Source organism: Delftia sp. WSY_12 (assembly GCF_043104645.1).
GTDB classification, from domain to species: Bacteria; Pseudomonadota; Gammaproteobacteria; order Burkholderiales; family Burkholderiaceae_C; genus Comamonas; species Comamonas tsuruhatensis.
In genome coordinates this window covers 1-109856 of sequence record NZ_JBICKW010000034.1, presented here as the reverse complement: position 1 = coordinate 109856, position 109856 = coordinate 1, and the positions used below count along the sequence as shown (strand labels likewise).

Below are 109856 nucleotides of genomic sequence, written 5' to 3'. Positions count from 1 at the left end.
GCAGGCGGCGCGCGCCGTTGATGCGCAGGTTCAGGCGGTAGCTGCCGGGCGTCATGCCCGTGGCCGCCTTGAAGCGGCGGATGAAGCGCGTGGCGCTCATGCCGCATTCCTGGGCCAGGGACTGCACGGTCAGGCCTGCATCGGGTCCTGCATGCAGGCGCTGCAGCGCGGGGGCCAGGGCCGCCGCATCGCCGGGCAGGGGCAAGGCTGCGGGCTGGGCACAGCGGTCCAGCAGGTGCTCCAGGCCCAGGGCCAGGCGGTCGGCGGCGGCCGCGCCATCGACGGGGCGGCACAGGCCATCCACCAGGCGGGCGATGTCCGCATCCGTGAGCGTGCGCCGGGGAAAGCGCAGCGCGGCCACGCCCAGCCGCGCGTGCAGCCAGTCGGCATCGACAAACAGCATGCGGTAGGACCATGGCGCGCCGGGGTCGGGATTGCAGGCATGCCAGGCGCCGGGCTCGATCAGCACCACGCCGCCCGCCTCCACGGGCTGCGGGCCGTGGGCATGGTGGAACACGGTGCGGCCCGCGTCCACGATGCCGAACGAGTACTCGGCATGCATGTGCAGCCGAAAGCAATGCGGCGAGCGCGCGCTGTCGCGCAGCTCGGCCCAGGGAGCGGCCGGATGGCGGTGGAATCGGTGGGGAGAGGCTGAAGTCATGGCGGCCAGCCATCATGCCAGCATGGCCGCCACGCTGGCGACCAGCAGCAGGGCCAGCAGGCGGTGGAACAGGCGCTGGCGGCGTTCGGTGCGCAGCCAGCCCGAAAGCAGCTGCCCCAGCAGCGCCCAGCTGCCGACCCCCACCAGGCAGGCCAGCAGCGAGATGGCGCAAAACTGCAGCAGCGCCCACGGCGCATTCGCATGGGGCAGCACGAACAGGCCCACGCCGGCCAGCGCCACCAGCCAGGCCTTGGGGTTGAGCGTCTGCACGGCCGTGCCCTGCAACAGCGCTTGCAGCAAGGCCTGCAGCGTGCGCTGCGATCCGGCCTGCTGCTGCGCACCGGCCTGGCCCACAGGCGCGTTGGCCAGCCGCCAGGCCAGCCACAGCAGATAGGCGGCGCACAGCCACTGTGCGGCCGCAGACAGTTGCGGCAGCGTCTGCAGCAGCCACTGTGCGCCCTGGCCCATGACCCAGACCACGGCCGCATAGCTGGCGCTGGCGCCCAGCACATAGGCGGCAGAGACCAGGCGCGAGCGCGCTGCGCCGTGGCGCAGGGCCAGCACATTGACGGGGCCTGGCGTGATGGCGCCCACGAGGGTGAAGACGCCCATGGCGAGCAGCGAGGAGGACATGAGATTTCGCGCGGACGCAGGACTGCACAAGGCCCGCAGTCTCGTCCCGCACGCCGGCCCTGTATTGAACGCAATTGCGGGGCGCCGGCATGTCCGTCACATCCTCTAGGGGAGCATGGCGTAGGCCACGATCTCCAGCTTCATGCCCGGCACCACCAGCGCCGAAATCCCCATGCTGGAGCGGTTGGGATAGGGCGCCTCGAAGAACTCGCGGTACACGGCGTCGATGGCCGGCATGTCGGCCACGTCGGTCATGTAGATAAGCACCTGGGTCACATGCGCCAGCGTGCCGCCTGCGGCCTGCAGCGCGTTGCGCAGGTTGGTGAAGGTCAGGCGCGCCTGCTGTCCGATGGGGCCGGTGTCGATGCTGCCGTCGGGCCGCACGGGGCCGTGGGCCGTGAACAGCATCTGCCCGCTGGCCTTGACGGCCCAGGAGAAGGGCTGCTTGAGCGGCGGCAGTCCCACGTCGATGATTTGCTTCATGGATTTCCTTGTGTTTTGACTACATGCGAAGGCATGGTGTTCTTGCGCCGGAAACTTGGCGCGGCCCATCGGCGGACGCCGAGCAAGGGCCTAGGCCGGCCGCGCCGCCCCGCAGCGATGGTGTCGTCCCGCGCCCGCGCAGCGAGAGCGGGGGAAGCGGCAAAGCCGCTCAGGGGTCACAGTTTCGTTCTCACGGACCAGATTTCGGGGAACAGCACCACGTCCAGCATCTTGCGCAGATAGCTGACGCCGCCCGTGCCGCCCGTGCCGCGCTTGAAGCCGATGACGCGCTCCACCGTGGTCACATGGCGAAAGCGCCACAGGCGGAAGGCGTCCTCGATGTCGGCCAGCTTTTCGCCGAGCTGGTACAGGTCCCAGTGCGACTGCGGGTCGCGGTAGACCTGGGCCCAGGCGGCCTCGACCTCGGGGCTGGCCGTGTAGGGCAGGGTCCAGTCGCGCTCCAGGTGCCCGGCAGGAATGGCCAACCCCTGGCGTGCCAGCAGGCGCAGGGCCTCGTCGTACAGGGAAGGTGCGCGCCAAGCGGCATCCACCCGGGCCAGCAGGTCGGGCCGGTGGGCATGGGGCTGGAGCATGGCGGCATTCTTGTTGCCCAGCGCGAACTCGATGCAGCGGTACTGGTAGCTCTGGAAGCCGCTGGAGCTGGCGAGATACGGGCGCATGGCCGTGTACTCGGTAGGCGTCATGGTGGCCAGCACGGACCAGGCGCCGACCAACTGCTCCATGATGCGGCTCACGCGGGCCAGCATCTTGAAGGCATCTGCATGGCGGTCGGCCGCCACGGCGGCCGTGGCCGCGCCCAGCTCGTGCAGCATGAGCTTCATCCACAGCTCGCTGGTCTGGTGCTGGATGATGAACAGCAACTCGTCATGCGTGGGCGACAGCAGTTGCTGTGCGCCCAGGATGGCGTCCAGCTGCAGGTAGTCGCCATAGCTCATGGACTGGCTGAAATCCAGCTGCGCCCTTTCCTCGGCGACGATGCGCTCGGTCAGGCCGCCATGCACGGGGCAGCCGCTCATTGCGGCGACTCCAGCACCGTGGCAATGGCGTCGGCCACGTACTGCACGTTGGCGCCGGACAGGCCCGACATGCACATGCGGCCCGAGCGGATCAGGTACACGCCATGCTCGTCGCGCAGGCGGTGGACCTGGGGCTCGGTGATGCCTGTGTAGCTGAACATGCCGCGCTGGGTCAGCAGGAAGCCGAAGTCGCGCCGCCCGCCAAAGCGTTCATGCAGCGCGCCGTGCAGCTGGGCGCGCATGTCCTTGATGCGCCCGCGCATCTGCGCCAGCTCCTGCGCCCATTGGGCGCTCAGTTCGGGCGATGCCAGCACCTGCTGCACCAGGCGCGCGCCACGGGTGGGCGGCGAGGAATAGTTGCTGCGCACCGTGGCCTTGAGCTGGCCCAGCACATTGCCGGCCGTGGACGCGTCGTTGCAGACCACGCTGAGGCCGCCCACGCGTTCGCCATACAGCGAGAAGTTCTTGGAAAACGAATTGGCCACGAAGGCCTGGGCGCCTGCGTCGGCCAGGGCGCGCACGGACCAGGCGTCTTCATCGAGCCCATCGCCAAAGCCCTGGTAGGCCATGTCCACAAAGGGGATCAGGCCGCGCTCCACGATCACCGGGATCAGTTGCTGCCACTGCTCGCGCGACAGGTCCACGCCCGTGGGGTTGTGGCAGCTGGCATGCAGCAGCACCACGCTGCCCGAGGGCAGTTCGCGCAGCGTCTGCAGCATGGCGTCGAAGCGCAGGCTGCCCGTGGCCGCGTCGTAGTAGGGATAGCTGTGGGTGCGCAGTCCCGCGCCCTGAAAGATGGCCAGGTGGTTGTCCCAGGTGGGATCGCTGAGCCAGACCTCGGCGCCGGGGAAATAGTGCTGGATGAAGTCCGCGCCCAGCTTGAGCGCGCCCGAGCCGCCCAGGGTCTGCACGGTGGCGATGCGCTGACTGCGCACGGCCTCATGACCAGCGCCGAACACCAGGTCCTGCACCAGCTGGCGGTAGGGAGCAATGCCTTCGATGGGCAGGTAGCCGCTGGGGCTTTGCTCGCGGGCCAGGGCATCGCCGGCCTGGCGCACGCAGTCCAGCACGGGCAGGCGGCCGGCCTCGTCGAAATACAGGCCGATGCTCAGGCTGACCTTGTCGGCGCGTGGGTCCTGCTGGAAGGCCTCCATCAGCGACAGGATGGGATCTCCGGGGTAGGGCGGGACGTGGCTGAACATCGAGGCGCGGGCGGTATCGAGGGGGGCAAGAGTCGTCATGTGTCTAAGGCAGAGAGAGAAACGGGAGGCCGGATGTCACCGGGCGGGAACCTGGGCTTGGGTGGATGTTGGGGTCTGGGTTGGGGTCTGAGGGGAGGGCTGGCCGGCCGGCCGGCGATACCAGATGGCGTAGACGGCGGCCAGCAGCAGCAAAAAGGGCAGGCCCGTGAGCACGGTCAGGCGGAACACGTCGGTGAACAGCGTGGACACCAGGGCGGCCAGCATCAGCGCCGCGCCCAGCAGCGTCAGCACCGGAAAGCCCCACATGCGAAAGGCCAGCGGCTTGTTGCCCTGGCGCACCCAGTGGATGCGGAAGAACAGGTGGGTCACGAAAATCATGAACCACGTGAACATGGCGCCGAACATGGCCACGGCCATCATCAGCATGAAGGACTGCTCGGGATTGATGATGTTGAACAGGGTGGCCACGGCAATGCCCAGGCACGACAGCAGCAGCGCCGGCAGCGGCACGCCGCGCGAGTTCACGCGGCCCAGCACGGCGGGCGCATGGCCGGCGCGCGAGAGGCTGAACATCATGCGGGTGGTGATGTACAGCTGGCTGTTCATGGCCGACAGGGCGGCCACCAGCACCACGAAATTGACCACGCTGGCCGCGCCGGGCAGGCCGATGATCTCCATCACCTTGACGAAGGGGCTGCCCTCCTTGCCGGCGGCCGACCACGGCACGATGGCCAGCATCAGCGCGATCGTGGCCAGGTAGAACACCACCAGGCGCACCATGGTGGAGCGGAAGGCGCTGGTGACGGCGCGCTGTGGGTCCTTGGCCTCGCCGGCGGCCACCGCGATCATCTCGATGCTCAGGTAGCTGAAGATGGCGATGATCACGCCCACCCAGGTCCCCCACAGGCCGTTGGGGAAGAAGCCGCCGTTGTTGACGTAGTTGGCAAAGCCCACGCCGTCCGGACGGGCGCCGAACACCACCCAGGCGCCGACCACGATGAAGGCCGCGATGGCGATGATCTTGATCATGGAGAAGCTGTACTCCACGGCGCCGAAGGCCTTGACGCTCATCATGTTCACGCCGATGAGCGCGCCCGAGAAGATCACCACCCAGGCCCAGCGCGGCACCTCGGGGAACCAGTAGCCCATGTACAGGCCCACGGCCGTCACCTCGGTGCCCACGGCCAGCACCACGCAGGCCCAGTAGGCATAGCGGACCATGAAGCCGGCCATCGGGCTGATGTAGTGCTCGGCATAGGCGCCAAACGAGCCCGAGGTCGGGTGGGCCACCGTCATCTCGGCCAGGCAGCCCATGAGCAGCAGCGAGATCACTGCGCCGATGGCATAGCTGATCAGCACGCTGGGCCCGGCAAAGCCGATGGCAAAGCCGCTGCCCAGGAACAGGCCGGTGCCGACGGCACCGCCGATGGCGATCATGGTCATCTGTCCGGCGGACAGCTGCTGTTTGAGTCCGGCTTCGCGCTGGACGATGTCTTCGAAGGCTGGCATGGGTTGTTGTCTCCGTTGCTGTGGGGGGCTTCGGAGGCGGATGCTATGGACGGCCTTCGCGGGGCGTTTAGTAGTTATCCCTAAATCGACTTGATCTTGGATAAGTTATTCTGTGAAACATGAATTCATAGGTGGTTTATGCCAATCGACATCGACAGAACGGACCGGCTGCTGATCCGCGCCCTGCAGGACAACGCGCGGCTGACCTCGGGTGAGCTGGCGCAGCGTGTGCATTTGTCGCAGTCACCGTCATGGCGGCGCATCAAGCGGCTGGAGGACGAGGGCGTGATCACCGGCTACCACGCCGCGCTGAGCCGGCGCGCCATAGGTTTTGGCGTGCTGGCCTTCGTGATGGTGGGTATAGACCACCAGAACGAGGAGTCCTCGCGCCATTTCCAGGAAGCGGTCTGCGCCATTCCCGAGGTCGTGATGTTCCATGGCATCTCGGGGCCGGAGGACTTCCTGCTGGTCGTCGTGGCGCGCGATCTCGACGCCTATTCCGATCTGCTGCTCAGCCGCCTGCACCGGCTGCCCGGCGTGCGCCAGGTGCACACGCATTTCTCGCTGCAGGAGTTCAAGGGGCAGTTGGCGGGGCTGCCGGTGGAATGACGGCTGGTGGCGCCTGGCAGGCTGCTAGAGCAGGCCGCTGTCCAGCGCCTGCATGCCATGGCGCACGCGCACGCGGTTGCAGGCATCGCTGCCGGCGGCGAACTCGCGGCAGGGCGAGGGGCGCCATTCATAGATGCCGCAATGGGCCTTCTCGCCCACCTTGCCGACCAGGGCCGCGCAGCGGGGACGCGCCCAGTCGGTTCCGCGCATGCGGCAGGTGTGGTCGGTGACTTCCTCGGCCAGCCCGGCTGGCACGCGGCCGCCCTGCGCCTGCGACTCGTGCACGGAAAAGTCCACGCGAAACGATGCGCAGCAGGCGCCGCAGCTCAGGCAGGGATGGGTCATGGCGTGGGGAGGGGAGTGCGCAAAGGCCGTGTCGGCGTCGGCCGCCATTGTGCCGCGCGCCGCCCGCCTGGGCCTGCCAGGGGGCAAAGCCGGGAACGCAAAACCCTGTCCCGCACTCCGATACCATGCGCGGTCCCGCCGCCCGGGTTCGATCAAAATCAAAATGAGAATAAAAATCAATTGATACAACACGCCATGCATTCGATGAACCCCGCGACGGACGCTGCGGCTCCGTCCACGCTGTCCGCGCCTCCCATGTCCTCCTCCGCTGCCGTTGCCGCCGTTGCTGCCACCACGGCCATCACCCTTGATGCCCTGCCCCGCCAGGTATCGGCGCGCGTGGTCGAGCTCCATGCCGCACGCGATGCCAGCGAGCAGGAACTGCTGCTGCGGCTCATGGAGATCGGCTTTCTGCCCGGCGAGCCCGTGCGCATCCTGGCCGCGGGCTTTCCGGGCGACGACCCGCTGGCCGTGCGCGTGGGCCAGACCACGTTCGCTTTGCGCCGCCATGAGGCGGCCCTGGTGCGCGTGGCGCCGGAGGCGGTGGCATGAGCGCGTCGTCCTCTCCCAAACTCATTCAGCCGCTGCAGCCTGCCCAGGGCGGCGGCGGCAGCGGTGATTCCGCACTGCGCCTGGCCCTGCTGGGCAATCCCAACTGCGGCAAGACGGCGCTGTTCAACCTGCTGACCGGCGCACGCCAGAAGGTGGCCAACTACGCGGGCGTGACCGTGGAGCGCAAGGAAGGCTGGCTGAGCACGGCCAGCGGCCGGCGCGTGCGCGTGCTGGACCTGCCGGGCACCTACAGCCTGCATGCGCACAGCGAGGATGAGCGCATCACGCGCGACATCGTCTCGGGTCGCCATGCGCGCGAGGCGCCGCCCGAACTGCTGGTCTGCGTCACCGACGCCACCCATCTGCGCCTGAACCTGCGCCTGGTGCTGGAGGCCCAGCGCCTGGGCCTGCCCATGCTGCTGGTGCTCAACATGAGCGACATGGCCAGGCGCCAGGGCATCGATATCGACCGCGAGGCGCTGTCACGCGCCCTGGGCATGCCCGTGCTGTCCACGGTGGGCGTGCGCCAGGACGGCGCGCGCGAACTGCTGCAATGGCTGGACGGCCCCGAAGCCCGCGCCCTGGCGGCGCCGCAGCTGCAGGCCTCGGCCCGCCCGGGCGATGCGCGCGAGCAGGTGCTGGCCCTGCACCAGCAGGTGGCCCGCATCATGGCCGACTGCGTCAAGGAGCCCGTGGTGGACACCCGGCGCGACGACCGCATCGACGCCGTGGTGCTGCACCCGCTGTGGGGCATGCTGCTGCTGGCGGCCACGCTGTTCCTGATGTTCCAGGCCGTGTTCAGCTGGGCACAGCCGCTGATGGATGGCATCGAGGGCGGCGTTTCGGCCGTCTCGGCCCTGGTCAACGAGCACATGCCCGAAGGCGCGCTGCGCAGCCTGCTGGCCGATGGCGTGATCGCCGGCACGGGCGCCGTGCTGGTCTTCCTGCCGCAGATCCTGATCCTGTTCCTGTTCATCCTTGCACTCGAGGATTCGGGCTACCTGCCGCGTGCCGCCTTTTTGCTGGACCGCATCATGGGCAAGGTCGGCCTGTCGGGCCGCTCCTTCATTCCGCTGCTGTCCAGCTTCGCCTGCGCCGTGCCCGGCATCATGGCCACGCGCTCCATCACCAGCTGGCGCGACCGCCTGGTGACCATCATGATCGCGCCGCTGATGACCTGCTCGGCGCGCCTGCCGGTCTATGCGCTGCTGATCAGCGCCTTCATTCCCGAGCGCACGGTGGGCGGCATCTTCAATTTGCAGGGCCTGGTGCTGTTCGCGCTGTACGTGGCCGGCATCGCCAGCGCCATGGCCGTGGCCGGCGTGGCCAAGCTGGTGGGCCGCAGCGCCGGCCCCACGCCGCTGCTGATGGAGCTGCCCTCCTACCGCTGGCCCAGCCCGCGCAGCCTGGCCCTGGGCCTGTACGAGCGCGCCATGATCTTCCTGCGCCGCGTCGGCGGCATCATCCTGACCGTGAGCATCGTGCTGTGGTTTCTGGCCAGCTACCCGGCGCCGCCCGATGGCGTCACCGAAGCGGCCATCCGCTACAGCTTTGCAGGCCGCATCGGCGGCTGGCTGGAGGTGGTGCTGGCGCCGATCGGCTTCAACTGGCAGATCGCCATCGCCCTGGTGCCCGGCATGGCCGCGCGCGAAGTGGCCGTCAGTGCCATGGGCACGGTCTATGCACTGTCCGCTGCCAGCGACGAGGCCATGGCCGAGCAGCTGGGGCCGCTGATCGCCCATACCTGGTCCCTGGCCACGGCGCTGTCGCTGCTGGCCTGGTTCGTGTTCGCGCCCCAGTGCATTTCCACGCTGGCGGCCGTGCGGCGCGAGACCAATGGCTGGCGCTATCCGCTGCTGATGACGGGCTACCTGTTCGCGCTGGCCTACCTGGCCAGCTTCATCACCTACCGCGTGGCCCTCGCGCTGGGCGCGGGCTGAGGAGGGCATTGAGCATGTGGCAAAACATCATCGTGGGCGTGATCGTGGTGGTGGCGGCCGTGTCCCTGGTCTGGCGCTACCTGCCGGCGCGTTGGCGGCTGAAGGCCGGTCAGCTGCATCCGTCGCTGGCGCCCAAGGACGGGGGCGGCTGCGGCGGCTGCAGCGCCTGCGGCGGAGACAGCTGCGCACCGGACAGGCGCCAGCCATAGCGCCAGATCGGTCGCCAGGCCGGTCGCCGGGCCGCCGGCCGGTTGCACGCTCAGGCAGCGGCCAGCCAGATGCGGGCGCCGTCATCCAGCGCAGGCAGGCCATGCGCCAGGCGCGCAGCGTTGCAGCGGTCCGTGCCCATCTCGAATTCCCGGCAGGTCGATGAGCGCTGCTCGTAGATGCTGCATGCCACCTGTTCGCCGCAGCGGCCCGTGAGGGCCGTGCAGCGCACGGGGCGGCGCTCGGTGCCGTTCATGCGCCAGCGGTTGCCGTGGACCTCATGGGCCAGTTCATCGGGAACGGTGCCGCCCATGGAGCGCAGCTCGTAGACGGAAAATTCGACACGGAAGTGTTCGCAGCAGACGCCGCAGTTCAGGCAGGGATGCAGGGCTTCGGACATGGAAGTTCTTCTTCGGGAGACAGCAGGGCACGCACAGGCTTGCCGCGCCCGGTGCCCGGGGCGGCGCATAAGGCTGGGAAGAGGAGGTGCGGCCCTAGGTATGGCCCTGGAGGAACTTCAGATAGAAGGTGTGGATGCGCACGAACAGCGCACGCACCCGGGCCGCGAAATGCCGGCGCGGCCCGAAGAAGGAGGGCACGCGCGTATGGCGTGCAATGTGCGGATGGCGCAATGCGCAGCCGCCCAACGGAAACACCGCCTGGGGGCGCTTGGCCTGCAGGCGGTGTCTGGAGTGTTCGTGGCTCAGGTGCATGGGTGTGGGGGAATGCGCCTGGGCCAAAGGAGTGGGCGTGATCAGCCCGGCTGGCGGCCCAGCAGCAGGTACTCCATCAGTGCCTTTTGCACGTGCATCCGGTTCTCTGCCTCATCCCAGACCACGGACTGCGGCCCGTCGATGACCTCGGCCTGCACTTCCTCGCCACGGTGGGCGGGCAGGCAGTGCATGAACAGGGCGTCGGCACGCGCGGCGGCCATCATCTCGGCATCCACGCACCAGTCGGCGAAGGCCTTCTTGCGGGCCTCGTTCTCGGCCTCGTAGCCCATGCTGGTCCACACGTCGGTGGTCACCAGGTCGGCGCCCTTGCAGGCATCCAGCGGGTCCTTGAAGACCTTGTAGCAGCCCTCGCGCGGCGCCTTGCCGCCAAAGGCCAGCTTCTCGTCCACTTCGTAGCCGCCCGGCGTGCTGACGTGGACGGTGAAGCCCAGCAGGTCGGCCGCCTGCAGCCATGTGTTGGCCATGTTGTTGCCGTCGCCGACCCAGGCGACGGTCTTGCCCTGGATCGAGCCGCGGTGCTCGATGAAGGTGAAGATGTCGGCCAGGATCTGGCAGGGGTGGAACTCGTTGGTCAGGCCGTTGATGACGGGTACGCGCGAGTACTCGGCAAAGCGCACGATCTTGTCCTGGCCGTAGGTGCGGATCATCACCAGGTCGGTCATGCGGCTGATGACGCGCGCGCTGTCCTCGATGGGCTCGGCGCGGCCCAGTTGGCTGTCGCCCGTGGTCAGGTGGACCACCGAGCCGCCGAGCTGGTACATGCCGGCCTCGAAGCTCACGCGGGTGCGCGTGCTGGCCTTCTCGAAGATCATGGCCAGCGTGCGGTCGCTGAGCGTGTGGTGCTTTTCGTAGTTCTTGAACTTCTTCTTGATCAGGGCCGCGCGCTCGAGCACATAGGCGTACTCGTCGGCCGTGAAGTCGGAAAACTGCAGATAGTGCTTGATGGCAGTCATAGGCAGGTCCTCATTCGGACAGGAATTGCACGATCAGGGGCTTGAGCTTGGCGACCACTTCGTCGGCCTCGGCCTCGGTCATGATCAGCGGCGGCACCAGGCGCACCACGGTGTCGGCGGTCACGCTGAACAGCAGGCCGGCTTCGGCGCCACGGCCCAGCAGGGCGCCGCAGGGCTTGTTCAGCTCGATGCCGATGATCAGGCCCTGGCCGCGCACATCGACCACGCCCTTGACGTCGGCCAGCTCCTTTTGCAGCGTGGACTTCAGGCGGTCTCCCACCTTGGTGGCATGGGCCAGCAGGCCGTCTTCTTCCATGATGCGGATGGTTTCGATGCCCGCACGCATGGCCAGCGGATTGCCGCCGAAGGTGGAGCCGTGGTTGCCCGGCTGCAGCACGGTGGCCGCCTTGCCATGGGCGACGACGGCGCCGATGGGCACGCCCGAGCCCAGGCCCTTGGCCAGGGTCATCACGTCGGGGACGATGCCGGCCCACTGGTGGGCGAACCACTTGCCCGTGCGGCCCATGCCTGCCTGGACTTCGTCGAACATCATCAGCCAGCCGTTGGCATCGCACAGGGCGCGCACCTGCTGCATGTACTCGATGCGCATGGGGTGCAGGCCGCCTTCGCCCTGGATGGGCTCCATCATCACGGCCACCACGTCGGGGTTGTCGGCCGTGGCCTGTTGCAGCGCTTCGAAGTCATTGACCGGCACGCGCAGGAAGCCGTCGAGCAGCGGGCCGAAGCCGTCGCGCACCTTGGGGTTGCCCGTGGCCGTCATGGTGGCGATGGAGCGGCCGTGGAAGGCATGCTCGTAGACCACGATCACCGGCTTGGCGATGCCCTTGTCCACGCCGTACTTGCGCGCGATCTTGATGGCGGCCTCGTTGGCCTCCAGGCCCGTGCTGCAGAAGAAGACATTGGTCATCTTCGCGCGCTCGGTCAGCAGCTTGGCCAGCGTTTCCTGGCCGGGCACATGGTAGTAGTTGGAGGTGTGGATGAGCTTGGCCACCTGGTCCTGCAGCGCAGGCACCAGCTTGGGGTGGTTGTGGCCCAGCGTATTCACGGCAATGCCGCCCAGCGCATCGAGGTACTGCTTGCCGTTGACGTCCCACACGCGGCAGCCCTGGCCTCGCTCCAGAGCGATCGGTACGCGGCCATAGGTGTTCATCACGTGGGGCGAGGCAGCCTCGATGAAAGCGGTCATTGCAAAAATCTCCTGAGCTGGAAAGTAAACGGCATCCGGGCGTTGCCGCCGCAGATGCCTGAAAAACAGCGAAGCCCGATTCTAGGGGCCGCGCAATGGCCTACCGTTGCGGTTTGCGCATCACAGCCATGCAATGAACCTACGCCACACTTGGTTAGTGCGCTGCACAACGGTCCAGCTCTTATATAAGAGATAAAATGCCTGCTTGGCCTGCCGGCAGCGATCCTGTCTGCGGGCTCTGACTTTTTTGAAGGACTTGCGCAAACAGGAAGTGGCAAGGTGCTGGGCCCCTTGGCAAGCCGCCTGTTTTGCTCCTTGTTGCACAAGTCGTATTTTGGTGCGCATCCTGATGGTCTCTCCCTCCAGCAAAGAACTGTTCATCCAGGGCATCACCCACGAAGGCAAGACTTTCCGGCCCAGCGACTGGGCCGAGCGGCTGGCAGGCGTCATGAGCCAGTTCCGCCCCGGTGGTGCCCAGCGCGGCAGCCACCTGAGCTACTCGCCCTGGTGTGTTCCCACAACGCTCAACGGCGTCAAGTGCGTGGTCGTGCATCGCGACCTGCGCGACTACGAGCCCATGGCCTGGGATTTCTGCCTGAATTTCGCCAAGGACAACAACCTGCAGGTTGCCGAAGCCTGCCTGATACCGGACGAGCCGGCCCGCTGAGGCCGGCTTCTTTTTTTGCGGGGCCGGTTCCCGCCCGATGTGAAGCGCGCCTGGGGTGCGTTTTTTTTCGGCTGCGCTTTGCTGGTGGAGACGGGCTTTTCCTTCGGTGCGATGCGGACGGCGGCGCCTTTGTCCAGGCACAAAAAAACCGCCCGAAGGCGGTTTTCTCGTTCGCTGACAGCGCACCCGTTACAAACGGCAGATGGCCGGGGCCATCCGTGCGGTTGCCTAAGTGGATTAGGCGGCGGGGGCTGCCAGGGCCTTGACCTTGGCGGACAGGCGGCTCTTGTCGCGAGCGGCCTTGTTCTTGTGGAAGATGCCCTTGTCGGCGATCGTGTCCAGAACGGATTGGGCTGCGGCAAACAGTTCGGTTGCCTTGGCCTTGTCGCCAGTCAGAACGGCCTTCTCGACCTTCTTGACGGCGGTGCGGTACTTGGAACGCAGCGAAGTGTTGGCTGCGTTGAGCTTGACGTCCTGGCGGGCGCGCTTGCGGCCGGATGCCAGGCGGGGGTTCTTCTTTACGGGCTTGGATGCCATGATATGTATTCCTAGTGTCTGAGGATGTTGTCGGCGAAGCGCGGGATTATAGCATGCAGTCCCTTCAGGGCCTGTGGGCCCCAGGCCGCGCAATCGGGCCTGTTGCAACGGAGTGCAAGAGCCGTCCGGCCCGCCCTGGCACGCAACTGCGGTGGCCGTGCCAGCGCATACACTCCCCACGGTGTCACTGTTCAAAGCCGCCTCCACCGTTTCCCTGCTGACGCTGGCCTCCCGTATCACCGGGCTGGTGCGCGATCTGCTCATGGCCTCCATGTTCGGAGCCAATGCGCTGACCGATGCGTTCAATGTCGCGTTCAGGATTCCCAATCTCTTCCGGCGCCTGTTCGCCGAAGGCGCCTTCAGCCAGGCCTTTGTGCCGGTGCTGGCCGCCAGCAAGGCCAAGGAGGGGGAGGAGGCCACGCGCAGGCTGATCTCCCATGTGGCCACGCTGCTGTTCTGGGTGCTGCTCGTGACCTGCGTGCTGGGCGTGGTCGGCGCGCCACTGCTGGTCTGGCTGCTGGCCAGCGGCCTGCGCCAGTCGCCCGAAGGCTATGACGCAGCCGTGCTGATGACGCGCTGGATGTTCCCCTACATCGGCTTCATGTCGCTGGTGGCGCTGTCGTCCGGCGTGCTCAATACCTGGCGGCGCTTTGCCGTCTCGGCCGCCACGCCCGTGCTGCTGAACCTGGCCATGATTGCCGCCGCCTTCTGGGGTGCACCCTGGCTGCAGGCGCGCGGCATAGAGCCCATCTATGCCATGGCCGGCGGTGTGATGCTGGGCGGCGTGCTGCAGCTGGCGGTACAGCTGCCGGCGCTGGCAGGCCTGGGCCTGCTGCCGCGCATCGGGTTTTCTCCAGCCGCCTTGCGCCAGGCTTGGCAAGAGGCCGGCGTGCGCCGCATCCTCAGGCTGATGGCGCCGGCGCTGCTGGGCGTGGGCGTGGCCCAGGTCTCGCTGATGATCAACACCCAGATCGCCTCCTATCTGCAGCCGGGCAGCGTGACCTGGCTGTTCTATGCCGACCGGCTCATGGAGTTTCCGACGGCGCTGCTGGGCGTGGCGCTGGGCGTGGTGCTCACGCCCCAGCTGGCCGCGGCCAAGGCGGCCGACGACTCGGAGCGCTACTCGGCCATGCTGGACTGGGGGCTGCGCCTGGTGGTGCTGTTTTCCGTGCCCTGCGCGGTGGGGCTGCTCACTTTCGCCGAGCCGCTCGTGGCCACGCTGTTCCACCGTGGCGCGCTGCAGGACAGCGATGTGGGCCAGATCGCGCTGGCGCTGGTGGGCTACGGCGCCGGCCTGGTGGGCCTGGTGGCCATCAAGGTGCTGGCGCCCGGCTACTACGCAAGCCAGGACATCCGCACGCCCGTCAAGATCGCCATCGTGGTGCTGATCATCACCCAGCTGCTCAACCTGGTGCTGGTGCCCTTCATGGCGCATACGGGTCTGGCGCTGTCCATCGGCCTGGCGGCCCTGGTCAATGCGGGCTGGCTGCTGTGGGGGCTGCTGCGCCGGGGCGTCTACCGTCCCAAGCCCGGCTGGGGGCGGCTGGCCTTGCAGGTGATTGCGGCCAGCAGTCTGCTGGCCGTGCTGCTGACCTGGGGAAGCCAGCATTTCGACTGGATTGCGCTGCGTGCCAACGGATGGCAGCGCGTGGGCCTGCTTGCCGGCCTGATGGCGGCCTCGGCCCTGCTGTACTTTGGCGCGCTGTGGGCAGCCGGGCTCAAGCTGCGGGCACTGCTGCGGCGCTAGCCCGAACCCGCATAATTGCAGGCCTGGGCGCTGCAAATTCACAAGGCATCATGAGCTGGAGCTACGACGACACGCCAACGGCCCTGCAATACTTTGCAGCGCTGGTGCAAAGCGATGAACACCTGCCGCTGATGGAGGCGGCAATCAGCATCGCCCAGGATGCCGTGCCCGATCTCGACCTGCAGGCGGCCAGCGCCGAACTGGACCGGCTGCAGGTGCGCCTGGTCCAGCGCCTGGCTGGCGAAACCGATCCGCTGCAGTGCCTGCGCGGACTCAACCAGTTCTTCTACGGCGAGCTGGGCTTTGGCGGCAATCTCAACGACTACTACGACCCCGCCAACAGCTACATCCATCATGTGCTGCAGACGCGGCGCGGCATTCCCATCAGTGTGGCGCTGATCTGGCTGGAGCTGGCTGCGGCCATCGATCTGCCGGCGCAGGGCGTGAGCTTTCCCGGCCATTTCCTGGTCAAGATGCGCCTGCCCCAGGGGCAGGTGGTGATGGACCCGTTGAGTGGCGAGTCCTTTTCGGCCAACAGCCTGGCCGAGCGGCTGGAGCCCTTCTGGCAGAGCGCGGGCCTGTCGGCCGAAGAGGCCGCTCCGCTGGGCATGTACCTGCAGGGCGCCTCGCCGCGCGACGTTCTGGAGCGCATGCTGCGCAACCTGCAGGAAATCCACCATGCCCGGCGCGACTGGCCGCTGCTGGTGGCCGTGCTCAACCGGCTGGCCGTGCTGCGGCCCGACATGCCCGAGATCCTGCGGGACCGGGGGCTGGCCTATGCGCAATGGGGGGTGACCGAGCGTGCGCTTGAAGACCTGGAGCGCTTCCTGCAGTCCCAGCAGGGCGCGCAGGCCGTGGCCGTGCGCGAGGTGATCCGGCGGCTGAGAGGGCTGTAGCCGCCCGCGCGTGGGCTGATCAGACCAGCCGGACGGCTTCCAGCTCTTTCTTGAGATAGGCGTAGAACAGCGGAGCCGCCACCAGGCCTGCAGGGCCGAACACCGATTCGGCCACGAACATCACCGCCAGCAGCTCCCATACGCCCATGTGCGTGCGCTGGCCCACGACCTTGGCGTTGATCACGTACTCGGCCTTGTGGATCAGGATCAGAAAGCCCAGGCAGGCGGCGGCGGCCACAGGGGACACCGACAGGCCCACGATGGTGATCACCGCATTGCACAGCAGGTTGCCCACGATGGGCACCAGGCCTGCAATGAAGGTCAGCGTGATCAGGGCTGGCGTGTAGGGCAGGGTCAGGTTCCAGTGCGGCAGCACGCCCAGAAGGAAGATGGCCGTGAGAAAGGTATTGAAGGCCGCAATCCAGAACTGGGCCGCCACGATCTGGCGGAAGGCCAGTCCCATGAGCCGGATGCGCTCGCGCAGCGCTGCCACCAGGGGCGGGCGGCGCGTGACCATGGGACGCACGGCGGCCAGGGCGCCGATGATCAGGCCCACGTAGGCATAGAGCAGGCCGGTGAGCCAGGCGCGGCCCGCATGGGCCAGGGCGCCGGCCTTGGCGGCCAGGTAGCTGGCCAGCAGGTGCTGGATTTCCTGTGCGCCGTCCGGCAGCTGGTCGGCCATGTCGGCCGGCAGCTTGTCACGCAGCTCCAGCACCGTGTGCGCCAGATAGTCGAGCAGCTCGCGGTACTGCTGCGGCGCGTCGGTGATGTAGGTGCGCGTGTGCGACAGCGCGCCGCTGAGCAGGGCCAGCGGCGCAAGAATGACGATGGTGGCTGCCACCAGTTGCGTCCAGCGCGGCAGCGAGCCGCGCCGGGACTTGGGCTGGGCGCGTGACAGCAGCCCGGCAAGCGCGCGCGTGACCAGAAAGCCCACGCAGACGCACAGCATGCCCGGCAGCAGCCCCTGCCACATGATCAGCAGCAGGGCGCCGGCCATCAGCACATAGCTGGACAGCGTCACGCCGCGCGTGGGCGCGGGCTGCGGGGAGATGATGGGCGAGGGCAGGTGCTGGGTCATGCGCTGCGGGCCCGTGGTCAGCGGACCTCGACAGGCTCGCCCTCGCCGCGTGCGGCGATGCGTCCGATGGTGTGGACCGTCTCGCCCAGCTTCGCGAGCGTGGCGGCCGTGGCTTCGGCAGCCTCGGCGGGCACGACAACGACCATGCCGATGCCGTTGTTGAAGGTGCGGTTCATTTCCACGGCATCGATGCCGGCCGTCTTCTGCAGCCAGGCGAACAGCTCGGTCTGGGGCCAGCTGCCGGCATCCAGGTGGGCGGCCAGGCCTTCGGGCAGCACGCGGGGGATGTTCTCCAGCAGGCCGCCGCCCGTGATGTGGGCCAGCGCCTTGATGGGGTGCTGCTCCAGCGCCGCCAGCACGTTCTTCACGTACAGGCGCGTGGGTTCCATGATGGCCTGCTTGAACGGCTTGCCGTCCAGCGTGTCGGGCAGGCTGCCCTGGCTTTCGGCGCGCTCGATGCACTTGCGCACCAGGGAGAAACCGTTGGAGTGCACGCCGGCCGAGGCCAGTCCCAGCACCACGTCGCCAGCAGCCACGCTCTGGCCCGTGAGGATCTTGGACTTTTCGACGGCGCCGACGGCAAAGCCGGCCAGATCGTATTCGCCGGCCGGGTACATGCCGGGCATTTCGGCGGTTTCACCGCCGATCAGTGCGCAGCCCGACAGCTCGCAGCCGCGCGCAATGCCGCCTACCACGGCAGCGGCCGTGTCCACGTCCAGCTTGCCGCAGGCGAAGTAGTCGAGGAAGAACAGGGGCTCGGCGCCCTGGACCAGCACGTCGTTGACGCTCATGGCCACCAGGTCGATGCCGACGGTGTCGTGCATGTTCCACTCGAAGGCCAGCTTGAGCTTGGTGCCCACGCCGTCGGTGCCCGAGACCAGCACGGGCTCCTTGTAGCGCTTGGGCACCTCGAACAGGGCGCCGAAGCCTCCGATGCCGGCCATCACGCCTTCGCGCATGGTCTTCTTGGCCAGCGGCTTGATGCGCTCGACCAGCGCGTCGCCAGCGACGATGTCGACGCCGGCGTCTTTGTAGGAGATCGGGGTAGAGGAGGGGGCAGAAGAGCTCATGGATGGGTACGGTGCGGTAGGCCCGAGGCCGGGCTGGAACCCCGGGATTCTACGGCGCCGGCCGCCGGCAGGCGCGCGCGCCAGTGGGCTTCGAGGGGGCTTTCGTTGCACAAGCGGGCCGGCTGCCGCCGTGCCGTGCGCCGCGCAGACTAAAATCCCTGTTGCGCCCGGGAACGCCCCGGCGTCGCCCGCCTTGCCGCAGCGCTGCGGCAGGGCGGGCCTGTCTTTGCTATCAACCCAATGCCGTTGCCGATTCCTTTGCCTGCTTTTGCCGCATGGACCCGCCTGGACACAGGAAAGGGGGCGCTGCGCGTATGTCGCAGATGAAGCAGCTGGCTCTGGATATCAGCATGGCGTCGAGCCCGACGCTGTCGCGCTTTTTCGTCGGCCCCAATGCCGCGGTGATCGATCATTTGCGCCATTGGGTGGGCGATGGCCGCATGCAGACGGCCCGCACGCCAGTGCCCACTTATCTTTGGGGCGAATCGGGCTCGGGCAAGACCCATCTGCTCAAGGCCGTGCGCGAGGCCCTGCGCGAGCAGGGTGCCATGGTGGGCTGGATGGATGCCTCCACCCTGTTCCCGCCGCCCTTCGACGAGCGCTGGGCGGCGGTGCTGATGGACGATGTGGACATCTACACTCCGCTGCAGCAGGCGCGGGCCTTCAACTGGTTTGTGAATGCGACGAGCCCGGCCACGGGCTCGCCGCGCTGGGTGCTGGGGGCCGGCCCGCTGCCGCCGGCAGACCTCAAGCTGCGCGAGGATCTGCGCACGCGGCTGGGCTGGGGCCATGTGTTCCAGCTGCAGCTGCTCGACGAAACCGCGCGCCGCGCGGTGCTGCGCCAGGAGGCCGATGCCCGTGGCGTTTTTCTGGGCGACGATGTGATGGACTACATGCTCAAGCGCTTCTCGCGTGACCTGGGCAGCCTGATGCAGCTGCTCGACATGCTCGACGGCTTTGCGCTGCGCAACAAGCGCGCCATCACCATTCCGTTGCTCAAGACGATGCTGGAAACCGAATGAGCCCGCATTTTCTTGTGGGCAGGGACTGCGGGAGCCGGCGGAGCCTGCGTTGCAAGGGCAGCGCGGGACCCATTTTTTTAGGATATGCATGACCTCTGATCAGAAGCAACTCCGGCCCCGGCTGGCGTTGTTCGACCTGGACCACACGCTGCTGCCGCTCGATTCGGACTATGAGTGGGGCGAGTTCACGACGCGCATCGGCTGGACCGATCCGGTCGAGTTCGGCCGCCGCAATGCCGAGTTCTTCGCGCACTACCAGGCGGGCACGCTCGACGTGCACGACTATGTGCGCTTTGCCACCGAGGCCTTCTGCGCCCGTGGCGCGCAGCAGGCCGCCGAGGCGCACGAGCGCTTCATGCGCGAGGTGATCACCCCCGCCATCCGTCCCCAGGCACTGGAGCTGCTGCGCACGCACCAGCAGGCGGGCGACCAGATCATCATCGTCACGGCCACCAACGAGTTCGTGACGCGCCCCATCGCCGCCGCCCTCGGCGTGCAGGAATTGATCGCGGTGGAACTGGAGCGCGACGCGCAGGGCTGGTTCACGGGCGAGATCCGTGGCACGCCCAGCATGCGCGGCGGCAAGGTGCAGCGCATGCAGCAGTGGCTGGATGCGCGCGGCCTGCAGTGGAGCGGCGTGGAGACCTTCTTCTACAGCGACTCCTGGAACGACGTTCCCCTGCTCGAGCGCGTGGACCACCCCGTGGCCACCAACCCCGACACTCGGCTGCGCGCCCTGGCCCAGGAACGTGGCTGGCGCATTCTGGACCTGTTTGGCGAAGCACCATGATCAAGAACATCATCGACAAGCTGCTGGGCAAGGCCTCGGCCGCCCCACGGGCGCGCAAGTCGCCCTTCGGCAAGCGCCAGGAGGTGCCCGTGCAGGTGCACGGCATCGATCCCAACCTGGTGGACCGGCGTGCCCTCGACGTGGTCGAGACGCTGCAGGACGCGGGCTACGAGGCCTACATCGTCGGCGGCGCCGTGCGCGACCTGCTGCTGGGCCTGCGCCCCAAGGACTTCGACGTGGCCACCAATGCCACGCCCGAGCAGGTCAAGGGCCTGTTCCGCCGCGCCTTCATCATCGGCAAGCGCTTTCGCATCGTGCACGTGGTCTATGGTCGCGGGCGCGAGAACGAGGTCATCGAAGTCTCCACCTTCCGCGCCTTCCTGGACAACAGCGCGGCCGAGGCCGTGAGCGGCAACGAGCGCACCAGCAAGGCCCAGCTCGCCGGCATGCACCATGCGGTGGACGCCAGCGGCCGCGTGCTGCGCGACAACGTCTGGGGTCCGCAGGACCAGGATGCCACGCGCCGCGACTTCACGATCAACGCCATGTACTACGACCCGCGCACGCAGATCGTGGTCGACTATCACAAGGGCATTGACGACGCCAAGAAGCGCATGCTGCGCATGATTGGCGACCCGGCCACGCGCTACCGTGAAGATCCGGTGCGCATCATCCGCGCCGTGCGCTTCGCCGCCAAGCTGGCGGGCAAGGGCTTCAAGCTCGAGCCCAAGACGGCCAAGCCCCTGGTGGAGTGCGAGCCGCTGCTGGCCGATGTGCCGCAAAGCCGCCTGTTCGATGAAATGCTCAAGCTGCTGCAGACCGGCCATGCGCTGGCTTCGGTGGAGCAATTGCGCGGCCTGGGCCTGGCGCGCGGCATCTACTCGCTGCTGGATGTGGTGGTCGAGCGTGCCGAGCAGCCCTTCGTGCAGGCCGCTCTGACCGATACCGATCGCCGTGTCGAGGAAGGCAAGCCCGTGGCGCCCAGCTTCCTGCTGGCCTGCGTGCTGTGGCATGACGTGAAGACCGGCTGGGAGCGCCGCCTGAACCAGCGCCAGCACCCGTTCCCCGCGCTGCAGGAATCCATCGACGAAGTGTTCGACCAGCGCATCGGCGATGTCTCGGGCCGCGGCAAGCTGGCCGCCGACATGCGCGAGATCTGGGTCATGCAGCCGCGCTTCGACAAGCGCACGGGCGCCACGCCGTTCAGCCTGGTGGCCCAGCCGCGCTTTCGCGCGGGCTTCGATTTCATGCGGCTGCGCGCCGACATCGGCGAGGTCGAGGAAAGCCTGGCCAGCTGGTGGCAGGAGTTCCAGAATGCCGACGACGCGCGCCGCGACGACCTGATCGCCCAGGCGCGCGACGAGCAGCGCGCCCGCCAGCGCAGCGCCGAACCCAAGGTGCACCGCGTGCCCAAGGTCCGCCAGCCGCGCGATGGCGTGAACCTGGCGGAAGGCGTGCAGCCTGAGGATCCCGCGCCGGCACAGGCTGGCGGCGAGGAGGCTGCAGCGCCCAAGAAGCGGCGGCGCCGCCGCCGCAAGCCCCAGGGCGGGGGCGATGGCGGCATGGGCGGCGATGAATGAGCCAGGCCACTGGGTCGCCATCGGCCTGGGAGCCAACCTCGGTGACTGCGGCCAGGCCCTGGGCCAGGCCTTGAAGGCCATCGGCGGCCTGACGGGCACGCGCCTGCTGGCCGTCTCCTCGCTCTACAGCACGGCGCCCATCGATTCCAGCGGTCCCGACTATCTGAACGCCGTGGCCGCCGTGCGCACCACGCTGCAGCCGCTGGCGCTGCTCGATGCGCTGCAGGCCATCGAACTGGCGGCCGGGCGCGAGCGCCCCTACCGCAATGCGCCGCGCACGCTGGACCTGGACATCGAGCTGTGGGGCGACGAGCGCATCGCGCTGCCGCGCCTGAGCGTGCCGCACCCGCGCATGCACGAGCGCGCCTTCGTGCTCGTGCCGCTGGCCGAGATCGCGCCTGAGCGCGTCACGCCCGCGCAGCTGCAGGCCGTGGCGGGGCAGGGCATCTGCCTGGCGCACAAGCCTGGCTGGCATCTCCGGCAAGCCTGAATCCCGACAGGGGCCTGAATGAAAAAGCCGCAGCGCCCTGAGGGCGGCTGCGGCTTTTTGCCAGGCGGGACGCGGTGGATCGGCTCAGTCCACCTTCGCTCCGGAGGCCTTGACGATGGCCTGGTACTTGGCGCGCTCGGCCGCCATGAACCTGTCGAACTCGGCGGGCGTGGAGGACACGGGCTCGGCCATCAGGGTCTCGAAGCGGGTCTTGGTCTCGGGCGCGGCCAGTGCGTCGGCAAAGGCCCGGCTCAGCTTGTCCAGCACGGGCTTGGGCGTGCCGGCCGGGGCCACCAGGCCCCACCAGGTGTCGATGGAAAAGCCGGGGAAGGTCTTGGACAGTGCGGGCACGCCGGGCAGCAGCGTGGTGGGGTTCAGCGAGGTCACGGCCAGCGCCTTGAGCTTGCCCGAGCGGATGTTGGGTGCAGCGGCGGCCAGGTTGTCGATGTTGAAGTCCACCTCGCCCGACAGCAGGGCCAGCTGGGCCGGGTTGGCGCCGCGGTAGGGCACGTGAAGGGCGAAGATGCCGGCCTTTTGCTTGAGCATTTCGCCGGCCAGGTGGCCTGCGCTGCCGTTGCCGCCGCTGCCGTAGTTGAGCTTGCCGGGGTGGGACTTGGCGTAGGCGATCAGGTCGGCCACGCTGTGGATCTTGAGCTGCTCGGCACGGGCCGCATTCATCACCAGCACGTTCGGCACGCGCACCATCTGGGTGATGCCCGCGAAGTCCTTGCCCGCGTCGTAGGGCATCTTGGTGTACAGCCAGGGATTGACGGCATGGGTGGCCGTGGCGGCCAGGCCGATGGTCATGCCGTCCGGCGTGGCGCGGGCAATGGCGTCGGCGCCGATGTTGCCGCCGGCGCCGGCCTTGTTGTCGATGATCACCACTCCCAGGGAGTCACGCACCCGCTCGGCCAGCGCGCGCGCGGTGATGTCCAGCGGACCGCCGGGCGCATAGGGCACGATCAGGCGGATGGGCTCTTGCGCCAGGGCAAGCGGGGAGGCCAGGGCAGCAGCGGCCGCCATGACCGAGAGAAGGCTGTTTCTACGGTTCATAGGGGCGCTATTGTGCAAAAAAATTGCGACACTTGGCTGCGCGCAGGTATGGGAAGCAGTTTTTCTGCGTATTGCTTGATCCGTGCCACTTTCTGCGCACTCAGGAAGCCTTGTCGGCCTCGGAGGTGAACGCGTCCGCGTAGAACTCTTCCGCCGGCAGGCCGCGTTGCTCCACATAGGCATGGCGTGCCGAATCGACCACGATGGGCGCACCGCAGGCATAGACCTGATGGCCGGACAAGTTGGCAAAGTCGTCCAGCACGGCCTGGTGCACGAAGCCCGTGCGGCCGGTCCAGCCGTCTTCCGGCAGCGCGTCGGAGACCACGGGCACATAGCACAGCTGGGGCATGGCCTCGGCCTGCTCGCGCACCCAGGCGTCGAGGTAGAGGTCCTCGGGCCGGCGTCCTCCCCAGTACAGGGTGACGGAGCGGGTGATGCCCTTGTGGCGGATGTGCTCCAGCAGCGCCTTGATGGGGGCGAAGCCCGTTCCCGAAGCCAGGAAGATAAGGGGCTTGTCGCTGTCCTCGCGCAGGAAGAAGCTGCCGAACGGGCCCTCCACGCGCAGGATTTCCTTTTCCTTCATGGCGCCGAACACGTGGTCGGTGAACTTGCCGCCCGGCATGTGGCGGATGTGCAGCTCCAGCCCCGGTGCCGTGTCCTGCACATGGGGGGCCGTGGCCATGGAGTAGGCGCGGCGGGCGCCGTCGCGCAGGATGAATTCCACGTACTGGCCTGCGTGGTAGCGGAACTTGTCTGCAGCGGGCAGCTGCAGGCGCACCTGCATCACGTCGTGCGACTTCTTCTCCAGCGTGGCCACGCGCACGGGCATCTTCTTGATCGGGAAGGCGCTGGCATCGGTCACCTGGCGCGACTCCAGCACCACCGAGGTGCTGGGCGTGGCGCAGCAGGTCAGCACATAGCCGTCGGCCTCTTCCTGGGCGGTCAACGCTTTTTCCGAGTGGGCGCCATGGGTGACCTCGCCGAGCAGCTTCTTGCACTTGCAGGAGCCGCAGGCACCGTCCTTGCAGCCATAGGGCAGGCCCACGCCGCAGCGGATGGCGGCGGCCAGGATGGTCTCGCTGCCCTGCGTGGCGAAGGCGCGGCCGCTGGGCTGTACGGTGATTTCGTGGGAAGCGTTGGCTATCTCGGTCATGTTCTCGGTATCCTCGGGGGCGCTGGCGGCGCGTGGAGCGCGCCGGCGATCTTCTTTCCCGGACGGACATGCCGCTGCCGCGACCGGCGGCGCGCGGGTGGCCGCCCTCGCAACAGGCCAGGATTTTGCCCTCAAACCAAAACCCATTGGGCGCGCTGCCGGCGCGCTTTCGACGCGAACGCGTGCTCATCGTCGGCTGCGGCGACGTGGGGCTGCGCGTGGCTGGTGCATTGGCGGGCGCGCCCGTCGCCCGTTCGGGTGCCGCACGACGGGGCCCGCGCGTGCTGGCCCTGACGCGTGGCGCCGAGCGCCTGCAGGATCTGCGCGGGCGCGGCATCACGCCGCTGCTGGGCGATCTGGACGCGCCTGCCACGCTGCGCCGTCTGGCCGGCCTGGCCACGCGCGTCGTCCACCTGGCGCCGCCGCCCAATCCGCCTGCCGGCGAAGATGGCTGGTGGCTGGACCCGCGCACCACGGCTTTGCTGCGCGTGCTGCGCCTTCGCGGCCGGCCGGCCAGCCTGGTCTATGGCTCGACCTCCGGCGTCTATGGCAACTGCGAGGGCGCCTGGATCGACGAAAGCCGCCCGCCCGCACCGGCCACGGCGCGTGCCCAGCGCCGCGTGAACGCCGAGCGAGCCGTGCGCTTTGCCGGGCGCGGCGGGCTGCGCGCCAGCATTCTGCGCATCCCGGGCATCTATGCGCCGGACCGGGAAAACGGTACGCCGCGCGGGCGCCTGCTGCGCGGCACGCCCCTGCTGTGTGCCGCAGAGGATGTCTACACCAACCACATCCATGCCGACGACCTGGCCCGCGCCTGCGTGCGGGCGCTGTGGCTCGGCCGGCCGCAGCGCATCTACCACGCCAGCGACGATACGCAGCTGCGCATGGGCGACTACTTCGACCTTGCGGCCGATCTCTATGGACTGCCGCGCCCCGCACGCATCACGCGCGAGCAGGCGCAGCGCGAGCTGCCGGCCAGCCTGCTGAGCTTCATGGGGGAGTCACGCCGCCTGCGCAACCAGCGCCTGAAGGAGGAGCTGGGCCTGAGATTGCGCTACCCGACCGTGGAGCAGGGGCTGCGCGCCTGAATCAGCGCGGGTGGATGCCGCCGTTGGTGTCGTAGCAGCGGAACACGTTGCAGTGCGAGATGGGGGCCGAAGGCGGCAGCGGCTGCGGCGGCACGGGGCGTCCGACGATCCACGGCCGGTTGATGGCATTGGGCTGCAATGCGCGCGATTGCTGCAGCTGTTCATAGGCCTTGGGGCCCAGGCAGGCCATCTCCATCTGCTGCTGGGCGGCCTGGCTGCGCGGGCCCCAGGTGGCGGGATCGGGATTGGCCTCGGCCAGGATGGTGTCCAGGCGGCGGCGCGCCTGCTGGCAGGCCGGGGAGTCGCCGCCGTCGCGCTGGGCCGAGTTCTCGCGCTCGCGCCGGCTGCGTGCCTCGCGCTCCTGCTGCTGGGCACGCGTGCGGCGCTCGGCCTCTTCGCGGGCCAGTTGCTGGTTCTTGCGCTCTATGGCGGCGGCGGACTGCGCGCGCTCGCGCTCCAGCTCTTCGGGGCTGGGGGCTTCCTGCACCTGCACGCGGTTTTCGCCGTCCTTGCAACTGCTGTTGGTGTAGGTGACGCGGCCGGTCTTGGCGTCCGTGCAGCGGATGACCTGGGCCGAGGCCGGGCCTGCGGTGAGCGCCAGCACCAGCGGTACAAACATCGGTACAAGCGCCGCCAGCGCCCAGCGCGCGGCCGCCGATGAACGGCGGCCGGTGTGGCCAAGGTCTTGGGTGCGGTGCATGGCGGTTTCCTTTCCCATCACAAGCGGCACAAGGATGTGGTGTATTGCCGATTATGGTGCGGCGCCCAGGGGCTGGAAATGCCGCCGGTCAGCCGTTCAGCGCCAGTGGCGCGGATCCTGGGTGGGGTAGGGGTTGCCGCCGCCCTGGCTTTCACGCTGCATGCGCTCGATGGCGCGTTGCTGCTGCTCGCGGTCACGCTGCTGCTGCTCCCGGTCCCGTTGCTGGCGTTCGCGCTCGCGCTGCTGCTGGCCCTGGTCGCGTTCGCGCTCCCGCTGCTGGCGCTCGGCTTCGCGGCGCTGCTGCTCCTGCATGCGCTCGCGCAACTGGCGGTCGCGGTCCTGGGCCTGGCGGTCACGGTCCCGGTCGCGCTCGCGCATTTCACGCTCGCGTTGTTGGCGGTCACGCCAGGCATCGCGGTTGCGTTCCTGCTGGATGCGCTCGCGCTCGTACTGCAGGCGCTCACGTTCGCGCTGCAGGCGCTGGCGCTCGTACCAGCCGTTGTCCGGATAGGCGGGCTGCGTGGGATACGAGGGGTAGACGACGCCGCCCGACGGATAGCTGGGATAGGACGGGTAGCTGGGATAGCTGGGGTAGCCGGAGCCCATGTCCGAATAGCCATCGGGCGGCACGGCGCAGGCGGTGACCAGGGCAGCAAGGCCAAGGCCGGCCAGCAGGCGCAGGGGGCGCAGGCCAGGCTGCGGGCGCTGCTGCGTGGGGGAGGCGTTGGTTCGGGTCATGGTGTGGTGTCCGGGCAAAGGCGTGTTTCCTGTCTGGATCTCTTCATATGACGTTTGACAGGCCTCAATGGTTGACCTGGATCGTCCTGGCGAGGCAACGACGGCGACAGCGGAGCTTCTATTTTGATAGCAATTGGTCCATGTGCTGTAGGTGCTTCCAGATGAAATCCGCAGGCACAGCGCGCAATGGCTGCGGTCGCCCCGATCGCCGCAATGGCATCTGCGCGGGACTAGAATGGCCGCTGTCTTTGGCGGCGCGCAGTCCGTGCGCCGCAAAGCAGCGTTCTCAGGGCGGGGTGAAATTCCCCACCGGCGGTATCTGGATCTGTCTTTCGGCATGTGTCCAGCAGCCCGCGAGCGCCCGGCTAGCCGCAAGGCCGGCCGGGGTCAGCAGATCTGGTGAGATGCCAGAGCCGACGGTCACAGTCCGGATGAAAGAGATCGCGCAGCACCTGCATGGCAGGCGCCATGCCCATGGTTGTCCCATGGGCTGTGCCGCGCCATGCGGCGCCATGGCGCGCGCCCTGATTCATTTGTCTCATCTCGAAAGAGCACCATGAATCAGACTCCTGTCTCCTTGAACTTCTCCGCACACGGCACGGCCTCGGGCACGCCGTGGAAGGCCGTCGCGGGCCGCAGCCGCGTGGCCGTGATCTGCGCGAGCTGGCATACCGATGTCGTGCACCAGGCGCGCGACTCCATGGCGGCCGAGCTGCAGGCCCAGGGAGTGGCCGCGCAGAACATCAGCCACTTCAACGTGCCCGGCGCCTTCGAGATCCCGCTGCTGGCCAAGAAGCTGGCCGACAGCGGCCGTTTCGACGCGGTCATCGCCTGCGCGCTGGTGGTCAACGGCGGCATCTATCGCCACGAGTTCGTGTCCTCGGCCGTGATCGACGGCCTGATGCGCGTGCAGCTCGATACCGAAGTGCCGGTGTTCTCGGCCGTGCTCACGCCGCGCGATTTCCACGAACATGGCGACCATGTGGAGTTCTTCCGTGCCCACTTCGTGAAGAAGGGCGTGGAAGTGGCGCATGCCTGCCTGGCGGCGCTGGACCAGCTGGCGCAGGTACAGGCACTGGGCCAGGCGCGCGCGGCGTGAGCCGGCCAGCCTCCCAGCACAGCTTTGGTTGGGGATGGATTCTCGTAAACACTGAGTTGGGGCCGAGTGTCGCGGTCCCGTCACGCGGCGTGACGCGCCATTGCCAAGCCGCGATGACGGGAATAACGTGACGGCCTGTTTCAACTGAGGAGTGCGCGATGAAGATGTCCCGGAAGTTGTGTATTGCGGCCGTCGTGGCCGGCATGGGTGGCGTGGCCATGGCCCAGGAGCAGGTGATCCGCATCGGCCACATCGGCCCCGTGTCCGGACCCCAGGCCAATTTCGGCAAGGACAACGAGAACGGCGTGCGCATGGCCATTGACGACCTCAATGCCAAGGGCATGGAGATCGCCGGCAAGAAGGTCAAGTTCCAGCTGGTGGCCGAAGACGATGTGGCCGATCCCAAGCAGGGCACGGCCGCTTCGCAGAAGCTGTGCGACGACAAGGTCGCCGGCGCCGTGGCCTTCCTCAACTCGGGCGTGGCCATTCCCTCGTCCAAGGTCTTCCAGGACTGCGGCATTCCCATGATCACGGGCGCGGCCACCAACCCCGACCTGACCAAGCCCGGCTGGAACACCACCTACCGCGTGATTGCCAATGACAACGCGCTGGGCGCGGCGCTGGCCAAGTACGCGGCCGAAACGCTCAAGCTCAAGACCGTGGCCATCATCGATGACCGCACGGCCTACGGCCAGGGCCTGGCCAATGTGTTCAAGAAGGATGCGGAAAAGCTGGGCGTGAAGGTCGTGGCCTCGGAGTTCACGAACGACAAGGCCACGGACTTCATGGCCATCCTGACCTCGATCAAGGCCAAGAAGCCCGAAGGCATCTTCTACGGCGGCATGTATGGCCAGGCCGGCCCCATGCTGCGCCAGATGGCCCAGTTGGGCATGAACGATGCCAAGTACTTCGGCGGCGACGGCCTGTGCGTGCCCGAGCTGGCCAAGGTGGCCGCCGGCGCCAAGCCGCTGGACAACGTGATCTGCGCCGACGGCGGCGCCTCGCTGGCCAAGATGCCTGGCGGCACGGAATGGAAGAAGCGCTACGACGCCAAGTACCCCGGTCAGTTCCAGGTCTACAGCCCGTACTTCTACGACGCCACCATGATGCTGGCCGACGCCATGAAGCGCGCCAACTCCTGGGACCCCAAGGTCTACATCCCCTTCCTGCAGAAGGCCGACTACTCGGGCGTGACCTCCAAGATCGCTTTCGAGAAGAACGGCGAGATGAAGAACCCTTCGTACACGCTGAGCGTGTTCAAGAACGGCCAGAAGACGGCCCTCGACTGAGAGCCTGTCCTCCCTTCGTTTTCATGCCCGCCTTGTGCGGGCTTTTTTTATCGGCCCGGGACCTCGGCCGGGGCCTGCGCCGGCGCATCGACCACGCCGGGCAACTGCGCCAGATAGGCCTGCAGCGCGGCAATGGCCTGGCGCACCTTGGCGGGCTGGGCCTGGCGCTGCGGGGTGACGGCCCAGATGTCCAGGCCGCCGAAGTCCCAGTCGGGCAGCAGGCGCACCAGGCGTCCTTCGGCCACCGCGTCGGCAACGTCCATGCTGCCCAGCAGGGCCAGGCCCAGGCCGGCCTCGCACATCTGCTGGAGGGACAGTTGGTTGTTGCTGGCCACATGGGGCTGCACCTGCAGGCTGTAGGTCTCGCCCGTGGCCGGGTGGCGTGCCTCGGCCCGCAGAGCCTGGCCCTGGCCCTCGCGCGCAAGGCCCAGCCAGCGCGCGCTGGCCAGCGGTGCCGGGTGGCGCCAGGCCGCGCCGCCGCCGTGCTCCTGTATCCATGCGGGCGAGGCGCTCAGCCAGTTGCGCATGGCGCCCAGGCGCCGGGCCGCCCAGCCGGAGTCGGCCAGCCGGCCAAAGCGCAGCGCCAGGTCGATGCGGCTTTGGATGAGGTCGATGGGCGCATCGTCCACATCCAGGTGCAGGCGCAGTGCCGGATGCCGGGCCAGCCAGCTGCCCAGGGCCGGCGCGATATGGCGCGCAAAGCCCACGGTGGCCGACAGGCGCAGTTCGCCGCCGGGCTCGTCGCGCGCGGCGGCCAGCTCGGCCCGCGCCTGGCTGGCGGCCTGTGCCATGGCGGCGCACTGCTGGTAGTAGCGCTCGCCCGTGTCGGTGAGGGCGATCTGCCGGGTGGAGCGGTGCAGCAGGGTGACGCCGCCGTCGCGCTCGAGCTGGCGCACCTGCTGGCTCACGGCCGAGGGGCTCATGCCCAGGGCGCGCGCGGCGGCGCTCATCGATCCGTGCTGCACCACGGCGGCGAAAACGGCCATGCGTTTGTAGTCGTCCATGGGCTGTATTGTGAAGTGGTGCTTCAAGCTGTTGGTGAAAACTGCTGTCTTCCGCAGTGATTGTGAACGGCGTAATCTCAATGCCATCGTGAACAGGCGCCCAGGCGCCGCAAAGGAATGAAGATGAAAGTGGCACTCATTGGCGCAACCGGCTTTGTGGGTTCGGCGGTATTGAAGGAGCTGCTGCAGCGCGGCCACGAGGTCGTGGCCCTGGTGCGCGACCCCGCCAGGCTGGCGGCCCAGCCGCATCTGCACGCCGTGCAGGCCGATGTGCTGGATGCCGCCGCCGTGCAGCGGGCCGTGGCAGGCGCGGACGCCGTGGTCAGCGCCTACAACGCGGGCTGGGGCAATCCCGACATCTATGAGGATTTCATGCGCGGCTCGCGCGCCATCGTGGCGGGCACCAAGGCGGCTGGCGTCAAGCGCTATCTGGTGGTGGGCGGTGCGGGCAGCCTCTACATCGCGCCCGGCAGGCAACTGGTGGACACGCCCGAGTTCCCGGCCGCCATCAAGCCCGGCGCCTCGGCTGCGCGCGATGCCCTCAACGATCTGCAAAAGGAGCAGGGCCTGGACTGGACGATGCTGAGCCCGCCGATTGCCCTGCACCTGGGTGACCATGGCGAGCGCACGGGCCAGTACCGCACGGGCAAGGATGAGCCGTTGATGCAGGCCGACGGCCAGCCCGGCACCATCTCGGCCGCCGATCTGGCCGTGGCCCTGGTGGATGCGCTGGACAAGGGCCTGCACCTGCGCGAGCGCTTTACCGTCGCTTACTGAGCACCGGGGGCTCCCGGCTGGTGCGCAGGCGGCCTCCATGGCATGCTGGTGCCTGTCACGAACAGGCAGGAGCGCCGCCATGATCGACCACACGGGAATCCTCGTATCGGACTTCGACCGCAGCCGGGAGTTTTATGCGCGGGCGCTGGCTCCCCTGGGCTACGAGATCCTGATGGAGCTGTCCGCCGAGCTCACCGGCCACGGCGACACGGCCGGCTTTGGCGAGCCGCCCAAGCCTGATTTCTGGATCACCGGCGGCGAGCCCAACCAGCCGCCCATCCATGTGGCCTTTCGCGTGGACAACCGCAACATGGTCGATGATTTCCACGCGGCCGCCCTGGCCGCAGGCGGGCGCTGCAATGGCGAGCCCGGCCTGCGACCGCACTACCATGACGACTATTACGCGGCCTTCGTGCTCGACCCCGACGGCCACAACATCGAGGCCGTCTGCCACCTGCCTCCGGCCTGAGTCCCCCTGGCGGCACTGGGGCCTGCGCGGCAGCTGACATCAGGCGGTCGCATGGCGCAGCACAATATTGCGCTGCAACAAAAAAGGCCCCACGTTCCCCATGCCCCCTTCCGTCTCCGCTGCGGCCGGCTCCGTTTCCGCGTCATCCACACCCACGGCCGCCCAGGCCTGGCTCAGCGTGATCGCGCTGGCGCTGGGCGCCTTCGTCTTCAATACCACCGAGTTCGTGCCCGTGGGCCTGCTCAGCAGCATTGGCGCGAGCTTTGGCATGCCCACCGAGCAGGTCGGGCTGATGCTGACCATCTATGCCTGGATCGTGGCCCTGGCCTCGCTGCCCTTCATGCTGCTCACGCGCAATGTGGAGCGGCGCAAGCTGCTGATGGGCGTGTTCGCGCTGTTCGTGGCCAGCCATGTGCTGTCGGGCGTGGCCTGGAGCTTTGCCTCGCTCATGGTCAGCCGCATCGGCATTGCGCTGTCGCATGCGGTGTTCTGGTCCATCACGGCCTCGCTGGCCGTGCGCGTGGCGCCGCCCGGAAGGAAGGCCGTGGCGCTGAGCCTGCTGGCCACCGGCACCTCCATGGCCATGGTGCTGGGCATTCCGCTGGGCCGCATCGTGGGCGAATGGCTGGGCTGGCGCACGACGTTCCTGGCCGTGGGCGGGGTGGCCGCCATCGTCATGGTGGCCCTGGCCCGGCTGCTGCCGCGCCTGCCCAGCGAGAACGCGGGCAACCTGGCCAGCGTGCCCATGCTGCTGCGCCGTCCGGCGCTGCTGTCCATCTACATCCTGCTGGTGGTCGTGATCACCGGGCAGTTCACGGCCTACAGCTATATCGAGCCCTTCGTGCAGGACATCGCGGGCTTCGAGGGCAAGGTGACCACGGCCGTGCTGCTGCTGTACGGCGGCATGGGCATCGTGGGCAGCGTGATGTTCAGCTGGTGGGGCCTGCGCCATCCGCGCGGCTTTCTGCTGGCTGCCATTGGCGTGCTGTCGGCCAGCCTGCTGATGCTGGTGCCGGCCTCGGGCCATGAGGCCTCGCTCTATGTGATGAGCTCGGTCTGGGGTGTCGCCATGATCTGCTTCGCCCTGGCCATGCAGTCCCAGGTGCTCAAGCTGGCAGCCGACGCCACCGATGTGGGCATGTCCATGTTCTCGGGCATCTTCAACATCGGCATTGGCGGCGGCGCGCTGCTGGGCAGTCAGGTCAGCATGCATGCGGGCATGCAGAACATCGGCTGGATCGGCGGCGGCCTGGTGGCGCTGGGCCTGGCTTGGTGTGTCTGGGCCTTCGTGCGCTGGTCTGCCGGCTTCCAGGCAACGGCGCACTGAAGCGGGTCAGCCGCCGGGTGCCCGCATGGCCTGGGCGTAGCGCTGCGGTGCCAGGCGGGACACCAGTACGCAGACCACGAGCACGGCGGCCATCTGTGCCAGCCAGCCGGCGCCGAATCCGCCCGTGAACTGGTGCAGCCGGGCGATCACATAGGGCGCCAGCGCCGCAATCAGAAAGCCGCCGCCCTGCATCAGCGCATTGAGCGCCCCGGCCTGCGTGGGGTGGGGAAGATGGTCGAGCGCCACCACCATCATCAGCGCGAAGCAGCCACCCAGGCCGATGCCGAGGATGACGATGTTGAGCAGCGGCGCCGCATCAGGCCACCAGGCCAGCGCGGCCAGGCCGATGATCTGGCACAGCAGCGTGAACCCCAGCCATGGCCGCCGGTCGGCATGGCGCGCGGCCAGCACGGGCAGTCCCAGCGCGGCGCCGGCCTGTGCCACCGACAGCAGGGCGACCAGGCCGCCGCTTTGCGCGGGGCTCCAGCCGTGCGTCTGGTAGAAGGGTGCAAGCCAGGCCACCATGGCCGCATAGCCGCCGTTGATGAGGCCGAAGCAGGCCATCAGCATCCAGGTGCGTGGGCGCCGGCGCAGCCAGCCGGTGTCTTGCGTGGCGTTGGCCCCTGCCATGGGCGCCGGAGCCGGCAACGCACGCAGCGCATGCCGCGCCAGCGCCAATGCCAGCAGGGCGGGCGCAGTCCACAGCGCCAGCGCAAGGCGCCAGTCCAGTCCCCATTGCACGGCCAGCGGCGAAATCTGGGCGCCCAGGGCGCCGCCGCCCATGAGCGCGGCCGAGTACAGCCCCATCATCTGGGCCATGCGTGCGGGCGACTGGCGCTTGATCAGGCCCGGCAGCACGCCTTGCACCAGGGCGACGCCAGCGCCGCACAGCGCGGCCGTGGCCAGCAGGGTGGCCGCACTGGAGCCCGCCACGCGCAGCGCACAGCCCAGCGCAATCACCGCCAAGGAGCCGACCACGGCGCGGCGCGGACCCAGGCGCTGAAGCGCGGCCGGGGCCAGCCAGGCGCCCAGGCCCATCAACGCCATGGGCAGCAGGGTCAGCCAGGACAGCGTGGACAGAGCCATGCCGGTGGCGGACTGGATCTGCGGTCCCAGCGGGCCGATGGCCGTGAGAAACGGGCGCAGGTTCAGCGTGACCAGCACGACGGTGGCCAGCCACAGTGCCGTTGGAATGGCGTGTGCTGCGGCAGGGGTCTCGGTGTGCGCAGGCGCAATGGACGACATGGCTTCAGGCCCAGGGGGCGTTGCCGTACAGTTGGGCCGCCGTGATGCCCGTGTCCAGCCGCGTCAGGGGCAGCGGTGGCGGCTGCAGCGGCATGCGCAGCCGCTGGTAGGCGCCCTCGCTGGACAGGCCATACGGCTGGGCATCCGCGTTGTCGAAGGCGAAGAAAACCTGCTCGGCCCCGGCCATCACCAGCGCCGCCAGGCACATGGGGCAGGGGTGGCCGCTGGCGTAGATGGTGCAGCCGGCCAGGCTGGCGTTGGCCTGGGCGCGCGTGCCCGCGCGCAGCGCCTGCATTTCTGCGTGGGCGCTGGGGTCATGGCTTTGCACGATCTCGTTGACGCCCGTGGACAGGATCTGCCCCTCGCGCGCGAGCAGGGCGCCGAAGGGCCGGCCGCCCCGCAGGCGGTTGTCGTGCGCCAGCTGCACGGCATGGCGCAGCAGGCGGATGTGTTCTTGTTCTTGCATGGGGATGGCTGGGCAATCGGGAGCTGAGGCCGCAGTCTAGGACGGGGGCCCTCAATTGGAAAATTAAATGATCAAATGCCAGGCAGTGACAAAGCCACTGAAATTCGCCCAAGCCCCATGCAGCCCTCTTCCATAGACCCCACCCTGCTGCGCAGCTTCTGCGCCGTGGCCGAAACCGGCAGCTTCACGCGCGCGGCGCAGGGCGTGCACCTGACCCAGTCCACGGTCAGCCAGCAGATCCGCAGGCTGGAGGAGCAAATGGGCTGCACGCTGCTGGACCGCAGCGGGCGCCATGTGGAATGCACGCTGGAAGGAGAGCGCCTGCTGGCCTATGCGCAGCGCATCCTCGCGCTCATGGACGAGGCCGTGGAGCAGCTGGCAGGCGCCACCGAGGCCGTGCTGCGCATCGGCGTTCCCGAAGACTTTGCGGCCGGCGCCGTGATGCCCGCCTTTGCGGCGCTGGCACGCAGCCAGCCGCAGTTGCGGCTGGAGCTGAGCAGCGGGCTGTCGCAGGCGATATGGCAGCAGTTCCAGTCCGGCGAGCTGGACCTGGCCATCGTCAAGCAGCGCAGCGGCAGCACGCCCGGCATGGCGCGCTGGCCTGAACCGCTGGCCTGGATAGACAGTGCGCGGCATCCCTGCCACGGGATGGATCCCTTGCCTTTGGTGGTGTTTCCACAGGGCGGCCTGTACCGCAGCGAGATGACGCATGCGCTGGATGCCGCCGGCCGGCGCTGGCGCCTGGCCTATGTGAGCGCCAGCCTGGCCAGCCTGGAAGCCGCCGTGGAGCAGGGCCTGGGCATCAGCCTGCTGCCGCGCCGGCTGGTCGGGCCCGGCCACCGCCTGCTCGACGGCATGGCCGGCTTCGCCCCCGTGCCTGATGTGGAAGTGGCACTGCACGTGCGGGCCCAGTTGTCGGCGCCGGGTCGACGTCTGGCCGGGCGCCTGTGTGAGGTGTGCGAGGCGTTGCTGTCGCCTGTCGCTGGCGAAGCCTGAAAAAAATCCCCGCCGTGGCGGGGATGGTCAGTGGGTGACGCGCAGGCTCAATCCATCGTCAGGTTCTGCTTTTGCACCACGTCCTTGTAGACCGCCAGTTCGGCCTTGATCTCTTCAAAGAAATGCTCGGGCGTGTCGGCCACGATCAGCGAGCCGGTTTCCTCGATGCGCTTCTTGATGGCCGGGTCCTGCAGCACCTTGCGCGTGGCGGCATTGACCTTGTCCACGATGTCGCGCGGCAGGTTCTTGGGGCCGACGATGCCGTAGTAGGCCATGCGGTTGACGGGGGCCAGGCCCACTTCCTTGAAGGTGGGCACATCGGGCAGGGCGGCCAGGCGCTGGGGCGCGGCCACCACGATGGGCACCAGGCGCTTTTCCTTGACGAAGCCCAGGGCGGAGGGCAGGTTGTCGAAGATCAGCGGAACCTGGCCGGCCACGGCGTCGTTCAGCGCGGGGCCGCTGCCACGGTAGGGCACGTGGGTGATGTCGGTGCCCGTGGACAGCTTGAACATCTCCATCATCAGATGGGTGATGCTGCCGTTGCCGGGCGAGGCGTAGGAGTACTTGCCGGGGTTCTTCTTCACCTCGGCCAGGAACTCCTGGTAGTTCTTGCCCGCGAACTTGGGGTTGGCCGCAATGATGTTGGGCGTGGCCGCGATGTTCACGATGGGCGTGAAGTCGGTCAGCACGTTGTACGGGATCTTGGGGTTGATCGCCGGGTTGGTGGCCGTGGTGGACACGGTGGCGATGCCCAGGCTGTAGCCATCGGGCTGGGAGCGCGCCGTCTCGGCCGCGCCGATGCTGCCGCCGCCGCCGCCCTTGTTCTCGACCACCACGGGCTGGCCCAGGGCACGGCCCAGCGGCTCGGCCACGATGCGCGCGATCAGGTCGGTGGTGCCGCCGGCCGCGAAGGGCACGAGCAGCTTGATGGGCTTGGTGGGGTAGCCCTGGGCATGGGCTGCGCCCGAAAGCGCGAGGGCGCCGAGGATGCCGGCGAGCGCGATGCGGGAGGTGTGAGTCATGGTGTTGTCTCCTTGAATGGATGTTGTGGACGTTTGTTGTGAGGCACCGACGGGTGGGAGGGCGTGATTCTTTAGGACATTCGTATGACGGTGCTTGGGCTGAGAAATGTGGAGGCGGTGTTGCGCGGCGCTGGCGATCAGACCACGCCGCGCGAGCGCAGCGCCTGGATGGCCATGGGCGCAATGCCCAGCTCGCCCAGCACTTCATCGGTGTGCTGGCCCAGGGAGGGCGGTGCGCTGCGCAGCACGGGCGGGGTATCGCTCAGGCGCATGGGGCTGGCCACGCCGGCGATGCGCGAGATGCCGTCGCCGGCCTCGCGCGGCAGCTCGACGCGTATGCCGCGTGCACGCACCTGCGGGTCATCGAAGGCCTGGGCGATGGTGTTGATGGGGCCGCAGGGCACGGCCTTGTCTTCCAGCAGCGCAATCCATTCGGCCGTGCCGCGTGTCTTCATGAGGGGCACCATCCGCTCCAGCAGCGCCTGACGGTTGCGCACGCGCGCGGTGTTGGTGGCAAAGCGCTCGTCCTGCGCCCAGCCGGCTTCGCCGACGGCGGCGCAAAAGCGCGCGAACTGCCCGTCATTGCCAATGGCCAGCAGCACGTTGCCGTTGGCCGTGGCGAAGTCCTGGTAGGGCGCCAGGCTGGGGTGGATGTTGCCGGCGCGGCCCGGCGATTCGCCCGTGGCCAGAAAGCCGGCGGCCTGGTTGGCCAGCACGGCCATGCCCACGTCCAGCAGGGCCATGTCGATGTGCTGGCCCCGGCCCGAGGCCTGGCGTGCATGCAGCGCGGCCAGGATGGCATTGCTGGCATACAGGCCCGTGAAGACGTCGATCACGGCCACGCCCACCTTGAGCGGGCCGCCTCCGGGCGCCTCATCGGCATGGCCGGTGATGCTCATCAGCCCGCACATGGCCTGCACCATGAGGTCGTAGCCCGCGCGCTCGGCATACGGGCCGGTCTGGCCGAAACCCGTGACCGAGCAATAGATCAGGCGCGGGTTGAGCGCCTTGAGGCTTTCGTAGTCCAGCCCGTACTGCGCCAGGCCACCGACCTTGAAGTTCTCCACCAGCACATCGGCCCCGGCCGCCATCTGGCGAATCAGCTGCTGCCCATCGGGGGTGGACATGTCGATGGTGACCGAGCGCTTGTTGCGGTTGCAGGCCGTGAAATAACTGGCCTCCTGCGTGGCCTGCCCATCGTCGCGCGGCAGGAACGGAGGCCCCCAGTGGCGCGTGTCATCGCCGGCCACGGGCCGCTCGACCTTGATCACGTCGGCGCCCAGGTCGGCCAGTGTCTGCGTGCACCAGGGCCCGGCCAGCACGCGGGAAAGATCAAGCACCTTGATGCCAGCCAATGCGGCCGGCGCGGAGGATGTGGAGGACATGAGAGGGAAGAAATATGAGCGCGCCCGATGCCGCTGGTAGTTCAGCTCAGGGCTTGAGCTTCCATCACCCATAGCGTGTGACATGGGCGTGGAACAGGCCAGGGACGCCGAGCAAGAGCCGCCTCGCGGCGAGGGCGTCGTCCCCCTCCGCGAAGCGAGAAGGGGGAAGGCGCGAAGCGCCTCAGGGGGTCAGTTGGCAAAAGCTGCGATGCCGGTCTGCGCCCGGCCCAGGATCAGCGCATGCACATCGTGCGTGCCTTCGTAGGTGTTGACCACTTCCAGGTTGACCAGATGGCGGGCCACGCCGAACTCGTCGCTGATGCCGTTGCCGCCCATCATGTCGCGCGCCATGCGGGCAATGTCCAGCGACTTGCCGCAGTTGTTGCGCTTGATCAGCGAGGTGATCTCGATCACGTTCTGGTGCTCGTCCTTCATGCGGCCCACGCGCAGCGCGGCCTGCAGGCCCAGGGTGATCTCGGTCTGCATGTCGGCCAGCTTCTTCTGCACCAGCTGGTTGGCGGCCAGGGGGCGGCCGAACTGCTTGCGGTCCAGCGTGTACTGGCGCGCCGTGTGCCAGCAGAACTCGGCTGCGCCCAGGGCGCCCCAGGCAATGCCGAAGCGTGCGCTGTTCAGGCAGGTGAAGGGGCCCTTGAGGCCGCGCACCTCGGGGAAGGCGTTTTCCTCGGGGACGAAGACATCGTCCATCACGATCTCGCCCGTGATGGAGGCGCGCAGGCCCACCTTGCCGTGGATGGCCGGGGCCGACAGGCCCTTCATGCCCTTGTCCAGGATGAAGCCGCGGATCTCGCCCACATGGCCGTCCTCGGTCACTTCCTTGGCCCAGACCACGAACACGTCGGCCACGGGGCTGTTGGTGATCCACATCTTGTTGCCCTTGAGGCGGTAGCCGCCGTCCACCTTGTAGGCGCGGCTGGACATGCTGCCGGGGTCGGAACCGTGGTCGGGTTCGGTCAGGCCGAAGCAGCCGATGAACTCGCCGCTGGCCAGCTTGGGCAGGTACCTGTTCTTCTGGTCTTCGGTGCCGAATTCATTGATGGGCACCATCACCAGCGAGCTTTGCACGCTGGCCATGGAGCGGTAGCCCGAGTCCACGCGCTCGATCTCGCGTGCCACCAGGCCGTAGCTGACATAGTTCAGGCCCGCGCCGCCGTACTGCGTGGGGATGGTGGGGCCCAGCAGGCCCAGCTCGCCCATCTCGCGGAAGATGCTCACGTCGGTCTTTTCATGGCGGAACATTTCCAGCACGCGGGGTGCCAGCTTCTCCTGGCAGTAGGCATGGGCCGCGTCGCGGATCATGCGCTCGTCTTCACTCAGTTGCTGGTCGAGCTGGAAGGGGTCATCCCATTGGAAGCTGTTGCGGGCCATGGCGTGGTTTCTCCAAAAAACAAAGAGGTCAAGGGCGGGTCGCTGCCATATGCCAAAGCCGGGCAGGCTGTGACCATGGAGCGTTGTTGCGACGCATCTTAGAAGCGGGCCTGCGCGTGGCGCAAACGATGTTTGTTCATCCATGAATGCGTAAAACGCATGTATAAATGGGTTGTTGCGGGTTATTCCCTATGATGTGAGGCTCTGAAGTGCATTGAATTCATGAGATATGCGTAGAGCCCTGCCATCCACCCAAGCCCTTGCCTGCTTCGAGTCGGCCGCCCGCCACATCAGCTACACGCGTGCGGCGCAGGAGCTGTCGCTCACGCAAAGCGCGGTATCGCGCCAGATCATTGCGTTGGAAGAGTTCCTGGGCGTGCAGCTGTTCCGGCGCACGCGCCACGGCGTGCTGCTGACGGAGGCCGGCACGCAGTACGCCCAGCAGGTCTCGCGCTGGCTGCACGGCCTGGAACGCGACACGCTGGACATCATGGCCCACCAGGGCGAGGGAGGCCCGCTCAACCTGGCGGCCGTGCCCACCTTCGCCACGCGCTGGCTGCTGCCGCGCCTGCCGCAGCTGGCGCGCGAGCATCCCGAGGTCACCGTGCACATCGATGTGCAGACGCGGCCCTTCCTGTTTGCCGATACCGTGTTCGACGCTGCGCTCTATGCAGGCACGCCCGAGCAGGTGGCACGCTGGCCCGGTGTGCAGGCGCAATGGCTGATGGACGAAGAGGTGGTGCCCGTGTGCAGCCCGCAATTGCTGGCCACGGCGCAGGCGCGCGAGCCGGGCCGCGCCTGGCTGCCCGTGGGGGCGGACATCGTGGCCCGGATGCCGCTGCTGCAGCAAAGCACGCGGCCCTACGGCTGGCAGCAGTGGTTCGATGCCATGGGCGTGGCCGCGCCGCGCGCGCTGGATGGCATGCGGCTGGAGCTGTTCTCCATGCTGGCCGTGGCCGCCAGCCAGGGCCTGGGCGTGGCGCTGATGCCGCCCATGCTGATCGAGCAGGAGCTGGCGCGCGGCGACCTCATCATTGCCTGCCCCCAGCCGCTGCGCGGCAACCGCGCCTACTACCTGGTCACCCCGGCCCTGGCGCCCGATGCCCAGCCCGCGCCCGCCCTGCGCGTGTTCTCTTCATGGCTGCAGCAGCGCGCCAGGGAGCACCGGCCTGCCTGATAATTAAGCAGGCCTTGGATTGTTCAACGATGACAGTCACTTAACTGACTTATCCTTGCTGCTGGCGGCGCTTGTCCACAGGCTTGTGGGGGTGTCTCTGGGGAAAACCCGCAATCGCGCTCAAAACCAGGGCAGCACGGCCAGGCACAGCGGCATGACCACGGCCGTGGCCACGCCGTTCAGGCCCATGGCCAGGGCCGAGAAGGCGCCCATGGTCGGATTCACCTGCAGCGCGCGTGCCGTGCCGATGGCGTGGGCCGTAAGTCCCAGGGCAAAACCCTGCACGGCCGGGTCATCGCTGCGCACCAGGCGGATCAGCAGCGGCGCCATCATCGTGCCCGCAATGCCGGTGATGGCCACGGCCACGGCCGCCAGCGAGGCCGGACCGCCAAAGCGCTCGGCCATGGGCAGGGCGATGGGAATGGTGGCCGACTTGGGCGCCAGCGCCACCAGCGTCTGCACCGTCGCTCCCAGGCTCCAGCCAATCAGCAGTGCCGACAGCAACGCCACCACGCAGCCCACGGCCAGCGCCACGCTGATGGGCAGCCACAGCGCGCGGATGCGCTCGCGCTGGGCGTACAGCGGAATTGCCAGCGCGACGGTGGCCGGGCCGATCAGCAGTCCCAGCAGCGAGACGCCACTGCGGTAGCTGGCATAGGAGGTGCCCGTGGCCAGCAGCACGCCCACGATGACGACCACAGCCGTGAACACGGGAATCAGGAGCGGATGGTTGCCGCTTCGGCGGTACAGCGCCATGGCCGCCAGGTAGACGGCCATGGTCAGCACCAGCCAGGGCAGGTGGGCGGTGGAGGCATTGCCGGACAGCGACTGCCAGGCGCTGTGCCAGTGGGTGGTGAGCGCGCTCATGCCTTGTCTCCCTGGCTGGCGGCCGCCTCGCGGGCGCGCTGGCGCTCCAGGCACCAGCGGAAGGTGAAGGCCGTGGCCAGGAAGGTAATGGCTGCACCCGCCACGCAGGCGATCACGAAGGGCTGCCATTCGCGCGACAGCCGGTCGAACTCCAGCATCACGCCTGCAATGACGGGAATGAACAGCAGCATCATGTTCTGCAGCAGCACGCCGGCTGCCTTCTCCAGCGACTCGGGCAGGCGGCCGTGCAGCAGCAGCGCCGCCAGCAGCAGCAGCGTGCCCACGAGCGCGCCCGGAAGCGGCAGCCCCGTGAGCTGGACGATGGCCTCCCCCAGCAACTGGAAGGCGAACAAGGCGGTGATGGCGTACAGCATGAAAACCTGAATTCCTGGGTCAGATGGGTGAGGGAGCGGCCAATGGGGCGGGTGCGGCAAGAATGTGGATCGCCCGATGTCAGGCCGGGGCCTGGCCCTGGCGCCTGTGGGACGCCGCCGCAAAGCGTGCAATCATCGCCCACAACTCGAAAAAAGGTGCGGCCACCGATTGCGCGGCTCCCGGGCCAAGGCTATGTTTGCATCCGTGCCCCCTGGAGTCCTGGGGCACGAGACTTTGAATAGCGAAGGAGTAGCGATGGCCGAAACCACATATCACGCACCCGTGTACGAGCCGACGGTGGATGAACTCGAAGTGCTCAAGAAGCTGGAGATGGGCGAGCCCGTGTCGCTGGAAAGCGCGGCACGCGAGCATCTGTCCAAGAGGCTGCGCGAGCGTGGACTGGTCGAAATGGACAGCAGCCATCAATGGCACATCACGGCGGCGGGGCGCGCGCAGATCCGCCGCACGGATGCCTGAGGCGAGGTGGGTCAGGCGCCTTCCGAATCGAGGGTTTTCCCTTGGATCTGGAGGTTGCCTGATTTGCAGGCAGCTTAGCCTGCGGCCAGTGAATGCAAGCACTTGGACGCCTCGTTCACTTGCTGTTCACTGAATATCCACAGGGTTGTTCAAGGGTTCTGTGGAGAAATAAAGCCACCCCAGGGTGGCTTTTTTCATGGGCATCACCAGGCTTTTGCAGCGGGCGCACCGGGCTGGTGCCCGCGCCGGAAATTGGCTGCATGGCGATGGTGCAGATACCGGTTTTCAGAGGGAAGGTGCCGGATTTCGCGCACTGGGCAAGGCTAGGGGGCAGGCCGCGGTGGGGGCGATTCGAGGCGGGCTGGACATGCGCCTGATTGCAGTCCGTTTCCGCCTTGGCGGTGGCTTGATGCCAAAGTTGTACACAGGTTGGGTGGTGTGCGGGTGAAAGCGCGCAGGGGCTATCCCGCCCAAGGCATGAGGACGCAGGATCTGGTCAGGCTGGAGGCCTTGAATTGCAGTGCAGCCGCTGAAAAGGGCTGGTGCAGGAAGGAGGGGTGTGCGGACACTGTGAAGACAGCGGCCGGAAAAGAAATAGCCGAAAAAGCAGCGGACTGCTTTTTCGGCTACGTAATCTCTGGTGCCCGGGGCCGGAATCGAACCGGCACGCCTTGCGGCGGGGGATTTTGAGTCCCCTGCGTCTACCAATTTCACCACCCGGGCTACTTAGCGCAGGGGCGAATTATGGCACAGTGTGAGGCTATGAAAATTTATCCGACCATCGAAGACGCCATCGGCCGCACGCCCCTGGTGGCATTGCAGCGCATCGGTGCGCAGTCTCGCCAGGAACGTGGCAACGTGGTGCTGGGCAAGCTGGAAGGCAACAATCCGGCCGGTTCGGTCAAGGACAGGCCGGCCCTGTCGATGATCCGCCGCGCCGAAGAGCGCGGCGACATCAAGCCCGGCGACACGCTGATCGAGGCCACCTCGGGCAATACCGGCATTGCGCTGGCCATGGCCGCCACGATCAAGGGCTACCGGATGGTGCTGATCATGCCCGAGGACCTGTCCATCGAGCGTGCCCAGACGATGAAGGCCTATGGCGCCGAGCTGATCCTCACGCCCAAGAGCGGCGGCATGGAATACGCGCGCGACCTGGCCGACCAGATGGTGGCCCAGGGCAAGGGCGTGGTGCTCGACCAGTTCGGCAATCCCGACAACCCGCGTATCCACTACGAGACCACCGGCCCCGAGCTGTGGGAGCAGACCGGCGGCGAGATCACCCATTTCGTGAGCGCCATGGGCACCACGGGCACGATCACCGGCGTGGCGAAGTTCCTCAAGGAAAAGAACCCGGCCATCCGCATCGTGGGCGCCCAGCCGGCCGAGGGCTCGCGCATCCCCGGCATCCGCAAGTGGCCCGAGGAATACATGCCCAAGATCTACGACGCCTCGCTGATCGACGAGACCGTGCTCGTGGGCCAGGACGATGCCGAGGACATGGCGCGCCGCCTGGCGCGCGAGGAAGGCATCTTTGCCGGCATCTCGGCTGCCGGCGCCTGCTGGGTGGCCCAGCAGATTGCCGAGCGCGAGAACAACGCCACCATCGTCTTCGTGGTCTGCGACCGCGGCGACCGCTATCTGTCCACGGGCGTCTTCCCCGCCTGACGCAGCGACAGGCCCGCCTTCCGGCGGGCCTTCCTGTTTGCATTGAGCCAGGACAGCAAAAAACCAGGAACAGCCCCATGCACTATGAAACCCGCTATTGCACGCACTGCGCCACCCCCCTGCAGTGGGTGATCCAGGCCGAGGACGGCGGCGATGTATCGCGCCTGCGCTGCCCCGAGTGCGGCTGGACGCACTGGAACAATCCCACGCCCGTGCTGGCCGCCATCGTGGAGCTGGACGGCAAGGTGCTGCTGGCGCGCAATGCGGCCTGGCCCGAGAAGGTCTTCGGCCTGATCACGGGCTTCATGGAGGCCGGCGAGTCGCCCGAGGAGGGCGTGGCGCGCGAGGTGGCGGAGGAAACCGGCCTGAAGGCCGAGTCGCTGGAGCTGATCAGCGTGCATGAGTTCCTGCGCATGAACCAGGTGATCATCGCCTTCCATGTGCGCGCCAGCGGCCAGGTGCGGCTGTCGCCCGAGCTGCTGGAATACCGCCTGCTGGAGCCCGAGAAAGTCCAGGCCTGGCCTTCCGGCACGGGCATGGCGCTGGCCAAGTGGCTGCGCAGCCGGGGGCATGATCCTGTGATCCGTGACTTCTGGAAGCGTGCCGAGCAGGCCCAGGAGGCTGAAGCGAGTCGCGCCGATCAAGACACTGCTGCCGGCCTCAGCCGCGATGCCGCCTAGAATCCCAGGCTCAAGAGGTGCATCCGATGGAAATTCACAAGGAAATCGACACGCGCGGGCTCAACTGCCCGCTGCCCATTCTCAAGGCCAAGAAGGCGCTGGCCGAACTGGACAGCGGCCAGCTGCTCAAGGTGGTGGCCACGGATACCGGATCGCTGCGCGACTTCCAGGCCTTCGCCAAGCAGACCGGCAATGAGCTGGTGGAGCAGCAGACCGTGGGCGCGGAGTTCATCCACATCCTGCGCCGGCGCTGAGCGGCTGCACGCGGCTCGCTCCAAAGAAAAAGGCCTGCTTTCGCAGGCCTTTTGCATGGGGCAGGGGCGGCCCTGGGGCCCGGCCTCAGATGCTCAGGCCCTGCAGGTATTCGCGGAAGCTCGCGCCCACGTCCTCATGCTGTAGCGCCAGCTCCACCGTGGCCTGCAAAAAGCCTTCCTTGCTGCCGCAGTCGTAGCGCTTGCCCTGGTACTGGAAGGCGTAGACGGCTTCATGGGCCATCAGGCGTTCGATGGCGTCGGTCAGTTGGATCTCGCCGCCCACGCCCTTGGGCTGGTTGCGGATCTCCTCAAAGATGGCCGGTGTCAGCACATAGCGGCCGGCCACGCCCATGCGCGAGGGCGCCTTCTCGGGCGCGGGCTTTTCCACGATCTTCTCGATGCGCATCAGCGCGCCGCCGGCCGGCTCGCCGGCCACGATGCCGTAGCGCTTGGTCTGCTCCAGCGGCACTTCCTGCACGGCCAGCAGGGAGCGGCCCTGTTTCTGGAAAGCCGAGGTCATCTGGGCCATCACGCCCGGGCCGCCGGACTCGCCCACCATCAGGTCGTCGGCCAGCAGCACGGCAAAGGGCTCGTTGCCCACCAGCGGCTCGGCGCACAGCACGGCGTGGCCCAGGCCCAGGGAGCGCGGCTGGCGCACAAACAGGCAGTTCATGTCGGCGGGGCTGATGCTGCGCACCAGCTCCAGCATGGCCTGCTTGCCGGCGTTCTCCAGCTCGTTTTCCAGCTCGTAGGCGGTGTCGAAATGGTCCTCGATGGCGCGCTTGCTGCGGCCGGTGACGAAGATCATGTCGCGGATGCCGGCCTCGTAGGCCTCTTCCACGGCGTACTGGATCAGCGGCTTGTCCACCACGGGCAGCATCTCCTTGGGAGAGGCCTTGGTGGCGGGCAGAAAGCGCGTGCCGAGCCCGGCAACGGGAAACACGGCTTTGCGGACACGGGTCTGGGTGCTCATAAACGGATCTTTCAACCCAGGCGGGCGAGTTGTTCCTGGATGCGGATCAGCGTTGCGCCGAAGTCGGCCACGCGCTTCTTTTCCTGGTCGATGACGGCCGGGGGTGCCTTGGCCACGAAGGCCTCGTTGCCCAGCTTGGCATTGGCCTTGGTGATCTCGCCTTCCAGGCGTGTGGCCTCCTTGGACAGGCGGGCCTTTTCGGCAGCCACGTCGATCTCCACGAACAGCGCCAGGCGCGCCTCGCCCACCACGCAGACGGGCGCGGCCTGGGCGGCCTCGGCCCAGGCGGCTTCGTCGTCGAACACCTTGACTTCGCTGAGCTTGGCCAGGTTCTGAAGCACGGCGGCGTTGGTGCGCAGGAACTGCGCCTCGTCGGCCGAGCTGGCCACGGCCAGCAGCGGCAGGCGCTGTGCGGGCGACACGCCCATCTCGCCGCGCAGCGTGCGGCAGGCGTCGATCATCTGCTTGATGCGGCCCACGTAGGCGATGGCGGCCTCGTCGATCTTCTCGGGCTGGGCCTCGGGGTAGCGGGCCACGGCCACGGACTCGCCGGGCAGGCCGGCGACCGGAGCGACCTTCTGCCACAGGGCTTCGGTCACGAACGGGATGATGGGGTGGGCCAGGCGCAGGATGGCCTCCAGCGTGCGGATCAGCGTGCGGCGCGTGGCGCGCTGCTGGGCCTCGCTGCCGGTCTGGATCTGCACCTTGGCGATTTCCAGGTACCAATCGCAGAACTCGTTCCAGACGAAGTCGTACAGCGCGTTGGCCACGTTGTCCAGGCGGAATTCGGCAAAGCCCTTGGCCACTTCGGCCTCGACCTTCTGCAGCTGCGAGGTGATCCAGCGGTCGGGCTGGCTGAACTGCATGTAGCCCGCGAACTCGCCGCCGGCCTGGCATTGCTCCTTGGTGTGGGGCAGCAGGCCGCAGTCATGGCCTTCGCAGTTCATCAGCACGAAGCGGCTGGCGTTCCACAGCTTGTTGCAGAAGTTGCGGTAGCCCTCGCAGCGCTTGCTGTCGAAGTTGATGGAGCGGCCCAGCGAGGCCAGGGCCGCGAAGGTGAAGCGCAGCGCGTCGGCGCCGTAGGCGGGAATGCCCTCGGGGAATTCCTTTTGCGTGTTCTTGCGCACCTGGGGGGCGGTCTCGGGGCGGCGCAGGCCCTGGGTGCGCTTGTCCAGCAGGGTGTCCAGGTCGATGCCGTCGATCAGGTCCACGGGGTCGAGCACGTTGCCCTCGGACTTGCTCATCTTCTTGCCCTGGGCGTCACGCACCAGGCCATGCATGTAGACATGGCGGAAGGGCACGCGGCCCGTGAAGTGCGTGGTCATCATGATCATCCGGGCGACCCAGAAGAAGATGATGTCGTAGCCCGTGACCAGTACCGAGCTGGGCAGGTAGAGGTTGTAGTCATCGTCGGCCGCCTCGGTCTGGTTCGGCCAGCCCATGGTGGAGAACGGCACCAGGGCCGAGGAGTACCAGGTGTCCAGCACGTCCTCGTCACGCGTGAGCGTCTTGCCGGGGGCCTGAGCCTGGGCTTCTTCCTCGGTGCGGGCCACGTAGACCTTGCCGTCCTCGTCGTACCAGGCCGGAATCTGGTGGCCCCACCACAGCTGGCGCGAGATGCACCAGTCCTGGATGTTGTTCATCCACTGGTTGTAGGTGTTGACCCAGTTCTCGGGCACGAACTGCACCTGGCCGCTGGAGACGGCATCGATGGCCTTCTGTGCGATGGACTTGCCGGTGGCATCGCCTTCGCCCACCTTGTTCATGGCCACGAACCACTGGTCGGTCAGCATGGGCTCGATCACCTGGCCCGTGCGCGTGCAGATGGGCACCATGAGCTTGTGCTTCTTGGTCTCGACCAGCAGGCCGGCCGCGTCCAGGTCGGCCACGATGGCCTTGCGCGCCACGAAGCGGTCCATGCCGCGGTACTTCTCGGGCGCCTCGTCGTTGATGGTGGCCGTCAGCGTCAGCACGCAGATCATCGGCAGGCCGTGGCGCTGGCCGACGGCGTAGTCGTTGTTGTCATGCGCGGGCGTGACCTTGACCACGCCCGTGCCGAACTCGCGGTCCACGTAGTCGTCGGCAATGATGGGGATCTCGCGGCCCACCAGGGGCAGGATCACGGTCTTGCCGATCAGCGCCTGGTAGCGCTCGTCCTCGGGGTGCACCATCAGGGCTGCGTCGCCGAGCATGGTTTCCGGGCGCGTGGTGGCCACCACGAGCTGGCCCGAGCCGTCGGCCAGCGGGTAGGCGATGTGCCACAGCGAGCCGTCCTTTTCCTCGTTCTCGACCTCGAGGTCGGAGACGGCGGACATCAGCTTGGGGTCCCAGTTCACCAGGCGCTTGCCACGGTAGATCAGGCCCTGCTGGTACAGGCGCACGAAGGTCTCGTTGACGATGGACGACAGCTTGTCGTCCATGGTGAAGTACTCGCGGCTCCAGTCCACGCTGTCGCCCATGCGGCGCATCTGGCCGGTAATGGTGTTGCCGCTCTGGTTCTTCCATTCCCAGACCTTGCTCACGAAGTTCTTGCGCGCCTCGGGAGGCGTCGCGCCCATGTCGTGGCGGCTGGCAATGCCCTGCTCCTGCAGCTGGCGCTCCACCACGATCTGCGTGGCGATGCCCGCGTGGTCGGTGCCGGGCACCCAGACCGTGTTGTGGCCCTTCATGCGGTGGTAGCGCGTGAGGCTGTCCATGATGGTCTGGTTGAACGCATGGCCCATGTGCAGCGTGCCCGTCACATTGGGCGGCGGCAGCTGGATGGAGAACGATGGCTGGGATGCATCTGCCTGGCCCGTGCCGCGCACGCCGGCTGCGCCGTAGCCGCGCTTTTCCCATTCGGGGCCCCATTGGGCCTCGATGGCTGCGGGTTCAAACGATTTGGACAGGCTGTCGAGGCCTGGCTGGGCAATGGTGTCGCTCATGGCTTGCTTGCGGGGAATTGTGCGAATGGCGTTTGGCAAATGAAAACGGCATCCGTTGAAGGGATGCCGTCTGCATATGCGAAATGGATGACGGTTTGACGGGGATTCTACCGACCCCGTCCGCCTGCCTGTTCGCCGGGTCTTATTCAGGCCGCTGCGTCGGGGACGAACTCGGGCCGGTCGTTGCTCTGGGGCTTGAGCGGCTGGGCGGCCTTGCCTTCGGCGCGTTCCTTGCGCCATTGCTCCTTGCGTGCCGTCCACTCGTTCAGGCGGGCGTGGGCGGTGGTGCTTTCGCGCGCCATCTGCACTTCGTCGGCCAGCTGGGCCGACAGCTCCAGGCGGATGCCGTTGGGATCGAAGAAATAGATGCTCTTGAAGATGTGGTGGTCGGTCACGCCCAGCACCTCGATGCCATGCGCCACCAGGCGGGCCTTGGTGTTCTCCAGTTCCTCGACGGTGTCCACGCGGAAGGCGATGTGGTTGATCCACAGCGGCGTGTTGGGCGAGGGCAGGGCCTTTTCGTCGTCGCCGATGTCGAAGAAGGCGATGAACGAACCATCCTTCAGGCGGAAGAAGAAGTGCGTGTAGGGGCAGTACTCGCCCGTGCTGGGCACGTAGTCGCTCTGGATGATGTGGTAGAGCGGCAGGCCCAGGATGTCCTCGTAGAAGTGGCGGGTCTCCTCGGCATCGCGGGCCTTGTAGGCGTAGTGGTGCAGCTGCTGCACGGCGGCGGGCGGTGGCAGTGTGGACAGGTCGGGACGGGCGCTTGTGTTCATCGAATGTCTCCTTGGTGGATGTCTTGATTCTACTATTCGTAATCAATTTACCTAAATGAAATGTTGCGATGGATGCAGGGATATGCGCGCTGCGGTGTCCGGGCCACCTGCGGTGCCGAGTTGCCGCCAGCACTTGACCTTCAAGTCACTTCACGCTTTCTCATCGAGGTCCGATCCCCCCGCTTGCCATGGTCGCCATGGATGCGGCGGCCCTCTGTTCACAACCGTTTTCAAGTCAAGGAACCTCATGAGCGACAGCCATCAGCACGGCGACGTGCGCGCCCTGCCGGAATCCCGTCTCTGGTTTGCCTTCGGATTGACCGGCACCTTCATGGTGGTGGAGATCATCGGCGGCATGGTCACGGGCAGCCTGGCCCTGATCTCCGACGCCATGCACATGCTGACCGACGCGATGGCGCTGCTGCTGGCCCTGGTGGCCATACGCGCCGGCCGCAAGGCAGCCGACCTGCTGCGCACCTACGGCTATGCGCGCTTCGAGATCCTGGCCGCCGCCGTCAACGCACTGGTGCTGCTGGGCGTGGCCTTCTACATCCTGTATGAGGCCTACCGCCGCCTGTCGGCACCCGCGGAAATCCAGTCCCTGGGCATGATGGCGGTGGCGGCCGCGGGCCTGGTGATCAATCTGATCTCCATGCGCCTGCTGTCGGGCGGCAAGGACGAGAGCCTGAACGTGAAGGGCGCGTACCTGGAGGTATGGGCTGACATGCTGGGCTCGATCGGCGTGCTCGCCGGTGCCGCGCTGATCTGGCTGACGGGCTGGCGGTGGATCGACTCGGCGGTGGCCGTGGGCATCGGCTTCATGGTGTTCCCGCGGACCTGGACCCTGCTGCGCGAGTGCATCAATATCCTGCTGGAAGGCGTGCCCTCCGGGATGAACCTGCAGGCGGTGCGCGAGACGATTGCGGGCACGGCAGGCGTGGCAGCAATCCACGATGTCCACCTGTGGGCGGTCACGCAGAGCAAGCCCATGCTGACCGGCCATGTGGTGCTGCTGCCCGGCGCGGACGGCGAGCAGGTGCGTCGCGATATCGAAGACAGGCTGCAGGCCGGCTTCGACCTGCACCATACGACGCTGCAGATGGAGCGCGAGGACCGCTCCCCGGCAGAGCACATCCACTAGGATGCCAGTCTTCATGGACCACACCCGGAGTGCACCGATGCTTGAGCTTCGACCCAACTGCGAATGCTGCGACAAGGACCTGCCGCCAGAGTCCGCCGAGGCCCGCATCTGCACCTTCGAGTGCACGTTCTGTGCCGGCTGTGCGGATCATGTGCTGCACGGCGCCTGCCCCAACTGCGGTGGCGAGCTGGTGGCCAGGCCGCGCCGGCCGGCGGACAAGCTGGAGCGGTATCCGGCCTCGACGAAGCGGGTGCTCAAGGCCGGTGGCTGCGCTGTACGGGCCTGATCAGAGCACAGGCCTGGCTCTGCGGCCACGGAACGCAGCCTCCACCGCCAGCACGGCTGCAAAACCCATCACATAGGCCAGCACATCCCACCAGTCGGCCGTGCTGCCCAGCACGATGCGCAAGGCGCGGTTGGGAATGTGCAACTGGAAGGTCGATGCCAGGAACTGGCCCAGCTCCACCAGCAGGCCCACGCACAGTGCGGCCGATGCCAGCGTCAGCACGCGCGCGGCGATCATGGTCTTGAACACGGCATAGACCCAGGCCACGGCCATCACGTCGCCGAAGAAGCTGCGCACCCAGCCCCAGCGCGCGCCGACGGTGGCCAGCAGCACGAGCAGGACAAACAGGGCCACCGCCCACGCCAGGGAAACAGGATCAAAACGCCATCGCATGGCCGCCATCATCGGGCCAAAAGCGGGTCCGGTCAGCGAGCCGGGTGCGCAGTGCCTTGCGCAGTGGTGGCCAGTGGGTGCGCTATCCCGCCATCGCCGTAGCTGCCCACCACCTGGGCGATCACCACCTGGTAGCCCTTGAGCCAGCGCGCCTGTTGCCGCTTGGCCTCTATATGCGCAGGGTGGCGCATCAGCTCTTGCAGCGCCTCCCAGGTCTGCCAGTAGTAGACGTTGGAGACCAGGCCTGTGGCGGGGTTCTCCCAGGCCTCTTCGCCCAGGTAGCCGGGGATGGCGCGGGCGATCGCGGCGATCCGGCCGTCAAGGGCATGGAACTGCGCGTCGTATTCGCCCGGCGCGAAGGTGAAGGTGGAGGTGTACATCGGTGGTTGGCAACCTGTGTGAGGGTGGCTGGCGCTAGATGCGCGGCGCCGCATCCATGGCGCGGGCCAGCGGCTCCTGTCCGCGCTCGCGCAGCGCGCCGATGGCGCCTTCCAGGTCGCGGGCCTGCCGGTTCTGGCTGAGCTTGGCCTTGCCCTCCAGGCGGGTGATGCGGATCTGCAGGCCGACGATGGCCTGCAGCATGCCGTCGATGAATTCCCGCGGCGAGTCGGACATCTTCCAGGGCTGGGCCTGCGATGCCTCATGGACCCGGGTGAGCCGGCCGACCAGGCCGCGCACGAATCTCTCGTCGTCATGGATGCTGATTTGCCCGTGCACATGCACGGCCTCGTAGTTCCAGGTGGGCACCAGGCGGTGCGTCTCGTGCTTGCTTGGATACCAGCTGGGCGAGATATAGCCTTCGGCACCACGGAAGATGACCAGCACCTCGGCGCCGTCGCGGCACTGCTGCCAGATGGGATTGGCGCGGGCCACATGGGCGCTCAGCGTGCCCATCTCCCCTGGGGCCGCATCCAGCAGGAACGGCAGGTGGTTGGCGTCCAGCACGCCGTTGGCCTGGGTGACGAGCGTGCCCAGGGGGTAGCTGCGGATCAGGCCGTGCAGGCTGCCGGAATCGGTGAGGGAGAAATGGGCGGGCGTGTACATGGAGCTTGGCGCAACGGTGGACCGGCATCGGGGGAAACCGGACTATCCACCATCCCTGGCACAATGAAAAATCCAGTTTTGTGATTTTTTGGAAGACCAGTTGAAGTCCCATTTCGCCGCCAATGCCGGGGCTGCGCCCAGCGCCCGCCGCATCCACGAATGGCTGAAATCCCAGATGGCCGACGGCAGCCTGGCCGTGGGCGCGCGCCTGCCTTCCACCCGCGCGCTGGCGCTGGACCTGGGTGTGTCGCGCACCACCGTCACGGCGGCCTACGAGCAGCTTGCGGCCGAGGGCTATCTGGAGACTGCACAGGGCGCCCGGGCGCGCGTGGCAGCTGGCGCGGAGCAGCGCAGCCGCGCGCCCCGCATTGCGGCTGCGGCGCAGGATTGCCGATCCCGCCTGTCTTCCTATGGACGGCGCGTGGATGCGCTGGCGCAGGCCCAGCCCGCTCGCGCCTGGGATGAAGGGCCTGCCGTGATCGACTTTCTCTACGGCGCCCTGGCCTTTGACGACTTTCCCACGCTGGCCTGGCGGCGCGCCTACAACCGCGCCATCGTGCAGCGCCAGTCTTCCCTGTCCTACGACGCGCCCGAAGGCGAGCCGGCGCTGCGCATGGCGCTGCAAGGCTATCTGCGAAGGGCGCGGGGGCTTGTCTGTTCGGCCGATCAGATAGTGGTGGTGCAGGGCTCGCAGCAGGCCATCGACCTGTGCGCGCGCGTGCTGGTCGATCCGGGCGAGACCGTGCTGATGGAAGAGCCCTGCTACCTGATGGCGCGCCGCGTGTTCGAGGCCCAGGGCGCATGCCTGCAGGAAATGGCCGTCGATGAACAGGGCCTGGATACCTCGGCGCTGGCCGGGCGCCAGGCGCGGCTGGCCTATGTCACGCCCTCGCACCAGTTTCCGCTGGGCGGCGTGCTGCCCATAGGCCGCAGGCAGCAACTGCTGGCCTGGGCGCGCGCCACGGGTGCCTGGATTCTGGAGGACGACTACGACGGCGAATTCCGCTACGGGCTGCGCCCCATCGACGCCCTGCAGTCCATTGACGAGGTGGGTTGCGTCATCCATGTCGGCACCTTCTCCAAGGCCTTGTCCCCGCAGATGCGCATGGGCTACCTGGTGCTGCCGCCGTCCCTGGTGCCCGTGTTCCGGGAAGCCCGGCGGCTGGCCGACCGGCATGCGCCGCGCCTGGACCAGCTGGTGCTGGCCGCGCTGATCGAGGACGGCAGCTACGAGCGCCATGTGCGCGCTGCCCGCCGTCGCAACGAAGGCCGGCGGGCGGCATTGCTGCAGGCGCTGGAGCGGCACCTGCCGGGCGCGGTGCAGGTCGAAGGCTCGGCCTCCGGCCTGCATGTGGTGGCCTGGGTGCCTGCCGTGCATCAGCGCGATGAGATTGCCCTGGTGCGGCTGGCGCGAGAGCGTGGCGTGGGCGTTCGCCCCATCTCGCCGCTCTATGCGGCCGGTGATGCTCATCGCCGCCAGTCCTGCGCCGGGTTGGTCCTGGGTTATGCGAGCCTGCAGCCGCAGGCCATCGAGCAAGGGGTGCGCAGGCTGGCAGGCGTGGTCAGGAGGTGGCAGGCCCGGCCCGCCACGCAAAAAAGCCCGTGACCGGCTTCCGGATCACGGGCTTTGGGTCGCATCGCCCCGAAAGGCACTGCGGCGAATACCGTTTTACTGCTGCTTGACCGCTTCGATGGACATCACCAGGCGCACTTGCTTGGGGAAGCCGTAGTCCACGCCGTAGTTCACGCCGAAGGCGGTGCGGTCGATCACGGCCTCGAAGTCGCCGCCGCAGGTCTCGCGCTTTTGCAGCATGGCGTTGGGGTAGCAGGTGAACTTGTTGGCCTTGATGGTCACGGGCTGGGTCTTGTCCAGGATGGTCAGCTGGCCGGTGACTTCCTTGAGCTTGTCGCCGTCGAAGACGAACTTGTCGGAGACGAACTTGGCCTGGGGGAACTTGGCCACGTTGAAGATGTCGGCGCTCTTGAGATGCTTGTCGAAGGCGGCGGTGCCCGAGCTCAGCGAGTCCATTTCCAGCACGACTTCGACCTTGCCGGCCTTGGCGTCACGGTCGAATTCCACGGTGCCGCTCTTCTTGTCGAAGCGCACGCGGTTGGTCGAGGCACCGTTGTGGTCGATCTCGAACGTGGCGAAGGTGTGCGTCGGGTCGATGGCGTAGGTTGCGGGAGCCGCCTGGGCAGCGGTGGCGAACAGGCCGGCAATGGCCAGGGCAAACACGGAAGTGCGCATGAAAGAACTCCTAGGTTGGGGTTGCACGAAACGGAAAAGAAAACGGCCAATGCTGGGCAAGAGTGCCGCTTACAGCTTGCCCACGCCGGTCAGGGCCAGCTTGAATTGCACCTGGACCTCGTCGGCCACCATGGAGGTATCGCCCCATTCGCCTTCGCCGATCTTGAACTGCAGGCGCTTGAGCGGCAGCGTGCCGGTGGCCGTGGTCGTGGTGCCGGACTGTGCCAGTTGCACGGGAATGCTCACGTTCTGGACCTGGCCCTTGATGCTGAGCTTGCCGTCCACCTGGTACTTGCCGCCGCCCAGCGCCTTGACGGCCGTGGAGTCGAAGACGGCCTGGGGGAATTTGGCGACATTGAACCAATCGGCCTTGGGCAGCTCGGCATCGGTTTCCTTGGCGCCCATGGTGGCGCTGCCGGTGTCCACGGTGAAGCGGATCTTGCTGGTGTCGGGCTTGGCCGTGTCGAACTGGACCTGGGCGTCGAATTTCTTGAAGTGGCCCTGCAGGGGCACGCCCATCTGCTTGGCCGTGAAGTTCACGGCGCTCTGGGCGGGAACGAGCTTTTGCTCGGCCAGGGCCGCCTGGCAGGTCAGGGCCGCAGCGGCCAGGGCAATGGTGGTCAGCGTGGCGGAAAAGCGCATGGCAGGACTCCTTTGGGGGTCGGGAAACATTCGATAGGGGATGGCTGGGGCGCGCGCAGCGCGGTGCGCAGGCCCTGGCTGGGGGAGAAAACTCAGGCGCGGCCCGGCAGCATGCGGGAGATGAGGCCGTCGCGGTCGATGAACTGGTGCTTGAGGGCGGCGCCCACATGCATGGCGATCAGCGCGACCAGGGCCCAGGCCGCCCAGCCGTGCAGGGGCTTGAGGGTTTCGGCCAGCTCGGGGCTTGCGCTCACGAAGTCGGGCAGGGGCAGCACGCCGAGGAAGACGATGGGAAAGCCGGCCGCCGAGCTGTAGGCCCAGCCCAGCAGGGGCACGGCAAAGAACAGCAGGTACATGGCGTGGTGGGTGCCGTTGTGGGCCCAGTGCTGCCATTGGGGCATGGCGCGGGCCACGGCGGCGGGCAGTTCGGGCGGGCGATGGGTGATGCGCCAGACCAGGCGCAGCAGGCTCAGCGTCAACAGCGTGACGCCCAGCCACTTGTGCCAGTTGTAGAGCTTCAGGCGCGAGGGCGAGAACGGCAGGCCTGTCATGTACCAGCCCAGGGCCAGGGCGGCGATCAGGCCCAGGGCCAGCAGCCAGTGGGCAGCCATGGCCACGCCGTTGTAGCGCGTGGCTTTGGAGGAGGATTTTGCTGGCGCGTTGGCGCGGGCTGGGGACTCTGTCATGGATGGCGGCAGGCTTTGGAACCGTTCAGGGCCCCTGCAAAGGGGCCCTGGATGGCAAGAAAGGGTGCGGTGCGCTCTGCGTGGACTTCGTGCACTGCGGACAACGTGCAGTGTAGGAAGCGGCAAATCCAAAAGAGTTCAGCGGTATTGACGGCTCGATTCAAAAAAGATGAAGGCTCGCCGTGCCGCGCGGAGGGCTCAGGGCCGGGTCGGATCGGCAGGCAGCACGACCACGGACTGCGCTGCCTGCTTCCAGGCGGCAGCCGCTGCATCGGCATCGCCGCGGTGCTCGGCCATCAGGGCCAGGCGCTGCCAGGCGCGGGTGCGCAGTGCGCTTTCCTGCAGGTGGGGGGCTGCGCGCAGCAACAGCTGCTGGGCCTTGCCCCAGAGCTGGCGCTGCACGCATGCCATGCCGGCCAGGTATTGCAGGCGGGCTTCGCGTGGATGGGCATTGCTGGCCGCCTCGATGCGAGCCAGCCAGGCGCCGTCCAGGCCGTCCAGGCAGGGCTCCAGCACCTGGACCAGGCGCGGCAGGTGGGATTCGCTGCGCGGGCCTGCGTGGGACAGCAGGCGCTCCCACACGGGCAGCAGCCAGGCACGGGCCTGCGCGGCCTCGCCGCCCAGGGCCATGAGACGCGATGCGGCCGGCAGCGCAATCTCGGGCATGGCGCGCTCTTCCGTGTCCAGCGACAGCCAGAAGTGCTGCAGCTGCGTGGTGTCGCGTGCCTCGTTGATGCTCTCCAGTACCAGGCCGCGCACCACGCTGGCGGCGGCCGCGGGCGAGAAGGCGCGGTGCTTGGCCAGCAGGCGCGCCGTGTCCAGCGCCGTCGATGTCTGGCCTGCCAGGCGCGAGGCCTTCAGGCGGATGCGCAGCGCGATCGTGCGGCGTGCCGCGCCCTGGGGCAGTTCGGCCAGGCGGCGCAGTGCGTCGGATGCGTCGCGGTCGTCCAGGGCCCAGCGCGCGGCGCGCATCTGTGCGCCTTCGCGCATTTCCTGCTCCTGGGCGTTGCCCTGGGCCGGTGCGTTGGCCAGGACCTCACGCCAATGGTGGTCGCGCTGCTGGCGGTCCTGCAGGGCATGGGAGGCATCGGCGGCCACCATGTGGGCGGCGGCGCGCAGCCGCATGCCGTGCGGCACGGCGGCATGGGTCTCGGCCAGGGACTCTTCCATGGCCAGGGCCGCCAGCGCGGACTTGCGTGCGCGCAGGAAGCGGCCGGCCTGCTGGTGCGACAGGGCTTCCAGCAGGCTGTGGTGCATGGCGCGCTCTTTCTGCTGGCTGCGCCAGCGCCGCGCCTGGTGCGGCATCTGCAGCAGCGCGGCCAGCGCGCGCAGCGCGGCATACAGCAGCACGAAGGCCAGCACGATGATGGCAATGGCCAGGTTCAGTGACAGGTCCAGCCGGTAGGGCGCCCAGAACAGGGTCACCGTGCCCTGGTTGGAGCCCGCGAACAAGGCGGCCGCAACGGCCATGCCGAACAAACCGATCAACCACAGTGCAGCGCGCATTCGTCTGTCTCCCGGCTGCTCAGCGGCCTGCGGCGGCCGTTGCCAGGGCCGCCAGGGTTTCCTGCAGCGCAGGCTGTTCGGTGGTGCGCAGATTGGCCTGGATCTGTTGCAGCTGGGCCTGCACGATCTGGGTGCGCCGCGCGGCAGGATCAAAGTACTTGTTCACGGCCATCCCGGAAGCTGCCAGGTCGGCCCGCGCCGCATCCCACTGGCGCGACAGCAGGGCCAGGCGCGAGTTCAGCAGCTTGAGCTTGAGGTTCTCGCGCAGGAAATAGGCCTGTTCCGGCGCCAGCAGGATGGCGTCCGGGTGGTCTATGCGGCTGACGCGCAGCAGGTCCTGGGCTTCTTCGCGCACGGCCGTCCAGCCGCGCTCGCCCCAGGATTGCCACCAGCGCCATTCGGTGGGGCTGCCCTCGATGGGGGCGGGCTCGGGCTGGCGGGCCGCCTGGCCGGCCACGCCGCGATGGCGGCTGGCGCGTGGCTGGGCCACGGCGTTGAGCAGGGGCATCTCGTCGACCAGGCGCACCAGGTCCTCGATGCGCGTGAGCAGGCCGGCGGTGTCGGTCACGCTCATGCGGGCCAGCCGTTCCAGGTCGCGGTCCAGCGCGCGCATGACCGGGGCCAGCCGGGGCTGGGCGGCGCGTTCAATGCGCTGGCGGGCGTTCTTGAGCGTGGCCACCAGCGGCTGCAGGCTGCCGGACAGCTCGGCCTGCTGCTGTGCCAGGCGGATGGAGGATTCGATGTCCACCACCAGGTTTTCGTCGCGCGAGCGCGACATGCTTTGCAGGAGTTCGTCGAGCTGCGTGCGCTGCAGAGACAGCTCGGCAATGCGCGCCTCCATGACCGAGGTGCGCGCCGCGCTATCGCGGGCCAGGTCCTGGGCATCGCGCGCCAGGGTGCGGGCCTCGACCGACTGGGAGCCGGACTGCGCGGACTGGCGCGCCAGCTGTTCCTGGATATTGCCCAGGCGCTGCCACAGCATGCCGCAGGCAATGAGCGCCGCGACGGCCACGGCGCCCACGCCGTAGACCAGGGCCGAGGAGCCGCCGCGCAGTTCTGCAGCGGGGCTGCTTTGGGCGGAGCCGGCTGCGAAGGCTGCTGCGGAGGATGCGGGCGTTAGGTCCTGCGGGGTGGGGCGGTCTTGCGCTGCGTCGGAACTCATGGCGACGATTCTATCGACGCAACCACGTCCTCCAGAGCGGGCCGGCATTGCTTGACATCTCCGAATCCCATGTGTCTTGCCTGGGCAGCGATTCGCTCGTGCGTAGCGAGCGCTCGCGCTTTTTGCCACGATTGGGCCGGCAGGAGCTGTTGCAGGTTGGCAACGGATTCGGCGCTGCTGAGCAGCCACAGCGTGCCATCTTCGGCCGCCTGGCGTGCCAGTGCCGTCTGGGCTGCATCCCAGGCAGGCAGTTCGCGCTGGTAGACGGCCAGCATTTCGACCTGGGCACCTGCCTCGCGCAGTCGGGCGGCCAGCCAATCGCGGCCGGCGCCTGCCGTGGCCGGCACGGTCCTAGGCGCTCCTGCCTGGCTGTCGCCGCGCACGATGAGCACGCGGTCGCCCGCATGGATCTGGTCATGCACGCGCTGCCATAGCGTTTCGGATTCGAACTGGGCGGCGTCCGGCGGCGGGCCGTCGATCTGTGCTGGCGCAATGCCCAGGGCCAGCAGCGCCTGGGCGGTGCCGGGGCCGGGCGTCCAGGCGCGGGTGGAGGCCGGAAGCCGTGCGGGGTCGGTGCCGAAGAAATGCTGGACGGCGTTGCCGCTGACGAACATCACGGCGCGGTAGCCCGGGCCTTCGCGCAGCGCGTTGCGGGCGGCCTGCAAGGCCTGTTGCGTGGCCGCATCGCGGCAGGGGCCTATGGCCATCAGTGCCAGCGCCTGGGCTGGAAGGCCCCGGGCCTGCAGCGCATCCACCCACGCGGCCGCGTCATGGGCCGGGCGGGTGACGAGTATGCGCGGTGGCATGTGGGCGTGCCGTCTAGAGCTTGGGGGCCGGCTGGGCGCCCGCCGCCTGCAGCAGCGCAGCCACGTGCTGGCCCAGCGCGTCTGCGCTGGCGAAGTCGGTGACGGTGGCATCGGCGCGCACCTGCACCAGCGGCAGCCGGCCTTCCGGGTCTCCCCAGGCTGCGTCCAGGCGCAGTTGCTGGCCGTCGAATGTGCCGTGCGCCGCCAGCGGCATGGAGCAACTGCCGCCCATGCAGCGGCTGACGGCGCGCTCGGCGGTCACGGTCAGCCAGGTGGTCTGGTGGGCCAGCGGGGCCAGCGCGTCGATCAGGTCCTGGCGGTCGGCGCGCACCTCGATGCCCAGCGCGCCCTGGCCTGCGGCAGGCAGCATGCCGGCGGGCTCGAACCTGGCGCGGATGCGGTCGGCCAGGCCCAGGCGCATCAGGCCGGCAGCGGCCAGCACGATGGCGTCGTAGTGGCCTTCGTCCAGCTTGCGCAGGCGGGTGTTCACGTTGCCGCGCAGCGGCTCTATCCTCAGGTCGGGGCGCAGGGCCTGCAGCAGTGCCTGGCGGCGCAGGCTCGATGTGCCGACGACGGCGCCCTGCGGCAGCTCGGCCAGCGCGGCGTAGCGATTGGAGACAAAAGCGTCGCGCGGGTCTTCGCGTTCCATCACGCAGGCCAGCACAAAGCCTTCGGGCAGCTCCATGGGCACGTCCTTGAGCGAGTGCACGGCGATGTGGGCGCGTCCTTCTTCCAGCGCCACTTCCAGCTCCTTGACGAACAGGCCCTTGCCGCCCACCTTGGACAGCGTGCGGTCCAGGATCTGGTCGCCCTTGGTGGTCATGCCCAGCAGTTCCACTTCATGCCCCCGGGCGCGCAGCAGTGCCTGGACATGCTCGGCCTGCCACAGTGCCAGCTGGCTCTCGCGCGTGGCGATCACGATGGAGTGGGGGATCAGTGGTTTGGTATTCATCAGGAGCCTCGGGGGGAGCGCGGGATGCTAGCATGCTGCGCCGCAGTAAACCCGGCACCAGGACCGAAGCCCAAGCAAACCGATACGCTGACCGATTCCAGGAGATTCGTTGATGGCCACCGCCCCCCGCAAGAGCAATGCGCGAGATGACAGGCGTGATGACAAGCCTGTCCGCAAGACGGACAAGGACCTGCCGCTGATCGAGGACATACGCCTGCTGGGGCGCATTCTGGGCGATGTGATCCGCGAGCAGGAAGGCGTGGCGGCCTTCGAGCTGATCGAGCAGGTGCGCCAGCTGTCGGTGACCTTCCGCCGCGATGCCGACGAGACCGCCGACCGCGCGCTCAAGCGCCTGCTCAAGGGCCTGACCACGGACCAGACGGTGAGCGTGATCCGCGCCTTCACCTATTTCAGCCATCTGGCCAACCTGGCCGAGGACCGCCACCACATCCGCCGCCGCGCCGTGCACGAGCGCGCGGGCAACACGCAGGAAGGCAGCATCGAAGTGGCGCTGGCGCGCCTGCGCTGGGCCGGCATCTCGGCCGGTACCGTGGCGCAGACGCTGGCCAGGAGCTATGTGGCACCCGTGCTCACGGCCCACCCCACGGAAGTGCAGCGCCAGAGCATCCTGGTGGCCGAGCGCGACATCTCCCAACTGCTGGCCGCGCGCGAGGACATCGTGGCCCGCGCCCAGCTGTACAACAGCGCCAAGGACGCGCTCACCCCGCGCGAACTCGAACGCAACGAGGCCCAGCTGCGCGCCCGCGTCAGCCAGCTGTGGCAGACACGCCTGCTGCGCTACTCCAAGCTCACCGTGGCCGACGAGATCGAAAACGCGCTGTCCTACTACGAAGCCACCTTCTTGCGCGAGATTCCCAAGCTGTATGCGCAACTGGAGCAGGAGCTGGGCAACACCCTGCCCGTGCACAGCTTCCTGCGCATGGGCCACTGGATCGGCGGCGACCGCGACGGCAACCCCAATGTCACGGCCCAGAGCCTGGAGCTGGCGCTGTCGCGCCAGGCCGACGTGGCGCTGCGCCACTATCTGCGCGAGGTGCACTACCTGGGCGGCGAGCTGTCGCTGTCCCAGCGCCTGGCCGATGTCACGCCCGAGATGCAGGCGCTGGCAGAGCGCTCGCCCGACACCAACGAGCACCGCTCCGACGAACCCTACCGCCGCGCGCTCACCGGCATCTACGCGCGCCTGGCCGCCACGCTCAAGGTGCTGACCGGCGGCGAGGCCGCGCGCCATGCCGTGGCGCCGCAGAACGCCTATGCCTCGCCCGAGGAGTTCCTGGCCGACCTGCGCGTCATCGACGACTCGCTCAGCCGCAACCATGGCGAGGTGCTGGCGCCCCAGCGCCTGCGTCCGCTGATGCGCGCCGTGCAGGTTTTCGGCTTCCACCTGGCCACCGTGGATCTGCGCCAAAGTTCGGACAAGCATGAGGAGGTGGTGGCCGAGCTGCTGGCCACCGCGCGCCTGGAGCCCGACTATTCGGGCCTGCAGGAAGACGCCAAGTGCGCCCTGCTGGTGCGCCTGCTGGAAGAGGCGCGGCCGCTGCGCGTGGTGGGCGCCGACTATTCCGAGCATGCGCGCGGTGAACTGGCCATCTTCGAGGCCGCGCGCCGCCTGCGCGCGACCCTGGGCGCCGAGGCGATACGCCACTGCATCATCAGCCACACCGAGTCGGTCAGCGACCTGCTGGAAGTGCTGCTGCTGCAAAAGGAGGCGGGGCTGCTGCGCGGCACGCTGGACGACGGCGCCGTCTGCGACGTGATCGTCGTGCCGCTGTTCGAGACCATCGGCGACCTGCGCAGCGCCGCGCCCATCATGCGGCGCTACTTCCAGCTGCCCGGCGTGGCGGCCATGGTGCAGCGCAGCGGCGGCGAGCAGGACATCATGCTGGGCTACAGCGACAGCAACAAGGATGGCGGCATCTTCACCAGCAACTGGGAGCTGTACCGCGCCGAGATCTCGCTGGTCGAGCTGTTCGACGATCTGGCCGACAGCCATGGCATCAGCCTGCGCATGTTCCATGGCCGCGGCGGCACGGTGGGCCGTGGCGGCGGCCCCAGCTACCAGGCCATCCTGGCGCAGCCCCCGGGCACCGTGCGCGGCCAGATCCGGCTGACCGAGCAGGGCGAGGTCATCGCCTCCAAGTACGCCAACCCCGAGATCGGCCGGCGCAACCTGGAGACCCTGGTGGCCGCCACGCTGGAGGCCACGCTGCTGCAGCCGACCAAGCCGGCCACGCGCGCCTTCCTGGATGCGGCGGCGTTTCTGTCCGAGGCCAGCATGGGTGCCTACCGCGCCCTGGTGTACGAGACCCCTGGCTTCACCAGCTACTTCTTCAGCAGCACGCCCATCCGCGAGATTGCCGAGCTGAACATCGGATCGCGCCCGGCTTCGCGCAAGCCCTCGCAGAAGATCGAGGACCTGCGCGCGATTCCCTGGGGCTTCAGCTGGGGCCAGTGCCGGCTCACGCTGCCGGGCTGGTACGGCTTCGGCGCGGCGGTGCAGGCCTTCATCGGGCAGCCGGGCAAGGATGGCAAGGCCCAGCTGGCCCTGCTGCAGAAGATGTACCGCCAGTGGCCGTTCTTCCGCACCCTGCTGTCCAACATGGACATGGTGCTGGCCAAGAGCGACCTGAACCTGGCCTCGCGTTATGCCGACCTGGTGCCGGACGCACGCCTGCGCCGCCGCATCTTCAGCGCCATCGAGGCCGAGTGGCACAGCACCGTCGATGCGCTGGCGCGCATCACGGGCGACAAGCAGCGCCTGGCCCACAACGAGGCGCTGGCGCGCTCCATCCGCCACCGCTTTCCCTACATCGATCCGCTGCACCATCTGCAGGTGGAGCTGGTGCGCCGCTGGCGCGGCGGCCAGACCGATGAGCGCATCAAGACCGGCATCCACCTGTCGATCAATGGCATTGCGGCCGGCGTGCGCAATACCGGCTGATCGAGGGCGCGAGCGGGCCGGGAGGCCCCTCGCGCCGCCATGCGCAGGGCGCCGGCCGGCCGCCGTGTAGGATGTGCTTCGGACAGGGGCGCATGACTCCTGCCGGGAAGTGAAGGGTGGGAGCTTATGGGCAACAAGACGCCATGGCCGGGGTTCCCGGACATGCAACTGTTCCTGACGCAGCGCCTGGCCAGGCTGGCCGGTGCCAACTCCATGCGGGCCATACGCGAAGGCCTGCTCTGGCTGGTCCCATGCCTGCTGGTCTCGGCCCTGTTTCTCATACTGTCGGCGCTGGCGCAGATGTCCGGCCAGCCCGAGCCCGTGGTGCAGCTTCTTGCGGGCCTGCATGCGCAGATCGGCAGCATCCTGCCGCTGCTGGTGGCCGCCTCCATCGGCTACATGCTCTCCATACGCCACAGGCTGCCGCGCCTGCCGGTGACCTTTCTGTGCTTTGCCCATGTGCAGATGGCCATCTTCCTGCTGCGCGAGCATCCGCGCGCGGCCGCCACGCTGGTGCTGTTCATCGCCATAGCCTCGCCCCTGATCACCGTGCCGCTGATGGCCAGGCTCAGCGCCATGCGCTGGACGCGCATTGCGCGCACGGGCTTTGTGGGCGAGAACGTACGCGAGGTGATGAACCTGGTCGTGCCCGGCTCCATCGTCGCGCTGCTGCTGGTGGTGCTGCTGCTGGGCCTGCAGCAGGTGCTGCCCGATATCACCCAGGCCGAACTGCCGCTGGCCATCGCCACCCCCGAGAGCCCCTATCGCAGCGGGCTGACGCTGACGCTGCTCAATTCCGTGCTCTGGTTCTTTGGCGTGCAGGGCTACTACGCCATGCAACCCTTCTTCCAGGTGCTGGACCAGGCCGTGCTGGCCAACGCCGCCGCCGTGGCCAAGGGGCTGGTGGCGCCCTGGGCGCTCAACGGCGGCCTGATGGGGTCCTTCGTCTTCATCGGCGGCTCGGGGGCCACGCTGTCACTGGCGCTGGCCGTGCTGCTGTTTTGCAAGGGGCGCGGCCTGCGCATGCTGGCGCTGGCCGCGCTGCCCATCTCCCTGCTCAACGTCAACGAGATCCTGCTGTTCGGCCTGCCGGTCATCCTGAACCTGCGCCTGCTCGTGCCTTTTCTGGCGGTGCCCGCCATCAACCTGGTCGTGGCCGTCACGGTGGTGCAGGCCGGCTGGGTGGCTCCGGCCTCGATGGTGCTGCCCCTGACCGCGCCCGTGGTCTTCAATGCCTACGTGAGCACGGGCGGCGACATGGGCGCCGTGGTGCTGCAACTGGCGCTGACGGTGTTGGGGGCGCTGGTCTATGCGCCTTATGTGCGCTCCATCGACCGGCTGGGCCAGGACGATGGCGCCATCGTGCTGCGCGCGCTGGACACCACGTTCTCCCGGCTGCCCGAGGAGGCAGGCCTGGTCACGCGCGATCCGCTGGTGCTGGCGCACGAGACCCAGGCCCGGCGCGAGACCATGCTGTCCCATATCCGCCGCATCAGCGAGTACGAATTCCACCTGGAATTCCAGCCCCAGGTCTCGCACCGCAGCGGCTTGTGCCTGGGCTGCGAGGCCCTGTTGCGCGCCCACGATTCGCAGGGCAGGCTGCAGCAGCCCGGCGGCTTTCTGCGCTGGCTGGGTGATGCCGGCCTGATGCGCGAGGTCGATCTGTGGGTGGCGGGCGCTGCCGTGCGCCAATGCCGGCTGTGGCGCCAGCACGGTTTTTCCCTGCCGATCAGCATCAATGTCACGGGCGCCACGCTGACATCGCCCGAGTACTGCTCGCGCCTGCTGATGCTGCTGGCGCAGGCCAGGGGCCAGGTGGGCGTGGAGATCACGGAGGAAGCGCTGGTGGGCGATGTGGAGGCGATCCGCAAGGCCATAGGCCAGATCCACGCGTTGGGCGCCAAGGTGGCCATAGACGACTTCGGCACCGGCTTCTCGTCCATGAGCTACCTGCACCAGTTCGACGTGGATGCCATCAAGATCGACCGCAGCTTCGTCGTGGCCAGCGGTCATGCCAAGGGCGCGCTGGTGCTGGACGGCCTGCTGCGCTTTTGCGAGGCGCTGCAGTTGAACGTGGTGGCCGAAGGCGTGGAGACCCAGGCGCAGCTGCAGGCCCTGGGCTTCGAGGGCGAGCTGCTGGTGCAGGGCTGGTACTTCAGCCGGGCCCTGCCGGGAGAGCAGTTGCCGCAGTTCGCCAGCGACTGCGCCGCCAGGGCAGGCGGCGAGACGGTCTGAATCCGTGCTGGTGCATCGCTGCGGCGATGCAGGGGCTCAATGCAGCATCAGGGAGCCGGCGCTCTTGCTCTTGCCGGCGCGTGCGGGCGGATTGCACAGGCCGCACTGGTAGTGGCGCTCGTTCTCGTAGGGCTCGGTCACGAACTGGCCCTTGCACACGGAGCACTGGGTGCGGGTCAGCATCTGCGCATCGACAAACTTCACCAGGCGCCATGCGCGTGTGAAGGACAGCAGCGCCTCCAGCTCGGCGGCCTGGATCTGCTCGGTATAGAGACGGTAGGCCTTGGTCAGTTGTTCAACGGCATCCAGCTCGGCGCCCTTGGACAGGTATTCGTAGATATTCAGGAACAGCGAACTGTGGATGTTCTCCTGCCAGGTCAGGAACCAGTCGGTCGAGAACGGCAGCTGGCCCTTGGATGGCGACTTGCCGGCGATCTCCTTGTACAGGCGGATCAGGCGCTCGTAGGACAGCGTGGTCTCGGATTCGAGCACCTGCATGCGTGCACCCATCTCGATGAGCATGGCGGCACGCTCGATCTGCTTGGACTCGTTCAGGACACTTTTGACGGCGGTGGACATGGCGGGCTCCAGAGTTCTTCGGGCGGATCAGAGGACTTCGGAAACGCGGCTGGCCATCAGGATGTTGGCGTGCAGCGTATTGGTCGCACCGTTGCCGATCTTGTTGCTGCTGTGGTTGGTCAGCAAGCTCCAGACCATTTCGTCGTCCACGCGGAAGCTGGCGAGCAGGGTATTGCGCGAGGCCAGCTTCAGCACCTGGGCTGCCGACAGCGCGGCCAGCAGGTCGCAGGATTCTTCGTTCAGTCCCAGGCGGAACACCGCTTCCGCCTTGTCCTGGCGGATCAGGGTCTGGGCCAGCATCAGGTAAGTGAGGTTGGCTTCGCGGATTTCGGCAAGCAGCTGTTCATTGTTCATAGGACCATCCTTTGCATCTTCTCGGCAGCCGCAACACCGGGGTAGAAACAAGATGTTCAACCTGTTGCGATCTGTTGGGATGGATTGTGGAGGAGGGGCCCTGGCCGTTGAAGTCGGGGCAGGTCTGCGCCGGATGTCTGGTTGTGAGACGGCGTTTGTAAGATTTACCTTACACCTGTAGCAAGGTTTGGATGACTCGATTTCGCCCGGCCTCTGCCGTCCGGGGGCCTGGGAGCAGGCCGCTGCAGTGGTGTTATTGCATGTCGGCCTTTTGACACAGTGCTGTCATTGTGCAGCCTCCCAGGGGCGGGCATAAGCCGAATTAGCCGCGCTCCACCGGCCTCTTCGGGTCACTGCACCACTCGCTCCAGCTGCCCGCGAAAAGCCGTGCCGGCGGCAGTCCTGCAATGCGCATGGCCAGCAGGTTGGGCAGGGCGCTCACGCCGCTGCCGCACTGGTGGACCACGCTGGCCGGATCGCGGCCGGCCAGCAGCCGGTCGAACTCGGCGCGCAGTAGGGCGGCGGGCTTGAAGCGGCCGTCGGCCGCAATGTTCTCGGTGAAGGGCCTGTTCAGTGCGCCCGGGATATGGCCGGCCACGGGGTCCAGCGGCTCGACTTCGCCGCGATAGCGTGCCGGCGCGCGCGCATCGACCACGGTCTGGCCTGCGCTGCCCAGTGCATCGAGCACCTGCTGTGCCGTCACCAGCTGCTGCAGCGGCTCGTGCAGCTCGAAGTTGGACTGAAAGCGCGCGCTTTCCTCGCCCGATGCCACAGGCTGGCCTGCGGCCTGCCAGGCCTGGAGACCTCCGTCGAGCACGGCCACATCGCCATGGCCGGCCCACTGCAGCATCCACCACAGGCGCCCGCAGTAGTTGGCGCCGTTGCGGTCATAGACCACGGCCTGCATGTCGTTGGAAAAACCGATCTCCGACAGCCACATGGCAAACAGCTCGCGGCTGGGCAGCGGGTGGCGGCCGCCCGAGGCGGCCTGCTCGCTGGCCGCCACGCTGCCATGTGCGCCGGGCACGCCGTGTTTTGCGCTGAGGTCATGGTCCAGGTCGGCGAAGACGGCGCCGGGAATATGCGCCTGCAGGTACTGCGCCTTGCCGGCCGTGGGTTGGGCCAGGTCGAAGCTGCAGTCAAAGACCATCAGCGGACGGCCGCCGGACTGCAGCGCGGCCAGTTCCTGGACGGAGATCAGGGTCTGGTAGGAGGAGGTGTTGGATGTCATGGATGCGGAACTCCGAAAGCCAGCGCAGGCGGCGGTGCGCCTGCGGCAAAAGGTCCGATCCATTATGCGACGGCCCCAGGCGGGCCGTCGCCGTCAGCCGCGTGAACGCAGGGCCGTGGCCAGGGCGCCGCTGGCCACTATCAGCACGATGCCGGCCCAGCCGATCAGCGGCACGCTTTCGCCGAACAGCGCCAGGCTCAGCAGGGCGGCAAAGACGATGCCCGAGTACTGCAGATTGGCCACCACCAGGGTATTGCGGCTGTTGCCGGCCGAAGCGTAGGCCGCCGTCATGCAGACCTGGGCCACGGCAGCCAGCACGCCCACGGGCAGCAGCCACAGCGCGCGCCAGCCCGGCCAGGCGGACACGCCCGTGAAGCACATGGCCAGTGCGCCGGCCACGGCCGAGCCCAGTGCGAAGTAGAAGACCACGCGCGCCTCGGGCTCGCCCATGCGCGACAGCGTGGCCACCTGCATATAGGCCATGGCGGCGAACACCCCGCCGATCAGGCCGCCCGCGCTGGCCACGAATTCCTGCGGCGCCGCGCTGGGGCGCAGCACCAGGATCACGCCCACGAAGCCCAGGGCCACGGTGGCGACCAGGCTCCAGGGAAACGGCGGCAGCGCGCGCAGCGCATGCGATTCGGGTTGGCGGCGCAGCTGGTGGCGCAGCAGCAGGCCCTGGCCGATCAGAAACACCGCCATCCAGATGCTGCTCATGGAGTTGAACGTGGCCGCCGTGGCCAGCGGCAGATGGCCGATGGAGTAGAACCAGGCGCCCATGGAAGTCACGCCCACGAAGCTGCGCCAGGCATGCTCGCGCGGGTAGCGCGTGGCCAGCGAAATGCCCTGGTGGCGCGCCAGCCACCACAGCGCCACCATGCTGACCAGCCCGCGGTAGAAGACGATTTCCGCCGCGTTGAAATCCTGGGAGGCGAACTTCACACACACACTCATGACCGCAAAGACGAATGCGGCCGCCACCATCCACAGGGCTTGCATATAAATGACCGGATAGAGCCGCACAAGGACCGCGGCGCTGGACGAGAAAAGGGTTGGGTTTTGTTTTTGGCGCATGCCGCCTGGCTGCGTACGGCCCAGGGCCGTGGCAGGGACACGCGCAAGGAACTGTATTGCATAAGCCAAGACATTGGACTTGCCTCGGGATGCATTGCCGCCGCCAGCCCTGCCCATTGGGCACATCAGGGCGCTTGCATTCAGAGGAGCTGGGCGGCGGGCCTGCCGCTCAATACTGACGGCCCGATGCAAGCGGCCCAATGCAGACGGCCCGCACGAATGCGGGCCGTCGGAAGAGCCGGAGCCGATCAGCGTGCGGGGACTGCGTCGCCCATCACGCCGCGATACCACTCATGGAAGTGCTGCATGCCGTCTTCCATGGGGCTCTGGTAGGGGCCGACCTCGTTGTCGCCGCGCTCGTACAGCGCCCTGCGGCCGGCGTCCATGCGCTCGCCGATCTCGTCGTCCTCGATGCAGGTCTCCATGTAGGCGGCCTTTTGCGCCTGCACGAATTCGGGCTCGAAGGCGGCGATCTCTTCGGGGTAGTAGAACTCGACCACGTTCAGTGTCCGGTCCACGGCCAGCGGGTGCAGGGTCGAGGCCGTGAGCACGTGCGGATACCACTCCACCATGATGTGCGGGTAGTAGGTCAGCCAGATCGCTCCGCGTTCGGGCAGCTCGCCGTTGCGGTAGGCCAGCAGCACGTCGTGCCACTTCCTGTAGGTGTCCGAGCCGGGCCGGGCAAAGCCGGGCGCCACGCCCACGGTCTGCACCGAGTACTCCCTGGAAAACTCCCACTGCAGGTCATCGCAGGTCACGAAGTTGCCCAGGCCCGGATGGAACGGGCCCACGTGGTAGTCCTCGAGGTAGACCTCGATGAAGGTCTTCCAGTTGTAGTTGCACTCGTGCATCTCGACATGGTCGAGCACGAAGCCCTCGAAGCTCAGCTGCTCGCGCAGCTTCATGCCGGCGAGGTCGGCCTCGATGTCGCGGCCGTTGTCCTCGAACAGCAGGCCGTTCCACTCGCGCAGCCGGTAGTTGTTCAGGTTCAGGCAGGGATCGTGGCTGAAGTGCGGTGCGCCCAGCAGCTCGCCGCTGGTGCTGTAGGTCCAGCGGTGCAGCGGGCAGACGATGTTGCCCCCCGCATGGCCCTTGCCTTCGGTCATCAGGTTGCCCCTGCCCTTGAGCATCACGGCCTGGCGGTGGCGGCAGACGTTGGAGATCAGCTCCACCTGCCCCCTGGCGTTGCGCACCAGCGCACGGCCTTCCTTTTCCTGGGGCAGGGCGTAGTAGTCGCCTATCTCGGGAACGGCCAGTTGATGGCCCACGTAGCGCGGGCCGCGTTGAAAGATGGTCTCCAACTCACGCTGGAACAGCGCAGGGTCGAAGTAGCTGGAAACTGGTAGTTGGCTTGCGGCCTGCTGCAGTTGAAGACTTAAATCAGACATGGGTGACCTGACCTAAAGACTCCCCACAGGGAGGGTGCGCGTGCGCACGGGATTGGAAAAAGCAAAACCGGCCGTTCCTGGACATGGAGACAGGCTTCACGACTTGAAAACAAGCGGCGCCCGAGGCGTCCTGTCTTGTCGGTGAGCCCGACCGCATGCCTAGGCAAGGGGCCGGTTTGGCGGGGAATGGGATTATAGCCCGTGGGGTTATTTCCGGATGCCCGGTACGTGTATTGCAAGCGGCCGATGGCGCCTGTCAAGGGCTGTCCGGTTATTGGCGGCGCGGTCGCGGAGGGACGCCTAGAATCGTCGGTTCCCCACAACGCACTGCCAACGCCACATGCCCAAGGCTGCCCCCAAGGCTCCCGCCGAGCCCACCAGTTACGAATCCGCGCTGCAGGAGCTGGAGCAGCTCATCGCGCAGATCGAGTCGGGCCAGCTGCCTCTGGAGCAGATGCTGGCCGGCTACCAGCGCGCGGCGCAGCTGCTCGGCTACTGCCGTGGCCAGCTCGACGCGGTGCAGGAGCAGGTCAAGGTGCTTGACGAGGGGACCCTGGCCCCTTGGAGCCAGGATTGAAGATTGCCATGAGTGCCCTGATGACTTCCGCTTCCGATGTTTCCCAGGCGCCGGGCCTTGGCGCGCTGGATTTTCCCTGCTGGATGAACGACCGCCTGGCGCGCACCGAAAGCGCGCTGTCCCAATGGGTGGGCGTGGATGCGCCGGCCGGCCTGGGCGAAGCCATGCGATACGCCGTGCTCGATGGCGGCAAGCGCCTGCGCCCGCTGCTGGTCTGGGCTGCGGCAGAGGCCGTGGCCGGCCTGCCGTCGGCCGCCGTGCGTGCCGGCTGCGCCGTGGAACTGATCCATGCCTATTCGCTGGTGCACGACGACATGCCCTGCATGGACAACGACGTGCTGCGCCGTGGCAAGCCCACGGTCCATGTGCAGTTCGGCGAGGCCTCGGCCCTGCTGGCCGGCGATGCGCTGCAGGCGCTGGCCTTCGAGCTGCTCGTTCCCGAGCCCGATCAGGCCGGCAGCATGCCGGACGCCCTGCAGGCGCGGCTGTGCCGGCTGCTGGGCCGTGCCGCAGGCGCGCAGGGCATGGCCGGTGGCCAGGCCATCGACCTGGCCAGCGTGGGCCTGCAGCTGAGCGAGGCCCAACTGCGCGAGATGCACCGCCTCAAGACCGGCGCCCTGCTGCATGCCAGCGTGCTCATGGGCGCGGCCTGCAAGGAGGGCGTGGATGCCCAGGCCTGGCAGGCGCTGTCCGACTACGGGCAGGCGCTGGGCGTGGCCTTCCAGGTGGTGGATGACATCCTCGACGTGGTGGCCGACTCGGCCACCCTGGGCAAGACGGCCGGCAAGGACGCGGCCAACGACAAGCCGACCTACGTCTCGCTGCTGGGCCTGGACCAGGCCCGCGCCCATGCCGACGAGCTGTGCGCCCTGGCGCACGCGGCGCTGGCGCGCAGCGGCCTGCCGGACACGCGGGCCCTGGCGGCACTGGCCGACATGGTCGTGAGCCGCACTCACTGACAATGAAGCACCCCCTGAGTCGCTTCGCGCCTTCCCCCTCTCTACCCGCTTCGCGGGGGAGGGGGACGACACCCTCGCTGCGGGGCGGCCCTTGCTCGGTGTCCCTTGGTGGGGGCGCGCTACTTGCAAGGGTGGCGTTCGATGCCACAGGCAACTGATACGAAAATATGGGCGATGGTCTTGCGGCCATCAAGATACCTAGCATGACCACGAACACCTACTCCCTGCTGCAGACCATCGACGATCCCGCGGATCTGAGGCGTCTGTCGCGTGCCGAACTCAAGACCCTGGCCCAGCAGCTGCGTGCCTATGTGCTCGACAGCGTCTCCAAGACCGGCGGGCATCTGAGTTCCAACCTGGGCACGGTGGAGCTGACGGTGGCGCTGCATGCGGTGTTCGACACGCCCTACGACCGCGTGGTCTGGGACGTGGGCCACCAGACCTATCCGCACAAGATCCTCACGGGCCGGCGCGAGCGCATGGCGTCGCTGCGCCAGTTCGGCGGCCTGTCGGGCTTTCCGCAGCGCGCCGAGAGCGAGTACGACACCTTCGGCACGGCCCACTCCTCCACCAGCATCTCGGCCGCCCTGGGCATGGCCCTGGCCGCCAAGCAAAAGGGCGAGGACCGCCGCGCCATCGCCGTCATCGGCGACGGCGCCATGACGGCCGGCATGGCCTTCGAGGCGCTGAACAACGCCGGCGTGACCGATGCCAACCTGCTGGTCATCCTCAACGACAACGACATGAGCATCAGCCCGCCCGTGGGCGCGCTCAACCGCTACCTGGCCCAGCTCATGAGCGGGCAGTTCTATGCCAAGGCGCGCGACATGGGCAAGAGCGTGCTCAAGCAGGTGCCGCCGCTGCTGGAGCTGGCCAAGCGGCTGGAGCAACAGGCCAAGGGCATGGTCGTGCCGGCCACGCTGTTCGAGAACTTCGGCTTCAACTACATCGGCCCCATCGACGGGCATGACCTGGACTCGCTGATCCCCACGCTGGAGAACATCAAGAGCCTCAAGGGCCCGCAGTTCCTGCACGTGGTCACGAAGAAGGGCCAGGGCTACAAGCTGGCCGAGGCCGACCCCGTGGCCTACCACGGCCCCGGCAAGTTCGACCCCAGCGTGGGCCTGGTCAAGCCGGCCACGCCCCCGAAGCAGACCTTCACCCAGGTCTTCGGCCAGTGGCTGTGCGACATGGCGGACAAGGACCAGCGCCTGGTGGGCATCACCCCCGCCATGCGCGAGGGCTCGGGCATGGTGGAATTCCACAAGCGCTTTCCGGGCCGCTACTACGACGTGGGCATTGCCGAGCAGCATGCCGTCACCTTCGCGGCCGGCATGGCCTGCGAGGGGCTCAAGCCCGTGGTCGCCATCTACTCGACCTTCCTGCAGCGCGCCTACGACCAGCTGATCCATGACGTGGCGCTGCAAAAACTGCCCGTGGTCTTTGCGCTGGACCGTGCGGGCCTGGTCGGCGCCGACGGCGCCACGCATGCCGGTGCCTACGACATCGCCTTCGTGCGCTGCGTCCCCCACATGAGCATGGCCTGCCCGGCCGACGAGCGCGAATGCCGCCAACTGCTCACCACGGCCTACGAGCAGGACCATCCGGTGGCCGTGCGCTACCCGCGTGGGGCGGGCGTGGGCGTGGCCCCGCTGGAGAGCCTGCAGGGCCTGCCCTTCGGCAAGGGCGAGGTGCGCCGCGAATCGGCGGCGAAGAAGGTCGCCATCCTGGCCTTCGGCACCCTGCTGTATCCCGCGCTGACCGCAGCCGAGGCGCTGGACGCCACCGTGGTCAACATGCGCTGGGCCAAGCCGCTGGACGAGGAACTGCTGCGCCAGGTGGCCTCCACGCACGAGCTCATCGTCACCGTGGAAGAGGGCTGCATCATGGGTGGCGCAGGCAGCGCCGTGGCCGAGTCGCTGCAGGCTGCCGGCATTACGCGACAGCTGCTGCAGCTGGGCCTGCCCGACGAGTTCATCGAGCACGGCGATCCCGCCAGGCTGCTGGCCCTGCAGGGGCTGGACGCGGCCGGCATCGAGGCGTCGGTGCGCGCCCACCTGGCGCCCGAGCGCGCCGTGGCCTGAAGATGGGACGGGCCTGTGCCCCGCGATGGGGCGCATCGCGCATGCCGAGCAGGACTACGCGGGGGAAAACCCCGTCCGCGCTTGCTTTGCGGCGTTTTTAGAATCGATACCACCTGATACAGTGTGAATGCACGTGCGAACGTGCGTTTTTTTTGCCGCCGGGCCCCCAAGGCAGAAGCGGCCCCTCGGAGGGGCAGCGGACCTTGCGCAGCAAGGGGTGGTGGTGGCTTTTTCTGACTGACAACACATCGCGGAGAGACATTCATGGACCGTCGTTCGATCATCAAACATGCGGGAATCGCCGGCGTGCTGGCTGTGGGAGCCGCACCCGCAGTCCACGCCCAGGAGGCGGTCCGCTGGCGTCTGGCCGCGAGCTTTCCCAAGTCGCTGGACACCATCTTCGGCTCGGCCGAAATGTTCTCCAAGACGCTCAAGGCGATGTCGGGCGGCAAGTTCGAAGTCTCGGTGCATGCGGCCGGTGAGCTGATGCCCGCCTTCGGCGTGGTCGATGGCATCCAGAACGGCACCATCGAGATGGCGCTGACGGCGCCCTACTACTTCACCGGCAAGGACTACATCTTCGCCTTCGGCTGCGCCGTGCCCTTCGGCCTGACGGCGCGCCAGATGGATGCATGGATGGAGCACGGCGGCGGCCGCAAGCTCATGGACGAGTTCTATGCCCAGTACAACATCAAGAGCCAGAGCGCAGGCAACACGGGCACCCAGATGGGCGGCTGGTTCCGCAAGGAGATCAAGTCGGTGGCCGATCTCAAGGGCCTGAAGATGCGCCTGGGCGGCGGCCTGTTCGGCGACGCCATGCTCAAGCTCGGCGTGGTCGCGCAGAACATGCCCGTGGGCGAGGTCTACCAGGCGCTTGAAAAGGGCACGCTGGATGCCGTGGAATTCGTGGGTCCGTACGACGACCAGAAGCTGGGCTTCAACAAGGTCGCTCCCTACTACTACTACCCCGGCTGGTGGGAAGGCGGCGCCGAGCTGGAGTTCTTCATCAACACCAAGGCGTATGCGGCCCTGTCGCCCGAGTACAAGGCCATGGTCGATGCGGCCTGCAACGTGGCAGCGCGCGACATGACGGCCAAGTACGACGCCAACAACCCCGTGGCGCTCAAGAAGCTGGTGGCCGACAAGACCCAGCTCAAGGCCTTCCCCAAGGACTTCATGGATGCCGGCTACAAGGCCGTCATGGAGATCATGGCCGAGCATGACGCCAAGTCGCCCATGTTCAAGAAGATCAACCAGAGCCTGCGCACCTTCCAGCGCGACCAGCTGCTGTGGGAGCGCTTCTCGGAGTTCCGCTACAACAGCTACATGACCACGGCCAAGCTGTAAGCAGGTCTGCAGCCAGCAGCACGCACAAGGACGGTCCATGCCTTCCATGCCTGCAGGCCAAGCCCGCCGTCCCCTCTGCGAAATGCAGCGGGGACGGCGGGCTTTTTTGTTCCGATGATGTATGTGGGCCGAGCTGCCAAGAGCAGTCCGGCCTTTTTTGAATGCTCTCAAGCAGAGCGAACCAGGAGGAGACAGAGATGGACAGAAGAAAAGCACTCAAGCACGCCGGTCTGGCCGGCGTATTGACTGCCGCAGCGGCGCCAGCCGTTCATGCGCAGGCGGCGGTGCGCTGGCGCCTGGCGTCCAGCTTTCCGCGTTCGCTGGACACCATCTACGGCTCTGCCGAGGTGTTTTCCAAGGCGATCAAGGAAATGTCGGGCGGCAAGTTCGAGGTGTCGGTGCATGCGGCCGGCGAGCTGATGCCCGCCTTCGGCGTGGTCGATGGCGTGCAAAACGGCACGGTGGAGATCGCGCACACGGCGCCCTACTACTTCTTCGGCAAGAACGAGGCCTTTGCCATCGGCGGCGCCATTCCGTTCGGCATGAACTCGCGCCAGCTCACGGCCTGGAACGTGGACGGCAACGGCGGCAAGCTGATGCGCGAGTTCTATGCCGAATACGGCATCGTCAACTTCCTGGGCGGCAACACCGGCGCCCAGATGGGGGGCTGGTTCCGCAAGGAGGTCAAGACGACCGAGGACATCAAGGGCCTGAAGTTCCGCATCGGCGGCTTCGCGGGCCGGATCATCGAGCGCATGGGCGGCGTGCCCCAGAACATCCCGGGTGGCGAAATCTACCAGGCGCTGGAAAAGGGCACCATCGATGCGGCCGAATGGATCGGCCCCTATGACGACCTCAAGCTGGGCTTCAACAAGGTCGCGCCGTTCTACTACTACCCCGGCTGGTGGGAAGGCAGCCTGAACCTCGAGTTCTACGTGAACCAGAAGGCGCTGGCCGCGCTGACGCCCGAGCAGCGCGCCATGGTGCAGGCCGCCTCGCACGAGGCCCATGTGGTCACCCAGGCCCGCTATGACGCGCGCAATCCCGGCGCGCTCAAGCAACTGGTGGCCAGCAAGGCCAAGGTGCTGGCCTTCCCGCAGACCGTGCTCGATGCCTCCTACAAGACCACCATGGCGGTCTATGCGGAGCTGGCCGAGAAAAACCCTGCATGGAAGAAGATCTACAGCGACTACCGCAACTTCCAGCGCGACGAGGTGCTGTGGTTCCGCTTCGCCGAGGCGCGCTACGACGCCTTCATGTCGGCGCAGAAGCTGTGAAGTCGCGGCGCCCTCGGGCGTCATGCGCGAAAGAAAGCCGGGCACTGCCCGGCTTTTTTCATGCGCGCAGGGGACCGGCGCACGCCGGGGTCCGAACGAAAAAAGGCCCCGCGGTTGCGGGGCCTTTGCTGTCCTTGAGGGAGCCTGCGATCAGCTGCCGGACTTGCTCTCGCCCGGCGTGGCCGGCTGCTCGCGCTGCAGCTGGTCCTGCAGCGCCTTGAGCGCATCGTCCTCACCGCCCGCCGGGGCCGAGGGCTCGCCAGGGGTGCCCTCGGGTGCGGGGGGCTGGTTCGCGCCGTCGCCGTTGAACATGGGGTCGTTGAAGTCGATGGCCTCGGGCATGGATGCCTCCATCTCCTGGCGCACCTTGTCCAGGTCGTACTCCACCTTCTTGTCCAGCCCGCTGGAGACGATGCCGGGGAAGATGATGATCAGGGCCACCATGACCAGCTGGATCAGCAGGAAGGGGATGGCGCCCGCATAGATCTGCATGGTTGTCACGGGCTCGGTCATCTTCTTGGTGACCTTGTCCACGTAGGCCTTGGCCGGGGCCACGCTGCGCAGGAAGAACAGCGCGAAGCCGAAGGGCGGGTGCATGAACGAGGTCTGCATGTTCACGGCCAGCAGCACGCCGAACCAGACCAGGTCGATGCCCAGCTTGTCGGCCACGGGGGCCAGCAGCGGCACGACGATGAAGGACAGCTCGAAGAAGTCCAGGAAGAAGGCCAGCACGAAGATCATGATGTTGACCACGATCAGGAAGCCGATCTCGCCGCCTGGCAGGGACACCAGCAGCTCCTCCACCCACTTGGGGCCGTCCACGCCCTGGAAGGTCAGGCCGAACATGGTCGCGCCGATCAGGATGAACATCACGAAGCACGACAGCTTGGTGGTGGACATCAGCGCCTGCTTGAGCAGGTCCATGCTCAGGCGGCCGCGCACGAAGGCCATGATGGCCGCGCCCAGCGCGCCCATGGCGCCGCCTTCGGTGGGGGTTGCCACGCCCAGGAAGATGGTGCCCAGCACCAGGAAGATCAGCAGCAGCGGCGGGATCAGCACGAAGGTCACGCGCTCGGCCATGCGGCTGAGCAGGTGCAGGCCCGTGAGCTTGTTGAACATGGCGGCAATGAAGGCCAGGGCCACGCCGAAGCACATGGACACCACGATGGTCTCGTCCAGAGCGACCTTCTCCACCACATCGCCGGACCACCAGGTGTGCAGCTGGGGCATGTACTGGGCGACCACCATCGAGGCGGCCACGCACAGCACGGTCAGCACCAGGGTGGAAGGCAGGCCGGAGTTGCCGTTGGGCTCGCGCAGCGTGCGCGCCTCGGGCGGCAGGGCGGGCACCATGGCGGGCTTGAAGATGGCTAGCACGACGATGAACAGCGCATAGAAGCCCGTCAGCATCAGGCCCGGCAGGAAGGCGCCCTTGTACATGTCGCCCACGCTGCGGCCCAGCTGGTCGGCCAGCACGATCAGCACCAGGGACGGCGGAATGATCTGCGCCAGCGTGCCCGAGGCCGCGATCACGCCCGAGGCCACCCGGCGGTCATAGCCGTAGCGCATCATGATGGGCAGGGAGATCAGGCCCATGGAGATCACCGATGCCGCGACCACGCCCGTGGTCGCCGCCAGCAGCGCGCCCACGAAGATCACCGCAAAGGCCACGCCGCCGCGCACGGGGCCGAAGAGCTGGCCCACGGTCTCCAGCAGGTCCTCGGCCATGCCGCTTCGCTCCAGTATCAGCCCCATGAGGGTGAAGAACGGTATGGCCAGCATCGTCTCGTTCTGCATGATGCCGAAGATGCGCAGCGGAAGGGCCTGCAGCAGGGCTTCGGGCAGCACGCCCAGTTCGATGCCGACAAAGGCGAAGAACAGTCCGCAGGCGCCCAGGCTGAATGCCACGGGAAAACCCACGAGCAGGAAAAGTATCAGCCCCGCGAACATGATCGGGGCCAGGTTGTGGATCACGAATTCCATGATGTCTGTTTCCCCGATCAGGCGCCTTGCCCGCTTTTGTCCTTGGCTCCTGCCAGCCCGCGCAGGGCTTCAGCCAGGTCTTGCTCTGCGGTCTTCTCGCCCTTCTTGGCCGTGGGATCGTCGATCAGGCCCTTCAGGAAGGCGATGCGCTTGATCAGCTCCGACATGCCCTGCAGCAGCAGCAGCCCGAAGCCCAGGGGAATCATCAGGTAGACGGGCCAGCGCACCAGGCCGCCTGCATTGCCCGACATCTCGCCGGTCTGGATGGCCTGGATCACGAACGGCGTGCCGAACCACAGGATGGCCAGCGCCATGGGGGTCAGGAAAAAGACGAAGCCGAAGATGTCGATCCAGATCTGCGTGCGCTTGGACAGGCGGCTGGCGATCACATCCACCTTCACGTGCTCGCCCTGCAGCAGCGTGTAGCCGGCGGCCAGCAGGAAGGAGGCGGCGAACAGGTACCACTGCACTTCGAGGTAGGCGTTCGAGCTGGTGTGCAACACCTTGCGCACGATGGCATTGATGCCGCTGATGACCGTCGAGGCCAGGATCAGCCAGATAAGGCATCGCCCGACCAGGCTGTTGAGCCAGTCGACCCCTCTTGAGAATTTGAGCAAAGCCTGCATGGTGTCTCCAAAAAGTAGGCTGTATTGGGTCCGTCGCCGTACGCCGGCCTGTAGGCCGGCGCGCAGCGCTCTTGTCGGCGCATGGACCAAAGCCGTCGATTCTACGGAGACCCGAACGCCGCAGGCGGCCTGCTCCCCCTAAAAGAAATCCGTGTGAACCCGAGGAAACGTCCCGTTCAGGTTGTCGCGCGGGGCCTGCGGGCTCCCAGTTTTCGGTACATCGTGGCCCGGCTGATGCCCAGCGCGCGGGCGGCCCGGGTCACATTGCCCTGGGCATCCTGCAGGGCCTGCTCGATCAGCACGCCCTCGCTGGCGCGCAGCGGGCTGGCCTGGGCGGCGGCAGCGAGTGCCGCCGTGCCCAGCGCAGGCAGCAACTGGCGCAGCTGGGGCCCGGGCTGCACCAGTGCCTGCAGCCGCAGGCCCGACCACAGCGGCAGGCGCAGCGGTTCGTTGGGGCGCTGGCGCGCATGCTCCACCAGCGCCGTCCAGGGCATGGCCAGCAGTTCGCTGCAGTGCAGCGGCTGGCCCGGCTGCGCCAGCGGCTGGGGCACCAGCTGGCGCGCCAGGGTATTGCTGCCCGCCACATGCCCTTCGGCGTCCACGGCCAGCAGGCCTTCGCCCTCCTGACCCAGAGGCCCGCCGGGCCAGTTCAGGTGCAGCAGCAGCGCGTGGGGCAGGGCGCGCAGCAGCCGGTCCTCGATGGCGCGGGCGCAGCGCAGCGCCAGGTGCATCAGCTCGGGCCGCTCGGGCACGTCCACGCCCGTGATGTCCAGCATGCCCAGGCAGCGGCCGTCCGGGGCGTACAGCGGTGCGCCCGCGCAGCTGTAGTGGCGGTTGGCCTCGAAGAAATGCTCGGCCCGGTGCAGCCAGACGGGGCCGTGCTCGGCCAGGGCCGCACCGATGGCGGTGGTGCCCACGCCCTGCTCGGACAGGTCCACGCCCACACGGGCGATGGCCTGCACGCGGATGTCGCTGCGGTCCAGCGGCCCCTGCACGTCCAGCACGGTGCCGTGCGCATCGGTCAGCAGGCTGAAGTAGCGCATGGCGCCCACGGCGCCCACCAGCTGGGTCATCACGGGGTGCGCCGCCTGCAGCAGCGCCTCGTGGCCGTCACGTGCCTGGCGCAGCGCATGCGGCCCCAGCGCTTCGTAGACCACGCGCTCGCCCGGGCGGCGGCCTGCCGCCAGGCAGCGCTGCCAGGAGCGCCACAGCCAGGGCGCGATGCCGGCAGGGGGGGCGGGCAGAGTGGCAGGCGGCATGCCGGCCAGCGCCTGCTCGCCGAAGGCCAGGCTGCGGGCCCGGGCGATCTGCGCGTGGCGCGGATCGGCGGGGCAGGGCTGCGCGGCGTCGGGGCTCAGGGCGAACATGGGGCGGGGACTCCTGTGGCTGGCTGGCAAGGGATTGCGAACGGGCTGGCAGGCGGGCACGGTCGAAGCCGGGGGCGCAGGCGCAAGCGGTGCGGGCTGCGGCTGCGGTGACGACTGTGTCATTTTGAGAATATCCGCGCCGCCCGGCCCGGGCTTGCGGGTCAACCCTAGAACGGGCGCCTGCGGGCAGGGCGACCATGGCAGGCGAGGTTTCCGGCGTTCCCCCACGTTCCAGATCACCGCCGAACACAGGCAGGAGACAGCACGATGAATGTCCAGCTCACCGTCAACGGGCGCGCGCAGCGCATTGACGTTCCACCCAACACCTTGCTCGTGCATGCGCTGCGCGAGCACCTGCGCCTGACCGGCACGCATGTGGGCTGCGACACCAGCCAGTGCGGGGCCTGCACCGTCATCGTCGACGGCCACGCCGTCAAGTCCTGCGCCATGCTGGCCGTGCAGGCCGAAGGCTGCGAGGTGCGCACCATCGAAGGGCTGGCGGATATCGACGGCGGCCTGCATCCCATGCAGGCGGCCTTCAAGGAGTGCCACGGCCTGCAATGCGGCTTTTGCACGCCGGGCATGGTCATGAGCGCCGTGGACCTGTGCCAGCGCCAGCCGTGCGCGGGCGATCGCGAGATCCGCGAGGCGCTGGAGGGCAACCTGTGCCGCTGCACGGGCTACCAGAACATCGTGGCCGCCGTGAAAAAGGGCAGCCAGGCCATGGCAGGGCCTGCGGCCTGAGCGCCGCAGGTCACCACAAGGAGACAGCCATGGGTGCATCCGACTTTTCCAAGCTCCCCCACATCGGCGAGCCCGTCAAGCGCAAGGAGGACTACCGCTTCCTCACGGGCGCGGGCCAGTACACCGACGACATCGCGCTGGCCGCCCAGGCCCATGCGGTGTTCGTGCGCTCGCCGCACGCGCATGCGCGTGTGCGCTCCGTGTCCACCGACGCGGCCAGGGCCGCGCCCGGCGTCATCGGCGTGCTCACGGGCGCCGACGTGGCGGCCGACAAGATCAACGGCCTGCCCTGCGGCTGGCTGATCACCAGCACCAACGGCGAGCCCATGAAGGAGCCGCCGCATCCCATCCTGGCGCTGGACACCGTGCGCTACGTGGGCGACCAGGTCGCCATGGTCGTGGCCGAGACGCTGGAGCAGGCGCGCGACGCGGCCGAGCTGGTGGAGGTGGACTACGACCCGCTGCCCGCCGTGGTGCTGGTGGCCGACGCGGCGGCCGGCAGCGTGCCCGGCGCGGTGGTGCACGACATCGCCCCCGACAACCACTGCTACAAATGGGCCATCGGCGACAAGGCTGCCGTGGATGCCGTGTTCGCCGGTGCCGCCCACATCGCCCAGCTGGACCTGGTCAACAACCGCCTGGTTCCCAACGCCATGGAGCCGCGCGCGGCCATCGGCAGCTACAGCCGCGCCAATGACGAGTACACGCTGTACGTGGCCAACCAGAACCCGCACGTCGAGCGGCTGCTGATGACGGCCTTCGTCATGGGCCTGCCCGAGCACAAGGTGCGCGTGATCGCGCCCGACGTGGGCGGCGGCTTCGGCTCCAAGATCTTCCTGTATGCCGAGGATGTCTGCCTGACCTGGGGTGCGCGAAAGCTCAACCGCAACATCAAGTGGACGGCCGACCGCAGCGAATCCTTCCTCACCGACGCCCATGGCCGCGACCACGTCAGCCATGCCGAGATGGCCATGGACGCCAGCGGCAAGTTCCTGGCCATGCGCGTGCACACGGATGCCAACCTGGGCGCCTACCTGAGCACCTTCGCCAGCGCCGTGCCCACCATCCTCTATGCCACCCTGCTGGCGGGCCAGTACGCCACGCCCCAGGTCTATGTGGAGGTCGATGCCTGGTTCACCCACACCGCGCCCGTCGATGCCTACCGGGGCGCGGGCCGGCCCGAGGCCACCTACCTGCTGGAGCGCCTGGTCAGCCGCTGCGCCTGGCAGCTGAACCTGTCCCAGGCCGAGATACGGCGGCGCAACTTCGTCACCAGCTTCCCCTACCAGACGCCCGTGGCCCTGCAGTACGACGTGGGTGACTACGGCGCCTGCATGGACAAGGCCGAGGCCCTGGCCGACGTGGCCGGCTTTGCCGCGCGCCGTGCCGACAGCGAGGCGCGGGGCCTCAGGCGCGGCCTGGGCTACAGCAGCTACATCGAGGCCTGCGGCCTGGCGCCCAGCAACATCGCGGGCGCCCTGGGCGCGCGGGCCGGCCTGTTCGAATGCGGCGAGGTGCGCGTGCACCCCACGGGCAGCGTCACCGTGTTCACGGGCTCGCACAGCCACGGCCAGGGGCACGAGACCACCTTCGCCCAGGTGGTGGCCGCGCGCCTGGGGATACCCGTGGAGAACGTGGACATCGTCCACGGCGACACGGGCCGTGTGCCGTTCGGCATGGGCACTTACGGATCACGCTCCATCAGCGTGGGCGGCGCGGCCATCATGAAGGCGCTGGACAAGATCGAGGCCAAGGCCAAGAAGATCGCAGCCCACCTGATGGAGGCCAGCGACGCCGACATCGACTTCGCGGGCGGCGAGTTCACGGTGCGCGGCACCGACAAGAAAATCCCCTTCGCCCAGATCGCGCTCACCGCCTATGTGCCGCACAACTACCCGCTGGACAAGCTGGAGCCCGGCCTCAACGAAACCGCCTTCTACGACCCCACCAACTTCACCTTCCCCGCAGGCACCTACATCTGCGAGGTCGAGGTGGACCCGGCCACGGGCGTGGTGCGCGTGGACCGCTTCAGCGCCGTGGACGACTTCGGCACCATCATCAATCCCATGATCGTCGAGGGCCAGGTGCACGGCGGCGTGGCCCAGGGCATAGGCCAGGCGCTGCTGGAAAACTGCGTCTACGACCGCGAGACCGGCCAACTGCTCACCGGCAGCTTCATGGACTACGCCATGCCGCGCGCCGACGATTTCCCCGAATTCAAGCTCGGCACCGTCTGCACGCCCTGCACGCACAACCCGCTGGGCACCAAGGGCTGCGGCGAGGCGGGGGCCATAGGCTCGCCGCCCGCCGTCATCAATGCCGTGCTCGACGCACTGCATCCCCTGGGTGTCAGGGACCTGGACATGCCGGCCAGCCCGCACCGTGTCTGGTCGGCCATCGACGCCGCAGCCACCTCCTGAGGAGAGCGCCATGTACGCATTCACCTATGAAGCCCCTGGCAACACGGCCGACGCCGCTGCCCTGGCCGCCCAGGGCGGCCAGTACCTGGCCGGCGGGCAAAGCCTGCTGCCATCGATGCGCCTGCGCCTGGCGCGGCCCGAACAGATCGTGGACCTGAACCGCGTCCAGGGCCTGGCCGGCATCGCCGTCAACGGCCAGACCGTGGAAATCCGCGCCATGACGCGCCATGCCGACGTGGCCGCCAACCCGCAGGTCCAGGCCGCCATCCCGGCCCTGGCCGAGCTGGCCGGCGGCATCGGCGATCGCCAGGTGCGTGCGCGCGGCACCATCGGCGGCTCGCTGGCCAACAACGACCCCGCTGCCTGCTACCCCAGCGCCGTGCTGGGCCTGGGCGCCACCGTCGTCACCGACCGGCGCGAGATCGCGGCCGACGACTTCTTCCAGGGCATGTACACCACGGCGCTGGGCAGCGGCGAGCTGATCACGGCCGTGCGCTTTCCCGTGCCGAAGAAGGCCGCCTACCTCAAGTTCAAGCAGCCCGCCTCGCGCTTCGCCCTGGTGGGCGTCTTCGTCGCCCAGACCGACAGCGGCGTGCGCGTGGCCATCACGGGCGCCGGGCTCAGCGTGTTCCGCCACACGGGGCTGGAGGCCGCGCTCAACCAGAGCTTCACGCCCGACGCGGCCGCCCAGGTGCTGATCGACCATGCCGACCTCAACAGCGACCTGCATGCCAGCGCGCGCTACCGGGCGCAATTGATCAGCGTGCAGACGCAGCGTGCGGTATCGCAGATGCTGGGGTGACTATGGTGACCCCCTGAGTCGCTTCGCGCCTTCCCCCTTGAAGGGGGACGACACCCTCGGTGCGGGGCGGCCCTTCCTCGGTGTCCCTGAGTTGGATTGCGCCAGTTTTGCGCAGCGCAGACGAAGCGCAGTTCCATGACGATTGGATAAGGACTGAATGAAGGTTCCCGAGCAAGCCATTGCCTCCATAGACGCCCTGGTCGCCGCGCTGCAGGCCGAAGGCTATTTCGCCGACCGGCGCCTGGCCACGGCCGTCTTCCTGGCCCTGCGGCTGCAGCGGCCGCTGCTGCTGGAGGGCGAGCCCGGCGTGGGCAAGACCGCGCTGGCCCAGGCGCTGGCACGCGTGCTGGAGCGCCGCCTGATCCGGCTGCAGTGCTATGACGGCATGGAGCAGCGCGAGGCGCTGTATGAATGGAACTACGCGGCCCAGCTGCTGCACCTGCGCGCGGCCGAGCTGGCTTCGGCGCAGCCCGCGGCTGCACCGCAGCAGGACCGACTGCAGCGCGCCGAGCAGGAGGTCTACCAGGAGCGCTACCTGGTAAGCCGCCCGCTGCTGCAGGCCCTGCAGCAGCCCGAGCCCGGCGCCGTGCTGCTGATCGACGAGATCGACCGCGCCGACGAGCCCTTCGAGGCCTTCCTGCTCGAATACCTGGGCGAGTACCAGGTCAGCATCCCCGAGCTGGGCACGGTGGCGGCACGCGTGCCGCCCGTGACCGTGCTCACCAGCAACCGCACGCGCGACCTGCACGATGCCGTCAAGCGCCGCTGCCTCTACCACTGGCTGGACTATCCCGGGCGCGAGCGCGAGCTGGCCATCGTGCGCGCCCTGGTGCCCGGGGCCGGGCAGGCCCTGACCGCCCAGGTGGCGAGCTTCGTGGGACGGCTGCGCAGCCAGCCCTTTGCCGACGCCTTCCAGCGGGTGCCCGGCATTGCCGAAAGCGTGGAATGGGCCAAGGCCCTGGTGGCGCTGGACACCCTGGTGGTCGATCCCGAAGTCGTGCACGACACGGCCGGCATCCTCTTCAAGCAGCGCGAGGATGTGGCCGCGCTCACGCCCGAGCGGCTGCAGCAACTGCTTGCGCCGGAGCCCGCGCCGTGACGGCTGGGGCAGCCGGTGCGGCCGGTGCGGCCGGTGCGGCCGGTGCCGCCGATAGGGGCGAGCGCACCAGCTGGCTGGGCGATGCGCGCAGCGGCAAGCTCGCTGGCAACCTGGTCGGCTTTGCGCGTGCGCTGCGCCGCGCGGGCGTGCCCGTGGATGGCGGGCGCATGGCGCTGGCCCAGCAGGCCCTGTCCCTTGTCGGCCTGGCGCGCGAGGACATGGCCGCAGCGCTGGAGGCCGTATTTGTGAGCAACGCCCAGGACCGCGCCGTGTTCCGCGAACTGTTCGACGCCTACTTCCGCAATCCCGATGTGGCCCGGCAACTGCTGGCCCAGTTGCTGCCGCAGGCGCCCCGGCCGTCCGCGCCGCGCCACCGCCCGCGCGTACAGGAAGCGCTGTCGCCTCGCCAGGCAAGCGAGGGCAGGGCCGCCGTCGATGAAGAGCTGAAGCTGGACGCTGCCATGACGGCCAGCGAGCGCCACCGCCTGCGCCATGCCGACTTCAACCAGCTCAGCGCCAGCGAATACCTGCTGGTGCAGCGCCTGGCCAGGGACATTGCCCTTCCCTTGCCCCGCTACCGCAGCCGCCGCACGCGCACCGGCCAGCGCGGCGCGGTGCCCGACTGGGCTGCCAGCCTGCGTGCGGCATCGCGCCACGGCGGCGAAATGCTGCAGCTGCTGCGGCGCGAACGGCGGCGCCTGCCGCTGCCCTGGCTGGCTCTGGTCGATGTCTCGGGCTCCATGGAGCGCTATGCGCGGCTGTTGCTGGCCTTCCTGCACGCGGCCACCAGCACGCAGCGCCATGCGGGCCTGTGCCGCCAGGTCTTCAGCTTCGGTACCGAGCTGCGCGACCTGGGCCCGGCCTTTGCCCAGGCCGATACAGACGCCATGCTCGAGCGCGCCAACGCCGCCATTGCCGACTTTGGCGGCGGCACGCGCCTGGGCAGCAGCCTGGGCGAACTGCGCCGCCTGCATGCGCGCCACCAGGTTTCAGGCCTGGTGGGCCGGCGCACCCTGGTGCTCATCATCAGCGACGGCCTGGACACCGGCGATGCCGCCGAGCTGGACCGCGAACTGGCCTGGCTGCGCCGCCACAGCGCGCGGCTGCTGTGGCTCAACCCGCTGCTGCGCTTTGACGGGTATGCCCCACTGGCCCAGGGGGCGGCCGTGCTGCATCGTCATGCCCATGCCATGCTTGCGGTACACAACCTGGAATCGCTGCAGCAACTGGCCGGTTACCTGGCGCGGCTGCTGGCGGCGCCAGGCCGCTGAGCCGCTTGCGGCCACCCCCATCGCAGAAAGGAATTGCCATGGAAATGCAAGCCAGCCGTTCCCTCGCCGTCAGCCAGCAGCAGGCCTGGGAGGCGCTCAACGATCCAGAAACGCTCAAGGCCTGCCTGGCCGGCTGCGACCGCTTTGAACCCCTGGGCGATGACCAGTACGCCGTGGGCATGGCGGTCAAGGTGGGGCCGGTATCGGCCAAGTTCAGCGGCAAGGTCACGCTGTCCGACATCACGCCGCCCGAGCGCTACCGCATCGCCTTTGAAGGCCAGGGCGGCGTGGCCGGCTTCGGCAAGGGCGAGGCCGACGTCACCCTCACCCCCGAGCCCGACGACGCCGCAGGACAGCCGCGCTGCCTGCTCAGCTACAGCGTGCAGGCCCAGGTCGGCGGCAAGATCGCCCAGCTGGGCCAGCGGCTGATCGACGGCGCCGCGCGCAACATGGCCGACGACTTCTTCGCACGATTCGATACGCTGATGCAGCAGCGCCACCCGCGCGCGCCGGTAGCGCCTGCCGATGCAGGCGACACCGCCGACCTGTCCCACCTGCCTGCCGGCCTGGCAGATGAAACCGGCCACATCGAGCCCACCGTGGACGCCCAGGCCTGGGAGCACGACGCCGCAGCCGGCGTGGCCACGCCGCTGGATGCCGCACCGGCCACCGAGGCCGAGGAACGCTCGCGCCGCGCCATCCCGCTGTGGTGCTGGGGGCTGGCCATCGTCGTCGTCCTGGGTGCCGGCTGGCTGCTTTCGCGGTACTGAGTCCTTGCGCCGACCCAAGGCTTTTTCCACCCACCCTGAACGATGCGCGCTGGCGCAGCACAATAGCCGCCGAAAAGCGCCGGGCGCCCAGCTGCACAGGCAAGCCAGGTGCCGGCGTGGAGATTTGCAATGGAAAACCTGGATGTTCATGTTCTGCGCCACCTTGCGCAATGGCGCGCTCAGGGCGAGCGCGCGCTGCTGGCCACGGTGGTGCGTACCTGGGGCTCGTCGCCCCGGCCCATCGGCTCCATCATGGCGCTGGGGGCCTCGGGCGCCGTGGTCGGCTCCGTGTCCGGCGGCTGCATCGAGGATGACCTGATCGCCCGCTACAGCCACGCCTCGGATGCCGACGCCCTGCGCGACGGTGCGCCCCGGCTGCTGCGCTACGGCGTCAGCGCCGACGAGGCCCACCGCTTCGGGCTGCCCTGCGGCGGCACGCTGGAGCTGCTGCTCGAATTCAATCCCGACGCTGCTGCGCTGCAGCAACTCGTCCAATGGCTGGACGAAGGCCGCATGGTGCGGCGCACCGTGGACAAGGCCACCGGCCAGGTCGTCCAGCAGGTCAGCGATGCGCCCGAGCCGCTGGTGCATGCCGGACAGCAGGTCGCCAACAGCTTCGGGCCCGAGTACCGCATGCTGCTCATCGGCGCAGGCCAGCTGTCCGAATACCTGGCCACCATGGCGCTGTTCAACGGCTTTGCGGTCACCGTCTGCGACCCGCGCGAGGAATACAGCCGCCACTGGAGCGTGGCCGGCGTGCAGCTGTCGCGCGAGATGCCCGATGACCTTGTGCGCACCATGCGCGCCGATGCGCGCACCTGCATCATCGGCCTCACGCACGACCCCAAGCTCGACGACCTGGCCCTCATGGAAGCCCTGGAATCCCCGGCCTTCTACGTGGGCGCCATCGGCTCGCGCCGCAACACCGCGCTGCGCCTGCAGCGCCTGAGCGAGCACTTCGGCCTGGGCGACGCGCAACTGGCGCGCCTGCGCGGCCCCATCGGCCTGTACATAGGCAGCAAGACGCCTCCCGAAATCGCCGTCAGCATCATGGCCGAGGTCCTGGCCGCCAAGAACGGCGTGGCCCTGCCGCGCGGCATGACCGTGGAAGAAGGCAAGCTCGCCGCCGCCCAGCCCCCGCAGCCGCTGGAGGATGACGGGCCCGAGGGCATTACGCCCTTGGTGTGCGGGGTGGGGTAGACGGGGCGCCACAGGCGGGTGGCATGGGGCTGCAGTGAGGGGGGTTGAGGCGCTATATTGATCGATCTTCTTTCATAGAGGGAGGCGATCATGTGTTTGGCTGGGAATGAGGCCGGCTTGCCCGGCACGATTGTCGGCAATCCTGTGGCGAAAGGGTTCGGAGGCGCGGCGTGAGCGGCGCTCGTCCGCTGGCTGCCGGCCTGACCGCCAGCCTCTCCGTGGCAACAGGCTATCTGCCGATTGCTTTTTCCTTTGGCGTGGCGGCCGTTCAGGCGGGTCTTGCTCCATCCATTGCGGTGCTGGCTTCCGTGCTGGTCTATGCCGGAGCCAGCCAGTTCCTGCTGATTTCTTTGCTGGCTTCGGGAGCCGGGCTGTGGACCGCTTTGCCCACGGTGCTGTTGATGAATGCGCGGCATGTGCTGTATGGCCCGGCCCTGCAGGTCGTGCTGGGGCCGCGGCAGCGCCTGGCCACGCCCTGGTTGGCCTTTGGCCTGACCGACGAGGTGTTTGCCACCGCCATGAGCAAGATGCAGGGCGTGCCAGAGGCCGAGCGCGAGCACTGGTTTCTGGGCTTGCAACTTGGCGCCTACGCGGCCTGGGTGGGCGGCACGGTGATGGGGGTGACGCTGGTGGGCGAGGTGGATCGGTGGCCGGCAGCCGTCCGCGAGGGGCTGGCCTTCGTTCTGCCCGCGTTGTTCTTTGCGCTGCTGCTGGAGGCGGGGGTGCTGCGCTGGTGGCGTGCGGTGCTCACGGCCGCCGTTGTCGCTGCGGTGCTGGTTCGCTTCATTCCGGGCTACCACGCACTGGCGCTGGCGATCCTGTGCGGTGCGCTGGCGCATGCGGCCACGGCCGATAGGGGCTGATCACCATGTCGTACACATTCTGGATCTTGCTGTTGTGCGGTGCCGGCACCTTTGGCCTGCGCTGGTTGCCGTTGTGGCAGGCACGCCGGAGAGGGCACTCTGCACGGGCGTCCCGGAAGGTGCAGAGGTGGCTGGCGGGTGTCGGGCCCGCCGCCATCGCTGCCCTGTTCGTGGTGTCAACCTGGGGGCTGGTGGTCAGCAATGTCCGCTGGGGGCGGGTGGCTGTGATCTCCGTGGCTTTGCTGGCCATCTGCCTCGCACGCCTGGTGCGGGGAGGCATTGCCATGCCGACCTTGGCTGGTGCGCTGACCTACGGTCTGCTGGCCCATTTCAAGCCCTGGTGATGTCAGTGCGGCTGGGCATGGAAGGCCTTGTTGGCAATCTTCCAGCCGGCCTCGGTCTTGAGCAGCACGAAGTAGTCGATGAAGGTGATGGCGCCGTGCACCAGGGTGATCTTGGCGCTGGCCGCCGTGCCGCCGATGTCGATGGCGTCGATGCTGCGGCGGCGCGTGGCCTCGTCGGCGGCGGGCTGGCCCTTGAAGCGGGCGCAGTAGGTGTCGATGTCCCAGGAGGTCAGCGGGCCTTCGCGCACGCTTTCGATGCGGGCGGTGGGCATGAAGGCGGCGCGCATGTGGGCGCTGTTGTCCTCGGCATGGCCGCGCATGTACAGCTCCAGCGGCACGCGCACGGCGGCTTCTTCGGGATGGTCGGTCAGGCGTGGGTTGGTAGTCGTCATGGTGTTCTCCTGGGACGGATGGATGGCGGCCTGCGCTTGCAGGCCGGCGGCCGCGCATCGTAGCCACAAGCGCGGGGGGCAGTCCAACGGGCGGCGAGGCGCGGGCCGCGCCGGGGTGCGGTGTAATGCCTTGTTTTCAATGGACTTTTCGGCCGATGCGCCCCGCATTGGCCGTGCCTGGGTCAACAGTGTTTTGAGCGCCATGCCCTGTCTGAGACCCTGCCGACGGGTGCTCGACCTGTTCCGAAAACGCCCTGGTCAGAGCGGGTAAAGCCGGGGTAAAGCGGGGGTAATGCCTGCGTAAAACGGCGATCTGCCTCGTTTTGGAGAGCATGGGACTGGCTACCATAGCCGCATCCGCCGCCGTTCCCTGTTCTGGGGCCGGACCCACGGTTTCCTCCCACGACTTCCCGCAGTGACCATGAAACGCCTGTCAAGCAGCCCCTTTGTTGCAGATGCCCACGGCGTACGCCAGCGTGGCCGGGTACGGCCCGCCCTGATGTGGGGCGTGGTGGCACTGGCCCTGGTGGCGGGGGGCGGGCTGTGGTGGTGGAACAAGCGGGCGCCGGCGCAGGGCGAGCAGGCCTCGGCCGGTGCGCCCGGCCCGGGTGGCGGGCGTGCGGGAGGCGGGCGGCGCGGCCCCGGCGGGCCGGGTGGGCCTGGCGGCCCCGGCGCCATGGGTGCCCAGGCGCAGCCGGTGTCCGTGGGCGTGGTGGAGCGGCGCGACATGCGCGTGCTGATCAGCGCCATCGGCACCATGAACCCGCGCGCCACGGCCGTGGTGCGCGCCAAGGTGTCGGGCGAGTTGCTGCGCCTGCATTTCAAGGAAGGCGACGAGGTCAAGGCCGGCCAGCTGCTGGCCGAGATCGATCCGCGCAGCTTCCAGGCCAGCTTCAACCAGATCCAGGGCACGCTGCAGCGCGACCAGGCGCTGCTCAAGAACGCCCAGCTGGACCTGCAGCGCTACAAGGAGCTGCAGGCACAGGATTCCATTGCCGGCCAGCAGGTCGATACCCAGGCTGCGCTGGTGCGCCAGTACCAGGGCACGGTGGCCGCCGACCAGGCCCAGGCCGATGCGGCCAAGCTGCAACTGAGCTACACGCGCATCACGGCGCCCATTGCGGGCCGGCTGGGCCTGCGCCAGGCCGACCGGGGCAATGTGGTCAATCCTTCGGATGCCAACGGCATCGTCACCATCACCCAGGTCAAGCCCATCGACGCGGTGTTCTCCGTGCCCGAGGCCCATGTGGGCACGCTGGCGCGGCGCCTGGCCGAGGGCCGCGAGTTGCCCGTGGAGCTGTGGGATCGTGACCTGAAGCAGCAACTAGGGCGCGGCCGCCTCAATGCGGTGGACAACAGCATCGACATCGCCACCGGCACCATCAAGGCCAAGGCCGCCTTCGACAATGCCGAGGGCCGGCTGTTCGCCAACCAGTTCGTCAACGTCAAGCTGGAAGTGGACCGGCTGGAGCAGGCGCTGACCGTGCCGACCACGGCCGTGCAGAACAACTACGTCTACCTGGTTCAGGAGGATGGCACGGTGACGCAGCGGCGCATCGCCGTGGGCGTGACCGATGGCGACCGCGTCAGCGTCAAGGGCGAGCTCAAGCCTGGCGAGCAGGTGGTGGTCGATGGCATTGACCGCCTGCGCGAAGGCGCCAAGGTCACGGTGATCGAGCCCGACAAGGTACAGAAGGTGGACCAGGCCGTGCAGGACGCCTCCGGCCAGCCGCGCGGCATGCGCAATCTGCCGCCCGATGTGCGCGCCAAGCTGGCGACCATGAACCCCGACGAGCGCAAGGCCTACCTGCAGAAGCTGCGTGCCGAGCGCGGTGGGCAGCGCAATGGGGGTAACGGTGGCAGTGGCGGTAACGGCGGCAACGTGACCGCGCCGGCGGCCGAAGGCTCCGCGCCCGCAGGCCAGGCGCCGGCACCGTCGCCCGGATCGCCACAGCCTTCGCCCGGCCCGGCACCTGCGGCGCCCTCTGCGCCCTCTGCGCCTGCTGCTCCCGCAGCTCCCGCTCCGGCCGGGCGCTGAGCAGCGCCCCGGCACCTGAAGACTGCAAGCCCTTCCAGGCGGCCCCATGAATCTTTCCCGCATCTTCATCCTGCGACCCGTCGCCACCTCGCTGCTGATGGTGGCGGTGCTGATCGCCGGCCTGCTGGCCTACCGGCTGTTGCCGATCTCGGCCCTGCCCGAGGTGGACTACCCCACCATCCAGGTCACCACGCTGTACCCCGGTGCCAGCCCCGACGTGATGACCTCCAACGTCACGGCGCCGCTGGAGCGCCAGCTGGGCCAGATGCCGGGGCTGTCGCAGATGTCGTCCACCAGCTCGGGCGGCGCCTCGGTGATCACGCTGCGCTTTGCGCTGGACATGGCCATGGACGTGGCCGAGCAGCAGGTGCAGGCCGCCATCAACGCGGGCTCCAACCTGCTGCCCAGCGACCTGCCCATGCCCCCGCTGTACAGCAAGGTCAACCCGGCGGATGCGCCCATCCTCACGCTGGCCATCACCTCGCCCTCGCTGCCGGTGATCCGCGTCAATGACCTGGTGGAGAACCGGCTGGCGCCCAAGCTCTCGCAGGTCAACGGCGTGGGGCTGGTGGCGATTGCCGGCGGTCGCCGGCCTGCCGTGCGCATCCAGGCCAACCCGACGGCGCTGGCCGGCCTGGGCATGACGCTGGACGATGTGCGCACCGCCATCGCCGCCGCCAACGTCAAGCAGGCCAAGGGCGGCTTCGACGGCCCGGCGCGCGCCTCCACCATCGATGCCAACGACCAGCTGCAGTCGGCGGCCGAGTACCGCAACCTCATCATCGCCTTCAAGAACGGCCTGCCCGTGCGCCTGTCCGACATCGCCCAGACCGTGGACGATGCCGAGAACACGCGCCTGGCCGCCTGGGCCGGCACGCCCGAAGGCGGTTCGCGCGCGGGCGTGATCCTCAACATCCGGCGCCAGCCCGGCGCCAACGTGATCGAGACGGTGGACCGCATCAAGGCGCTGCTGCCCCAGCTCAAGGAGACGCTGCCGGCCTCGCTGGACGTGCAGGTGCTGACCGACCGCACGGTGACCATCCGCGCCTCGGTCAACGACATGCAGCTGGAGCTGATGCTGGCCATCGCCCTGGTGGTGGCGGTGATCTTCGTCTTCCTGCGCAGCGCCTCGGCCACGCTGATCCCGAGCTTTGCCGTGCCGCTGTCGCTGATCGGCACCTTCGGCGTGATGTACCTGGCCGGCTTTTCCATCAACAACCTCACGCTGATGGCGCTGACGATCTCCACCGGCTTCGTGGTGGACGATGCCATCGTGATGATCGAGAACATCGCGCGCTTCGTGGAAAAGGGCGAGCCGCCCATGCAAGCCGCGCTCAAGGGCGCCAAGCAGATCGGCTTCACCATCATCTCGCTGACGATTTCGCTGATCGCCGTGCTGATCCCGCTGCTGTTCATGGGCGACGTGGTGGGACGGCTGTTCCACGAGTTCGCCATCACCATGGCGGTGGCCATCCTGATCTCGGCCGTGGTCTCGCTGACGCTCACGCCCATGCTGTGCGCACGGCTGCTGCGCCACCAGCCCGAAGGGGCCGAGGAGGAACGGCATGGCCGCCTGTACCACGCCACGGGCCGTTTCTTCGACCGCACCATTGCCGGCTACGGCCGCATCCTCACCTGGGTGCTGGACCGCCGGGGCCTGACCTGGATCGTCTTCCTGGCCACGCTGGCCGTGACCGTGCTGCTGTACTTTGCCGTGCCCAAGGGCTTCTTCCCCGACCAGGACACGGGCACCATCCAGGCCACGACCGAGGCCGACCAGTCCATCTCGTTTGCCGCCATGGCCGAGCGCCAGCAGGCCCTGGCCGAGCTGCTGCTCAAGGACCCGGCCGTGCAGAGCATCTCGTCCTTCATAGGCGTCGATGGCAGCAACACCACGCTGAACACGGGCCGGCTGCTGATCGACCTCAAGCCCCATGGCCAGCGCGATGGCGTGCCCGCCGTGCTGCGCCGCCTGTCCGACGATGCGCTGCAGATCCCGGGCATACGCCTGTACGCCCAGCCCGTGCAGGACCTGACCATCGAGGACCGCGTGGCGCGCACCCAGTACCAGCTGCTGATGTCCTCGCCCGACATGGCGCAGCTGACCACCAGCACCCAGGCCCTGGTCGAGCGCATGCACGACCTGCCCGAGCTGGTGGACGTGGGCAGCGACCTGCAGGACCAGGGCCTGCAGGCCTTCGTGCAGATCGACCGGGCCCAGGCCAGCCGGCTGGGCGTGACGGTCGCGGCCATCGACACGGCGCTGTACAACGCCTTCGGCCAGCGGCTGATCTCCACCATCTTCACGCAGTCCAACCAGTACCGCGTGGTGCTGGAAGTGGCGCCGCAGTTCAAGATCGGGCCCGAGTCGCTGCAGGCCATCTATGTGGCCTCCAGCGCGGGCGCGCCCGTGCCGCTGTCCTCGGTGGCCACGGTCAGCGAGCGGCCCATGGCCCTGGCCGTGAACCATGTGGGCCAGCTGCCCGCCGCCACCATCTCGTTCAACACCGCGCCCGGCGTGTCGCTGGGCCATGCGGTCAAGGCCGTGCAGGACCTGATGGCCCAGCTGCGCACCGAGGGCCATATGCCGCTGTCGGTGGACGCCGCCTTCCAGGGCGCGGCCCTGGCCTTCCAGGCCTCGCTGTCCAACACGCTGCTGCTGGTGCTGGCGGCGGTGATCACCATGTACATCGTGCTGGGCGTGCTCTATGAGAGCACCATCCACCCGGTGACCATCCTGTCCACGCTGCCCTCGGCCGGCGTGGGCGCGCTGCTGGCCCTGCTGCTGGCGGGGCTGGACCTGGACATCATCGCCATCATCGGCATCGTGCTGCTGATCGGCATCGTCAAGAAGAACGCGATCATGATGATCGACTTCGCGCTGGAGGCGCAGCGCGAGGAGGGGCACACGCCGCGCGAGGCCATCTACCAGGCCTGCCTGCTGCGGTTCCGGCCTATCCTGATGACGACTTTGGCTGCTTTGCTGGGGGCCTTGCCGTTGATGCTGGGGACGGGGGTGGGCAGTGAGTTGCGGCATCCGTTGGGGGTGACGTTGGTGGGGGGCTTGCTGGTGAGTCAGTTGTTGACTCTGTTCACTACGCCTGTGATTTATCTGACTTTTGAAGGGTGGGCGCAGCGGTGGCGGGAGCGTCGGGGTGCTTCTTCGGAGCAGGCCCATGCTTGAGCTTGATCTGCGTTTTTGGCTGGCGCCGCTGGCCGGGGTTCGGCCCGGCGGCCGACCTACTTTCTTGCCTCGCAGCAAGAAAGTAGGCAAAGAAATGCGCCCCCACTGCCCACGACCCTTCGCTTCGCTGCGGGCAACCTGCGTTGGGCACGATGCGGGGTGTGCCGCAGAACTCGCTTTGCGCTTCGCGCGCCGCTCAGACAACTGCGGCAAGTCAGATGACGAAGCAAGCCTGTCCTTCGGCAGGCTTGCCACCCCGCATCGCGCCCAACGCAGGCGTGGGCAGAGGGGGGACGGCCGGGGGACGGGCCATCGCTTCGCTCGGCCTGGGGTTTTGGGGGGTGGGTCATGAGCCAGCTTTCCAATCTCTCGGCGCCGTTCATCTTCCGGCCCATTGCCACCATGCTGATGACCATCGGCCTGGCGCTGGCGGGGGCGGTGTCGTATTTCCTGCTGCCGGTGGCGCCGCTGCCGCAGGTGGACTATCCGACGATTTCGGTGTCGGCCAGCCTGCCGGGTGCAAGCCCCGACACCATGGCGGCCACGGTGGCGACGCCGCTGGAGCGGGCGCTGGGGGCGATTGCGGGGGTCAATGAGATCACGTCCAGCTCCAGCCTGGGCAGTACGCGCATCACGCTGCAGTTCGATCTGTCGCGCACGGTGGACAGCGCGGCGCGCGATGTGCAGGCCGCCATCAATGCGGCGCGCACGCTGCTGCCTTCGGGTATGCCGGGCAATCCGACGTATCGCAAGGTGAATCCGGCCGATGCGCCGATCATGATCCTGGCGCTGACGTCCAGCGCCCTGACGCGCGGGCAGATGTATGACGCGGCGTCCACCGTGCTGGCGCAGAAGCTCTCGCAGGTGGAGGGCGTGGGCCAGGCGTCCATCAGCGGCGGGGCGCTGCCGGCCGTGCGCGTGGAGCTGGACCCGGTGAAGCTGGCGGCCAATGGCGTGTCGCTGGACCAGGTGCGTACCGCCATTTCGGCCACGAATGCCAACCGGCCGCTGGGCGCGGTGGAGCGCGAGGACCATTATTGGCAGGTGACCGCCAATGACCAGGCGCGCGTGGCGGCCGACTATGCGCCGCTGGTGCTGCGCTGGAGCAATGGCAATGCGATCCGGCTGCAGGACGTGGCCGATGTCACGGATTCGGTGCAGGACGTGCGCAACTACGGCGTGGCCAACGGCAAGCCCGCCATCCTGCTGCAGATCTTCAAGCAGCCGGACGCCAACATCCTGGAGGCCGTGGCGCGCGTGCGCTCTTTGCTGCCGCAGCTCAAGGCGTCCATTCCCGAGGCCATCGATCTGACCATCGTGTCCGACCGCACGCCCACGCTGCGTGCCTCGGTGGTGGAGGTGGAGCGGGCGCTGTTGATCGCCGTGGCGCTGGTGATCCTGGTGGTGTTCCTGTTCCTGCGCAATGGCCGGGCCACGCTGATTCCGGCCGTGGCCGTGCCGGTGTCGCTGGCGGGCACGTTCGGCGTGATGTACCTGGCCGGCTATACGCTGGACAACCTGTCGCTGATGGCGCTGACGGTGGCCACGGGCTTTGTGGTGGACGATGCCATCGTGGTGCTGGAGAACGTGATGCGCCACATGGAGCGCGGCAAGACCGCGCTGCGCGCGGCGCTGGACGGGGCGCGCGAGATCGGGTTCACCGTGGTGTCCATGAGCCTGTCGCTGATCGCGGTGTTCGTGCCCATCCTGTTCATGGGCGGCATCGTGGGGCGGTTCTTCCGCGAGTTCGCGGTGGTGATGTCGGCGGCCATTCTGATCTCGATGGTGGTGTCGCTGACCACCACGCCCATGATGTGCGCGGCGCTGCTGCGCCCGCAGCGTGTCGCTCAACCGGGCCGGCCGCGCAACGGCCTGCAGCGCGCCTGGGACCGCTTCGGCGCCTGGGTGGGCCGGGCCGAGCGGCGTGCCATGTCCGGCTACCGCGCAAGCCTGGCCTGGTGCCTGCGCCACCAGCCGCTGGTGCTGCTGGTGCTGGCCGGCGTGGTGGCGCTGAACGTGCACCTGTACATGGCCATCGACAAGGGTTTCATGCCCAGCCAGGACACGGGCCGCGTGATGGGCTTCATCCGGGCCGACCAGTCCACCTCCTACCAGGCCATGGAGCAGCGGCTCAAGCGCTTCCTGTCCATCGTGCAGGAAGACCCGGCCGTGGAGTACGTGACGGGCTTCACGGGCGGCGGGCAGCGCAATGCGGCCAACATGTTCATGTCGCTCAAGCCGCTGGCCGAGCGCAAGGTGTCTTCCGACGAGGTGATCAACCGCCTGCGCGACAAGCTCAAGAACGAGCCCGGCGCGAGGCTGTTCATGGTCACGCAAAGCGATATCCGCATCGGCGGGCGGCAAAGCTCGGGCTCGTACGACTACACGCTGCAGGCCGACGACATCCAGGACCTGCGCACCTGGGAGCCGCGCATCCGCCAGGTGCTTTCGCAACTGCCCCAGCTCACGGACGTGAACAGCGATGTGTCCGACTTCGGCCTGCAGACCTCGCTGGTGATCGACCGCGACGCGGCCACGCGCCTGGGGCTGACGGTGGCGCAGATCGACGGCACGCTCAACAACGCCTTCGGCCAGCGCCAGGTGGGCGTGATCTACAACCCGCTCAACCAGTACCGCGTGGTGATGGAGGCCGCGCCCCGCTACCTGCAAAGCCCCGAGACACTGCGCGGCTTCTTCTTCGTGAACAACCAGGGCGTGCAGGTGCCGCTGACCTCGTTTGCGCGCATCACCACCACCAACACGCCGCTGGCCGTGAACCACGACCGGGGCACGCCGGCCAGCACCATCAGCTTCAGCCTGGCCGAGGGCGTGGCGCTGTCGGACGCCAGTGATGCCATTCGCGCGGCCGTGGCCGATCTGGGCGTGCCCGTGTCGGTGCGCGGCAGCTTCAGCGGCACGGCGGGGGCCTTCCAGCAGGCGCTGTCGGGGCAGCCGCTGCTGATCCTGGCGGCCATCATCACCATCTACCTGGTGCTGGGCGTGCTCTATGAAAGCCTGGTGCATCCGCTGACCATCCTGTCCACGCTGCCCTCGGCCGGCGTGGGCGCGCTGATGGCGCTGATGCTGTTCAAGACGGAGTTCTCGCTGATCGCGCTGATCGGGGTGATTTTGCTGATCGGCATCGTCAAGAAGAACGCCATCATGATGATCGACTTCGCGCTGGAGCGGCAGCGCGCCGGCCATGCCACGGCTGCCCAGGCCATCTACCGTGCCTGCGAGCTGCGGCTGCGCCCCATCCTCATGACCAGCCTGGCGGCCATCTGCGGCGCGCTGCCGCTGGCCCTGGGCCGGGGCGATGGCGCCGAGCTGCGCCAGCCGCTGGGCATTGCCATCGTGGGCGGCCTGATGCTGAGCCAGCTGCTCACGCTCTACACCACGCCCGTGGTCTATGTGCTGCTGGACAGGCTGCGCCAGCGTGCCTTGGGCCTGCGTGGCCGCGTGCAGGGCAAGGACCGTGGCACCCCTGTGCCAGCCGCATCACCCCAGTGAACCGAATCCGAAAGCCCAAGCTGATGCAGTTCAAGACACTTCACTCCCCGGCGATCTGGCTGGCCGCCGCGCTGCTGGCCGGCTGCTCCACGCAGAGCGCCTACCAGCGCCCCGCACTCGAGGTGCCGGCCCAGTTCAAGGAAGCCACGCCCGAGGCGGCCGAGGCCGGCATCTGGCGGCCCGCGGACCCGTCGCGCGCGCAAGTGCCCGACAACTGGTGGGAGCTGTTCGGCGACGAGCAGCTCAACCGCCTGCAGCAGCAGGCCGCCACCGGCAACCAGAGCATTGCCCAGGCCGCCGCGCGCCTGCGTGCCGCGCAGGCGGCCGTGGCCAGCAGCCAGGCCGGGCTGTTCCCCACGCTGGGCAGCACGGCCGGCGCCACGCGCTCGCGCAGCGGCGGGGCCTCCGGTGCATCAGGCACGGGCGGCAACACCGGCAGTAGCGGCAGTAGCGGCAACATCTCGACCAACTATTCGCTGGGCCTGAACGCCAGCTGGGAACTGGACCTGTGGGGCCGCGTGTCGGGCACGGTCAGCGCCAGCCAGGCCAGCGCCCAGGCCAGCAGCGACGACCTGGCCGCCGCGCGCCTGTCGGCCCAGGCATCGATCACGCAGACCTATTTCTCGCTGCGCGCGGCCGATGCCAGCGTGCGGCTGCTGCAGGAAACACTGCAGAGCTACGAGCAAAGCCTCAAGCTCACCAACAACCGCTACCGCGCGGGCGTGGCCTCGTCGGCCGATGTGGCCCAGGCCGAGGCGCAGTACAAAAGCACCCAGGCCCAGCTCATCGAGGCGCAGACCAGCCGCGCCCAGCTGGAGCACGCCCTGGCCGCGCTGCTGGGCCTGCCGCCTGCCGCCTTCAGCCTGGAGGCCGGCGCCGAGCTGCCGCCGCCGCCCGAGGTGCCGGCCATGCTGTCGTCCCAACTGCTGGAGCAGCGCCCCGACATTGCAGCGGCCGAGCGCCGCGTGGCCGCCGCCAACGCCCAGGTGGGCGTGGCGCGCGCGGCCTTCTTCCCGGCGCTCACGCTGTCGGCCACGGCCGGCTACCGGGGTGCATCGCTGTCCAACCTGGTGAGTGCGCCCAACCTGTTCTGGTCGCTGGGCCCGTCGCTGGCGCTGGCGCTGTTCGACGGCGGCGCGCGCACGGCGGCCGTGGAGTCGGCGCGTGCCTCGCTGGACCTGGCCGCCGCCACCTACCGCCAGACCGTGCTCACGGCGTTGCAGGAGGTGGAGGACAACCTGGTCACCGCATCCGCCCTGGCGCGCGAGCAGCAGGTGCAGATCGAGGCCGTGGCCGCCGCGCAGAAGGCGCTGGATGTCGTCAACAACCAGTACCGCGCGGGCACGGTGGCCTATCTGAATGTGCTCAGCGCCCAGACCACGGTGCTGTCGGCGCGGCGCAGCCTGATCGATGTGCGCAACCGGCGGCTGGCCGCCGTCAACACCTTGCTCAAGAACGTGGCCGGGCGGTGGCAGCCGCTGGGACCGGCCTCCGTGCAGGGGCCGCAGGCTGTCGCGCGCTGATGTTCAGTCCTGCAGCTCGAAGGCCTGGCGCAATGCTTCGCCGAAGGCCGCGCTGCCGCTGATGGACAGGTTCACCGTGGTGCGGCCATCCCCGGCCGCCACGGATTGCAGGCGCGCCGTGGCTGCGTCAAAGCGCCAGGCCAGCGGCTGGGCGCTGTCGTCCTGGGCCTGCAGCTCGTAGTCCCAGTCGCCGCCTTCCTCGATGGGGCCGCGCCGGCCCTTGAAGCGGCGGTGCGCCCAGGCCAGCAATTGCTCCACCTCGGCCGCCAGCGCCGGCACGCGCGTGGCGGACACGCTGGCCATGGCGTCCCAGCAGCCCGTGCCTTCGTCGTCTTCGCTGTAGTCGAAATCCAGATAGTCGAGGGTCATGGTGGCGGTCCGCATGCGTAGTGCGTGGTTGGAAAAGGGAAAGCCCGGCATTGTGCCGCGTGCACAATCGCCCGCATCGCAGAACCGGAAAGACATTCAGATGGACACCGCACAGCAATCGATGGCGCCGCCGATGGTGAGCGCGCAGTCCCTGCGCTTCGGGCAGCCGGGCCTGCTGCTGTGGGATGGCGCCTCGCACGACTGGCCCGTGGGCCTGTGCCTGGTGCGCGGCGGCGAGGGCTGCGGCAAGACCAGCCTGCTGCAAATGCTGGCCGGCCAGTTGCCCTTGCAGGGCGGGCGCCTGGCGTATCCGCAGCAGCCGGACCCGTCGCAGCGCCCCGCGCTGTTCTGGCGCGACCCGCGCGCCGAACTGTCGAATGCCGAGCGCGCCCGGCCCGCGCAGGAATGGGTGCAGGACCAGCGGCAGTTGCACCCGGCCTGGAGCGAGGCGGCCTGGCAGGTCCATGCCGACGGCCTGGGCCTGGAGCCCCACCTGCACAAGCCCCTGCTGGCCCTGTCCACGGGCAGCCTGCGCAAGCTGTGGATGGCGGCGGGCTGGGCCAGCGGCGTGCCGCTGCTGCTGATCGACGAGCCACTGGCCGCGCTGGACCGGGGATCGATCGACCATGTGCAGCGCACGCTGGCGGGGCTCAACCGTGCCGGCCAGCAATCGGCCCCCGTGGCCGGGCACGGGCCGCGCTGCGTGATCGTCGCCCACTGGGACGAGATGCAGGGCGTGGCCTGGGACGACGTGCTGGACCTGCTCGATCAGCCGCCGCTGCGCTGACGGAGCCGGCGTCTACATCGCCACCTACATCGCCACCTACATCGCCTTGAACCGCTGCGCGTAGAGGCGGCTCACGGCCAGTTTTTCCCCTCGCTCGCGCAGCTGCAGCCACAGCCGGCCGGCCTCGTCGCGCTGGGCATTGGCAATGGCTGCCGCACGCACCACCGTGCCGCGGTGCACCTGCCAGAATTCCTCCGCATCCAGCCGGGGCAGCAGCTCCTTGAGCGGCGTGCGCACCAGGTATTCATGCGAGGCCGTGAGCACGCGCACGTACTTGTCGGCGGCCTCGAAGTAGACGACGTCGTGCACGGGCACCATCTGGATCTGCGTGCCCACGCCGGCCTGGATCATCTGCAGCGGCGGCTCGGTGGCGGTGGCGGCGGGGGCCGTGGCACCGGCCAGGTGCCGCAATTGCTCCAGCGCCTGCGCCAGGGCAGCGCCAGCCGGGGCCACCGTGCGCTGGGCCAGCAACTCGCGCAGGCGCTGCACGCTGCGCGCCAGCCGCTCGGGCTGCACGGGCTTGAGCAGGTAGTCCACCGCCTGGGCCTCGAAGGCGTCCATGGCGTACTGGTCATAGGCGGTCACGAAGACGAGGATGGGAAATGGCTGCGCCTCTGGCCAGGCGTCGGCCAGCTCGGCGGCGGCCTCCAGGCCGCTCTGGCCCGGCATGCGGATGTCGAAGAACAGTACGTCCGGCTGCAGCGCCAGCGCCTGCCGGGCGGCACTCAGGCCGTCGCCCACCATGGCGGCAATCTGCAGCTCGGGCCAGGCGCGGGCCAGGGCCTGGCGCAGGTCCTCGGCCAGCAGGGGTTCGTCTTCGGCGATCAGGGCGCGGGGGGAGTGGGTCATTTCAGTCTTCTATTTCACTTGCGCATTGCCGACAGCGTATGAAACTGGCGCGGCCCAACTCAGGGACACCGAGGAAGGGCCGCCCCGCACCGAGGGTGTCGTCCCCCCCGCGAAGCGAGAGGGGGAAGGCGCGAAGCGACTCAGGGGGTGCATTTGAGGGTGATTCTGGCCAGAGTGCCGCCTTCGGGCAGGGCGGCCAGTTCGAAGTGCGCGGCGTCGCCGTAGCGGCTGGCCAGGCGCTCGCGCAGCTGGGCCGTGCCGAAGCGGCTGCCGGGCAGGGCGGGCGCTCCGCTGTCCAGGCCCATGCCGTTGTCGGCCACGGTCAGCTCCAGCTGGCCACCGGCGGTGCGGCGCGCGCGCACGGCGATATGCCCGCCTTCCAGCTTGGGCTCCAGTCCGTGGCGTATGCAGTTTTCCACCAGGGGCTGCAGCAGCAGCGGCGGCACGGGCACCTGGGCCAGGTCTTCGGGCAGGTCCAGCGTGTACTGCAGGCGCGGGCCCATGCGGATGGACATCAGCGCCAGGTAGTCGCGCAGGCGTGCGAACTCTTCGCCCAGCGCATGCTCGGTGCTGCGCGAGCCGCCCAGCGTGGCGCGCAGGTAGGCGATCAGATGGTCCAGCATGGCCTGGGCGCGCTGCGGGTCGCTGGCCACCAGCACGCGCAGGTTGGCCAGGGTGTTGAACAGCATGTGCGGCTCCAGCTGGGCCTGCAGCAGGGTGAGTTTGGCCTCGGCCGCCTGGCGTCGGGCCTGCTCGGCCTGCATCTGCAGGTGGCGCGAGTAGCCCAGCAGGAAGAAGGCCAGCGACATCACCGTGCTGGCGACGATGGTGACGGCCAGCGGTATCCACAGCCGGTGCATCAGGGCCGTGCTGGCGTCGGGATCGGCCCACTGCCTGTAGGCCGTGCCGATCAGCGACCCGATCACGAACCCCGTCACGATGCCGGCCACCACCAGCGCGGCGCCGCGCCAGCCGCCGGGCCAGGGAATGTCCTGGCCCCGCGTCAGGCGCCAGCGGCCCAGTTCGATGGTGAGCCAGCTGGTCAGGCCGATCGACAGCGAATAGATGAGGTTCACGTCCCAGCGGCCATGGTTGCTCAGGCTGAATGCGGCGGCAATCAGGGCGCAGGCCGAGGTCGTTGCGATGCCGTGGCGCAGCAGCGTGGTCCGTTCCACGATGTGGCCCTGTGCGGCCCGCTGGGATGGGGCGTTGGATGCGAGGTCGGGCATGGAGAGCAATCGTAGTCCCATGGCGTCGTTCAGCGGGCGCGGTCCTGGCGTGACTGCAGCGCCTGCCGCTCACGCTCCACCATGCGCCCGTGCCAGCCGTTGCCCGGCAGGGCCAGCCAGACCACGGCCCCGTGGATGGCCAGCCCCAGGCCCCAGCCCAGGGCCGGGAAGATGGCCCAGTGCCTGCCCTGGGACAGCGACAGCGCCGCCAGCCCGAGGTTGACCAGCACATAGACGCTGGCGTGGATCATCCAGCCCATCTTGGCGCCTGCGCGGCGGCGCGCCATGCGCTCCAGGGCATCGTCGTCGTGGCGGGCAGAGGGATCGAGGGGATCAAGGGGATCGAGGGTGCGCATGGGAAGTTCTCCATCAGGGAAAGGAAAGCGGCGTCAGGCCAGGCCCAGCTGCTGCCACAGCAGGTCGCCCAGGTAGCGGCCGGGCAGCAGGGTGAACAGGCCCGCCACGACGCAGGCGCCGATGTAGACGCTGCGCATGATCTTGCGGTGGCCGGCGATGTTGCCGTGGTACAGGTGCCAGAACGAGCGGCCCAGGCCGGCAAAGGTCAGCGGCACCAGCAGGTGGACGGGCGTGTAGCCGGCCCAGTTGGGCAGACGGTAGTCGCGGATGAAGCAGGCGGACACCGCCGCGCAGACCATGAGCGTGACGAAGGCGTAGCCGGCCGCGCGGTGCAGGCGGGGATGGACGGTGGCCTGGCGGCGTGCCAGCAAGGCGATGGCACCCGTGGCCGTGGCCCCGAGGGCGGCGCTCATGTGGATGGCGATCAGCGGTGTCATTTGCATGGCGGTGTCCTGGCGTGCGGCCCGGGTTGGTGGGCCTGTATGGGACAGGACTGTCGCTGCCGGACGCGGGCCGGGCCAGCGCCATGCGACGGACGGGCGCCGGCAGGGTGCCAGATGCATCGGGGCGCCGCGAGCTGCAGGGATCTCCGTGGTCGTTGGAAGATTGCGGCTATGGGGAGTGCGCACAAACTATTGCGAAGAGCCTTTGAATTCAATCACTTGGAGGATTGCTTCGATGCAACAGATTGAGAAAATTCATAGCAGCGCCCTAACGTGGTTGGTAAGCTAACGGATTCTGTAAATCATTCTCAGTATCATCCTCATGCCCTCCATCCGCCCGATTTCCCTGGCCGTTCTCTGCCTGTGCAGCCAGCAGGCCCTGATTGCCCAGACCCGGGGCGGCGACCCCGTGCTGGAGGCCGTGACGGTGGAGGCCAGTGCCGACGCATCGGCCCAGGGCCTGTCCAAGCCCTTTGCAGGCGGCCAGGTGGCCACGGGCGCGCGCAACGGCGTGCTGGGCACGCTGGACTGGAAGAACTCCTCGTTCTCCACCACCAGCTACACGCAGCAGCTGATCGAAGACACCCAGTCCAAGAGCGTGGGCGATGTGCTGCTCAACGACCCGGGCGTGCGCCAGGCGCGCGGCTTCGGCAACTTCCAGGAGCTGTATGTGCTGCGCGGCTTCCCGGTGTACTCGGACGACATCGCCTACAACGGCCTGTACGGCCTGCTGCCGCGCCAGTACATCGCCTCGGAGTTCTTCGAGCGCGTGGAGGTGCTGCGCGGCGCCAATGCCTTCCTCAATGGCGCAGCACCGGGCGGCAGCGGCATTGGCGGCACCATCAGCCTGCTGCCCAAGCGCGCCGGCAACGATGCGCTGACGCGCGTGGGCGCCGGCATCCAGACGGGCGGCCAGGCCTTTGTCTCCACCGACATCTCGCGCCGCTTCGGCCCTGACCAGAGCACCGGCATCCGCCTGAACGCCGTGCGCCGCGACGGCGGCACGGGCGTGGATGGCGAAGACCGCTCGCTCACCGCCCTGGGCGTGGGCCTGGACTGGCGCAGCCGCAACGTGCGCCTGTCGGGCGATGTGGGCTACCAGCGCAACAGCTACAACGGCGGCCGCCCCAGCGTGACGCCGGGCAGCTTCATCCCGGCCGTGCCCGACAACAAGACCAACTACGGCCAGAACTGGTCGTACTCCACCGAGCGCGACCTGTTCGCCACGCTGCGCGCCGAATGGGACATCAACGACACCACCACGGCCTGGGCCGCAGGCGGCCTGCGCCGCGGCAAGGAAGACAACTCCCTGAGCGGCGTGACCGTGAGCAATGCGGCCGGCGACACCACGGGCACGCGCTTCGACAACAAGCGCAAGGACAGCGTGGGCACGGGCGAGGTCGGCATACGCACGCGCCTGGCCACGGGCAGCGTGGGCCACGAGCTGGTGGCCACGGCCAGCACCTACTCGGCCACCGAGCGCAATGCCTGGGGCATGGGCTTTGGCGTGGTCAACAACATCTACAACCCCTGGAGCAGCGCACGCCCCGCCATGACGCTGTTCGGCGGCAATCTGGCCGATCCCACGCGTGCGGGCGAAACCCAACTCAACAGCTTTGCCATCGGCGACACGCTGACGATGCTGGACGAGCGCCTGCGCCTGACCGTGGGCGTGCGCCGCCAGAGCATCGAGCAAAGCAGCTACGACTACAACACGGGCGCGCAGACCGACAACTACAAGAAGTCGGCCACCACGCCCATGCTGGGCCTGGTGTTCAAGACCAGCGAGAACACCTCGGTCTACGCCAACTACATCGAAGGCCTGACCAAGGGCGCCGTGGCGCCGCAGACGGCCAACGACCTGCCCGTGTCCAACGGAGGCCAGGTGTTCGCGCCCTACAAGTCGCGCCAGAAGGAAATCGGCTTCAAGTGGCAGGGCCAGCAGCTGGGCGCCACGGTGGCGCTGTACACCACGGACATGCCTTCGGCCTATGTGGCCAACCAGGTCTTCGGCCAGTACGGCAAGCAGCGCAACAGCGGCCTGGAGGCCACGGTCTTCGGCGAACCCGTCAAGGGCCTGCGCGTGCTGGGCGGCGTGACCTTCAGCGAGGCCAAGATCCGCGAAGCCGCCGATGCCACCACCATCGGCAACTACGCCATCGGCGTGCCCAAGCGCCTGCTCAACCTGGGCGTGGACTGGGATGTGCCCGGCGTCTCGGGCCTGGCCCTCAATGCGCGCGTGATGCACACCTCCAGCCAGTACGCCAACGGCGCCAACACGCTGAAGGTGGCCTCCTGGACGCGCACCGACATCGGCGCGCGTTATCTCATGGACATCGGCAACAACCGCCTGCTGACCCTGCGCGCGCGCATCGACAACCTGTTCGACAAGGGCTACTGGTCGTCGGTGGGCGGCTACCCGGGCGCCAACTACCTGGTGCAGTCCATGCCGCGCACCTTCTCGCTGAGCGCATCGGTGGACTTCTGAGCCGGAGCGATCTGAAGCATGCGCGCGTTGTGGACGGTGGTGCACCGCTGGATTGGCCTGGTGCTGGCCGGTTTCCTCACCATGGCCGGCCTCACCGGGGCCGTGCTGTCCTGGGACCATGAAATCGACGAATGGCTCAACGCCGACATGCTGGAGACCCCGGCACGCGGCCCGCTGAAGACCCCGCTGGAGCTGGCCGCCGCCGTGCAGGCCAGCGAGCCGCGCGCCGAGATCAGCTACATGACCCTGGGCCTGGTCGAGGGCGAGGCCGCCATGTTCATGGTGCGCCCCCGGCCCGACCCGGCCACGGGCCAGGCGCCTGCGCTGGGCTATGACACGGTCTTCGTCGACCCGGTCAGCGGCCACATCACCGGCCAGCGCAACGGGCGCAGCTTTGCGCTCAGCCAGCGCAACCTCATGCCCTGGCTGCGCCACCTGCACGAAAGCCTGCTGGCCCCGCGCTTTTGGGGCACGGACCGCTGGGGCTACTGGTTCATGGGCAGCCTGGCCCTGCTGTGGGTGGCCGACAGCTTTGTCGCGCTGCTGCTGACCTTTCCCGTCAAGCTCAGGAAAAGCGCCCCGCGCCTGACGGCGGCCGTGGGATCGTGGTGGCGGCGCTGGCTGCCCTCATGGCGCGTGCGCTGGGGCGGCGGCGCCTACAAGCTCAACTTCGATCTGCACCGCGCGGGCGGCCTGTGGGTCTGGGCCGTCATCGTCATCGTGGCCTTCACCTCGTTCTCGCTGAACCTGTACCGCGAAGTCTTCTACCCGGTGATGAGCACCGTCTCCACCACCACGCCCGGCCCCTACGAAACCCTCAAGCCCGCGCCACAGGGCACGCTCCTCGAGCCCAAGGTCTCGTTCGCCCAGGCCATCGCCATCGCCCAGAGCGAGGCCAAGCGCCTGGGCTTCGCCCAGCCCGCAGGCGGCATCTGGTGGGGCGGCGACTTCCCGTTCTACAACATCTCCTTCTTCGACCCGCACGACGAAACCGGCGCCATGGGCATGGGCCTGTCCAACATCTACGTCAGCTCGGACAACGGCGAAGTCCTGGGCACCTACCGCCCCTGGCACGGCACGGCCGCCGACGTCTTCGTCCAGCTGCAGCTGCCCCTGCACAGCGGCCGCATCCTCGGCACCCCCGGCCGCGTGCTCATGTCCTTCGTCGGCGTGCTCGTCGCCGTCCTGTCGATCACCGGCGTCATCATCTGGTGGCGCAAGCGAAGGGCCAGGAAGATGACCCCCTGAGCGGCTGCGCCGCTTCCCCCTTCCCGCTTCGCGGAGGGGGACGCAGCCCTCACTGCGGGGCGGCCCTTGCTCGGCTGCCCGCGCTTGAGCCCTGCGAGTTTGAACGGCTGTCGGTAGTACACAGCTCCATTGATAGCCAAATCAGAAAACTATCCGCCCAAACAGCAAAGCCACCGAAAACGGTGGCTTCAATGAAGGCTTGCTGCAGAAATAGGGCGCAGCCTCCAAATCTGGCGCGGCCCGACACCAGAGACGCCGAGCAAGAGCCGCCTCGCGGCGAGGGCGTCGTCCCCCTCCCCCGCGAAGCGGGTAGAGAGGGGGAAGCGGCGTCAGCCGCTCAGGGGGAGCTTCAGTCCTTCTTCAAGCATTCACTCATGAACGCCTTGCGCTCGTCGCCCTTCTTGCCGGTGGCGTCGGCATTGCAGGTCTTCATGCGTTCCTGCTGGCGCTTCTTGCCGTCGGACAGGCAGGACTTCATGAACTCCTTGCGCTCGTCGCCCTTCTTGCCGGCGGCTTCGGTGTTGCAGGTGCCCATCAGCTTTTGCTGGGCCGTGGGGGCCTTGTCTCCGGCGGCCATGCCGATGCTGCAGGCCAGGGAGACAACTGCCAGAACAACGATTTTTTTCATGATGGAATGGTTTTGAAGGCGCGCCGAAATCCAGCGCCCCCACATTGCAGCACAGCGCCGGGCGCACAGCAACGTCGCGCGCCGGCCGTTGTAAAAGTTTGCGATTGCCGCCGGCGGGCCGGCAGGCGTCCATCGTCAGGCCATGGCCAGCGCAGATAATGGCGCACTTTTGCATTGCGACAGGACGCTTGCCGTGGACATTCTTTTGCTGGTCAAGGCCGCCATCATGGGCATCGTGGAAGGGCTGACGGAGTTCCTTCCCATCTCCTCCACCGGCCACCTCATCCTGGCCGGTTCGCTGCTGGGCTTCGACGATGCCAAGGCCAAGGTCTTCGACATCGCCATCCAGACCGGCGCCATCTTCGCCGTGGTGCTGGTGTACTGGCAGAAGATCCGCTCCACCGTGGTCGACCTGCCCACCAGCGGCCAGGCGCAGCGGCTCACGCTGAACGTCATCATCGGCTTTCTGCCGGCCGTGGTGCTGGCGCTGATCTTCGGCAAGTTCATCAAGGCGCACCTGTTCACGCCCACCGTGGTGGCCACCACCTTCATCCTGGGCGGCTTCGTCATCCTGTGGGCCGAACGTCGGCCCGCCTCGGCCATGCGCGTGCAGACCGTGGACGAGATGACACCGCTCGATGCCCTCAAGGTCGGCCTGGTGCAATGCCTGGCCATGATTCCCGGCACCAGCCGCAGCGGCGCCACCATCATCGGCGGCATGCTGATGGGCCTGTCGCGCAAGGCGGCCACCGACTTTTCGTTCTTCCTGGCCATTCCCACGCTGATCGGCGCCGGCGTCTACAGCCTCTACAAGGAGCGCGCTCTGCTGTCGGTGGCCGACATCCCCATGTTCGCCGTGGGCCTGGTGTTCTCCTTCATCAGCGCCTGGCTGTGCGTGCGCTGGCTGCTGCGCTACATCTCCACCAACAGCTTCGTACCGTTTGCCTGGTACCGCATCGCCTTCGGCATCATCGTGCTGGTGACGGCCTTCACCGGGGTCGTGTCCTGGAGCGAGGCCTGACAGCCTGCGCCGCCCATGCAAAAAGCCACCCCAAGGGTGGCTTTTTTTGTC

104 protein-coding genes, 1 tRNA gene and 1 riboswitch (1 of these 106 running past the window's edge) are annotated in these 109856 nt (G+C 68.1%); of the genes, 50 read left to right on the top strand and 55 right to left on the bottom strand.

Going from position 1 to position 109856, the window contains the following annotated elements:
* The 6 genes from ACF8LI_RS20775 to ACF8LI_RS20750 all read right to left on the bottom strand — a co-directional run.
* Window positions 1–661, bottom strand: partial view of an AraC family transcriptional regulator gene (locus ACF8LI_RS20775; protein WP_252652454.1) — the 5' portion only. Its footprint begins 125 nt before the window's first position; 661 of the gene's 786 nt are visible here — the first part of the coding sequence; its start codon is at window positions 659–661; its stop codon lies beyond the left edge, outside the window.
* A 12-nt stretch (window positions 662–673) separates the two neighbouring features.
* A complete protein-coding gene (locus tag ACF8LI_RS20770; RefSeq protein ID WP_034365336.1) occupies window positions 674–1294 on the bottom strand; it encodes a LysE family translocator in 621 nt (206 codons plus the stop codon).
* A gap of 105 nt (window positions 1295–1399) precedes the next feature.
* On the bottom strand, window positions 1400–1777 hold the full coding sequence (locus ACF8LI_RS20765; RefSeq protein ID WP_016452594.1) for a RidA family protein: 378 nt from the start codon (window positions 1775–1777) through the stop codon (window positions 1400–1402).
* Between the two features lie 176 nt (window positions 1778–1953).
* Window positions 1954–2814: a tryptophan 2,3-dioxygenase gene (gene kynA / locus ACF8LI_RS20760; protein WP_012204093.1), complete on the bottom strand. Its 861-nt coding sequence runs from the start codon at window positions 2812–2814 to the stop codon at window positions 1954–1956.
* Window positions 2811–4016 (bottom strand): amino acid aminotransferase, encoded by a 1206-nt coding sequence (locus tag ACF8LI_RS20755; protein ID WP_312840179.1) that lies wholly within the window; start codon window positions 4014–4016, stop codon window positions 2811–2813. Before ACF8LI_RS20755 ends, kynA begins: the two co-directional genes overlap by 4 nt.
* Window positions 4017–4091: 75 nt before the next feature.
* Window positions 4092–5525 carry an amino acid permease gene (locus tag ACF8LI_RS20750; protein ID WP_034365342.1) on the bottom strand — a complete coding sequence of 478 codons (1434 nt, stop codon included), beginning with the start codon at window positions 5523–5525 and terminating at the stop codon, window positions 4092–4094.
* 138 nt (window positions 5526–5663) lie between these two features.
* Here ACF8LI_RS20750 and ACF8LI_RS20745 point away from each other — a divergent pair, with 138 nt between their 5' ends.
* Window positions 5664–6134, top strand: a complete 471-nt coding sequence (locus ACF8LI_RS20745) for an Lrp/AsnC family transcriptional regulator (protein WP_016448991.1) — start codon at window positions 5664–5666, stop codon at window positions 6132–6134.
* A gap of 24 nt (window positions 6135–6158) precedes the next feature.
* Here the strand turns inward: ACF8LI_RS20745 and ACF8LI_RS20740 are convergent, their stop codons facing one another.
* Entirely contained in the window at window positions 6159–6479 is a 321-nt protein-coding gene (locus ACF8LI_RS20740; RefSeq protein WP_026062772.1) for a YkgJ family cysteine cluster protein, read from the bottom strand.
* A 195-nt stretch (window positions 6480–6674) separates the two neighbouring features.
* Here ACF8LI_RS20740 and ACF8LI_RS20735 point away from each other — a divergent pair, with 195 nt between their 5' ends.
* From ACF8LI_RS20735 to ACF8LI_RS20725, 3 genes are read left to right on the top strand one after another with little or no spacing between them, the layout of a single operon-like run.
* Window positions 6675–7031 (top strand): FeoA family protein, encoded by a 357-nt coding sequence (locus tag ACF8LI_RS20735; RefSeq protein ID WP_016448989.1) that lies wholly within the window; start codon window positions 6675–6677, stop codon window positions 7029–7031.
* A complete protein-coding gene (locus ACF8LI_RS20730) occupies window positions 7028–8971 on the top strand; it encodes a ferrous iron transporter B (RefSeq protein WP_074921604.1) in 1944 nt (647 codons plus the stop codon). Before ACF8LI_RS20735 ends, ACF8LI_RS20730 begins: the two co-directional genes overlap by 4 nt.
* Window positions 8972–8985: 14 nt before the next feature.
* Window positions 8986–9180: a hypothetical protein gene (locus ACF8LI_RS20725; protein ID WP_016448987.1), complete on the top strand. Its 195-nt coding sequence runs from the start codon at window positions 8986–8988 to the stop codon at window positions 9178–9180.
* Window positions 9181–9230: 50 nt separating this feature from the next.
* Here ACF8LI_RS20725 and ACF8LI_RS20720 read toward each other — a convergent pair whose 3' ends face one another.
* The 4 genes from ACF8LI_RS20720 to ACF8LI_RS20705 form a co-directional block, all read right to left on the bottom strand.
* A complete protein-coding gene (locus ACF8LI_RS20720) occupies window positions 9231–9578 on the bottom strand; it encodes a YkgJ family cysteine cluster protein (RefSeq protein ID WP_016448986.1) in 348 nt (115 codons plus the stop codon).
* Window positions 9579–9672: 94 nt separating this feature from the next.
* Window positions 9673–9891 carry a hypothetical protein gene (locus ACF8LI_RS20715; protein WP_016448985.1) on the bottom strand — a complete coding sequence of 73 codons (219 nt, stop codon included), beginning with the start codon at window positions 9889–9891 and terminating at the stop codon, window positions 9673–9675.
* A 41-nt stretch (window positions 9892–9932) separates the two neighbouring features.
* Window positions 9933–10865, bottom strand: coding sequence for an ornithine carbamoyltransferase (gene argF, locus ACF8LI_RS20710; RefSeq protein ID WP_016448984.1), 933 nt, complete (start codon window positions 10863–10865; stop codon window positions 9933–9935).
* Window positions 10866–10875: 10 nt separating this feature from the next.
* Window positions 10876–12072: an aspartate aminotransferase family protein gene (locus tag ACF8LI_RS20705; protein ID WP_312840152.1), complete on the bottom strand. Its 1197-nt coding sequence runs from the start codon at window positions 12070–12072 to the stop codon at window positions 10876–10878.
* 349 nt (window positions 12073–12421) lie between these two features.
* Between ACF8LI_RS20705 and ACF8LI_RS20700 the strand changes: the two genes are divergently transcribed.
* Window positions 12422–12739 (top strand): DUF3579 domain-containing protein, encoded by a 318-nt coding sequence (locus ACF8LI_RS20700; RefSeq protein WP_012204103.1) that lies wholly within the window; start codon window positions 12422–12424, stop codon window positions 12737–12739.
* A gap of 237 nt (window positions 12740–12976) precedes the next feature.
* On the opposite strand, the gene rpsT is transcribed toward ACF8LI_RS20700, so the two are convergent.
* On the bottom strand, window positions 12977–13276 hold the full coding sequence (rpsT, locus tag ACF8LI_RS20695) for a 30S ribosomal protein S20 (protein WP_016448982.1): 300 nt from the start codon (window positions 13274–13276) through the stop codon (window positions 12977–12979).
* A gap of 181 nt (window positions 13277–13457) precedes the next feature.
* Between rpsT and murJ the strand changes: the two genes are divergently transcribed.
* Together murJ and ACF8LI_RS20685 are read left to right on the top strand one after the other, a co-directional pair.
* On the top strand, window positions 13458–15023 hold the full coding sequence (gene murJ, locus ACF8LI_RS20690) for a murein biosynthesis integral membrane protein MurJ (protein WP_016452589.1): 1566 nt from the start codon (window positions 13458–13460) through the stop codon (window positions 15021–15023).
* Window positions 15024–15073: 50 nt separating this feature from the next.
* Window positions 15074–15919 (top strand): SirB1 family protein, encoded by an 846-nt coding sequence (locus ACF8LI_RS20685; RefSeq protein WP_016448980.1) that lies wholly within the window; start codon window positions 15074–15076, stop codon window positions 15917–15919.
* A 19-nt stretch (window positions 15920–15938) separates the two neighbouring features.
* Here the strand turns inward: ACF8LI_RS20685 and ACF8LI_RS20680 are convergent, their stop codons facing one another.
* Together ACF8LI_RS20680 and purM are read right to left on the bottom strand one after the other, a co-directional pair.
* Window positions 15939–16997 (bottom strand): AI-2E family transporter, encoded by a 1059-nt coding sequence (locus ACF8LI_RS20680; RefSeq protein ID WP_016448979.1) that lies wholly within the window; start codon window positions 16995–16997, stop codon window positions 15939–15941.
* Between the two features lie 17 nt (window positions 16998–17014).
* Window positions 17015–18067: a phosphoribosylformylglycinamidine cyclo-ligase gene (gene purM / locus ACF8LI_RS20675; protein WP_074921603.1), complete on the bottom strand. Its 1053-nt coding sequence runs from the start codon at window positions 18065–18067 to the stop codon at window positions 17015–17017.
* Between the two features lie 323 nt (window positions 18068–18390).
* Here purM and hda point away from each other — a divergent pair, with 323 nt between their 5' ends.
* The 4 genes from hda (at window position 18391) to folK (ending at window position 21949) form a co-directional block, all read left to right on the top strand.
* The gene (gene hda, locus ACF8LI_RS20670) at window positions 18391–19089 is read left to right on the top strand and encodes a DnaA regulatory inactivator Hda (protein ID WP_026062235.1); all 699 of its coding nucleotides are present in this window, start codon (window positions 18391–18393) and stop codon (window positions 19087–19089) included.
* Between the two features lie 88 nt (window positions 19090–19177).
* Window positions 19178–19879: an HAD family phosphatase gene (locus tag ACF8LI_RS20665; protein ID WP_016448977.1), complete on the top strand. Its 702-nt coding sequence runs from the start codon at window positions 19178–19180 to the stop codon at window positions 19877–19879.
* The gene (gene pcnB, locus ACF8LI_RS20660; protein ID WP_133072797.1) at window positions 19876–21459 is read left to right on the top strand and encodes a polynucleotide adenylyltransferase PcnB; all 1584 of its coding nucleotides are present in this window, start codon (window positions 19876–19878) and stop codon (window positions 21457–21459) included. Before ACF8LI_RS20665 ends, pcnB begins: the two co-directional genes overlap by 4 nt.
* Window positions 21434–21949 carry a 2-amino-4-hydroxy-6-hydroxymethyldihydropteridine diphosphokinase gene (gene folK, locus ACF8LI_RS20655; RefSeq protein ID WP_034365366.1) on the top strand — a complete coding sequence of 172 codons (516 nt, stop codon included), beginning with the start codon at window positions 21434–21436 and terminating at the stop codon, window positions 21947–21949. Before pcnB ends, folK begins: the two co-directional genes overlap by 26 nt.
* 84 nt (window positions 21950–22033) lie before the next feature.
* Here the strand turns inward: folK and ACF8LI_RS20650 are convergent, their stop codons facing one another.
* Window positions 22034–23002, bottom strand: a complete 969-nt coding sequence (locus ACF8LI_RS20650) for a tripartite tricarboxylate transporter substrate binding protein (RefSeq protein WP_043790482.1) — start codon at window positions 23000–23002, stop codon at window positions 22034–22036.
* A 100-nt stretch (window positions 23003–23102) separates the two neighbouring features.
* Window positions 23103–24155: a CDP-6-deoxy-delta-3,4-glucoseen reductase gene (locus tag ACF8LI_RS20645; RefSeq protein WP_016448973.1), complete on the bottom strand. Its 1053-nt coding sequence runs from the start codon at window positions 24153–24155 to the stop codon at window positions 23103–23105.
* Window positions 24156–24223: 68 nt separating this feature from the next.
* Between ACF8LI_RS20645 and ACF8LI_RS20640 the strand changes: the two genes are divergently transcribed.
* Window positions 24224–25243, top strand: a complete 1020-nt coding sequence (locus ACF8LI_RS20640) for an SDR family oxidoreductase (protein ID WP_016448972.1) — start codon at window positions 24224–24226, stop codon at window positions 25241–25243.
* Between the two features lies 1 nt (window position 25244).
* On the opposite strand, the gene ACF8LI_RS20635 is transcribed toward ACF8LI_RS20640, so the two are convergent.
* A complete protein-coding gene (locus ACF8LI_RS20635; protein WP_223275177.1) occupies window positions 25245–25943 on the bottom strand; it encodes a DUF4124 domain-containing protein in 699 nt (232 codons plus the stop codon).
* A 96-nt stretch (window positions 25944–26039) separates the two neighbouring features.
* Window positions 26040–26681 (bottom strand): hypothetical protein, encoded by a 642-nt coding sequence (locus ACF8LI_RS20630; protein WP_016448970.1) that lies wholly within the window; start codon window positions 26679–26681, stop codon window positions 26040–26042.
* A 278-nt stretch (window positions 26682–26959) separates the two neighbouring features.
* A riboswitch (FMN riboswitch) is annotated at window positions 26960–27128 on the top strand.
* Window positions 27129–27237: 109 nt separating this feature from the next.
* Between ACF8LI_RS20630 and ACF8LI_RS20625 the strand changes: the two genes are divergently transcribed.
* Both ACF8LI_RS20625 and ACF8LI_RS20620 read left to right on the top strand, forming a co-directional pair.
* Window positions 27238–27780 (top strand): 6,7-dimethyl-8-ribityllumazine synthase, encoded by a 543-nt coding sequence (locus ACF8LI_RS20625; RefSeq protein ID WP_016448969.1) that lies wholly within the window; start codon window positions 27238–27240, stop codon window positions 27778–27780.
* Between the two features lie 158 nt (window positions 27781–27938).
* The gene (locus tag ACF8LI_RS20620) at window positions 27939–29069 is read left to right on the top strand and encodes a branched-chain amino acid ABC transporter substrate-binding protein (protein ID WP_016448968.1); all 1131 of its coding nucleotides are present in this window, start codon (window positions 27939–27941) and stop codon (window positions 29067–29069) included.
* Window positions 29070–29116: 47 nt separating this feature from the next.
* Here the strand turns inward: ACF8LI_RS20620 and ACF8LI_RS20615 are convergent, their stop codons facing one another.
* Window positions 29117–30073: a LysR family transcriptional regulator gene (locus ACF8LI_RS20615; RefSeq protein WP_203399824.1), complete on the bottom strand. Its 957-nt coding sequence runs from the start codon at window positions 30071–30073 to the stop codon at window positions 29117–29119.
* A 123-nt stretch (window positions 30074–30196) separates the two neighbouring features.
* On the opposite strand from ACF8LI_RS20615, the gene ACF8LI_RS20610 reads away from it, so the two are divergent.
* The 3 genes from ACF8LI_RS20610 to ACF8LI_RS20600 all read left to right on the top strand — a co-directional run bounded on the left by ACF8LI_RS20610 (window position 30197) and on the right by ACF8LI_RS20600 (window position 32646).
* Complete coding sequence (locus ACF8LI_RS20610; RefSeq protein WP_016448966.1) at window positions 30197–30850, top strand: NAD(P)-dependent oxidoreductase; 654 nt, start codon at window positions 30197–30199, stop codon at window positions 30848–30850.
* A gap of 79 nt (window positions 30851–30929) precedes the next feature.
* Window positions 30930–31319 (top strand): VOC family protein, encoded by a 390-nt coding sequence (locus ACF8LI_RS20605; protein ID WP_016448965.1) that lies wholly within the window; start codon window positions 30930–30932, stop codon window positions 31317–31319.
* Between the two features lie 100 nt (window positions 31320–31419).
* A complete protein-coding gene (locus tag ACF8LI_RS20600) occupies window positions 31420–32646 on the top strand; it encodes a sugar transporter (RefSeq protein WP_016452582.1) in 1227 nt (408 codons plus the stop codon).
* A 6-nt stretch (window positions 32647–32652) separates the two neighbouring features.
* On the opposite strand, the gene ACF8LI_RS20595 is transcribed toward ACF8LI_RS20600, so the two are convergent.
* Together ACF8LI_RS20595 and ACF8LI_RS20590 are read right to left on the bottom strand one after the other, a co-directional pair.
* Entirely contained in the window at window positions 32653–33891 is a 1239-nt protein-coding gene (locus tag ACF8LI_RS20595; protein WP_017404868.1) for a cyanate transporter, read from the bottom strand.
* A gap of 4 nt (window positions 33892–33895) precedes the next feature.
* Window positions 33896–34357: a nucleoside deaminase gene (locus ACF8LI_RS20590; protein ID WP_017404867.1), complete on the bottom strand. Its 462-nt coding sequence runs from the start codon at window positions 34355–34357 to the stop codon at window positions 33896–33898.
* 117 nt (window positions 34358–34474) lie between these two features.
* Between ACF8LI_RS20590 and ACF8LI_RS20585 the strand changes: the two genes are divergently transcribed.
* Entirely contained in the window at window positions 34475–35353 is an 879-nt protein-coding gene (locus tag ACF8LI_RS20585) for a LysR family transcriptional regulator (RefSeq protein WP_392412780.1), read from the top strand.
* 47 nt (window positions 35354–35400) lie between these two features.
* Here the strand turns inward: ACF8LI_RS20585 and ACF8LI_RS20580 are convergent, their stop codons facing one another.
* The 3 genes from ACF8LI_RS20580 to ACF8LI_RS20570 form a co-directional block, all read right to left on the bottom strand.
* Complete coding sequence (locus ACF8LI_RS20580) at window positions 35401–36375, bottom strand: tripartite tricarboxylate transporter substrate binding protein BugE (protein ID WP_012204128.1); 975 nt, start codon at window positions 36373–36375, stop codon at window positions 35401–35403.
* Window positions 36376–36512: 137 nt separating this feature from the next.
* Window positions 36513–37760 carry a CaiB/BaiF CoA-transferase family protein gene (locus ACF8LI_RS20575; RefSeq protein WP_013803646.1) on the bottom strand — a complete coding sequence of 416 codons (1248 nt, stop codon included), beginning with the start codon at window positions 37758–37760 and terminating at the stop codon, window positions 36513–36515.
* Between the two features lie 189 nt (window positions 37761–37949).
* Window positions 37950–39146 carry an acyl-CoA dehydrogenase gene (locus tag ACF8LI_RS20570; RefSeq protein ID WP_016448959.1) on the bottom strand — a complete coding sequence of 399 codons (1197 nt, stop codon included), beginning with the start codon at window positions 39144–39146 and terminating at the stop codon, window positions 37950–37952.
* A 229-nt stretch (window positions 39147–39375) separates the two neighbouring features.
* Between ACF8LI_RS20570 and ACF8LI_RS20565 the strand changes: the two genes are divergently transcribed.
* The gene (locus tag ACF8LI_RS20565) at window positions 39376–40323 is read left to right on the top strand and encodes a LysR substrate-binding domain-containing protein (RefSeq protein ID WP_012204131.1); all 948 of its coding nucleotides are present in this window, start codon (window positions 39376–39378) and stop codon (window positions 40321–40323) included.
* A 120-nt stretch (window positions 40324–40443) separates the two neighbouring features.
* Here the strand turns inward: ACF8LI_RS20565 and ACF8LI_RS20560 are convergent, their stop codons facing one another.
* The gene (locus tag ACF8LI_RS20560; RefSeq protein ID WP_047217793.1) at window positions 40444–41190 is read right to left on the bottom strand and encodes an LrgB family protein; all 747 of its coding nucleotides are present in this window, start codon (window positions 41188–41190) and stop codon (window positions 40444–40446) included.
* Window positions 41187–41564: a CidA/LrgA family protein gene (locus tag ACF8LI_RS20555; protein ID WP_016448957.1), complete on the bottom strand. Its 378-nt coding sequence runs from the start codon at window positions 41562–41564 to the stop codon at window positions 41187–41189. Before ACF8LI_RS20555 ends, ACF8LI_RS20560 begins: the two co-directional genes overlap by 4 nt.
* 256 nt (window positions 41565–41820) lie before the next feature.
* Between ACF8LI_RS20555 and ACF8LI_RS20550 the strand changes: the two genes are divergently transcribed.
* The gene (locus ACF8LI_RS20550) at window positions 41821–42042 is read left to right on the top strand and encodes a hypothetical protein (RefSeq protein ID WP_198818587.1); all 222 of its coding nucleotides are present in this window, start codon (window positions 41821–41823) and stop codon (window positions 42040–42042) included.
* A gap of 638 nt (window positions 42043–42680) precedes the next feature.
* Here the strand turns inward: ACF8LI_RS20550 and ACF8LI_RS20545 are convergent.
* A tRNA-Leu gene (locus tag ACF8LI_RS20545) sits at window positions 42681–42765 on the bottom strand.
* A 39-nt stretch (window positions 42766–42804) separates the two neighbouring features.
* Between ACF8LI_RS20545 and cysM the strand changes: the two genes are divergently transcribed.
* The 3 genes from cysM to ACF8LI_RS20530 all read left to right on the top strand — a co-directional run bounded on the left by cysM (window position 42805) and on the right by ACF8LI_RS20530 (window position 44644).
* On the top strand, window positions 42805–43710 hold the full coding sequence (gene cysM / locus ACF8LI_RS20540) for a cysteine synthase CysM (protein WP_017407070.1): 906 nt from the start codon (window positions 42805–42807) through the stop codon (window positions 43708–43710).
* A gap of 77 nt (window positions 43711–43787) precedes the next feature.
* Window positions 43788–44390 carry an NUDIX domain-containing protein gene (locus tag ACF8LI_RS20535; RefSeq protein ID WP_016452506.1) on the top strand — a complete coding sequence of 201 codons (603 nt, stop codon included), beginning with the start codon at window positions 43788–43790 and terminating at the stop codon, window positions 44388–44390.
* 26 nt (window positions 44391–44416) lie between these two features.
* A complete protein-coding gene (locus ACF8LI_RS20530) occupies window positions 44417–44644 on the top strand; it encodes a sulfurtransferase TusA family protein (RefSeq protein ID WP_012204137.1) in 228 nt (75 codons plus the stop codon).
* Between the two features lie 85 nt (window positions 44645–44729).
* Here ACF8LI_RS20530 and galU read toward each other — a convergent pair whose 3' ends face one another.
* The 3 genes from galU to ACF8LI_RS20515 form a co-directional block, all read right to left on the bottom strand.
* Window positions 44730–45617, bottom strand: coding sequence for a UTP--glucose-1-phosphate uridylyltransferase GalU (gene galU, locus ACF8LI_RS20525; RefSeq protein WP_016448953.1), 888 nt, complete (start codon window positions 45615–45617; stop codon window positions 44730–44732).
* Between the two features lie 11 nt (window positions 45618–45628).
* A complete protein-coding gene (locus tag ACF8LI_RS20520; RefSeq protein WP_392412777.1) occupies window positions 45629–48541 on the bottom strand; it encodes a valine--tRNA ligase in 2913 nt (970 codons plus the stop codon).
* Between the two features lie 146 nt (window positions 48542–48687).
* Window positions 48688–49317, bottom strand: coding sequence for a VOC family protein (locus tag ACF8LI_RS20515; protein ID WP_012204140.1), 630 nt, complete (start codon window positions 49315–49317; stop codon window positions 48688–48690).
* Window positions 49318–49564: 247 nt separating this feature from the next.
* On the opposite strand from ACF8LI_RS20515, the gene ACF8LI_RS20510 reads away from it, so the two are divergent.
* Window positions 49565–50458, top strand: coding sequence for a cation diffusion facilitator family transporter (locus ACF8LI_RS20510; RefSeq protein WP_043790489.1), 894 nt, complete (start codon window positions 49565–49567; stop codon window positions 50456–50458).
* Window positions 50459–50495: 37 nt separating this feature from the next.
* Window positions 50496–50744, top strand: coding sequence for a DUF1272 domain-containing protein (locus tag ACF8LI_RS20505; protein WP_012204142.1), 249 nt, complete (start codon window positions 50496–50498; stop codon window positions 50742–50744).
* On the opposite strand, the gene ACF8LI_RS20500 is transcribed toward ACF8LI_RS20505, so the two are convergent.
* Genes ACF8LI_RS20500 through ACF8LI_RS20490 form a run of 3 tightly spaced genes read right to left on the bottom strand, consistent with a single transcriptional unit; the run spans window position 50745 to window position 52181 of the window.
* Window positions 50745–51149: a DUF2809 domain-containing protein gene (locus ACF8LI_RS20500; protein WP_392412775.1), complete on the bottom strand. Its 405-nt coding sequence runs from the start codon at window positions 51147–51149 to the stop codon at window positions 50745–50747. It abuts the gene before it with no gap.
* A 20-nt stretch (window positions 51150–51169) separates the two neighbouring features.
* Window positions 51170–51517, bottom strand: a complete 348-nt coding sequence (locus tag ACF8LI_RS20495) for an antibiotic biosynthesis monooxygenase family protein (RefSeq protein WP_392412773.1) — start codon at window positions 51515–51517, stop codon at window positions 51170–51172.
* Between the two features lie 34 nt (window positions 51518–51551).
* Window positions 51552–52181 carry an FMN-binding negative transcriptional regulator gene (locus ACF8LI_RS20490; RefSeq protein ID WP_392412771.1) on the bottom strand — a complete coding sequence of 210 codons (630 nt, stop codon included), beginning with the start codon at window positions 52179–52181 and terminating at the stop codon, window positions 51552–51554.
* Between the two features lie 100 nt (window positions 52182–52281).
* On the opposite strand from ACF8LI_RS20490, the gene ACF8LI_RS20485 reads away from it, so the two are divergent.
* Complete coding sequence (locus ACF8LI_RS20485) at window positions 52282–53787, top strand: PLP-dependent aminotransferase family protein (RefSeq protein ID WP_392412769.1); 1506 nt, start codon at window positions 52282–52284, stop codon at window positions 53785–53787.
* Between the two features lie 63 nt (window positions 53788–53850).
* Here ACF8LI_RS20485 and ACF8LI_RS20480 read toward each other — a convergent pair whose 3' ends face one another.
* The 7 genes from ACF8LI_RS20480 to hemC all read right to left on the bottom strand — a co-directional run bounded on the left by ACF8LI_RS20480 (window position 53851) and on the right by hemC (window position 60183).
* A complete protein-coding gene (locus ACF8LI_RS20480; protein WP_016448945.1) occupies window positions 53851–54429 on the bottom strand; it encodes a YceI family protein in 579 nt (192 codons plus the stop codon).
* Window positions 54430–54498: 69 nt separating this feature from the next.
* On the bottom strand, window positions 54499–55071 hold the full coding sequence (locus ACF8LI_RS20475; RefSeq protein ID WP_392412767.1) for a YceI family protein: 573 nt from the start codon (window positions 55069–55071) through the stop codon (window positions 54499–54501).
* Window positions 55072–55163: 92 nt separating this feature from the next.
* On the bottom strand, window positions 55164–55757 hold the full coding sequence (locus ACF8LI_RS20470) for a cytochrome b (RefSeq protein WP_392412765.1): 594 nt from the start codon (window positions 55755–55757) through the stop codon (window positions 55164–55166).
* Window positions 55758–55955: 198 nt separating this feature from the next.
* A complete protein-coding gene (locus ACF8LI_RS20465; protein ID WP_046986500.1) occupies window positions 55956–57263 on the bottom strand; it encodes a heme biosynthesis HemY N-terminal domain-containing protein in 1308 nt (435 codons plus the stop codon).
* A gap of 19 nt (window positions 57264–57282) precedes the next feature.
* Window positions 57283–58425, bottom strand: coding sequence for a uroporphyrinogen-III C-methyltransferase (locus ACF8LI_RS20460; protein WP_034348890.1), 1143 nt, complete (start codon window positions 58423–58425; stop codon window positions 57283–57285).
* Window positions 58422–59231: a uroporphyrinogen-III synthase gene (locus tag ACF8LI_RS20455; protein WP_209670791.1), complete on the bottom strand. Its 810-nt coding sequence runs from the start codon at window positions 59229–59231 to the stop codon at window positions 58422–58424. The genes ACF8LI_RS20460 and ACF8LI_RS20455 overlap by 4 nt, the downstream gene beginning before the upstream one ends.
* Before the next feature lie 13 nt (window positions 59232–59244).
* Window positions 59245–60183 carry a hydroxymethylbilane synthase gene (gene hemC / locus ACF8LI_RS20450; RefSeq protein WP_047217787.1) on the bottom strand — a complete coding sequence of 313 codons (939 nt, stop codon included), beginning with the start codon at window positions 60181–60183 and terminating at the stop codon, window positions 59245–59247.
* A 112-nt stretch (window positions 60184–60295) separates the two neighbouring features.
* Between hemC and ppc the strand changes: the two genes are divergently transcribed.
* Both ppc and ACF8LI_RS20440 read left to right on the top strand, forming a co-directional pair.
* Window positions 60296–63145 (top strand): phosphoenolpyruvate carboxylase, encoded by a 2850-nt coding sequence (gene ppc / locus ACF8LI_RS20445; protein ID WP_017406380.1) that lies wholly within the window; start codon window positions 60296–60298, stop codon window positions 63143–63145.
* 126 nt (window positions 63146–63271) lie between these two features.
* The gene (locus tag ACF8LI_RS20440) at window positions 63272–65380 is read left to right on the top strand and encodes an EAL domain-containing protein (protein ID WP_016448937.1); all 2109 of its coding nucleotides are present in this window, start codon (window positions 63272–63274) and stop codon (window positions 65378–65380) included.
* A 36-nt stretch (window positions 65381–65416) separates the two neighbouring features.
* Here the strand turns inward: ACF8LI_RS20440 and flhC are convergent, their stop codons facing one another.
* The 5 genes from flhC to ACF8LI_RS20415 all read right to left on the bottom strand — a co-directional run bounded on the left by flhC (window position 65417) and on the right by ACF8LI_RS20415 (window position 70006).
* Entirely contained in the window at window positions 65417–65959 is a 543-nt protein-coding gene (flhC, locus tag ACF8LI_RS20435) for a flagellar transcriptional regulator FlhC (RefSeq protein ID WP_016448936.1), read from the bottom strand.
* Between the two features lie 27 nt (window positions 65960–65986).
* Window positions 65987–66313 carry a flagellar transcriptional regulator FlhD gene (gene flhD, locus ACF8LI_RS20430; protein ID WP_012204159.1) on the bottom strand — a complete coding sequence of 109 codons (327 nt, stop codon included), beginning with the start codon at window positions 66311–66313 and terminating at the stop codon, window positions 65987–65989.
* A gap of 322 nt (window positions 66314–66635) precedes the next feature.
* The gene (locus tag ACF8LI_RS20425) at window positions 66636–67544 is read right to left on the bottom strand and encodes a sulfurtransferase (RefSeq protein ID WP_017406381.1); all 909 of its coding nucleotides are present in this window, start codon (window positions 67542–67544) and stop codon (window positions 66636–66638) included.
* Window positions 67545–67637: 93 nt separating this feature from the next.
* Window positions 67638–68543, bottom strand: coding sequence for a DMT family transporter (locus ACF8LI_RS20420; protein ID WP_016452492.1), 906 nt, complete (start codon window positions 68541–68543; stop codon window positions 67638–67640).
* A gap of 323 nt (window positions 68544–68866) precedes the next feature.
* Window positions 68867–70006 carry an aromatic ring-hydroxylating dioxygenase subunit alpha gene (locus tag ACF8LI_RS20415; RefSeq protein ID WP_392412762.1) on the bottom strand — a complete coding sequence of 380 codons (1140 nt, stop codon included), beginning with the start codon at window positions 70004–70006 and terminating at the stop codon, window positions 68867–68869.
* Window positions 70007–70346: 340 nt separating this feature from the next.
* Here ACF8LI_RS20415 and xseB point away from each other — a divergent pair, with 340 nt between their 5' ends.
* The 5 genes from xseB to ACF8LI_RS20390 all read left to right on the top strand — a co-directional run bounded on the left by xseB (window position 70347) and on the right by ACF8LI_RS20390 (window position 76250).
* On the top strand, window positions 70347–70583 hold the full coding sequence (xseB, locus tag ACF8LI_RS20410) for an exodeoxyribonuclease VII small subunit (protein WP_016448932.1): 237 nt from the start codon (window positions 70347–70349) through the stop codon (window positions 70581–70583).
* 8 nt (window positions 70584–70591) lie between these two features.
* Window positions 70592–71542 carry a polyprenyl synthetase family protein gene (locus tag ACF8LI_RS20405; RefSeq protein ID WP_392412760.1) on the top strand — a complete coding sequence of 317 codons (951 nt, stop codon included), beginning with the start codon at window positions 70592–70594 and terminating at the stop codon, window positions 71540–71542.
* A 203-nt stretch (window positions 71543–71745) separates the two neighbouring features.
* The gene (dxs, locus tag ACF8LI_RS20400; RefSeq protein WP_017405740.1) at window positions 71746–73626 is read left to right on the top strand and encodes a 1-deoxy-D-xylulose-5-phosphate synthase; all 1881 of its coding nucleotides are present in this window, start codon (window positions 71746–71748) and stop codon (window positions 73624–73626) included.
* Between the two features lie 264 nt (window positions 73627–73890).
* Window positions 73891–74973, top strand: coding sequence for a TRAP transporter substrate-binding protein (locus tag ACF8LI_RS20395; protein WP_016452489.1), 1083 nt, complete (start codon window positions 73891–73893; stop codon window positions 74971–74973).
* Window positions 74974–75170: 197 nt separating this feature from the next.
* Complete coding sequence (locus ACF8LI_RS20390) at window positions 75171–76250, top strand: TRAP transporter substrate-binding protein (RefSeq protein WP_016448928.1); 1080 nt, start codon at window positions 75171–75173, stop codon at window positions 76248–76250.
* Between the two features lie 150 nt (window positions 76251–76400).
* On the opposite strand, the gene ACF8LI_RS20385 is transcribed toward ACF8LI_RS20390, so the two are convergent.
* The 3 genes from ACF8LI_RS20385 to ACF8LI_RS20375 all read right to left on the bottom strand — a co-directional run bounded on the left by ACF8LI_RS20385 (window position 76401) and on the right by ACF8LI_RS20375 (window position 80226).
* The gene (locus ACF8LI_RS20385; protein ID WP_392412758.1) at window positions 76401–78233 is read right to left on the bottom strand and encodes a TRAP transporter large permease subunit; all 1833 of its coding nucleotides are present in this window, start codon (window positions 78231–78233) and stop codon (window positions 76401–76403) included.
* Between the two features lie 17 nt (window positions 78234–78250).
* On the bottom strand, window positions 78251–78859 hold the full coding sequence (locus ACF8LI_RS20380; RefSeq protein WP_016448926.1) for a TRAP transporter small permease subunit: 609 nt from the start codon (window positions 78857–78859) through the stop codon (window positions 78251–78253).
* 176 nt (window positions 78860–79035) lie between these two features.
* Window positions 79036–80226 carry a helix-turn-helix domain-containing protein gene (locus tag ACF8LI_RS20375; protein WP_016448925.1) on the bottom strand — a complete coding sequence of 397 codons (1191 nt, stop codon included), beginning with the start codon at window positions 80224–80226 and terminating at the stop codon, window positions 79036–79038.
* A gap of 267 nt (window positions 80227–80493) precedes the next feature.
* Here ACF8LI_RS20375 and ACF8LI_RS20370 point away from each other — a divergent pair, with 267 nt between their 5' ends.
* The 9 genes from ACF8LI_RS20370 (at window position 80494) to ACF8LI_RS20330 (ending at window position 89739) form a co-directional block, all read left to right on the top strand.
* Entirely contained in the window at window positions 80494–80970 is a 477-nt protein-coding gene (locus ACF8LI_RS20370) for a (2Fe-2S)-binding protein (RefSeq protein WP_013803615.1), read from the top strand.
* A 29-nt stretch (window positions 80971–80999) separates the two neighbouring features.
* Window positions 81000–83390 carry a xanthine dehydrogenase family protein molybdopterin-binding subunit gene (locus ACF8LI_RS20365; RefSeq protein WP_046988109.1) on the top strand — a complete coding sequence of 797 codons (2391 nt, stop codon included), beginning with the start codon at window positions 81000–81002 and terminating at the stop codon, window positions 83388–83390.
* Between the two features lie 10 nt (window positions 83391–83400).
* Window positions 83401–84192 carry a xanthine dehydrogenase family protein subunit M gene (locus ACF8LI_RS20360; RefSeq protein ID WP_043790494.1) on the top strand — a complete coding sequence of 264 codons (792 nt, stop codon included), beginning with the start codon at window positions 83401–83403 and terminating at the stop codon, window positions 84190–84192.
* A gap of 157 nt (window positions 84193–84349) precedes the next feature.
* The gene (locus ACF8LI_RS20355; protein ID WP_046988110.1) at window positions 84350–85291 is read left to right on the top strand and encodes a MoxR family ATPase; all 942 of its coding nucleotides are present in this window, start codon (window positions 84350–84352) and stop codon (window positions 85289–85291) included.
* Window positions 85288–86562: a VWA domain-containing protein gene (locus ACF8LI_RS20350; protein ID WP_392412756.1), complete on the top strand. Its 1275-nt coding sequence runs from the start codon at window positions 85288–85290 to the stop codon at window positions 86560–86562. The genes ACF8LI_RS20355 and ACF8LI_RS20350 overlap by 4 nt, the downstream gene beginning before the upstream one ends.
* Window positions 86563–86600: 38 nt before the next feature.
* A complete protein-coding gene (locus tag ACF8LI_RS20345) occupies window positions 86601–87332 on the top strand; it encodes a CoxG family protein (protein ID WP_126311783.1) in 732 nt (243 codons plus the stop codon).
* A 129-nt stretch (window positions 87333–87461) separates the two neighbouring features.
* Window positions 87462–88532 (top strand): XdhC family protein, encoded by a 1071-nt coding sequence (locus ACF8LI_RS20340; protein WP_016452484.1) that lies wholly within the window; start codon window positions 87462–87464, stop codon window positions 88530–88532.
* A gap of 170 nt (window positions 88533–88702) precedes the next feature.
* A complete protein-coding gene (locus tag ACF8LI_RS20335) occupies window positions 88703–89395 on the top strand; it encodes an AzlC family ABC transporter permease (RefSeq protein WP_099734343.1) in 693 nt (230 codons plus the stop codon).
* Between the two features lie 5 nt (window positions 89396–89400).
* On the top strand, window positions 89401–89739 hold the full coding sequence (locus tag ACF8LI_RS20330) for an AzlD domain-containing protein (RefSeq protein ID WP_392412754.1): 339 nt from the start codon (window positions 89401–89403) through the stop codon (window positions 89737–89739).
* 2 nt (window positions 89740–89741) lie between these two features.
* Here the strand turns inward: ACF8LI_RS20330 and ACF8LI_RS20325 are convergent, their stop codons facing one another.
* Complete coding sequence (locus tag ACF8LI_RS20325) at window positions 89742–90131, bottom strand: nuclear transport factor 2 family protein (RefSeq protein ID WP_392412752.1); 390 nt, start codon at window positions 90129–90131, stop codon at window positions 89742–89744.
* A gap of 421 nt (window positions 90132–90552) precedes the next feature.
* On the opposite strand from ACF8LI_RS20325, the gene ACF8LI_RS20320 reads away from it, so the two are divergent.
* The 4 genes from ACF8LI_RS20320 (at window position 90553) to ACF8LI_RS20305 (ending at window position 100386) form a co-directional block, all read left to right on the top strand.
* Window positions 90553–92169, top strand: a complete 1617-nt coding sequence (locus ACF8LI_RS20320) for an efflux RND transporter periplasmic adaptor subunit (protein ID WP_392412750.1) — start codon at window positions 90553–90555, stop codon at window positions 92167–92169.
* Between the two features lie 46 nt (window positions 92170–92215).
* Window positions 92216–95353, top strand: coding sequence for an MdtB/MuxB family multidrug efflux RND transporter permease subunit (locus ACF8LI_RS20315; protein WP_392412748.1), 3138 nt, complete (start codon window positions 92216–92218; stop codon window positions 95351–95353).
* Between the two features lie 348 nt (window positions 95354–95701).
* Window positions 95702–98863 (top strand): multidrug efflux RND transporter permease subunit, encoded by a 3162-nt coding sequence (locus ACF8LI_RS20310; RefSeq protein ID WP_392412746.1) that lies wholly within the window; start codon window positions 95702–95704, stop codon window positions 98861–98863.
* A gap of 23 nt (window positions 98864–98886) precedes the next feature.
* Window positions 98887–100386, top strand: coding sequence for an efflux transporter outer membrane subunit (locus ACF8LI_RS20305; RefSeq protein ID WP_043781200.1), 1500 nt, complete (start codon window positions 98887–98889; stop codon window positions 100384–100386).
* Between the two features lie 3 nt (window positions 100387–100389).
* On the opposite strand, the gene ACF8LI_RS20300 is transcribed toward ACF8LI_RS20305, so the two are convergent.
* Entirely contained in the window at window positions 100390–100755 is a 366-nt protein-coding gene (locus tag ACF8LI_RS20300) for a hypothetical protein (RefSeq protein ID WP_392412745.1), read from the bottom strand.
* Window positions 100756–100768: 13 nt separating this feature from the next.
* Between ACF8LI_RS20300 and ACF8LI_RS20295 the strand changes: the two genes are divergently transcribed.
* Window positions 100769–101542: an ATP-binding cassette domain-containing protein gene (locus tag ACF8LI_RS20295; RefSeq protein WP_392412744.1), complete on the top strand. Its 774-nt coding sequence runs from the start codon at window positions 100769–100771 to the stop codon at window positions 101540–101542.
* A 36-nt stretch (window positions 101543–101578) separates the two neighbouring features.
* Here the strand turns inward: ACF8LI_RS20295 and ACF8LI_RS20290 are convergent, their stop codons facing one another.
* The 4 genes from ACF8LI_RS20290 to ACF8LI_RS20275 form a co-directional block, all read right to left on the bottom strand.
* Window positions 101579–102391 (bottom strand): LytR/AlgR family response regulator transcription factor, encoded by an 813-nt coding sequence (locus tag ACF8LI_RS20290; RefSeq protein ID WP_392412742.1) that lies wholly within the window; start codon window positions 102389–102391, stop codon window positions 101579–101581.
* Between the two features lie 140 nt (window positions 102392–102531).
* On the bottom strand, window positions 102532–103620 hold the full coding sequence (locus ACF8LI_RS20285; RefSeq protein WP_373807395.1) for a sensor histidine kinase: 1089 nt from the start codon (window positions 103618–103620) through the stop codon (window positions 102532–102534).
* Between the two features lie 29 nt (window positions 103621–103649).
* A complete protein-coding gene (locus ACF8LI_RS20280; protein WP_199135264.1) occupies window positions 103650–103976 on the bottom strand; it encodes a 2TM domain-containing protein in 327 nt (108 codons plus the stop codon).
* A 33-nt stretch (window positions 103977–104009) separates the two neighbouring features.
* A complete protein-coding gene (locus ACF8LI_RS20275) occupies window positions 104010–104420 on the bottom strand; it encodes a DUF2306 domain-containing protein (RefSeq protein WP_034391329.1) in 411 nt (136 codons plus the stop codon).
* A gap of 322 nt (window positions 104421–104742) precedes the next feature.
* Between ACF8LI_RS20275 and ACF8LI_RS20270 the strand changes: the two genes are divergently transcribed.
* Both ACF8LI_RS20270 and ACF8LI_RS20265 read left to right on the top strand, forming a co-directional pair.
* Entirely contained in the window at window positions 104743–106908 is a 2166-nt protein-coding gene (locus tag ACF8LI_RS20270) for a TonB-dependent siderophore receptor (RefSeq protein WP_013803595.1), read from the top strand.
* 18 nt (window positions 106909–106926) lie between these two features.
* The gene (locus ACF8LI_RS20265; protein ID WP_392412739.1) at window positions 106927–108156 is read left to right on the top strand and encodes a PepSY-associated TM helix domain-containing protein; all 1230 of its coding nucleotides are present in this window, start codon (window positions 106927–106929) and stop codon (window positions 108154–108156) included.
* A gap of 349 nt (window positions 108157–108505) precedes the next feature.
* On the opposite strand, the gene ACF8LI_RS20260 is transcribed toward ACF8LI_RS20265, so the two are convergent.
* Window positions 108506–108784 carry a PsiF family protein gene (locus ACF8LI_RS20260; protein ID WP_016454694.1) on the bottom strand — a complete coding sequence of 93 codons (279 nt, stop codon included), beginning with the start codon at window positions 108782–108784 and terminating at the stop codon, window positions 108506–108508.
* Window positions 108785–108977: 193 nt separating this feature from the next.
* On the opposite strand from ACF8LI_RS20260, the gene ACF8LI_RS20255 reads away from it, so the two are divergent.
* Window positions 108978–109805: an undecaprenyl-diphosphate phosphatase gene (locus ACF8LI_RS20255; RefSeq protein ID WP_392412737.1), complete on the top strand. Its 828-nt coding sequence runs from the start codon at window positions 108978–108980 to the stop codon at window positions 109803–109805.
* Window positions 109806–109856 lie beyond the last annotated feature (51 nt).

What these genes read in the sequence shown, in the direction of transcription:
- ACF8LI_RS20770 (WP_034365336.1), bottom strand. Translation starts at nt 1,294, where the DNA reads ATGTCCTCCTCGCTGCTCGCCATGGGCGTCTTCACCCTCGTGGGCGCC.
- ACF8LI_RS20765 (WP_016452594.1), bottom strand. Translation starts at nt 1,777, where the DNA reads ATGAAGCAAATCATCGACGTGGGACTGCCGCCGCTCAAGCAGCCCTTC.
- kynA (WP_012204093.1), bottom strand. Translation starts at nt 2,814, where the DNA reads ATGAGCGGCTGCCCCGTGCATGGCGGCCTGACCGAGCGCATCGTCGCC.
- ACF8LI_RS20755 (WP_312840179.1), bottom strand. Translation starts at nt 4,016, where the DNA reads ATGTTCAGCCACGTCCCGCCCTACCCCGGAGATCCCATCCTGTCGCTG.
- ACF8LI_RS20750 (WP_034365342.1), bottom strand. Translation starts at nt 5,525, where the DNA reads ATGCCAGCCTTCGAAGACATCGTCCAGCGCGAAGCCGGACTCAAACAG.
- ACF8LI_RS20745 (WP_016448991.1), top strand. Translation starts at nt 5,664, where the DNA reads ATGCCAATCGACATCGACAGAACGGACCGGCTGCTGATCCGCGCCCTG.
- ACF8LI_RS20740 (WP_026062772.1), bottom strand. Translation starts at nt 6,479, where the DNA reads ATGACCCATCCCTGCCTGAGCTGCGGCGCCTGCTGCGCATCGTTTCGC.
- ACF8LI_RS20735 (WP_016448989.1), top strand. Translation starts at nt 6,675, where the DNA reads ATGCATTCGATGAACCCCGCGACGGACGCTGCGGCTCCGTCCACGCTG.
- ACF8LI_RS20730 (WP_074921604.1), top strand. Translation starts at nt 7,028, where the DNA reads ATGAGCGCGTCGTCCTCTCCCAAACTCATTCAGCCGCTGCAGCCTGCC.
- ACF8LI_RS20725 (WP_016448987.1), top strand. Translation starts at nt 8,986, where the DNA reads ATGTGGCAAAACATCATCGTGGGCGTGATCGTGGTGGTGGCGGCCGTG.
- ACF8LI_RS20720 (WP_016448986.1), bottom strand. Translation starts at nt 9,578, where the DNA reads ATGTCCGAAGCCCTGCATCCCTGCCTGAACTGCGGCGTCTGCTGCGAA.
- ACF8LI_RS20715 (WP_016448985.1), bottom strand. Translation starts at nt 9,891, where the DNA reads ATGCACCTGAGCCACGAACACTCCAGACACCGCCTGCAGGCCAAGCGC.
- argF (WP_016448984.1), bottom strand. Translation starts at nt 10,865, where the DNA reads ATGACTGCCATCAAGCACTATCTGCAGTTTTCCGACTTCACGGCCGAC.
- ACF8LI_RS20705 (WP_312840152.1), bottom strand. Translation starts at nt 12,072, where the DNA reads ATGACCGCTTTCATCGAGGCTGCCTCGCCCCACGTGATGAACACCTAT.
- ACF8LI_RS20700 (WP_012204103.1), top strand. Translation starts at nt 12,422, where the DNA reads ATGGTCTCTCCCTCCAGCAAAGAACTGTTCATCCAGGGCATCACCCAC.
- rpsT (WP_016448982.1), bottom strand. Translation starts at nt 13,276, where the DNA reads ATGGCATCCAAGCCCGTAAAGAAGAACCCCCGCCTGGCATCCGGCCGC.
- ACF8LI_RS20685 (WP_016448980.1), top strand. Translation starts at nt 15,074, where the DNA reads ATGAGCTGGAGCTACGACGACACGCCAACGGCCCTGCAATACTTTGCA.
- ACF8LI_RS20680 (WP_016448979.1), bottom strand. Translation starts at nt 16,997, where the DNA reads ATGACCCAGCACCTGCCCTCGCCCATCATCTCCCCGCAGCCCGCGCCC.
- purM (WP_074921603.1), bottom strand. Translation starts at nt 18,067, where the DNA reads ATGAGCTCTTCTGCCCCCTCCTCTACCCCGATCTCCTACAAAGACGCC.
- hda (WP_026062235.1), top strand. Translation starts at nt 18,391, where the DNA reads ATGAAGCAGCTGGCTCTGGATATCAGCATGGCGTCGAGCCCGACGCTG.
- ACF8LI_RS20665 (WP_016448977.1), top strand. Translation starts at nt 19,178, where the DNA reads ATGACCTCTGATCAGAAGCAACTCCGGCCCCGGCTGGCGTTGTTCGAC.
- pcnB (WP_133072797.1), top strand. Translation starts at nt 19,876, where the DNA reads ATGATCAAGAACATCATCGACAAGCTGCTGGGCAAGGCCTCGGCCGCC.
- folK (WP_034365366.1), top strand. Translation starts at nt 21,434, where the DNA reads ATGGCGGCATGGGCGGCGATGAATGAGCCAGGCCACTGGGTCGCCATC.
- ACF8LI_RS20650 (WP_043790482.1), bottom strand. Translation starts at nt 23,002, where the DNA reads ATGAACCGTAGAAACAGCCTTCTCTCGGTCATGGCGGCCGCTGCTGCC.
- ACF8LI_RS20645 (WP_016448973.1), bottom strand. Translation starts at nt 24,155, where the DNA reads ATGACCGAGATAGCCAACGCTTCCCACGAAATCACCGTACAGCCCAGC.
- ACF8LI_RS20640 (WP_016448972.1), top strand. Translation starts at nt 24,224, where the DNA reads ATGCCGCTGCCGCGACCGGCGGCGCGCGGGTGGCCGCCCTCGCAACAG.
- ACF8LI_RS20635 (WP_223275177.1), bottom strand. Translation starts at nt 25,943, where the DNA reads ATGCACCGCACCCAAGACCTTGGCCACACCGGCCGCCGTTCATCGGCG.
- ACF8LI_RS20630 (WP_016448970.1), bottom strand. Translation starts at nt 26,681, where the DNA reads ATGACCCGAACCAACGCCTCCCCCACGCAGCAGCGCCCGCAGCCTGGC.
- ACF8LI_RS20625 (WP_016448969.1), top strand. Translation starts at nt 27,238, where the DNA reads ATGAATCAGACTCCTGTCTCCTTGAACTTCTCCGCACACGGCACGGCC.
- ACF8LI_RS20620 (WP_016448968.1), top strand. Translation starts at nt 27,939, where the DNA reads ATGAAGATGTCCCGGAAGTTGTGTATTGCGGCCGTCGTGGCCGGCATG.
- ACF8LI_RS20615 (WP_203399824.1), bottom strand. Translation starts at nt 30,073, where the DNA reads ATGGACGACTACAAACGCATGGCCGTTTTCGCCGCCGTGGTGCAGCAC.
- ACF8LI_RS20610 (WP_016448966.1), top strand. Translation starts at nt 30,197, where the DNA reads ATGAAAGTGGCACTCATTGGCGCAACCGGCTTTGTGGGTTCGGCGGTA.
- ACF8LI_RS20605 (WP_016448965.1), top strand. Translation starts at nt 30,930, where the DNA reads ATGATCGACCACACGGGAATCCTCGTATCGGACTTCGACCGCAGCCGG.
- ACF8LI_RS20600 (WP_016452582.1), top strand. Translation starts at nt 31,420, where the DNA reads ATGCCCCCTTCCGTCTCCGCTGCGGCCGGCTCCGTTTCCGCGTCATCC.
- ACF8LI_RS20595 (WP_017404868.1), bottom strand. Translation starts at nt 33,891, where the DNA reads ATGTCGTCCATTGCGCCTGCGCACACCGAGACCCCTGCCGCAGCACAC.
- ACF8LI_RS20590 (WP_017404867.1), bottom strand. Translation starts at nt 34,357, where the DNA reads ATGCAAGAACAAGAACACATCCGCCTGCTGCGCCATGCCGTGCAGCTG.
- ACF8LI_RS20585 (WP_392412780.1), top strand. Translation starts at nt 34,475, where the DNA reads ATGCAGCCCTCTTCCATAGACCCCACCCTGCTGCGCAGCTTCTGCGCC.
- ACF8LI_RS20580 (WP_012204128.1), bottom strand. Translation starts at nt 36,375, where the DNA reads ATGACTCACACCTCCCGCATCGCGCTCGCCGGCATCCTCGGCGCCCTC.
- ACF8LI_RS20575 (WP_013803646.1), bottom strand. Translation starts at nt 37,760, where the DNA reads ATGTCCTCCACATCCTCCGCGCCGGCCGCATTGGCTGGCATCAAGGTG.
- ACF8LI_RS20570 (WP_016448959.1), bottom strand. Translation starts at nt 39,146, where the DNA reads ATGGCCCGCAACAGCTTCCAATGGGATGACCCCTTCCAGCTCGACCAG.
- ACF8LI_RS20565 (WP_012204131.1), top strand. Translation starts at nt 39,376, where the DNA reads ATGCGTAGAGCCCTGCCATCCACCCAAGCCCTTGCCTGCTTCGAGTCG.
- ACF8LI_RS20560 (WP_047217793.1), bottom strand. Translation starts at nt 41,190, where the DNA reads ATGAGCGCGCTCACCACCCACTGGCACAGCGCCTGGCAGTCGCTGTCC.
- ACF8LI_RS20555 (WP_016448957.1), bottom strand. Translation starts at nt 41,564, where the DNA reads ATGCTGTACGCCATCACCGCCTTGTTCGCCTTCCAGTTGCTGGGGGAG.
- ACF8LI_RS20550 (WP_198818587.1), top strand. Translation starts at nt 41,821, where the DNA reads ATGGCCGAAACCACATATCACGCACCCGTGTACGAGCCGACGGTGGAT.
- cysM (WP_017407070.1), top strand. Translation starts at nt 42,805, where the DNA reads ATGAAAATTTATCCGACCATCGAAGACGCCATCGGCCGCACGCCCCTG.
- ACF8LI_RS20535 (WP_016452506.1), top strand. Translation starts at nt 43,788, where the DNA reads ATGCACTATGAAACCCGCTATTGCACGCACTGCGCCACCCCCCTGCAG.
- ACF8LI_RS20530 (WP_012204137.1), top strand. Translation starts at nt 44,417, where the DNA reads ATGGAAATTCACAAGGAAATCGACACGCGCGGGCTCAACTGCCCGCTG.
- galU (WP_016448953.1), bottom strand. Translation starts at nt 45,617, where the DNA reads ATGAGCACCCAGACCCGTGTCCGCAAAGCCGTGTTTCCCGTTGCCGGG.
- ACF8LI_RS20520 (WP_392412777.1), bottom strand. Translation starts at nt 48,541, where the DNA reads ATGAGCGACACCATTGCCCAGCCAGGCCTCGACAGCCTGTCCAAATCG.
- ACF8LI_RS20515 (WP_012204140.1), bottom strand. Translation starts at nt 49,317, where the DNA reads ATGAACACAAGCGCCCGTCCCGACCTGTCCACACTGCCACCGCCCGCC.
- ACF8LI_RS20510 (WP_043790489.1), top strand. Translation starts at nt 49,565, where the DNA reads ATGAGCGACAGCCATCAGCACGGCGACGTGCGCGCCCTGCCGGAATCC.
- ACF8LI_RS20505 (WP_012204142.1), top strand. Translation starts at nt 50,496, where the DNA reads ATGCTTGAGCTTCGACCCAACTGCGAATGCTGCGACAAGGACCTGCCG.
- ACF8LI_RS20500 (WP_392412775.1), bottom strand. Translation starts at nt 51,149, where the DNA reads ATGATGGCGGCCATGCGATGGCGTTTTGATCCTGTTTCCCTGGCGTGG.
- ACF8LI_RS20495 (WP_392412773.1), bottom strand. Translation starts at nt 51,517, where the DNA reads ATGTACACCTCCACCTTCACCTTCGCGCCGGGCGAATACGACGCGCAG.
- ACF8LI_RS20490 (WP_392412771.1), bottom strand. Translation starts at nt 52,181, where the DNA reads ATGTACACGCCCGCCCATTTCTCCCTCACCGATTCCGGCAGCCTGCAC.
- ACF8LI_RS20480 (WP_016448945.1), bottom strand. Translation starts at nt 54,429, where the DNA reads ATGCGCACTTCCGTGTTTGCCCTGGCCATTGCCGGCCTGTTCGCCACC.
- ACF8LI_RS20475 (WP_392412767.1), bottom strand. Translation starts at nt 55,071, where the DNA reads ATGCGCTTTTCCGCCACGCTGACCACCATTGCCCTGGCCGCTGCGGCC.
- ACF8LI_RS20470 (WP_392412765.1), bottom strand. Translation starts at nt 55,757, where the DNA reads ATGACAGAGTCCCCAGCCCGCGCCAACGCGCCAGCAAAATCCTCCTCC.
- ACF8LI_RS20465 (WP_046986500.1), bottom strand. Translation starts at nt 57,263, where the DNA reads ATGCGCGCTGCACTGTGGTTGATCGGTTTGTTCGGCATGGCCGTTGCG.
- ACF8LI_RS20460 (WP_034348890.1), bottom strand. Translation starts at nt 58,425, where the DNA reads ATGAGTTCCGACGCAGCGCAAGACCGCCCCACCCCGCAGGACCTAACG.
- ACF8LI_RS20455 (WP_209670791.1), bottom strand. Translation starts at nt 59,231, where the DNA reads ATGCCACCGCGCATACTCGTCACCCGCCCGGCCCATGACGCGGCCGCG.
- hemC (WP_047217787.1), bottom strand. Translation starts at nt 60,183, where the DNA reads ATGAATACCAAACCACTGATCCCCCACTCCATCGTGATCGCCACGCGC.
- ppc (WP_017406380.1), top strand. Translation starts at nt 60,296, where the DNA reads ATGGCCACCGCCCCCCGCAAGAGCAATGCGCGAGATGACAGGCGTGAT.
- ACF8LI_RS20440 (WP_016448937.1), top strand. Translation starts at nt 63,272, where the DNA reads ATGGGCAACAAGACGCCATGGCCGGGGTTCCCGGACATGCAACTGTTC.
- flhC (WP_016448936.1), bottom strand. Translation starts at nt 65,959, where the DNA reads ATGTCCACCGCCGTCAAAAGTGTCCTGAACGAGTCCAAGCAGATCGAG.
- flhD (WP_012204159.1), bottom strand. Translation starts at nt 66,313, where the DNA reads ATGAACAATGAACAGCTGCTTGCCGAAATCCGCGAAGCCAACCTCACT.
- ACF8LI_RS20425 (WP_017406381.1), bottom strand. Translation starts at nt 67,544, where the DNA reads ATGACATCCAACACCTCCTCCTACCAGACCCTGATCTCCGTCCAGGAA.
- ACF8LI_RS20420 (WP_016452492.1), bottom strand. Translation starts at nt 68,543, where the DNA reads ATGCAAGCCCTGTGGATGGTGGCGGCCGCATTCGTCTTTGCGGTCATG.
- ACF8LI_RS20415 (WP_392412762.1), bottom strand. Translation starts at nt 70,006, where the DNA reads ATGTCTGATTTAAGTCTTCAACTGCAGCAGGCCGCAAGCCAACTACCA.
- xseB (WP_016448932.1), top strand. Translation starts at nt 70,347, where the DNA reads ATGCCCAAGGCTGCCCCCAAGGCTCCCGCCGAGCCCACCAGTTACGAA.
- ACF8LI_RS20405 (WP_392412760.1), top strand. Translation starts at nt 70,592, where the DNA reads ATGAGTGCCCTGATGACTTCCGCTTCCGATGTTTCCCAGGCGCCGGGC.
- dxs (WP_017405740.1), top strand. Translation starts at nt 71,746, where the DNA reads ATGACCACGAACACCTACTCCCTGCTGCAGACCATCGACGATCCCGCG.
- ACF8LI_RS20395 (WP_016452489.1), top strand. Translation starts at nt 73,891, where the DNA reads ATGGACCGTCGTTCGATCATCAAACATGCGGGAATCGCCGGCGTGCTG.
- ACF8LI_RS20390 (WP_016448928.1), top strand. Translation starts at nt 75,171, where the DNA reads ATGGACAGAAGAAAAGCACTCAAGCACGCCGGTCTGGCCGGCGTATTG.
- ACF8LI_RS20385 (WP_392412758.1), bottom strand. Translation starts at nt 78,233, where the DNA reads ATGGAATTCGTGATCCACAACCTGGCCCCGATCATGTTCGCGGGGCTG.
- ACF8LI_RS20380 (WP_016448926.1), bottom strand. Translation starts at nt 78,859, where the DNA reads ATGCAGGCTTTGCTCAAATTCTCAAGAGGGGTCGACTGGCTCAACAGC.
- ACF8LI_RS20375 (WP_016448925.1), bottom strand. Translation starts at nt 80,226, where the DNA reads ATGTTCGCCCTGAGCCCCGACGCCGCGCAGCCCTGCCCCGCCGATCCG.
- ACF8LI_RS20370 (WP_013803615.1), top strand. Translation starts at nt 80,494, where the DNA reads ATGAATGTCCAGCTCACCGTCAACGGGCGCGCGCAGCGCATTGACGTT.
- ACF8LI_RS20365 (WP_046988109.1), top strand. Translation starts at nt 81,000, where the DNA reads ATGGGTGCATCCGACTTTTCCAAGCTCCCCCACATCGGCGAGCCCGTC.
- ACF8LI_RS20360 (WP_043790494.1), top strand. Translation starts at nt 83,401, where the DNA reads ATGTACGCATTCACCTATGAAGCCCCTGGCAACACGGCCGACGCCGCT.
- ACF8LI_RS20355 (WP_046988110.1), top strand. Translation starts at nt 84,350, where the DNA reads ATGAAGGTTCCCGAGCAAGCCATTGCCTCCATAGACGCCCTGGTCGCC.
- ACF8LI_RS20345 (WP_126311783.1), top strand. Translation starts at nt 86,601, where the DNA reads ATGGAAATGCAAGCCAGCCGTTCCCTCGCCGTCAGCCAGCAGCAGGCC.
- ACF8LI_RS20340 (WP_016452484.1), top strand. Translation starts at nt 87,462, where the DNA reads ATGGAAAACCTGGATGTTCATGTTCTGCGCCACCTTGCGCAATGGCGC.
- ACF8LI_RS20330 (WP_392412754.1), top strand. Translation starts at nt 89,401, where the DNA reads ATGTCGTACACATTCTGGATCTTGCTGTTGTGCGGTGCCGGCACCTTT.
- ACF8LI_RS20325 (WP_392412752.1), bottom strand. Translation starts at nt 90,131, where the DNA reads ATGACGACTACCAACCCACGCCTGACCGACCATCCCGAAGAAGCCGCC.
- ACF8LI_RS20320 (WP_392412750.1), top strand. Translation starts at nt 90,553, where the DNA reads ATGAAACGCCTGTCAAGCAGCCCCTTTGTTGCAGATGCCCACGGCGTA.
- ACF8LI_RS20315 (WP_392412748.1), top strand. Translation starts at nt 92,216, where the DNA reads ATGAATCTTTCCCGCATCTTCATCCTGCGACCCGTCGCCACCTCGCTG.
- ACF8LI_RS20310 (WP_392412746.1), top strand. Translation starts at nt 95,702, where the DNA reads ATGAGCCAGCTTTCCAATCTCTCGGCGCCGTTCATCTTCCGGCCCATT.
- ACF8LI_RS20305 (WP_043781200.1), top strand. Translation starts at nt 98,887, where the DNA reads ATGCAGTTCAAGACACTTCACTCCCCGGCGATCTGGCTGGCCGCCGCG.
- ACF8LI_RS20300 (WP_392412745.1), bottom strand. Translation starts at nt 100,755, where the DNA reads ATGACCCTCGACTATCTGGATTTCGACTACAGCGAAGACGACGAAGGC.
- ACF8LI_RS20295 (WP_392412744.1), top strand. Translation starts at nt 100,769, where the DNA reads ATGCGTAGTGCGTGGTTGGAAAAGGGAAAGCCCGGCATTGTGCCGCGT.
- ACF8LI_RS20290 (WP_392412742.1), bottom strand. Translation starts at nt 102,391, where the DNA reads ATGACCCACTCCCCCCGCGCCCTGATCGCCGAAGACGAACCCCTGCTG.
- ACF8LI_RS20285 (WP_373807395.1), bottom strand. Translation starts at nt 103,620, where the DNA reads ATGCCCGACCTCGCATCCAACGCCCCATCCCAGCGGGCCGCACAGGGC.
- ACF8LI_RS20280 (WP_199135264.1), bottom strand. Translation starts at nt 103,976, where the DNA reads ATGCGCACCCTCGATCCCCTTGATCCCCTCGATCCCTCTGCCCGCCAC.
- ACF8LI_RS20275 (WP_034391329.1), bottom strand. Translation starts at nt 104,420, where the DNA reads ATGCAAATGACACCGCTGATCGCCATCCACATGAGCGCCGCCCTCGGG.
- ACF8LI_RS20270 (WP_013803595.1), top strand. Translation starts at nt 104,743, where the DNA reads ATGCCCTCCATCCGCCCGATTTCCCTGGCCGTTCTCTGCCTGTGCAGC.
- ACF8LI_RS20265 (WP_392412739.1), top strand. Translation starts at nt 106,927, where the DNA reads ATGCGCGCGTTGTGGACGGTGGTGCACCGCTGGATTGGCCTGGTGCTG.
- ACF8LI_RS20260 (WP_016454694.1), bottom strand. Translation starts at nt 108,784, where the DNA reads ATGAAAAAAATCGTTGTTCTGGCAGTTGTCTCCCTGGCCTGCAGCATC.